Consider the following 112,859-nt stretch of genomic DNA (forward strand, 5'->3'; position numbering starts at 1 on the left):
CCGGCCCACTGGCCAGCAATGCAGGGTACTGCTGCAGAGCGGTACGGATCGCGGCGGCCCACGCCATCGCTTCACCCTGTGTGCTGCCGGCCAGCACCAGCACGAACTCCTCGCCACCGTAGCGGCCCAGCAGCGTGTCGTGGCCCTGCAAACCATGCTGCAGCAGCGCAGCGAAGTGACGCAGTACCTGGTCACCGGCCAGGTGGCCCCAGCGGTCGTTGATCTGCTTGAAGTGATCGACGTCGACCAGCAACAGGGCCAGCGGCCGGCCCTGCCGACGCAGCCGCTGCAACTGCGCCTGGCCATCGGCCAGCACCGCGCTGCGGTTGAGCAGCCCGGTCAGGCCATCGGTGCGTGCCGCACGCCGCAGATCGACCAGCATGCGCTCGACCAGCAGCAGCACCATCGCGAAACATCGCGCCAGCTCCAGCATCACCCCGGCAATGTAGGTGACGAACATCGGCGTGCCGGTGCGCATGATGTCCTCACCGGCATCGGGCGCCACCGGCAGGAACAGGCGCACCGCGTACAGTGCCGCCTCGGCCAGGAACACCGCCGCCGCCAGACGGCAGCTGGTGCGCTGCTGCACGGGGGCATGCCGCAGCAGCAGCCATGCGATCCAGCCATCGACCAGCAGCGTGAACACACTGAACACCTGCAGGCGCACGCCCAAGTCCGGCCAGAGCACCAGGAAGGCGAAGATGCAGGCCATGAACGCGGCTGCCATCAACAACGGCCGCCACAGTGGCAGCGGCTGTTCCAGATGCAGCGCCACGCCGCGCAGCATCAGCACCGCACAGCCGGCCATCGCCGCATTCCCGGCCAGTATGGCCGGCGCCAACGGCAGGTAGGGTCGCAGCGCCAGCAGGGTCACGCCCAGGGTCAGCAGCCACAGGCTGGCGGTCCACTGGCGCAGCACCGGTTGCCCGCGCAGCACCACCAGCAGCAATGAGAACCCCACCGCAATGCCGATGCAGAGCAGGAAGCCAAGCACGGTGATGGTGGGGAAATCCAGGGACATGCGGCGCTCATCGGCCGGGGCGGCGCGCGCATCTTAGCGCCTTGCGGTGCGATCCCCGTGGCACTGCCTGGCCCGATGGCGATGCCGGGTCTGAAAACGGCGAGCATGACGGCCGGTGCGTGCGCAGAATCCGGGGAAAACCAAGGAGACGCCCATGCATGCGTGGTACCTCGGTGGCCTCGACCACCGCCCCTTCCAGCACCTGTTCGAGAAGAGTGACACCGCGCTGGCTGCGCTGGGCATCCAGCGTCGCTGGGCCGGCGAAACAGGAGGACACCCCTGCCGGATCGGCCTGAGCGATCCGCCCAGCGGCAGCGAGCTGCTGCTGTTGTCCCATGTGCACCTGCCGCTGCACTCGCCCTATCACGCCTCGGGCCCGATCTTCGTGCAGCGTGGCGTAACGCGCTGCGTGCTGCCGCCGGGCGAGGTACCCGCCTATGTACAACGCCGTACGATCTCGTTGCGCGCCTATGACCACGCTGCATTGATGCTGGCCGCAGAGATCAGCGCGGGCACTGATGTTGCCGCCCGGCTGGACGCGCTGTTTGCCGACCCTGCCGTGGCCTTCGTGCAACTGCACAACGCGGCCCACGGCTGCTTCTCGTGCCAGGCAGATCGGGTGGGTATGCCGGCGACGTAGCACGATCTCCACGACGTGATCGATGCCACGCCGAAGACGTGATGGTCAACGCATCCGTTCAGTCCCGCGTGAAGCCTGCGGGAAGGGCTTCACACCCCCAGTCACGGATCGGCGCTTCGGTGGTTCCGCCCCTTGCATCGCGACTCGATACTCGCTGTGGTGCCGCCGAAAGTCCGCCGTGCAGCGCAGCTCCTGCGGTCACCGTTCTCTTTCGACGACCACAAGGAAGCGCCATGTCATTCCGATCCACACCGCTGTTGCTGGCCACCTCGTTCGCCGCTGCGGGCCTGTGCCTGGCCGGCAACGCATTCGCCCACGGCACCATGACCACGCCGGTCAGCCGCGTCTATGCCTGTTTCCAGGGCAATCCGGAGAACCCGACCAACCCGGCCTGCGCCGCCGCGAAAGCGGTAGGCGGTTCGCAGGCGTTCTACGACTGGAATGGCATCAACCAGGCCAATGCCAACGGCAACCACCAGGCCGTGGTGCCCGACGGCAAGCTGTGCAGCGGCAACAACCCGACCTTCCGCGGGCTGGATGTTAACCGCAGCGACTGGCAGACCACACCGATCCAGCCAGACGCCAGCGGCAAGTTCACCTTCGTGTTCAAGGCGACCGCGCCGCACGCCACGCGTGACTGGCGCTTCTTCGTCACCCGCGACGGCTGGCAACCGGGCAGCCCGCTGCGCTGGGCCGATCTGCAGGAGTTCTGCACGCTGGGCAACACGCCGCTGTCGGCCGATGGCACCTACAAGCTGCAGTGCACGCTGCCACAGCGCAGCGGCCAGCATGTGATCTACAACACCTGGCAGCGCTCGGATTCGACCGAAGCGTTCTACACCTGCATGGACGTGCGCTTTGAAGGAGGCGGTGGCAGCACCCCGCCCGCAGCGCAGTGGCAGGATGCCGGCCCGGTCACCGCGCGCGGCGAGCTGCCGGTCGGCACCACCCTGGCGTTGCGCGTGTTCAACGCCAACGGCAATGATGTCGAACGCGTGGAAGCGACCCTGGCCAGTGGCCAGACTGCGGCCGCGCAGTGGCCGTTGGCGCTGGCCCGCAAGGTCAATACCAGCGCCCTGCACGCACGCGTGGGCGTGCTCAGCAATGGCGTGATCACACCGACGGCCTCGGCCACCGCCAACCGCGTGTACCTGAAGGATGGCAACCGCTTCCAGCTCGATACCCAGGTGCCCGACCCCGGCACGCCATCACCGGGCGGTGATTTTGACCACGTGTATCCCGCCGGTATCGGCAGCTACGTGCCGGGCCAGACCGTGGTGAAGGGCGGCGACGGCAAGCTTTATGCCTGCCGCCCGTTCCCGGAAGGTGCATGGTGCAACGTCAACGCCGAAGCCTACCGGCCGGGCGTGGGTGCAGCATGGCGCGATGCGTGGATCGCGTACTGAGGCAGTGATGCGGGAGGCGGTGCACAGTGCACCGCCTTTCGCCCGGATGGCGGCACAGTGAGCACCGTGTTGCAGATCGAACACAGCCGCCATCGATTTCAAACTTGTCCGATGTTGCCGACGGCCCTGCATGTGAAGACTGCGCGAGGTTTCCCACACTTCGCAAAGGAGTTCCTGCATGCACCTGTCCCACCGGGCAGTCCTCGCTCTGTCCGTCGTTGCCGGCCTGGCCCTGTCCGGCAGCGCCCTCGCCCACGGCACCATGTCCAAGCCGCTCAGCCGCGTGAAGCAGTGCCACGAAGGCAATCCGGAAAACCCGACCAACCCGGCCTGTGCCGCGGCCAAGGCCATCGGCGGCGCGCAGCCGTTCTATGACTGGAGCGCGATCGCCCACGGCAACGCCAATGGCAACCACCGCGACCTGGTGCGCGATGGCGAGCTGTGCAGCGCCAGCATCCCCAAGTACCGCGGCCTCGATCTGAATCGCAGCGACTGGCCGACCACGCCGATGCGCGCCGATTCGCGTGGCCGCTACACCTTCGAATTCCTGGCGCCGGCGCCGCACGCCACCCGCGAGTGGAAGTTCTACGTCACCCGTGACGGTTGGCAGCCGGGCAGCCCGCTGCGCTGGGCCGACCTGCAGGAATTCTGCACCCTGGGCAACGTGCCGCTGTCCGAAGGCGGTGTCTACAAGCTGGACTGCCCGCTGCCCAAGCGCACTGGCCAGCACATCATCTACAACACCTGGCAGCGCTCGGATTCGCAGGAAGCGTTCTACACCTGCATGGACGTGCGCTTCGAAGGTGGCGGTGGCGTGGTTCCGCCGCCGCAGTGGCAGGATGCCGGCGCGGTGACCGCCAATGGCGCACTGGACGTGGACAGCACCGTGACCCTGCGTGTGTTCAATGCCAACGGCAATGATCTGGAGCGCGTGGAAACCAAACTGGCCGCTGGCCAGACCAGCCCGACGCAGTGGCCGCTGGCCCTGGCCCGCAAGGTCAATGCCAGTGCACAGCATGCGCGCGTGGGCGTGATGAAGAACGGCGTGATCACGCCGGTCGCCTCGGCCACCGACAACCGCGTGTACCTGAAGCAGGGCAACCGCTTCCAGCTGGAAACCCAGGTGCCGGGTCCGGGCCCGATCGATCCAGTCGATCCGCCGGGCGGCGACTTCGACTTCGTGTACCCGGCCGGCCTCGGCAGCTACAAGCCGGGCGAGACCGTGGTGAAGGGCACTGACGGCAAGCTGTATGCCTGCCGCCCGTTCCCGGAAGGCGCCTGGTGCAACATCAATGCCGATGCCTATCGTCCGGGCACCGGCTATGCGTGGCGCGACGCCTGGATCGCGTACTGAGGCAGGACACCGGGGGCGGCGTGATGCCGCCCCTGGTTCATGGGCTGCCGGCCAGCGGCCGGCACTACGCAGGCTTACTTGCTGCTGACGTACTTCTCGCGGCGGATCTGCGGGTTGCCCAGCCCCGCGCCCTTCAGCAGTTCGGCACAGGCGTCGACCATGTCCGGGTTGCCGCACAGGTAGGCAATGTCGGTGGCCGGGTCCGGGGTGAAGCCGGCCAGCGCCTGCTGCACGTAGCCGTGCTGCACGTCCGGGTGCGGATCAGCCGGCAGTTCGCGCGACAGGCATGGAACATAACGGAAGTTCGGGTGCTTTTCGGCGAAGCTGTAGAAATCTTCGCTGTACAGCAGCTCACCCGGGCTGCGCGCGCCCTGCAGCAGCACGATCTGCACGCCGCGCTCGGCCATGGCCTTTTCCAGCAGCGGCAGCATCGAGCGGTACGGGGTAACGCCGGTGCCGGTGGCGATCAGCAGGTAGCGGGCATTGTGGTCACCGGGATTCAGGCAGAACCGGCCATAGGGGCCGGACGCACTGATCTGGCCGCCCTGCTCCAGCGCCTCGAACAGGGCCGTGGCGGCGCCACCGGGGACGAAACTGACCGCGATATCCACCGCCTCGCCCGGGCCCAGCGCGTGGTCGTGGATGGTCGCCAGCGAGTAGCTGCGCTTGGTTTCGGTGCCGTCGGCGTAGCTGAAATGGACCTGGATGAACTGGCCGGGCTGGAAATCCAGCGGCTGTCCATCGTCACGCACGAACTGGTAGTGGCCGACGGTCGGGGCCAGCATGCGGCAGCCGACCAGCTTGAGGGGGAATTGAACAGGCACGACTTTTCGGGACAGTGTGTAGCCGGGGCAAGCCCTCGGGGTCTTCTATAATAGCCCCTCCCCGCCCCTCTCCAGCGCCAGCCCATGGGCGCGAAGGCTTCGAGCTTGGCATCCCAGAACGATACGGCGCCCGCCCTGCGCGTGCGCGACCTGCGCAAGACCTATGACAACGGCACCCAGGCCCTGAAGGGGGTTTCCCTGGAAGTGGCCCCGGGCGACTTCTTCGCCCTGCTCGGCCCCAACGGTGCCGGCAAGTCCACCCTGATCGGCATCATCAGCTCCCTGGTCAACCTCAGCGAGGGCCAGGTGGAAGTGTTCGGCAGCGACCTGGTGCGCAACCGCAGCGCCACCATGCGCCTGATCGGGCTGGTGCCGCAGGAGATCAACTTCAACCTGTTCGAAAAGCCCTTCGACATCCTGGTGAACTACGCCGGTTTCTATGGCGTGCCGCGCGAGGAAGCCGAGCAGCGTGCCGAAGAGGAACTGAAGCGGGCGCACCTGTGGGAAAAGGCACAGGTGATGAGCCGTACGCTGTCCGGTGGCATGAAGCGCCGGCTGATGATCGCCCGCGCGATGATGACCCGCCCGCGCCTGCTGATCCTGGACGAGCCGACCGCCGGCGTGGACATCGAGATCCGCCGCGACATGTGGCGCGTGCTGAAGGAGATCAACGCCGCCGGCACCACGATCATCCTCACCACGCACTACCTGGAAGAAGCCGAGTACCTGTGCCGCCACCTGGCGATCATCAATCATGGCCAGATCGTCGAGCAGGGGCCGATGCGCACCCTGCTGGCCAAGCTGGACGTGGAAGGCTTCCTGCTGGACATCGACGGTGACCTGCCTGCGCAGCTGCCGGTGATCGAGGGCGCGACGCTGACCGCACCGGACCCGCACACGCTGGACATCGACATGCCGCGCGCAATGGACCTCAACCGCGTGTTTGCCACGCTCAACGAGTCCGGTATCCGTGTGCGTTCGATGCGTACCAAGAGCAACCGCCTGGAGGAGCTGTTCGTGCGCCTCACCGGCAACCTGGAGAAGCCTGCATGAGCACCACCGAGCTGACCGACGGCCAGCGCAACCGCGTCGCACTGATGACCATCGTGCGCCGCGAAGTCGCCCGCATCATGCGCATCTGGGGCCAGACCCTGGTGCCGCCGGCGATCACCATGACCCTGTACTTCCTGATCTTCGGCAACCTGATCGGGTCGCGCGTGGGGGACATGGGCGGCTACACCTACATGCAGTTCATCGTGCCGGGCCTGGTGATGATGAGCGTGATCCAGAACAGCTACGGCAACATCAGCTCCTCGTTCTTCGGCGCCAAGTTCGGCCGCCACGTGGAAGAGCTGCTGGTCAGCCCGATGCCGAACTGGGTGATCCTGTGGGGCTACGTGGCCGGTGCGGTGCTGCGCGGCCTGATGGTGGGCGTGATCGTGCTGATCATCGCGATGTTCTTCACCCCGGTGCGCATCCCGCACCCGCTGGTGATGCTGACCACGGTGATCCTGGGTGCGACGATCTTCTCGCTGGCCGGTTTCATCAACGCGGTGTATGCGAAGAAGTTCGATGACGTGGCGATCGTGCCGACCTTCATCCTGACCCCGCTGACCTACCTGGGTGGCGTGTTCTATTCGGTGAAGCTGCTGCCGGGCTGGGCCGAGGCCGCCACGCACGCGAATCCGATCTTCTACATGGTCAATGCATTCCGCTATGGCCTGCTGGGCAGCAGCGATGTGCCGCTGCCGGTGGCCTACGGGCTGATGATCGGATTCGTGGTGGTGCTGACGGCGCTGGCGCTGTGGCTGCTGCGCCGTGGCGTGGGCATGCGCAGCTGAGGGTTGCCTGCAGGGCCTGCGGCCCTGCACCCGCCGAATCAACGTCAACGTCAACTTCTACGGCAACGTCAAAAGCTGGCATTCCGTGGGTTGGCGGGGTGGATCCGGTTGCGGGGGACGCTGCAAGTACGTCCATGTAAGCTCGGTCGCCGCTTGCTCGTGTGCGCTGTCCTGCGCACACGGCAAGACCGGGGTTGGGCGTCCTGCCCAACCCGCCCGAGGCATGCCTCGGGCCCATGCGGCTCACGCCCCCGCAACCGGACCCACCCCGCCTTCGACAGGTTTCTGCGATCTGTCGGGACAGCGTTCTCCGCTGCTGCTGGTAGGTGTCGACCTTGGTCGACACGGTAGATCCACGCCATGCGTGGATGAAGCGTTCCTGTAGAGCCAAGCCGATGCTTGGCTCTTTTCGTTTCGGATTACGGCTAGGCTGTGGCGATGAAGATCACTTCCATTCCGTTGGACAAGGCCGTGTCGGATGGTCCGATCGATGCGTTCAGCCACGTCCTGCTGAGCGATTCGCCTACGCTGGATGAGGTGCTCGGTTGCCTGGCCTCGCTGCAGGCGGCTGATCCCCTTCATCGTTATCTATGCACGCTCGACGATGTCGGCCAGTGCCGCTACACCAGCATGCACGCGTCCGATGACGAACGCATCGCGCTGTACGAGGACGAAGACCCGGCGACGCCGGAAGATGCGTTGGCGGCACGCGGGCGGTTGCTGGCGCACGTCGTCGCGCAGCTTGAGCATTCCACGCATCGGCTGCAGTGGACAGCGCTGGCGGGTACGTTGATGTGCAGCGACGAAGACATCGAGGCGCTGGTCGCCGCCAATGCGAAGCCGGATCTCATCATCGATGACGTGGTCTGCGTGCAGCAGGTACCCGTGGCCCGCGATGACCTGCTGATTGCCGCCCTGCCCAACGGCTACTTCAGCGCGGACTGGGACCTCTTCCAGAACCACGCCCTGATCCGGCACCTTCAGCAGCGATACGGCTACCGCCTGTTCGGACTCGGTGCGTCGTGGCTCGGCTTCCAGCGCGACCGCGCACCGTCGCCTGCAGAGGCGAGCGCGTTGGTCGCGGACCTGCAGCGCGTCTACGCGGCCGGAACGCACGACACCTGGTCACAACTGGCTGCAACGCTGGCCACCCGCACCACACTGCTATTGGGCTACACCGAAGACTTCAGCGAACAACTGCCCTGAGCACCGCTCCACACGAGCGAGCGCAGCGAGCGACCCGCTTTCGCTCCTGATCTGTCTTCCGTGGTGGCCGCACCCGGAAACTGTCAGGGGTCGGGCGGTCCGGGTGCGCGGGGGTGTCCGCCGCATGGATGCGGCGGCCAAGCCTTATCTGATCGGAATCTGGCAGCGTAGGCGTCGAGAGCCGGCGTGGGCCGCCGTGCGAGCCTAGATCTCGACGATCCGTAACCAGGATCGCGACGATCGCCATGTAGCTTGGCGCCCACGCCGGAATCTCCCTTGATCCGCCCGAACAGTTGCTGGAGCGACCACTCGAAGCGATAAGACTGGGCAAGCGGGGGAGCTCTCGACCCTTCCAGACTATACGGAGTCAGGTGATGAACGGGATCGGGATTGATGTCAGCAAGCGTCAGCTGGATATCGGTACGACGGACGGAGAAACCCTGCAGGTCAGCAACAACCGCTCCGGGTTTTCTGAACTGGATGTTTGGCTGAAGAAGCGTCCGACCCGCCAGATCGTGCTTGAAGCCACGGGTGGCTATGAGCAGCCGGTGCTGGATTTCCTGCACAAGGCCGGTCATCCGGTGGCCCGTGCCAATGCCTTGCGCGCCCGGAAACTGGCTCAGGGGTTGGGTCAGACTGCCAAAACCGACCGTTTGGATGCCTACGCGTTGGCGCAGATGGCCGCCCTGGTGAAGCTGCCTCCCTATCAGCCGCTGCAGTCTTGGCAGCAGAAGATGCGGGAGTTCGTTCGGGCACGTCGGCAGGCGATGGACGCCCTGACCATCGCGCGGCAACAGCAGGAAATGGTGCTTGATCGTGAACTGCGCCGACTACTGCAGGGCAACATCACCCGCCTACAAACGTTGGTTGAGCGTCTGGGCAAGCAGATCGTCGAGCAGGTTGGTCAGCAGCCTCAACTGAAGATGCTGAAGTCGATGAAGGGCGTAGGGCCTGTGCTGCAGGCAGTTCTAGCCAGCTATCTGCCAGAGCTTGGCAGGATCACTGGCAAGCGCATCGCCAGCCTGGTCGGGGTAGCCCCGATGTCCCACGACAGCGGCACGATGAGAGGAAAACGAAGCATCCACGGTGGAAGAGCCGAAATCCGGCAAGTGCTCTACATGGCGGCAATGTCGGCCATGCGGCATGAACCTCGGCTGCGCGATTTTTACCAGTCGCTACGAGCCCGCGGCAAGGAAGGCAAGGTGGCCATCGTGGCAGTGATGCGGAAGATGCTGGTCATCCTCAACGCCCGTGTGCGCGACGCTGAAAGCGGGCTAGTCCCCGCCTGAGGCGAGCCAGGGCGAAAGACCAAAGGCTGCCGGCCAGCGGCCGGCACTACCGTGCCCGTTTACCTGACGGGCCTGAGACTCTCCAGCAACACAGTTGCTACACGGACGTACTTGCGGCGCCCCCCGCGCACCGGGACCGCCCGACCAGGCACGGCTTGTGCTTCTTCCACCACGAGGGGCTCCGCCGTTGGCCGCAATCTCCGGCACAATCGCACTCCTGATTCCCCAGAAAACGGTGAACGTGCAATGCGCATCCTGATCCTCGGCGCCGGCGGTACCGGCGGTTACTTCGGCGGTCGCCTGGCTCAGGCCGGCGTAGATGTGACCTTCCTCGTGCGCCCCGCACGCGCCGCCCAGCTGGACCGCGACGGCCTGGTCATCCGCAGCCCACTCGGCGATGCCAGCTTCCCGGTGCAGCACGTCACCGCCGATGCGCTACCCGCATTGGCCGCACAGAAGCCGTTCGACCTGGTCATCCTCAGCTGCAAGGCCTACGACCTGGACAGCTCAATCGATGCCATCGCTCCGGCCGTGGGCGCAAACACCACCGTGCTGCCGATCCTCAACGGCCTGCATCACTACAACGCGCTGGACCTGCGCTTCGGCCGCGACGCTGTGCTCGGTGGCCTATGCTTCATCAGCGCCACCAAGGCCCCCGACGGCGCCGTGCTGCACCTGGGCAAGCCGGCCAAGCTCACCTTCGGCGAGCGCGACGGCGGTGCCATCTCAGAACGCATGCGTGCCTTCGCCGCCGCCTGCGCGCAGGCCAACCTCGATCACCTGGCCAGCGAGCACATCGGCCAGGAACAGTGGATCAAGTACACCTTCCTGACCGCGCTGGCCGCCGCGACCTGCCTGCTGCGCGCGGATATCGGCAGCATCGTCGCCACCGATGATGGCGAGGCGATCGTGCGTGGCCTGTACGACGAGTGCCTGGCCGTGGCCGAGGCTGCCGGTGAACCGATTCCTGATGCCGCGCAGGACACCGCACGCGGCACCCTCACCCAGGCGGGCTCTGCGTTGAAGGCATCGATGCTGCGAGACCTGGAAGCCGGCCAGCAGGTGGAAGCCGAGCAGATCGTCGGCGACATGCTGGCGCGCGCGCGCAAGGCCGACCAGGAAGCTTTGCTGCTGCAGGTCGCCTACAGCAGCCTGCAGGCCTACCAGGCGCTGCGCAGCGCGTGAGCGATACGACGCAGGCCAACGCCCTGCCCGCGCGGGTGTTGATCCTCGGCATGGGCTGGAGCGGGTGCGTGCTGGCCACGCATCTGCGGGCGTTGGGCGTACACGTGGCCGGCACGGTGCGCGACCTGGCATCAGCACCGCACGATGGCCTGCTGCGCCATCAGCTACGTGCCGACGACACGCCATCGCCCGCTCTGCTCGGTGAGATCGCGCAGGCCGAGGCCGTGCTGTGCAGCGTGCCGCCCGATGCCGAGGGTGACCCGGCACTGCGTCTGTTGCTGCCGGCACTGCAGGAAAGTCCAGCACTTCACTGGGTGGGCTATCTGTCATCCACGTCGGTCTATGCCGATCGGGCCGGCGGCTGGATCAACGCAACCAGCGTGGCCGATGCCACTGAAACGACCGGCATGCAACGCAGACGCGCCGAGGACCAGTGGCGTGCGCTGGCGGAGCAGCGCGGTATCGCCTCGGCGGTATTCCGCCTGCCCGGCCTGTACGGGCCGGGACGCAATGCGCTGCTGCAGCTGGCACAGGGACGTGCGCGCCACGTAGTGCGTCCAGGGTTGGTGTTCAACCGCCTGCACGTGGATGACCTGGCAACGGTCGTTATCGCATCGATGCAGCGGCCGTGCGTGGATGGGCTGTATCTGCCAGCCGATGACGAGCCGGCACCATCGCAGGAGGTACTGGCCTTCGCCGCGCAGCTGGGCGGCTTTGCGATGCCACCTGCAGTGGCATGGGACGACCCTGCACTCAGCCCGACGCTGCGGCGCTTCTACGAGAGCAACAAGCGCATCGACAGCACCGGTACGCGCGAGGCGCTGGGCTGGGAGCCGCGCTTCCCCAGCTACCGTGAGGGCCTGCGCGACCTGCTCCGGTAGTGCCGGCCGCTGGCCGGCAACCGCGCGATGTTTGCGGCGTTCATGCTGCTGCCGGCCAGCGGCCGGCACTACCTGATCAACCCGCGTCCGGCAGGCGGAAGAACGTACGCGTCGCGGCAGTTGCATTCGCGGCGGTCACCGCCACGTCTTCACCACGGTCGCGCGCCAGCTCTTCCACGATGTGCGAGAGGAACATCGGTTCGTTGCGGCGGTCCTTCGGCATCGGCTTCAGCGTGCGCGGCAGCAGGTACGGCGCGTCGGTCTCGATCATCAAGCGGTTGGCCGGGATGTTCTTCACCAGTTCGCGCAGGTGCGCGCCACGGCGCTCGTCGCACAGCCAGCCGGTGATGCCGATGTACCAGTCCTGGTCCAGGTAATCGAACAGCTCGTCACGCTCACCGGTGAAGCAATGCACCACCGCCGGGCCGACACGGCCTTCGAAGTTCTTCATCTGTGCCATGAAATCGGCATGCGCGTCGCGCTGGTGCAGGAACAGCGGCTTGCCATTGTCTGCGGCCAGCTGCAGCTGGCGCTCGAACGCGCGGTGCTGGGCCGGGCGCGGCGAGAAGTCACGGAAGTAGTCCAGCCCGCACTCGCCCACCGCCACCACTTCCGGGTGGGCATGCAGCGCGCGCATCTCGGCGTCGCATTCCTCGGTGTATTCCACCGCATGGTGCGGGTGCACGCCGGCGGTCGCATACAGGAAACCAGGATGCTGCTGCGCCAGCTGCACGGCCAGCGGCGAGTGCTCGCGGCTGGCGCCGGTAATGACCATCTGCACCACGCCGGCCTGGCGCGCGCGGTCCAGCACGGCATCGCGGTCGCGGTCGAAGGAGTCGTGGGTCAGGTTGGCGCCGATATCGATCAGGTGCATGGTCATCGCGGGGGAAAAGTGCCCGCGCATTGTACCTGCGGCTGCCATGGCCCTTTATCCTTTGCACATGAACGCCCCGCTCTTCCCGATTTCCCCGCTGCTGCCGCAGATCCAGCAGCACCTCGCCGCGCAGCCACGACTGGTGCTGGAGGCACCGCCCGGCGCCGGCAAGACCACCCAGGTGCCGCTGGCGCTGCTCGATGCACCGTGGCTGCAGGGGCGGAAGATCATCCTGCTGGAACCGCGCCGGGTCGCCGCACGCAGCGCCGCGCTGTTCATGGCGCGGCAGCTGGGCGAAGAGGTGGGCGGCACCGTCGGCTACCGCATCCGCTTCGAGAACAAGGTCTCGTCGCGCACCCGCATCGAGGTGGTTACCGAAGGCATCCTGACCCGCATGCTGCAGGACGACCCGATGCTGGAAGAGGTCGGCGCGATCCTGTTCGACGAATTCCACGAACGCCACCTCAGCGGTGATCTCGGCCTGGCACTGGCGCTGGACGTGCAGGCGCAGCTACGCGACGACCTGCGCCTGGTGGTGATGTCGGCCACGCTGGATGGCGAGCGACTTGCCCGCTTCCTTGATGCGCCGCGGCTGAGCAGCGAAGGCCGCAGCTACCCGGTGACGGTCAGCCATTTCCCGGCGCGCCGCGATGAGGCGCTGGAACTGCAGGTTCGCCGCGCGGTGCAGCAGGCATTGGCCGAGCACCCGGGTGACCTGCTGGTATTCCTGCCCGGCCAGCGCGAGATCGCGCGGGTGCAGGCCGGGCTCCAGGAATCGCTGGATGCGGGTGTTGAAGTGCTGGCCCTGCACGGTGAACTGCCGGTGGAGCAGCAGGCGCGGGTCCTGCAGGCGGCCAGTGATGGTCGTCGGCGCGTGGTGCTGGCCACCAACGTGGCCGAGTCCTCGGTGACGCTGCCGGGCGTGCGCGTGGTGATCGACAGCGGCCAGGCGCGCGAACCGCGCTACGACCCCAACAGTGGCTTCACCCGGCTGGACGTGGTGGCCATCGCGCAGGCGTCGGCCGACCAGCGCGCCGGTCGCGCCGGTCGCGTGGCCGAAGGCGTGGCCTGGCGGCTGTGGCCGCAGTCGCAGCGGCTGGAGCCGCAGCGCCGCGCCGAGATCGATCAGGTCGAGCTGGCCGGACTGGCGCTGGAACTGGCCGCCTGGGGCAGCAGCGACCTGCGCTTCCTCGATCCGCCACCGGCCGGCCCGATGGGTGCCGCCCGCGAACTGCTGCAGCGGCTCGGCGCGCTGTCCAGCAGCGGCGCGATCACCGCACTTGGCCGGCGCGTGCTGGCGCTGGGTACGCATCCGCGGATGGCGGCGATGCTGCTGGCGGCGCCCGGTGCACGTGCGCAAGCCCTGGCCGCCGACCTGGCCGCCCTGCTGGAGGCGCGCGACCCGCTGCGCCAGGGCGGTGACGCGCTGGCGGCGCGTTGGCGTGCGCTGGCGGCGTTCCGCAATGGCCGCGCACCGGGCGACGCCAACCGCAGCGGCCTGGCCGCGATTGATGCCGCCGCCAAACAGTGGCGTCGCCGCCTGCGCTGCGATGCCGCACCGCCGGCCAGCATCGAAGCCCATGAACTCGGTGACCTGCTCGCACACGCCTTCCCCGACCGCATCGGTGTCCAGCACCCCAGCGACCCACTGCGCTACCTGCTGGCCAACGGTCGCAGCGCACGCCTGCACGATCTGAGCGACCTGCGCGGCGAGCCGTGGCTGGTAGCCAGTGAACTGCGCTTCGAGGCACGCGACGCGCTGCTGCTGCGTGCCGCACCGGTGGACGAGGGCCAGCTGCGCAAGGCGTGGCCGGAGCGCTTCGTGACCGAGGATGTGGTGCGCTGGGACAGCGAGCGTCGCGCCCTGGTGGCACTGCGCGAGACCCGTTTCGACCGCATCGTGCTGGACAGCCGCTCGGCCGGGCGGGTTGATCCGCAGCACGCCGCACAGGCGCTGACCGACGCGGTGGCCGAACTCGGCCTGCAGGCGCTGCCGTGGACCGAAGGCCTGCGCCAATGGCAGGCACGCGTGGAGTCGCTGCGGCGCTGGATGCCCGAACTCGGCCTGCCCGACTGCAGCGACGACGCCCTGCTGGCCACGCGTGCGCAATGGCTGCAGCCCGCGTTCGCCGGCAAGAGCCGCCTGGATGCGCTGGACGAGTCCAGCTTCGGCGAAGCGCTGAAGTCGCCTCTGGAGTGGTCACAGCGTCAGCTGGTCGAGCGTCATGCGCCGACCCGCATCACCGTGCCGTCCGGGCTGGAGCGGCCGATCACCTATGCGCTGGACAGCGAGAGCGGCGAACCGCTGCCGCCGGTGCTGGCGGTGAAGCTGCAGGAACTGTTCGGCCTGGCTGACACCCCGCGCATCGCCGACGGCCGCGTGCCGCTTACCCTGCACCTGCTCTCGCCCGGTGGCCGCCCGCTGCAGGTCACCCAGGACCTGCGCAATTTCTGGGAAAACACCTACGCGGAAGTGAAAAAGGAAATGAAGGGCCGCTACCCGCGCCATCCGTGGCCGGATGACCCGTGGACGGCGACGGCCACCCATCGGGCCAAGCCGCGCGGGACCTGACCGGTGGGGCCGGCTGCGGACCCTGCCTGATCCTGAATGGCTGCGGTAAAGTCACGCCACGTGTGACCTCGACTGACATACCGTTTACGGGCAACACGCGACACTGGACTTCGACCCGAGGCAAAGGACCCCCGCATGAGCAAGCTGACCGTAATCACCGACCGCGCTCTGGAGCGCGCCCTGGAGCTGGCCCACACCGCTGGCGATGGCCTGAAGAGCGCCGGTGGCAGCCTGCGCAATGCGGACTGGATCAAGACCGGCGCCGCCATCGGCGCAGTGAAGACCGGCGGCAAGGCCGCAACCAAGTTCGTGCGCCGCAATCCGGCAGTGGCCGTGGCCGCCGCTGCGGTCGGTGTAGGCCTGCTCGGCTACGCGCTGTACCGCAAGCAGCAGAAGAAGAAGGCCGCCAATGGCCACGTGGTGAATGGGCAGGCGCAGCGGATCAACGCACGTGACCGCCGCAACGACACCGTGGTGGACGAGCACAGCGATATCGGCAGCGACGCCTGAGCCTGCCGGGGTCGGATCCTTTCCACAGGAAGGACTCTGACCCCAAGGCACTACATGAGGGCCGGACACCGGAAGGTATCCGGCCCTTTCTGCATCAACCGATCTGCCGCCACTGCCCCGGCTGCAGGTCGTCCAGCCGGTAAGGCCCCATCGACACGCGGATCAGCCGCAGCGTCGGCAGGCTCACCGCCGCGGTCATCCGCCGGACCTGCCGGTTGCGGCCTTCCCGGATCGTGATCGCCAACCAGCTGTCAGGCACGGTCTTGCGGAAGCGCACCGGCGGATCGCGTGTCCACAGCGACGGCGCCGGATCGAGGCGCTCGATCTTCGCCGGCAGGGTCGGCCCGTCATTGAGCACCACGCCGTCGCGCAGCTGTTGCAGCTGTTCGTCGCTGGGCATGCCTTCCACCTGCACCCAGTAGGTCTTGTCAGCCTTGTGCTTCGGGTCGGTCAGCTTGTGCGCCAGCGTACCGTTGTCGGTCAGCAGCAGCAGGCCTTCGCTGTCATGGTCCAGGCGACCGGCGGCATACACGCGCGGCGGCAGGCCGAACCCGGCCAGGGTCGGCCGCGGCGGCACGCTGCGGTCGGTGAACTGGCAGAGCACGTTGAAGGGCTTGTTGAAGGCGATCAGCATTGCGGGCACGGCAGGCGGCGGGTGGGGCATTGTCCCATGCCGCTTGCGGCGGCTCGAAAGGTGCCGGTCAAGTCGGCCGGCATAGCCCATGCCCGGCTGCGCTTTCCTGCGACCACGAACACGAAGGGCTCAGCCGAATACCTTCCACTGCAGCAGGAACGACCCCAGCACCAACACGAAACCGCATGCCGTGACGACATTGGCCCGGCGACGCAGGGCCGCGGGTGGCGGACAGGTCATGCGGGCGCGTTCGTCCAGCACCCCGCCAAAGAACAGCACCGCAAAACCCGTCGCTCCCAGCAGGTCGTAAGCATGCCCACCGTGGTACACAAAGTCATACAGCCTCGGCAGCACCAGCACCGCGATGACGATATACAGCACCTTCTTCAACGGTCCATGTCCTTGAATTCGATTGGACTCCGGCGCATGGCCGGACCTGGGGCCAGCCATACGTTGCGCTGCGCGCGGTGAGCGTGGTTGCGGCTGCGCTTTCCTGCCGCCCCAATCTCGGCCGGCTCAGCCGAAAACCTTCCATTCCAGCAGGAACGAGCCCAGCACCAGTGCGATGCCGCACGCGGCGATGACATTGGCCCGGCGCCGCAGGCCTGCGGCCGGCGGGTCGGCCTTGCGCGAACGTTCCTCCAGAATGGCACCCGCGAACAGCACGGCAAACCCTACCGTCGCCATCAGATCGTGGGCATGACCACCGTAGAACACAAAATCGATCAACCGCCCCAGCACCAGCACCGCGACAGCGATGTAAAAGACCTTCTTCAACAATTCATGTCCTTGCATACGATCGAATTCCGGCGCATGGCCGGTCTTGGGACCAGCCATGCGCCGCGCTACGCGCGATGAGCCGAGCAGGGACGATGCCGGCCGTCCTGACCGGCACCCTTCGGGCCGTCGCACGCGACGTTGGCAGCGGCTCCTGCCGCTGCCTTCGGCTCTACAGAGTCAACATGCGCCAGCCCGGCACCCCTCTTACGGCTTGATGAAGCGCAGGGTCATGCGGTCGCTTTCGCCAATGGCCTGGTACTTCGCATCATCTGCCTTGTCGTGCTGGTTGGTCGGCGGCAGCGTCCACACGCCGTTCGGGTGGTCCTTGGTGTCGCGCGGGTTGGCGTTGACCTCGCTGCGCGCGTCCAGCTTGAAGCCGGCGGCTTCGGCCATTGCAATCACCTGCTGCTGGCCGACATAGCCGGTGTCATCGTCATCGGCCACGTCGGCCTTGGCGCGGTGCTCAACCACACCCAGCACGCCGCCCGGCTTGAGCACGTTGAAGAAGCCCTGGAACATGCCCTGCGCCTGGCCGGCCTTGCGCCAGTTGTGCACGTTGCGGAAGGTCAGCACCACGTCGGCTGAACTGGCCGGGCCGAACACCGGCTTGGCCGGATCGTAGGCGACCACGGCGGTCTTGCCGAACTGTGCCGGCGCACCGGCGTACTTCTTTTCCAGGCTGTCGCGGCTGCGCTGCTGGTAGTCACGGCCGCGCCCTTCGGCAACGGCCGTCGGATCGACCACCGCAGCAACGTAGTGGCCCCTGTCGTGCAGCAGCGGCGCCAGGATCTCCGAGTACCAGCCGTTGCCGGGGGTGATCTCGATGACGGTCTTTTCCGGCGTCACCTTGAAGAACGACAGCGTCTGCGCCGGATGACGGAAGCCATCGCGCTTGACGTTGTTGGCATCACGGGTCGACGCCTTCACCGCCGCATCGATGGCCGGTGACACCTGGATCTTCGCCGGTGCCACCGTGGCCGGTGCGGCGAACGCGGGAACAGCGGCAAGCAGGGCCGAAGCAAGCAGCAGGCGGCAACCACGCAGGGACGAAGCAGGCATCATCGGAGCGACTCCAGCGGAAGATGCGGCGAGACTAGCAGCCGCGGCGTCCCAGGTGTTCACAAAACGTTAGCTGCGTGCGTATCGCGGAACACTGTTTTGTGGTCACCGCCGCAGCACGGTCACACAACGCGTTCTATTCTGGAACACTTCCCCCAAGGAGTCCGTGCCCATGACGGCAACCCGCGAACTGGGCCGTTCCGGCCTGCATGTACGTCCGCTCGCCTTCGGTGGCAACGTGTTCGGCTGGAGCGCCGATGAGAAGGCCAGCTTCGCCCTGCTCGATGCCTTCGTCGATGCCGGCTTCAACCTGGTCGACACCGCCGATGTGTATTCGGCCTGGGTGCCGGGCAATGCCGGCGGCGAATCGGAAACGCTGATCGGCAAGTGGTTTGCCCGCAGCGGCAAGCGCGACAAGGTGGTGCTGGCGACCAAGGTGGCCAAGTGGGCCGAGCGCCCCGGCCTGACCCCGGACAACATCAACGCCGCGGTGGAAGATTCGCTGCGCCGCCTGCAGACCGACGTGATCGATCTGTACCAGGCCCACGAGGATGACGAGTCAACGCCGCTGGAAGCGACCCTGGCCGCATTCGGCCGGCTGATCGAAGCCGGCAAGGTGCGTGCGATCGGTGCCTCCAACTACAGCGCCACGCGCCTGGCCGATGCGCTGAAGGTATCCACCGACTACAAACTGCCACGCTACGAAACCCTGCAGCCGGAGTACAACTTGTATGACCGCGCCGGCTACGAAAAGGAACTGGAACCGCTGGTGCAGCGCGAACAGATCGGGGTGATCGGCTACTACGCGCTGGCCAGTGGCTTCCTCAGCGGCAAATACCGCACGCCGGCCGATGCGGCCAAGAGCCCGGCGCGTGGCGAGAACGTGGTGAAGCGCTATCTGAATCCGCGTGGCCTGCGCATCCTGCAGGCACTGGATGACGTGGCCAGCAAGCACAACGCCAGTGCCGCGCAGATCGCACTGGCATGGCAGATCGCACGGCCGTCAATCACCGCGCCGATCGTCAGCGCCACCAGCGTCGAGCAGCTGCACGATCTGCTGGCCGCAGCCAACGTGTCGCTGAGCGTGCAGGATGTCGCGCAGCTGGATGCCGCCAGCACGGAAGCTTGAGACCCGGTAGTGCCGGCCGCTGGCCGGCATTGCGCGGTAAAGAAGAAAATAATTGAACAAAATGGTTGCGCGCGAGTAAATCGTGGTTTATCGTGCGCACCTCGTTTCAACAACCACTGGAAACTTCCCTTGAACGCGCATTCCGTCGCCATCGCCAAACTGCTGCCATGCCTGCGCATGGACGTGCTGGCGCGCGCGTTCGGCAAGGAAGACCAGCTGACAACGGCCTGATACCCGCCCTGCGGAGATCGGCCACCCCGATCTCCGAGGCCTGACGACGCCCTCGGAACGCAAGTCCCGGGGGCGTTTTCGTTTGCGTCGGCACAAGGACCCGCGATGCCAGAACTGCACCCCGCGCGGCAACCCGCCGCTCACTGACCCAGGCTTTTCCGCCCCGCCGAAGGATTTACTTCGCGCGAGTGGCAGCGCCTGGACATTATCTGCATCGCACCCAAACATTATCGCTCGCGATAATGTCGGTGGCCTGCACCCTCGATTCTCCAACGGTCCCGTTTCCACCACGGGCTGGTGCGCGCGGCGTTGCCGTGGCGTATGCCGGAGGTCGCGGACATGCCATCGCCTGGATCGCCTGCTGGAGGCAGGCACCGGTTCGCCGGTACGCGGTTCGATTCCGCGCGGTTCACCACTGGATAGCTCAGTCGGGTAGAGCAACGGATCCTGATTCCGTCTGTCGTGGGTTCGATTCCCACTCCAAACCACATGACCTGTCACGTCATGACTTGAAGCAACACCCGGGGCGCAAGCCCCAGCGGCCATCGTCGCCGTCCACGGACAACGCCTTCGGGCAGGAACGTGGAAGGCAACGGACCGCACGCCGGGCCCCGGCCCGCCGCCACTGCCAGCCACGTTCCGCACCGGTGCTGCCTGCCGGGAACGACGATGGCAGCCGTGCCGGTGCACCGAAGGCTCCGCGCGCGGACCGTCCGCCGATGGCCGCCCTCTTCCGCTGCCTGCACGTGGTGTGCAGGCGGCCTCGCCACGACCTGATCGACCCGGGTCATGGCGATTCATTCCCATCGGGTCGAACCACCAGAGCCATACAAGGAGAGACTCCCATGTTCTGGACCATCAAGGTCGTGATCGGCGACGGCGAGCGCGGCCTGGTGTATCGCAACCGTCGTTTCCAGCAGATCCTGCTGCCGGGCGTGCACCGCCTGTCGCCGTTCGGCGGCCGCCCGCACGTGGACATCCACACCGCATCGAAGGGCGCGGCCTATACCGGCAGCGACCAGGACAGCCTGATCGAAGCGCTGGGCACCGAGCTGGACACGCACTTCGTGCTGGCCAACGTCGGCGCCAGCGAGGTCGGCCTGTTGCTGCGCAACGGCCGCATCGATGAAGTGCTGCCGCCGGGCAGCCGCCGTCTGTACTGGCGGGGTTCGGTCGACACCCAGGTGCGCGTGATGGCGCTGGGTGACGAGCCGCGCATTCCGGCGGACGTGCAGCAGCGCCTGGGCCAGTTGGGCGTGCTGCCGCGTGTGGCAGTGATCAGCACCGTGCCGAGCGAGTCGGTCGGCCTGCTGTTCATCGATGGCACGCTGCGACAGACGCTGGACGCCGGCCTGCACGCGTTCTGGAACTTCAACGGCAACGTGTCGGTGGAGCGTGTGGAGCTGCGTGCGCGTTCGCTGGACGTGTCCGGCCAGGAACTGCTCAGCCGCGACAAGGTGACCCTGCGGGTGAACCTGGCCGCGACCGTGCAGGTGGTCGACCCGGTGCGTGCGCACCGCACGCTCAGCAATGCCGATGAGTTCGTCTACCGGCAGCTGCAGTTCGGCCTGCGCCAGGCGATTGCCGCGCGCAGCCTGGACGAGCTGCTGGGCGACAAGGCCGCACTGGACGGCGAGATCGCCGCGCATGTGCAGGCAGCGATCGAGGGCCACGGCGTGCGGCTGCTCGGCGTGGGCATCAAGGACGTGATCCTGCCGGGTGAGATGAAGGAGATCCTCAACGGTGTGGTGCTGGCCGAGAAGCAGGCCCAGGCCAGCGTGATCCGCCGTCGCGAGGAGGCCAACGCCACGCGTTCGCAGCTCAACACCGCAAAGCTGATCGAGGACAACCCGGTGCTGATGCGCTTGAAGGAGCTGGAGGCACTGGAGAAGGTCACCGAGAAGATCGACAAGCTCACCGTGTTCGGCGGCCTGGATGGCGTGCTGAAGCAGCTGGTGACGATCAGGTAGGGGGTCGCGGCGGCGCAGGGACGCGCCGCCGGCCCATCAAGGACAAACACGAAGACATGGACACTCAACACAACTATCAATGGCTGCACGCCGAGGGCACCACGCCGATCAAGGGCTGGGTCAACGGTGTGCCGCTGGAAGCGCAGGCGCATGAGCAGCTGCGCAACATCGCCGCGATCCCGTTCGTTGGGCCGTGGGTGGCAGTGATGCCGGACGTGCACCTGGGCAAGGGCGCGACCGTGGGCTCGGTGATCCCGACCCGCGGTGCGATCATCCCGGCCGCGGTCGGCGTCGACATCGGCTGCGGCATGGCGGCGGTGCGTACCACGCTGCGTGCCAACGACCTGCCCGATGACCTGCGGCAGCTGCGCACCAGCATCGAGCGCAGCATCCCGGTCGGCAACGGCCGTGGCGGCGAGCACCACCGCATGCCCGACAGCATCCACACGCGGCTGGTGCAGTCCGGGCTGGCCGCCGGTCTGGAGAAGATCAAGGACAAGCACCGCAGAATCCGCACCGACAAGCTGGACCGCCAGCTGGGTACGCTGGGCGGCGGCAACCACTTCATCGAACTGTGCCTGGACGAGACGGACACGGTGTGGGTGATGCTGCACAGCGGTTCTCGCGGCACCGGCAACCTGATCGGCACCTACTTCATCGAGAAGGCGCGCGAAGAGCTTGCGCGCCGTGTGCTCGGCTTCCACCTGCCGGACAAGGACCTGGCGTTCTTCATGGAAGGCGAGCCGCTGTTCGATGACTACGTCGAAGCAGTGTCGTGGGCGCAGGACTACGCCCGGCAGAACCGCGAGGCAATGATGTCGCGGGTGCTGGCCGAGATGCGCCACCGGCTGCCGAAGTTCCAGCTGGCGGCGATGGCGGTGAACTGCCACCACAACTACGTGCAGAAGGAGACGCACCACGGCCAGGAGCTGCTCGTTACGCGCAAGGGTGCAGTGAGTGCCCGCGAGGGCGAGCTGGGCATCATTCCCGGCAGCATGGGCACGCGCAGCTACATCGTGCGTGGCAAGGGCAACGCGGACAGCTTCCACAGCTGTAGCCACGGTGCCGGCCGGGTGATGAGCCGTGGCACTGCGCGGCAGCAGATCACGCTGGCCCAGCACCGCGAGGCCACCGCGCATGTGGAATGCCGCAAGGACAGCGGCGTGCTGGATGAATCGCCGGCCGCGTACAAGTCGATCGACGACGTGATGGCGGCGCAGCTCGACCTGGTCGACGTGGTGCACACGCTGCGCCAGGTGCTGTGCGTGAAGGGATGATGGAACGGTGCCGGCCTCGGCCGGCACCCACCGTGCCTCAATGGTGCCCGACCACCCTGCAGTAGATCCACGCCATGCGTGGATGAAACGGCGCCGACCAAGGTCGGCATCTACCAGAGCAGCACGTCGCGTCGGGGGTCAGCGCGGCACGCTGTCCTCGGCCACCAGCGCATGATGCACGCCGATCCCCGCACGCACGCCCTCGGCGGTGGCCAGGGTGATGTTGCCAACCGTGGTTGCATCGCCTGCGGCGTACACGTTCCGCACCGAGGTCTGCTTCATCATGTCGACCTCGATCAGCACCCCCAGCGGGCTCTCGACCAAGGTGCACCCCAGCTGCTGCACCAGCGGCGTGGCCATCGCCTGGGTAGCCGGCACGAACAGCGCACGCTGTGCGATGCGGCGGCCATCGGCCAGCTCCACTTCCAGCCAGGTCGGCTGGTCGCCCTGCACACCCAGCACGGGTGACGTCTCGATGTGCACGCCACGCTGCTGCATGGCGGCGCGTTCCTCATCGGTGATCTCCAGACCCAAGCTGAAGAACGTGACATTGCCCCAGTCGGCGAACAGCGGCGCCTTGCTGGCGGACATCGGATGGCCGCCGAGCAGGCCGATGGCACCACCACCGACTTCATAGCCGTGGCAGTAGGGGCAGTGCAGCACGGTGCTGCCCCAGCGCTCGGCCAGTCCGGGCAGTTCCGGCAGCTGGTCGGCGATGCCGCTGGCCAGCAGCAGCTTGCGCGCGGCCAGCACCTGGCCATCGGCGGTACGCACTTCCACGCCTTCGGCGGTGGTGCGGGCGTGCTCCACTTCGGCATGCACCCAACGCACCGTGGGGTAGTCCAACAGCTGCTGACGCGCGGTCTTCAGCAGCTCGGCGCCACTGATGCCATCCAGCCCCAGCACCCCGTGCGAATGACTGGCGAAGCGATTGCGCGGTGAACCGGCATCGATGACGGTGACCGGGCGACGGGCACGGGCCAGGATCAGGCCGGCGGCAATGCCGGCGTAGCTGCCGCCGACGATGAGCACATCAGGATTCATGGTGACCTTCCAGGGAACGGTGATGGGCAAGATGGCGGGCGAAGTCGGCGCCGAGCTGGTCCAGCGTGGTCGCCTGCAGGCGCTGCTCAAGCAGCCGCTGCGCCTCGCGCGCGCCTTCGAGCAGGGCGCTGTTGACCAGCTGCTGGATCGGGCAGCCACCGCCGGAATCGCGAGCGCCGACCTGGACCAGCGGCGGTGCTCCCACCGCCAGATAGATGTCATGCAGGGTGATCGCCGCGGCATCGCGTGCCAGCAGGCTGCCGCCGCCGTGACCACGGGTGCTGCGCACCAGGCCGGCCTTGTGCAGCTGTGCCAGCAGACGACGGATCACCACCGGATGGGTCGGCAGGCACGACGCCAGCTGTTCGGACGTGCGCGGGGCGGCATGGCCGACCAGATGCGCCATCACGTGCAGGGCGTCGGAGAGTGGGTTCGCGGATTTCATGTAACAACATTAGTTACATTTAATTCCTCTGTCGAGGGTCTGCTTTCGTTCCATATGGACACATCTGTCCTATGAAACATCTCCTTCACATCACTAAACGAAACGCGAATGTGATCAACATCCCACTTCAGGGCGTGCGCAGCGGGTCGATACCGCAGTGCCCCTTCCCGAGAGTTCTTCCCCATGAATGCGTCTGTCCGTGCTCCGCGCCTGCAGTCCAAGCTGCTCGGCGCGGTTTCTGTTGGTCTGGCTGTGGTCCTGCTGTGCGCTCTGGCCGGCCTGGCCTCCGCCTGGTTGAAGTTGTCCACCGAGGTTCCACCCGAAGTCGCGCACAGCCGCGATGCCGAACGCCTGCAGCGCGAGTTCCGCGGCCAGGTGCAGGAATGGAAGAACGTGCTGCTGCGCGGCCACGACGACGCGTTGCGCCAACGCCACCTGGACGCCTTCGACAGCGAGGGTCGTCTGGTCGAGCAGCTGGCCAAGGGCCTGGTCAGCAGCCCGGATGCACGCACGCGCGAACTGGCGCAGGCCTTCATCGGCCTGCATGCGCAGCTGCAGCAGGACTATCACGCGGCGCTGCAGGCGTTCGCCGAGGCCAGCTACGATCCCGCCGCCGGCGACAACCTCGTGCGCGGCAAGGACCGCCCGGTGGCAACCGCGCTGGATGCGTTGAGTACGCACGCCACGCAGGTGGCCGAAGCGGCGGTAGCGGCCCGTTCGCAGCAGGCGCGGCAGACGCTGCTGCTGTGCGCGGCGCTGACCGTGCTGGCCGCCGTGCTGCTGCTGATGGGCCTGGGCTGGTGGCTGCGGCGTGCGGTGGTGCAGCCGGTGCTGGCGGTGGAAGCCGCTGCGCGTGCAGTGGCCGCCGGTGATCTGCAGCATGTTGTGCAGGTGCGCAGCCGCGATGAGATCGGTCGCCTCGCGCAGGCCATGCAGGCGGTGCAGTCCACGCTGCGCGGTGTGCTCGATGCACAGGCCACGATGGCACAGGCGCATGAAGCCGGCACCATCAGCCACCGCATGGATGCCAGTGCCTTCCCCGGCGCGTTCGGCACGATGGTGGCCGACAGCAACGCGCTGGTCGATGCGCACATCCAGGTAAAGCTGCGCGCGATCGCGATCATGGGGCGCTACGCCATCGGTGACCTCAGCCAGGACATGGAACGCCTGCCCGGCGAGAAGGCGGTGATCACCGACGCACTGGATACCGCCAAGGCCAATCTGGGCACGATCAATGGCGAGATCCGCCGCCTGGCCGAAGCCGCTGCCAGGGGTGACTTCAGCCAGCGTGGCGACAGCGCGCGCTTCGAGCATGACTTCCGCGCGATGGTCGACGGCTTGAACCGATTGATGCAGACGACCGAACTGAACCTCGGCGAGGTCTCCAGCATGCTGCGCGCGATTGCCGATGGCCGCCTCGGCGCGCGCATGCATGGCGATTTCCAGGGCGTGTTCGCGCGCATCGCCGGCGATGCCAACACCACCGCCGCGCAGCTGGCGACCATCGTCACCGACATCAAGCACGCCTCCGGCAACATCCACACTGCGGCTGCAGAGATCGCCGCCGGCAACAATGATCTGTCGCGCCGTACCGAGCAGCAGGCGGCCAATCTGGAAGAAACCGCCGCGTCGATGGAAGAACTGACCTCCACCGTGCGCCAGAACGCCGAGCACGCACGCCAGGCCAACCAGCTGGCGATCGGCGCGCACACGGTCGCCTCGCAGGGCGGCAACGTGGTCGGCCAGGTGGTGACGACGATGAGCGCGATCGAAACCTCGTCGCGGCAGATCGCCGAGATCATCAGCGTGATCGATGGCATCGCGTTCCAGACCAACATCCTGGCGCTGAACGCGGCAGTGGAAGCCGCGCGTGCCGGCGAGCAGGGCCGCGGCTTCGCGGTGGTCGCCAGTGAAGTACGCACGCTGGCGCAGCGCTCGGCGGCGGCCGCGAAGGAGATCAAGGCGTTGATCGAAACCTCGGTTGAGCAGGTCGGACACGGTGCACAGCGCGTGCGCGAGGCCGGTGACACCATGGCCGAGATTGTGGCATCGGTGCAACGCGTGACCGACATCATGGCGGAGATTTCCGCGGCCTCGCAGGAGCAGAGCGCGGGTATCGAGCAGGTCAGCCAGACCGTGATCCAGATGGATGGCACCACCCAGCAGAACGCCGCGCTGGTGGAGGAAGCCAGTGCCGCCGCACGCAGCCTGGAACAACAGGCGAACCGCTTGATCGACGCGGTGGATGTGTTCGATCTGTCGACCACAACAGCGGCGAAGGACGCGTTGGCGCGCGCGGCCTGATTGATCCGGTTGCCGGCCAGCGGCCGGCACTACCCATGCGATGAGCGGTAGTGCCGGCCGCTGGCCGGCAACCTCAGCGCACGTAATCGCTCTGCGCCATCGCGTCGGCCAGGTAATCCACGAACGAGCTGATCCGCGACGATACGGCGGTGTTGCGGTAGTACACTGCATGGATCGGCTGGTACACATCCAGCGTCTGCCCCGCCAGCACCTGCACCAGGGTGCCGGCGCTGCGGTCGCGATCGGTGACGAAGTCGGACAGGCAGGTGATGCCCACACCTTCCACCGCCAGCCGGCGCAACGTCTCGCCACTGGACACGGCGATATCCGGCCGTACCAGCAGCAGCCCATCCGACTCTCCGGGCAGCGGCCAACGGTTGAGTGATTCCGGCTCGTTGAAGCTGAGCAGCGTGTGCTGGCCCAGTGCGGCGACGCTGGCCGGTTCGCCGTGCCTGGCCAGGTAGTCCGGGCTGGCCACCAGCCGCAGCTGGCAGCGGCCCAGCAGCCGCGCATGCAGGGTGGAGTCGGCCAGCGGGCCGATCCGGATCGCCAGATCGGTGCGCCGTTCGAGCAGGTCGATGTAGCGGTCGGAACTGTTCAACTCCAGCTGCACTTCCGGGTAACGCGCGCGATAGCCGGCCACCAGCGGCGCGATCACGTGCAGCACGAACGGCATCGCCGCATCCACGCGCAGGCGCCCTGCCGGGCGCTCGCGGCGCGCCGCCATCTGTTCCTCGGCCGATTCCACCGCATCGATGATCGCGCGCGCATGGCGCAGGAACGCCTCGCCTTCGGCGGTCAGGTGCAGGCGGCGGGTGGTACGGGTCAGCAGGGTGATCCCCAACTTGTCCTCCAGCCGCCCCAGCGCGCGGCTCACGCCCGAGGGTGTCTGCCCCAGCTGCTCGGCGGCGGCACTGATCGAGCCGCTGTCGATCACCGAAAGGAACGCCTGCATTTCATCTAGAGTGGTCTTCATGTCCCTATTATTGACTGCACGGCAATAGTGATTGACGTGAAGACCGGTTTTTCGGCAAAGGTCGGCGGCGCAGACTGCGCAGCCTCTTCCTCCTGCTGGACCCTGTCATGACCCGTGGCATTCCCCTCGCCCTGCTGGCGTTGACCCTCGGTGCCTTCGCCATCGGCACCACCGAATTCGTCATCGTCGGCCTGATCCCGACCATCGCCGGAGACCTGCAGGTCAGCCTGCCCTCGGCCGGCCTGCTGGTCTCGCTGTACGCGCTGGGCGTGGCCATCGGCGCGCCGGTGCTGACTGCGCTGACCGGACGCGTACCGCGCAAGCAACTGCTGGTGGCGCTGATGGTGTTGTTCACGCTCGGCAATGTCGTCGCCTGGATGGCACCCGGGTATACCTCGCTGATCATCGCCCGCATCCTGACCGGCCTGGCGCACGGCGTGTTCTTCTCGATCGGCGCGATCATCGCCACCGCCGTGGTACCGAAGGAGAAGGCAGCCAGCGCGATCGCCATCATGTTCACCGGCCTGACCGTGGCACTGGTGACCGGCGTGCCGCTGGGCACCTTCATCGGCCAGCATCTGGGCTGGCGCGCGACCTTCCTGGCGGTGGCCGGCCTCGGCGTGGTCGCCCTGATCGGCGCGCTGCTGTTCGTACCGCGCACCCTGCCGCAGAGTCCGCCGGCCAGCCTCCGCCAGCAGCTGGCCGTGCTCGGCCAGCCACGCCTGCTGCTGGTCTATGCGATGACCGCGCTGGGCTACGGTGGCACCTTCCTGGCCTTCACCTATCTGGCGCCGATCCTGCAGGACGTCACCGGCCTTCCGGCCAACGCCGTGAGCCTGGTGCTGCTGGTGTACGGCGTGTCAGTGGCGATCGGCAACCTGTGGGGCGGGCGCATGGCCGACCGCATGGGCCCGGTGCCCGCACTGAAGCGCATCTTCGGACTGCTGGCATTAGTGCTGTTCGTGCTCACGTTCACTGCCTACAACACCTGGTTGATGCTGCTGACGGTGCTGGCGCTGGGTGCGGTAGCGTTCGGCAACGTGCCCGGCCTTCAGGTCTACGTGGTCAAGCAGGCGCAGCGCTATGCACCGCAGGCCACCGACGTGGCCTCGGGCCTGAACATCGCCGCGTTCAACGTCGGCATCGCCCTGGGCGCCTCGCTGGGCGGCCTGGTGGTGGAGCACATCGGCCTGATGCATACGCCCTGGCTGGGCGCGCTGGTGGTCGTGCTGGCCTACGCGCTGACCGTGCTCAGTGGCCGCCTCGACCGCCGCGATGGCGTCGACCACCGCGCCGACGGCATTGCCGCCACCGCGCATTGATCCATGCAATGCACCGTTGCCGGCATGCATACGGTGCCTGTCCTACCCTCTTCCCTCTGCTACTCCCTTCCCCCGTTGGAGCTTCCCATGACTGTCCCCGCTTTCGGTCTCGGCACCTTCCGCCTCAAAGACCAGACCGTGATCGACTCGGTGCGCAATGCGCTGGAGGTCGGCTACCGCGCCATCGATACCGCGCAGATCTACGGCAATGAAGCCGAAGTCGGCCAGGCCATCGCCGAGTCGGGCGTGCCGCGTGATGATCTGTACTTGACCACCAAGGTGTGGATCACCGAGTTCAAGCGCGATGCGCTGCTGGCCAGCCTGCGTACCAGCCTCGAGAAGATGCGCACCGACCGCGTCGACCTGGCGCTGATCCACTGGCCGTCACCGAATGACAAGGTCGACGTGCCGATGGAGGAATACCTGCCGGCACTGGCCGAGGCCAAGGCGCAGGGGCTGACCCGCGAGATCGGCATCTCCAACTTCACCATCGCGCAGACCCGCAAGGCGATCGAGATCCTCGGCGCCGAAGCCATCGCCACCAACCAGATCGAGATCCACCCGTACCTGCAGAACCGCCTGCTGGTGAAGTTCCTGCAGGACAACGGCATCCACATCACCGCCTACATGAGTCTGGCTTATGGCGAAGTGCTGAAGGACCCGGTGATCCAGGCCATTGCCGGCCGTCACCAGGCTACGCCGGCGCAGGTTGCGCTGGCGTGGGCGCTGCAGCAGGGCTTCTCGGTCATTCCGTCGTCGACCAAGCGCGAAAACCTGGCAGCCAACCTGGAAGCAGCGGCCGTACGCCTGACCGACGAAGACATGGCGCAGATCGCCAAGCTGGATCGCGGCCATCGCCTCGCGAATCCGGAAGGGATTGCCCCGGCCTGGGATTGATCCCAACTGGGGTTACGTATCGGAATCGTAGGTGCCGACCATGGTCGGCACTGGCCTCTGGTCAGTCGATGACACATCGTGCCGACCAGGGTCGGCACCTACCCAAGGCAGCGCTATCCCTCGCCTTGCAGCAACCACCCACGCATGGCCGCACTGACCTCGTCCGGCTTTTCCATCGGTGCCAGGTGCCCGCAATCGGGCACCACCACCAGCTGCGAGTGCGGCACCAGGGCGTGCATCTCCTCGCTCACCGCCAGCGGCGTGATGCGGTCGTTCGCACCGCAGACGATCAGCAGCGGATCGCGGTAGCCGGCCAGCACGTCATGGCCGTCGCGGCGCTCCAGCGCGCTCTGGCGCAGGAACACTTCGGCGCCCAACCGCCCGGTCATGTCGCGCACACGCTGCACCAGCACGTAGTCGTCCAGCCGCGAGGCATCGATGTAGCTGCGCATCAACGCGTCACCGAAGCCGTGGAATTTTCCCGGCAAGCGCACGCTGGCACGTTGGCTGCGGCGCTGCTCGGCACGTTCCGGCGAATCGGCATGGATCGAGGTATCGATCAGCGCCAGCTGCAGCACACGTTCCGGCGCGATGCGCAGGATCTGCTGGGCGACGAAGCCGCCCAGCGAGAAACCTGCCAGCGCAAAGCGCTCCGGCGCCTGAGCCAGCACGTCTTCGGCCACGCCCTGCAGGGTTTCACCGCGGGTCTGGTCGCCCACCGTGCAATCGGCGATGTCGGCCAGGTCAGCCAGCTGTGAGCGCCACAGCTCGGCATCGTTGAGCAGGCCGGGCAGTAGCAACAGGGGGATACGGTTGGTCATGGGGGTATTGTCGCGCCATCACGGTGACGGAGCCATGCCGCAACGGGCGGCTGCGTTGTAGAGTCGAGCCATGCTCGACTGCGCCACAGCCAGTCGAGCATGGCTCGACTCTACAGAAAGCAACGACACGGACGCGACCATGGCAGACCCCTACAACAGCGGCTCCCCTTCCCCGCCCGCGCTGCGCTTCGACGATGCGCTGGTCACCACCGCCTTCGAGCTGCCCGGCCATCGCGTCGTGCGCAATCTGGGTGTGGTCCGCGGCATCACCGTGCGCTCGCGCTCGATCGTCGGCAATTTCCTCGGCGGTATACAGACGATCTTCGGCGGCAACATCACCATCTACACCGAACTGTGCGAACAGGCTCGCGAGGAAACCTACCGCGACATGGTCAAGCACGCGCGGCAGCTGGGCGCCAACGCCATCATCGGCATGCGCTACGACGCCACCGATGTGATGACCGGGCTGACCGAGGTGCTGTGCTATGGCACGGCGGTGGTGGTGGAGCCCCTCCGCTAACCTGGCCGTAGAGTCGAGCTTGCTCGACTGCTTCCCGATGGCGACAGTCGAGCAAGCTTGTATGTTCCTCCCGGCTCCTACGAGGTATGTAGGAGCCAGGGTGGAGGGACCGTCAAGCATGCATCTGCGGATACTAGCCGACAGACGAGTCGAGCGATCCCCATCCCGCACACGAACGTCGATAAAGGATCGTACGGCCCCCAAAGGGGATCGTCGATGTAGGCAAGCTAACGTCGGTGCGGTACCACCCCAGCCCCTTAAAGATAGCTGGGAGCCGTACAAATGTCTGATTCTCTCGATATTGGCGTGGACGTGGACTCCAAGGAGTTCGTACCGGCAGTGGCCGACCGCAAGGCCGGCGACAGGATCGCCAACACCCGGGCCGGCATAGCCCAGTGGCTCAACACCTTGCCCCAGCGATGCCGGATTGGCATGGAGGCGACGGGGCGGTACTACGAGTTGTTGGCTCGGATGGCTGGCCAAGCAGGCCACGTTGTCTATGTGATCAATCCACGTCTGATCAAGCACTACGGCCGGGCGACGGGCTCGCGTGGCAAGACGGACGCCATGGACGCCGAAGCGATCGCCCGGTACGTGAAGAAGGAGAACGATCGCCTGCGTGAATACGTACCGCGTACCGACGAGCAGCAGCAGATGCACGATTTGCTGCGCAAGCGGCAGACGCTGGTAAAGACACGCGCGCGCCTGGAGCAATCCTTCGGGGTAAGCAAAAGTGCCCCCGGGGAGCTGTCAGATCTGTTCTGCGCTCTGGCTGGGACGCTGTCCGAGCTGGAAAGCGAACTGCAGCGCTTGGGTCGCGATGGAGAGCATGGCGCGCTCTACAAGCGCCTGTTGACCATCCCTGGTATCGGCCCTGCCGTCGCCGCTCACCTGATTTACTACATGACGCGCTGGCCGTTGGCCAACGCCAACGCGTGGATCGCCTGCACGGGCCTGGATCCCCGGCCCAACGAGTCTGGCGGCAGAACGGGACGGCGTCGGCTGTCCAAACAGGGCGCGCCAGTGCTGCGCCAGATGCTCTACATGGCCGCAATGGGGCTCAAGCGGTGTCGCCGGGGGCAACCGCTCTACGACGAGCTGTCAAAACGCGGTCACCCCAGCACCGCCGTCTTCAACATCCTGGCCAGAAAGCTGGCCAGGATCGCCTGGGGTGTCTTCAAAAGCGGCCGGGACTTCGATCCGGCCATGCTGAAGGTGGGTCAAGCCTGCTTCCAGCAGGCTTGACCGCGAACATAGGATCTCGACTCTACAAGTCCGGTGCCGGCACCTCGACCTGCTGCACCGGCAGGGTCACCATCATCACCGTCGGATCGTCTGGATCCAGCCTGGTCTTGAAGCCCAGGCTCTGGCACATCGCCAGCATGGTGCTGTTCTCGCGCAGCACCTGGCCTTCGACCACGTCCAGGCCCAGCCACTTGGCGTACTCGATCATGATCGCCATCAACCGCCAGCCGATGCCGTGGCCCTTCAGGTCCGAACGGATCAGGATGCCGTACTCGCCACGGTGGTAATCGGCATCAGCGTGCAGGCGTACCGCGCCCAGCATTTCGCCGCTGCGCGGTTCGATCGCCACCAGCGCGATCGAGCGTGCGTAATCGAGCTGGGTCAGGCGCGCGATGAACTCGTGGCTGAAGTGCTTCACCGACTGGAAGAAACGCAGGCGCAGATCCTCGTCACTGACGCGGGCGAAGAACGCACGGAACAGTGCGTCGTCCTCCGGCCGCACCGGGCGCACGAAGGCACGGCCGCCATCGGACAGCTCGATGGTGCGCTCCCACTCCTTCGGGTACGGGAACACAGAGAAACGCGGATGGCCGCGGCCCTTGTGCAGAATGCGCGACGGTGCCACCGCTACGCGGGCATCGAGGGCGAGGATGCCCTTGCCGTCGACCAGCAGCGGGTTGATGTCCAGCGTGCGCACTTCGGGGATATCGGCAGCCAGTTGTGCCAGCTTCACCAGCGCCAGCGCCAGTGCGCGCTCGTCAGCCGCCGGCACGTCACCGTAAGCCTTGAGGATGCGCGAGGCGCGGGTCTGGCCGATCAGCTCATGGGCCAGGCGCAGGTCCAGCGGCGGCAGCGCCAGTGCCTTGTCGTTGATCACTTCGACGGCAGTGCCGCCGCGACCGACCACGATCACCGGACCGAACGTCGCGTCATCGGCGATGCCGACGATCAGTTCGCGCGCCTTCGGGCGGACGATGGTCGGCTGTACCAGCAGGCCATCAATGCGTGCATCCGGCCGCAGCTGGCGTGCGCGCGACAGGATCGCGTTGGCCGCGCTCTGCACCGCCGGCAGCGTGGCCAGGTTGAGGCGCACGCCATCCACTTCCGACTTGTGCGGAATATCCGGCGAGAGAATCTTCAGTGCGACCGTGGCACCGCGCTCCAGCAGCGGCTGCGCCAGATCCATCGCTTCGTGCGCATCGCGCGCATGCATCACCGGCGCGGACGGAATGCCATAGGCCTTGAGCAGTTCATGGGTGGCCAGCGGGTCCAGCCACTGCTGGCCGTTGGCCAGCGCGGCATCGACCAGTGCGCGCGCGGCGGCCGTGTCGACACTGAAATCCTGCGGCAGGCTGGGCGGCGTTTCCATCAACGCGTTCTGCGCTTCGCGGTAGCGCACCAGGTGCTGGAAGCCACGTACGGCTTCGGCCTCGGTCGGGTAGGTCGGGACGCGTGCCGCGTTGAGCGTGGCCGTGGCCTGGTCGTCGTTGCCCAGCCACACCGCGAATACCGGCTTGTCGCGGTGATGGCGCGGGCGCAGGCCGAGTGTGCGGGTGAGCGCCTGCGCCGCGTCCGCCGATGAGGTGAACGCGGTCGGCACGTTCACCACCATCACCGCGTCATTCTCGTTGTCGGCCAGCAGCGCTTCGATGGCCGCGGCATAGCGATCACCATCGGCGTCGACCACGATGTCGACCGGATTGCTGCGCGACCAGCCCTGCGGCAGCACCGCGTCGAGTTTCTCGATGGTGCTGTCGGACAGGTTGGCCAGCGTGCCACGCAATGCGATCAGCTGGTCCACCGCAAGGCGACCCACACCACCACCGTTGCTGAGGATGGCCAGGCGGCGACCGGGGAACGTCCCCAACCGACCCAGCGATTCGGCGGCGGTGAACAGCTCGTCCAGCGCCCCCACGCGCAGCAGGCCGGCGCGGTTGAAGGCAGCACCGTACACATCATCGGCGCGGGCCAGGGCCTGCACATGGGTATCGCGGCTGCCCGGCTGCACGCGCTCGGCACGGCCGGACTTCACCACCACCACCGGCTTGGCACGCGCGGCGGCACGCGCGGCCGACATGAACTTGCGCGCATCCTTGATCTGCTCGACATAGAGCAGGATGGCGCGGGTACGGTAGTCGGTGGCGAAGTAGTCGAGCAGGTCGCCGAAGTCGACGTCCATCGTGTCGCCCAGCGAGACCACGGCGGAGAAGCCGACCGAGCGCGCCACGCCCCATTCCACCAGCGCCGCCGCAATCGCCGAGGATTCGGAGACCAGCGCGAGATCGCCGGCCTGCGGAAAATGTGCGGCGATGCTGGCATTGAGCCGTGCATGCGGTGCGATCACGCCCAGGCAGTGCGGGCCAAGGATGCGCAGGCCGTGCTTGCGCGCCACCGTTTCCACCTGTTCCGACAACGAGCCCGGGCCTTCGCCCAGATGCGCGGTGAGGATGATCGCGGCCTGCACGCCGCGCTCGGCGGCGGTGCGTATCACCTGCGGCACGATCGCCGCCGGTGCGGTGATCACCACCAGCTCGGGCACCCAGTCCAGGTCCTTCAACCGCTTGACCGTGCGGATGCCATCGATCTCGGCGTGTCGCGGGTTGATCCACGCCACCTTGCCGGGGAAGCCGGTGCCGCGCAGGTTGCGCATCACCGCGCGCCCGGCCGAGCGCTCGCGCGGGCTGCCGCCGATCACCGCGACCGACTGCGGACGGAACACAGACTGCAGGTGGTAGGTACTCATGCGCCTACGGTACCCAAAAAAGGGGACGGAGGGGATTAAGTCGTTTGTGCCTCATGTGCCTTAAACGACTTAATCCCCTCCGTCCCCTTTTTGTTCTGCATGCCGACCAAGGTCGGCACCTACCGGAGCACGATGGTTCCGGCTTACAGCAGCGTGCCGTGCAGGATCATCGCGGCGATGCTGAAGTAGATCACCAGGCCCGTCACGTCCACCAGGGTGGCCACGAACGGCGCCGAAGCGCTGGCCGGGTCGAAGCCGAGCCGTTTCAGGATGAAGGGCAGCATCGAGCCGGACAGCGAGCCGAAGGTGACGATGCCGACCAGCGCGGCGCCGATGGTGATCGCCAGCAGGATCCAGTGCTCGCCGTAGTCGTGCAGGCCGCCCAGCTGCCAGATCACGATGCGCACGATGGCCAGGCAGCCGAGAATCGCGCCCAGCACCATGCCGGTGGGCACTTCGCGCAGGGCCACCTTCCACCAGTCACGCAGGCGCAGTTCGCGCAGTGCCAGGCTGCGGATCAGCAGCGAGGTAGCCTGCGAGCCGGAGTTGCCGCCCGAGCTCATGATCAGCGGGATGAACAGGGTCAGTACCACCGCGCGTGCCAGTTCGTCCTCGTAGTGCTGCATCGCGCTGGCGGTCAGCATCTCACCCAGGAACAGCACGCTCAGCCAGCCGGCGCGCTTGCGCAGCATCTCGAAGAAGCCGATCTGCATGTACGGCTTGTCCAGTGCCTCCATGCCGCCGAACTTGTGCGCATCTTCGGTGGACTCTTCGATCAGCGCATCGAGCACGTCGTCGACGGTGACGATGCCAAGCATCTGCTGCTGCGCGTCGACCACCGGAATCGCCAGCAGATCGTGGCGGCGGATCAGCCGCGCCACTTCCTCCTGGTCCATCAGCGCATCCACCGTCACCGGCGGATTGACCTGGGCCACGTCCAGGATCGATTCCTCGGGCAGGCCGGTGATCAGCCGGCGCATGGTCACTACCTGCTGCAGCTGCTGGCTGGCTGGGTCTAGCACGTAGATCGCGTACACCGTCTCGCGGGTGCGCTCGACCTGGCGGATGTGCTGCAGGGTCTGCGCCACCGTCCAGCTGGCAGGCACCGCCACATACTCGGTGGTCATCAGCGCACCGGCAGTGTTCGGTGGGTAGCTGAGCAGCTTCTGGATGGCCTGGCGGGCGTCGGTGCCCAGCAGCGGGATCAGCCGCGCGCGTTCTTCCTCATCCAGCTCGTGGACGATGTCGGTGGCGCGGTCATCGGCCATCAGGCCCAGCAGCGCCGCAGCCCGCGCCGGCGGCAGCGCGGCGACCAGTTCGCCACTGCGGTGCAGCTCCGGCGCTTCGAGCATCTTCACTGCACGCGGCAACGGCAGCGCCGCCAGCGTTTCCGCGGCGCGGGTCAGTTCCAGCGTATTGAGGAATTCCACCGCGTCGGCGGTGTTGTAGTTCGCCAGCGGTGCGGCCAGTGCGGCGGCATCGGCCACCGGGCGCAGCAATTGCTTCTGGTTCATCGGTTTTGCCTTGTGGGGGTGCGACCTCGCGCAACGCCAACGCAGGCAAACCGTCCCGATGTCAGGCGGTGGCCATCGCTGGCGTCGAACAAGGTCGACTTCTACTGTCGCTGGACATGGGTTGGGGACTCCGGGATGCGTATGCCGACGGACGCGCCGCCAGCGGCGGGCAGTCTGGACCCGTGGGCCATGCAGGTCAACCCGGCAGCCTTGCGCAGGGCGCCTGCCCGGCAGGTTGTGCTCGTGCATACACAGGCCGGCGCGCATAATGACGCGGTGGCACTCGCCTCCCCTTCCCCCACCCGAACGGACGCACCGCGGGCTTCTCCGATGACCAGGTATTCCCATGCATAGCGGTGGTCTGGAACTGGCCCTGGTGCTGCTGCTGGCGGCGGTCATCGCCGTGCCGGTGTTCAAGAAGTTCGGCTTCGGCGCGGTGCTGGGCTATCTGGCGGCCGGTGTGGTGCTGGGCCCGGACGGGCTGGGCTTTGTGCAGGACGCCGACCGCATCCTCGGCGCCGCCGAGATCGGCGTGGTGATGCTGCTGTTCGTGATCGGTCTGGAACTGTCGCCGGCCCGCCTGAAGGTGATGCGGCGCTCGGTGTTTGGTGCCGGTGCGGCACAGGTGGCGCTGTCCGGGCTGGTGCTGGGCGGCCTGCTGCTGCTCGACCATTTCCAATGGAAGAGCGCACTGGTGGTGGGCGTGGCACTGGCGCTGTCGTCCACCGCGGTCGGCCTGCAGCTGCTGTCAGAACACAAGGCGATCAACAGCGACCATGGCCGGCTCGGGTTCGCCATCCTGCTGTTCCAGGACCTGATCGCGATTCCGCTGCTGGCGGCCATCCCGCTGCTGGGCGGGGTAAAGAACGAGACCCTGCGCTGGGAAGACGCCGCCGTGGCCCTCGGCGCGCTGGCGGTGGTGATCCTGTGCGGGCGACCGGTGCTGCGCAAGGTGTTCGGCATCATCGCGCGTACCCGCAGCCCGGAAGTATTCACCGCGACCGCACTGCTGGTGGTGCTGGGCACCGCCTGGTTCATGCAGGAGGCCGGCCTCAGCCCCAGCCTGGGCGCGTTCCTGGCCGGCGTGCTGCTGTCCGATTCGGAGTTCCGGCACGAACTGGAAGCGCAGATCGAGCCGTTCAAGGGGCTGCTGCTGGGCCTGTTCTTCATTGCGGTGGGCATGGGCATCGACCTCGACCGCATCGTTGCCGAGCCGTGGCTGATCGCCGCCGGCGTGGCGATCCTGCTGGTGGTCAAATTCAGCCTGCTGTACGTGATCGGGCGCATCGCAAAGCTCAGTTCACGGCACTCGCTGCTACTGGGCAGCGTGCTGTGGCTGGGCGGCGAGTTCGCCTTCGTGGTGTTCAACGAAGCGCAGCGCGCGCACCTGCTGGGCAACGCCAACCATGACCGCCTGGTGGCGATCGTCGGCCTGTCGATGGCGATCACGCCACTGCTGATGATCGCGCTGCTCAAGCTGCTCGGCCAGGAGAAGGCAACGCCGCGCGAGGCAGCCGAGGCCGACAAGGTGGCGCCGGACAACCGGCCGAAGGTGCTGATTGCCGGCATGGGCCGCTTCGGCCAGGTCATCGCGCGCCTGCTGACCGCGCAGAAGGTGCCGTTCGTGGCACTGGAAGCGAACCCCGATACCGTGGCCGACCTGCGCCGCTTCGGCAACCAGCTGTACTACGGCGACCCGACCCGGCCGGAGATGCTGCGCGCGGCCGGCGGCGAGCACATCGATGTGTTCGTGATCACCGTGGACGACCCGGAGACCAACCTGCGCGCGGTGCGCATGGTGCGCCGGTTGTACCCGGACGCGAAGGTGCTGGCGCGCGCACGCAACCGCCAGCATGCGTGGCGCCTGATGGACATGTCGGCTGAGCCGTTCCGCGAAGTGTTCGGCACCAGCCTGGAAATGAGCGGGCGCGTGCTGACTGCATTGGGTGTTGCACCTGAAGTGGCTGAACGCCACGTGCAGCGCTTCCGTGAGCACGACGAGCAGCTGCTGCGCGACCAGTACCTGGTGTACGACGACGAGGCTGCGGTGATCCAGACCTCGCGCGATGCACGCAACGACCTGATGCACCTGTTCGAGGCCGACGCGGAAAGCGACGGCAAGTAGGCGTGCCGACCAACGGTCGGCACCCACCACAGATTGCGGTAGTGCCGGCCGCTGGCCGGCAGCCTCGAAATTCCGGTGGTTTCATGAGGTTGCCGGCCAGCGGCCGGCACTACCCACTGCGGATTCCGGCAGTAGATCCACGCCATGCGTGGATGCTTTGGATTCCGGACACGATCATCCACGCATGGCGTGGATCTACTGGGTCCCGATCAGCCGTTGTCGCGCAGGAACCGCGCCATCGACGAGACGCCAGGCACGCGCGGCTCGAACTCGCCGGCCACGTCGATGAAGCCCCGCATCACCGCGATCTCGCGCGGGCTGCGGTTGAGGCTGTCGCGCACTTCCGGATCGGCACCGGCGCGCAGCAGGCGCTGCACCAGCAGCGGCAGACCATGCAGCGCGGCCAGGTGCAGCGGGCCGAAACCGCGCGGATCACGCACGTCCAGGCTCACGTCCTCATCCAGCAGGCGTTCCACCGCCGCCATCACCACCTGCTCGTCGCAGGCGGTACCCGGCTCGGCACGCGCACCCAGCAGCAGCAGCAGCGGCGTGACCGAACCGGCAGCGGCCTGGTCCGGTTCGGCACCGGCCAGCAGCAGGGTGTCGAGCAGGGCCAGCAGGCGCGAGCGGTCGCGGGCACTGAAACCGTACAGCGCGGCACAGTGCAGCGGGCCCAGCTGCTGCGCGTCACCGGCATGCACGTCGGCACCGGCGGTGAGCAGGCGCGCGACGATGTCCGGCAGGCCCAGCGCCGAGGCCAGCATCAGCACGGTCACGCCGCCCGGCAGGCGGTGTTCCAGCTTGGCACCGGCGTCGAGCAGGGCCGAAACGATGTCCACCTGGCGCATGCTGACCGCCGCCGACAGCGGCGTCGCGCCACTGGCAGCGGCGTGCTGCGGATCGGCGCCGCGTGCCAGCAGCAGGTCGGTTACTGCCAGATGGCCACCACCGGCCGCACGCAGCAGCGCGGTGCAGCCCTGTGCGTCGACTGCGTCGACGGCAAATCCCAGATCGATCAGGCGGCGCACCGCATCGACGTCACCGGCCATCGCAGCGGCCGGCAGATCGGCCTCGCGCAGGGTGCGGCGCGGCAACGGCCACACCCGCCAGTCGAGCCAGTCGGCCAGGTCACGGCGACCGATCGACAGCGCCACGCCCAGCGGCGTCTGCCCATCGGCGGCACGTGCTTCCGGCGAGGCACCGTGCTGCACCAGCAGCTTCAGCGCGCCTTCGCGGGCCAATGCGGTGGCCAGATGCAATGCGGTCATGCCATGGCTGTCACGCGCTTCACGATCGACACCGGCCTTGAGCAGGGCCTGCTGCAGGCGCAGCCAGCCCAGGCGCACTGCCAGCGACAACGGCGGGTCACCCGCCGGCGAGGCCGCGAACGGATCGGCACCACGTTCCAGCAGTTCCAGCGCCAGCTGCTCCAGGCCACGGGCCGCCTGATCGTGCTGTGCGCAGGCGGCAAGGAAGCGCGCCAGGCCACCGCGTCCGGCCGGCGACAGGCCGCGCTGCAGCATGACCTGCAGCGCCGGCACCGCATCGATGCCGCGCGACAGCAGCGCGAACATCGGCGTGTCGGAGCAGGCGTCACGCACGTAGGGATCGGCGCCGTGGCCCAGCAGCCAATCGACCGCACGCGGCTCCAGTGCCAGTTCCGGATCGAGCAGCAGGCCACCCAGTTCTTCCGGCTGGCACAGCTTGGCCAGCGCGGCCATGCCATCGGTGTTGCCGAAGCCCAGCGCTTCGCGCAGCAGGGTCAGCGGCGGACGGTCCGGCAGCAGGCCACTGGCGCTGGCGGCTTCGCCGCGCTCGGCCAGGCCATCACTGACGGCGGCCGGCAACGGATAGGACGGGTCCAGCAGGGCCACAATCGCCCAGCGACCGGCTTCGGCGGCGTAGTCCACCGCACGGCGGCCAACCGGATCGGTGGCATCGGCGGCGATGCCCAGCTCGACCAGGCGCTTGATCAGCAATGGCGAGACATCCTCGGCCATCGCCGCCAGCTGCACCGCATTGCGGCCTTCGCCGTCCACCGCAACCAGATCCGGCTTATGCGGCAGCAGATGCTCGACCACGGCAGCGCGACCGGCACGGGCCGCTTCCAGCCACGGCGTACGGCCCAGCGCATCGCGCGCTTCCAGATTGGCACCGGCACCCAGCAGCACGCCGATGATCTCGACGTGGCCAGCCAGTGCGGCCTCATGCAGCGCGCTGCGGCGCTGGCGATCACGCGCGTCAGCCCGCGCCTTGTGCTTGAGCAGCAGCTGCACGCCGGCCGGATCGTCGTCTTCGGTGGCGGCCGCGGCCAGCAACACCGGGGTGCCTTCGGCCGGTTCGCTGCGCGCACCGCGTTCGAGCAGGAAGCGGGCCAGGCGCCAGTTGCCGACCTGGCAGGCCACGGCCAGCGGCGACCAGCCCTCGTTGTTCAGCGCGTCGACTTCGGCGGCGGCATCGCGCAGCAGCGCGGCCACGCCCGGGTCGGAACTGCGCGCCGCATGGTGCAGCGGGGTGTTGCCATCGCTGTCGATGGCACGCGAATCGGCACCGTTGGCGAGCAGGGTCATCACCGCTTCGGGGCGGCCGTGCCAGCTGTCGCGGGTGGCGGCCAGCAGCGGGGTCATGCCCCGGTGCGGCGCATTCACATCGACGCCGCGGGCGATCAGTTCGCGCAGCAGGCGCAGGTCCGGCAGCACCGCCGCCAGCACCGCCAGGCTGCGCTGGTCGCGCCAGTTCGGGTCCGGCAGCGCATACGGATCGGCACCGGCCTGCAGCAACTGCAGGCCCCGGTCGATGCGGCCATGGCGGGCGGCTTCATACAGGGCCGGGGTCAGCTCCTGCGGCGCCATCGCCTCCAGCGGCGCGGTTTCGGCCGCAGCTGCGAACATCGGTTCGTGCTCGTTGCCGGCGCTGGCCAACGGGCTCGCGCGCAGCGACACCAAGGGTGCCGGCGCCACCCGCTGCAGCAGCAGGTGCAGCACGGGAGACAGCAGCACCACCGCCAGCGCGGCGGGCCAGCGCGCGCCTTCCGGCAACAGGCCCGGCCAGGCCGGCAGCACCACCAGCGCGGCCAGCGCGATCACCAGCGCGGCGACACCGAGACCGCGCCAGGCGGTCAGGTCGCGTCCGGCCAGCGCCTGCCAATGCTGGGCGAGATTGCCGTCCAGGCGTTCGACATCGTTCCACAGCGGCCAGGTGCGCCAGGCCGCCAGCAGGCCGGCACTGACCAGCACGCTCAGGCCCAGCACCGCGGCTAGGCTGCCGCTGTCACGCAGCGCCGCCAGCGGCCAGGCCAGCAGCAGCGCCAGCAACAGCGGCGCCGCCGTCCACAACGCCAGCAGCGCCGGCAGGTCCTGGCGCGCGACGATCTTCAGCGGCAGCAGCGCTCGGCTGCGACGCCACCACGACACACCCAGCGCGAACGCCGGCTGCGCCAGTGCCGCAAGGATGGCGCCTGGAACGCCGCCCACAGCGGCGCCCAGCGCCAGCACGGCACCGACGGCGAAGGCGATCGACAGGGCGCGCGGACGGGACGTGTCAGTCATAGTGGCGCGGCATCAGGCTGGCCACCGATGGCGGCACCTGCAGGTAGAACCCGCGCTCGCTCATTTCGCTGCGGACCTTTTCCGGATCGGCCTGGGCCAGGCGGCGCTGGGCATCCAGGGCCACGTCCAGGACGAAGGTGAGCGCACCCAGCGAGGTGAGCAGCGGCGCAGGCAGCGCGCTGAAATCATCGCGACGGGGAACGTAGACGTAGGTGTCCGGCTTGAGTTGGCTTTTATAGACGTAGGCGTGCATGTCCGCGGGACGATAACCCGGGAAGAGCCATGATTGTGTCGGAAAGCCGACACCGGGGAAAGCCGTCAGCCGACGATGGCGGCGTGATCGGCGGCGTTTCCCCGGCGGGATTCAGCAATGTGGCGACGGCGTTCAGCCAACGCCGCCGCCACACGGGCGCTTACTTGACCTTGGCGTAGGTGCCCTTCAGCGCGACACCGGCGAGGATCGCACCGGCATAGCATTCGTAGTTGGTGCTGCTCTTGAACTCGTTCTTCTTGTAGTAGCTGACGATGTCGACCACGGCGTTGGCGCCGCGCGACTTGGCACCGTCCTGCAGCGCGCGCAGCGCCGACAGCGCAACCCAGCGGCAAGCCTCGGCGTCGCTCTTGTTGGCGGCGTTGGTCTTCTTGTTGGTCACGTCTTCGCCCAGGCGCTGCTGCACGCTGACCGGCTGGCCGGCCAGGTAGAAGCGGACGCTGCCGTCGATGCCGGCGTCCTTGGCAGCCTGCGAACTGACCAGTTCCTGCAGGGACTGCTCCACGCGGGTATCGCGGGCAGAAGCGGTGGAGGCCAGGGCCAGCAGTGCGGTGGCCGTGGCGATCATCAGGGTGCGGCGCATCGGAACATCTCCTTGTCGAGGGTGCGGGTAGGTTGCGGGAACAGCGGCGGTGGGGCGGTGGATCACTCGCGCCAGCGGCGGAACACCAGCGAGGTGTTGATGCCACCGAAGGCGAAGTTGTTGCTCATCACGTACTCAGCCTGCAATTCGCGACCTTGGCCGGTGATGAAGTCGAGCTGGCCGCAGCGTGGATCGACCTCGGCCAGGTTCAGGGTGGGCGCGAACCAGCCGGCGCGCATCATCTCGATGCTCATCCAGGCCTCGAACGCACCACAGGCGCCCAGCATGTGGCCGACGTAGCTCTTCAGCGAGCTGATCGGCATGCGGCTGCCGAACACCTGCGCGGTGGCCTGGGTCTCGGCGATGTCACCGTGGTCGGTGGCGGTGCCGTGGGCGTTGACGTAGTCGATCTGCGCCGCGTCCAGCCCGGCATCCTCCAGCGCCAGGCGCATGGCCTGGGCCATGGTGTCGGCACTGGGCTGGGTGACGTGCTGGCCATCGCTGTTGGTGCCGTAGCCGACCACCTCGGCAAGGATGGTGGCGCCACGTGCCCGCGCGTGCTCCAGGTCTTCCAGGATCAGCGTACAGGCACCCTCGCCCAGCACCAGGCCATCGCGGCCGGCATCGAACGGGCGCGGCGTGGTCTGCGGCGCATCATTGCGCACGCTGGTGGCGAACAGGGTGTCGAACACTGCCGCGGCAGTGGCATCGAGCTGCTCGGCACCGCCAGCCACCATCACCGTCTGCTTGCCGCTGCGGATCGCTTCGTAGGCCGCGCCCACGCCCTGGCTGCCCGAGGTGCAGGCACTGGAGGTGGTGTAGACGCGCCCGGACAAACCAAAGAACACACCGATGTTGACCGGCGCGGTGTGGCTCATCATCTTCAGGTAGGTGGTGGCACTGATGCCGTCGGTGGTGAACTCGTTGAGCATGCGGCCGAATTCACCGGTGGCCTCGTGGCTGCCCGAGGACGAACCGTAGGCCACGCCGGTACGGCCACTGCGCAGCACCGGGTGCTCGTGCAGGCCAGCCTCGTGCAGTGCCACCTCGGTGGCGCGCACCGACATGATCGCGACCTTGCCCATCGAGCGGGTGGTCTTGCGGTTGTAGTTCGGCGGCAGCTCGAAGTCCTGCGCCGGCGCGGCCAGCTTGGTGTTCAGGCCGGCATAGACATCCCATTCGGGCATCGTGCGCACGGCATTGCGGCAGCTGCGCAGGTGCGCTTCGATGGTCGGCCAGTCGTGGCCGAGCGGACTGATGGCGGCCGCACCGGTGACCACCACGCGACGATCGGCGGCCATCAGAGCATGCCTCCGTTCACCGAGATCACCTGGCGGGTGATGTAGCCGGCCGGCTCGGACAGCAGGAACGCCACCGTGGCCGCCACTTCGTCGGGACGACCGACGCGGCCGGCGGGAATCAGCTTGAGCGCGTGTTCGATCACTTCATCATTGAGCATTTCGGTCTCGATCAGGCCCGGGGCCACGCAGTTGACGGTGATCTGGCGGCTGGCCAGTTCCAGTGCCAGCGCCTTGGTGGCACCGATGATGCCGGCCTTGGCGGCACTGTAGTTGACCTGGCCGCGGTTGCCGGCCAGCCCGGACACCGACGACAGGGTGACGATGCGGCCCGGCTTGCGCCGCCGCACCATCGGCATGATCAGCGGATGCAGCACGTTGTAGAAGCCATCCAGGTTGGTGTGGATGACCTGGTCCCAATCCTCCGCCGACAGCGCCGGGAAGGCGCCATCACGGGCGATGCCGGCATTGCAGACCACGCCGTAGTACGCGCCGTGCGCTTCGACATCGGCCTCCAGCGCGGCGCGTGCGGCCTCGCGGTCGGCTACGTCGAACGCCAGCACGCGGGCCTGCTGGCCCATGGCCTGGATCTCGGCCACCACGGCCTGTGCCTCTTCCAGGCGGCTGCGGCAATGCACCACCACGTCGAAGCCATCGCGCGCGATGCGCAGCGCGATGGCCCGGCCGATGCCCCGGCTGGCGCCGGTCACCAGCACGCTTCGATTCCCTGTCATGCCTGTCCACTCTCCAGATAGGCCATCGCGTCGGCCGGTTCGAACACCGACACGTTGGCTGTCGCCCATTCGTCCTCGCCCGCCAGGATGCGGCAGGCGAACATCCCCAATCCATTGTCACCCAACAGCTCGCAGCGCGCCTGTACGCGCAGCCGCGAACCGCTGGGGAAGCTGCTGCGCGCGCTGCTGTAGCGGCGGCTGCCGAGCAGGAAGCCCAGCTGCGGCGGCTTGCCGGCCGCACGCGCGCGGCAGCCGGCCCAGGCCGCGATGGCCTGCGCCATGTATTCGATGCCGACCCACGCCGGCACTTCGCCGTTCTCCACGAACAGGCCGGATTCGGGCACCACCAGTTCAGCCTCGAGGGTGTCCTGGTCCCACTGCGTGATGCGCTCCAGCAGGCACATGTCCTGGCGGTGCGGCACCACGTCCTCGATCGCGTACAGCGTGTTCATCGACGCTCCAGTGCCAGCACGGCATTGCTGCCGCCGAAGGCGAACGAATTGCTCAGCACCCGCCGCGGCGCCTGCGCCAGGCAGGAGCCCGGCGCGACCAGCGGCAGCACCGGCAGTGCGGGGTCGGGCACGCCGTCCCACCAGTGCGGCGGCAGCTGCTGCTGTGGGTTCTCGGCCAGCAGGATCCAGCACAGCGCCGCCTCGATCGCGCCCGAGGCACCCAGCGTATGGCCGGTCAGCGGCTTGGTCGAACTGGCCGGCACGCCATTGCCCAGCACCTGCGAGACCGCCAGGCTTTCCATCGCATCGTTGTGCCCGGTGGCGGTGCCATGCAGGTTCACGTAATCCACTTCGTCGGCGCCCCAGCCGGCGCGCAGCAGCGCCTGCTGCAGGGCGTCGATGGCCCCCATCCCCTGCGGATCGGGGGCGGACATGTGATGGGCATCGGCCGATTCGCCCCACCCGGCCAGGCACACCGGACCCGGCTCGCGGGTAAGCAGGAACAGCGCGGCGCCCTCGCCGATGTTGATGCCGGAGCGGTGCTGCGAGAACGGATTGCAGCGCAGTGCCGACACCGATTCCAACGCGCTGAAGCCGGCCACGGTGAAGCGGCACAGCGAATCGGCACCGCCGGCAATCACCGCATCGACGATGCCGGCGCGCAGCATCCGGGCGGCCGACATCAGCGCCTTGGCGCTGGACGAGCAGGCGGTGGACAGGGTCCATGCCGGCCCCTGTGCACCACTGCGCTGGCGCACGAACTGCGCGGCGGTGCCCATTTCCTGCTGGGCGTAATCGAAGCCCTGCGGCCACTGGCCCTGTTCGGCGTGGGTGCGCAGGGCCTGCTCGGATTCACCAATGCCCGAGGTGCTGGTGCCCAGCACCACCGCCACACGCTCGGCACCATGGCGGGCGATCGCGGCGGCCACCGCTGGTGCGATCTGCGCCAGTGCCACGTCCAGCAGGGCGTTGTTGCGCCCGCGCAGGGCCACCGGCAGGTCCTCCAGCGCCGGCAGTGGCGTGCGCACCTCTCCCAGCGCCAGGGTGCGCCCCGGCAGCAGGCTGTCGTTGTCGCTGAGCCCGCCCGGCACATCGGCGAACATCGCCGACGCGACCGCGGCGCGGCCATCGCCGAGCGCGCAGACCACGCCCAGGTCGTTCAGGTAGATCGGTGCACTCATCGGTCCTGCCCGGCCATGTCGATCGATTCGATGCGCAGCGCATAGCCTTCGGCGCGGTTGTCCAACTGCACGCTGCCATCGTCCAGGCGCTGCAGCTGCAGCCACACCGTGCCGTCGCGCGACAGGCTGCGCTGCCGGCCGTCATCGCTGACCTGCCAACCTGCCGGCAACGCGGCGGCAATGGCCGCGGTCGGCCACAGCGCGAACTGCAGGTCATCCAGCACACGCTCGGCACGTACCTGCGGCGGCAGCCACGGCGCGCGCTGCTGGGTCAGCTGCTGGCCGTCCCACTGCAGGCGCACGCCGGTCTGGCCCATCGCCTGCACCGCCAGCTGCACCTGCTGCGCATCGGCTTCCAGCAGAGCATCCAGGTCGCGCTCATGCGTACCGAACCGGAAATGCAGCTGCTGCTGCAATGCCAGCGGCGCCGGCAGGCTGGCCGGCGACAGGCGCAGCGGCGGCAGTTCCACCAATGGCTTGGGCATGCGGCCGGCACAGGCGGCCAGCAGCAGGCACAGCAGCACGGCCGCGGTACGGGCGATCAGGCGCTGCACAGCTGCTCCAGCACGCGCATGCGGCGGCCGCTTTCGTCGGCCACATACGGGTTGTTGGTGTCCCAGGCGTAGCCGGCCAGGATGGAACTGATCATGTCGCGTACTTCGGGCTGCTGCTGCGGGTGGTAGATGATCTTCTGGAAGCCGCCCTCGTACCAGCTTTCAACGAAGCGGCGGAAGGTCTTCACGCCGGCACGCAGCGGGATCGAGAATTCAGCTTCCCAGTCGACGGTTTCGCCGGCATAGCGGCGCGCCAGGCATTCGCTGGCCAGCTGCGCGGACTTGAAGGCGATGGTGACGCCGGAGGAGAACACCGGGTCAAGGAACTCGCCGGCATTGCCCAGCAGGGCGTAGCCCGGGCCCCACAACGAGCTGACATTGGCCGAGTAACCGGTGATGCGACGCACCGGCAGCACCGCCCATTCGGCGTTGGCCAGCAGCCGGGTCAGGTTGGGGTCCTCGCCAACGATGGCCTGCAGCTTCTGCAGGTCGTCGCCCTCGTAGCGCTCGAAGAACGACGGCTCGGCGACCACGCCCAGCGAGCAGCAGCCGTTGGAGAACGGGATCGTCCAGTACCAGACGTCGATGTGCTCGGGATGGGTGGTGATCAGGATCTTGTTGCGGTCGAAGTCCGCTTCGGCCGGAATGTTGTCGCGCACGTGGCAGAAGATCGCCCCGCGCACCGGGAAGTTGGACGGCGATTCCAGCTGCAGCAGGCGCGGCAGCAGGCGCGCGAAACCGGATGCATCGAGGATGAAATCAGCCTCGATGCGGTACTCGCTGCCGTCCGGGCGGCGCACGGTCACCGCCGGCTGCTCGCCCGGCTCGACCGCAAGCACTTCATCGCCGAAGCGCAGCGTGGTGCCCATGCGTTCGGCGCCGCGCGCCAGCACGTTGTCGAAGTCGGCGCGCTGCACCTGGTAGGTGGTGCCCCAACCTGGCGAGAACTTCTTCCTGAAGTCGAACGCGGTGCGCGCCTCGCCATGCACGAAGGCGGCGCCGTTCTTGTGCTGGAAGCCCGCTTCGACCACGTCCTGCAGCAGGCCTGCCGCTTCGATGTACTCCATGCTCTGCGGCAGCAGGCTTTCACCGATCGAGAAGCGCGGGAACTGCTGGCGCTCCAGCATCAGCACCTGGCGGCCCTGCTGGCGCAGCATCGCCGCGGCCACCGAGCCGGCCGGGCCCGCGCCGATGATCAGGATTTCAGTACGTTCGACAGCATCCACAGCAGTATTCATCGGTGCGTCCTTGTTGCTCGATCAGGTGGAAAGAAGGAAGTCGGAAGACAGGTTCAAGCTGGCGGCAGGTCATGTGGCGGCGGCCGGAACAGCGGCGAGATCAACCAGACCAGGCCGATGCCGAACAGCAGGGTCAGGCCGAACGCGCGCAGCGCCGGGGTCTGCGACAGGCCCAGCAGGCCGAACGACAGCCAGGTGCTGGCCGCGCCCACGCACACTGCCAGCCAGGCGCTGGCATCGCCACGGTGCTCGATCAGGAAGATGCCGTAGTCGATGCCCATGCCCAGCAGCAGCATCAGTGCCAGCACGTTGAACAGCTGCAGCGGCTGGCCGAACAGACCCAGCAGGCCCAGGGTCAAGGCACCGGCAATCAGGGTCGGTGCGAACACGCGCCAGGCCTGGCGGCGGTAGCGCAGCCACAGCGCGCCGAACACCAGCGCGATGCCGACCAGCAGCAGCCCACCCATCAGCTTGCGGTAGTGGCCCAGCAGCGTGGAGAAGTCGGCAGTACGGTCCACCCAGCGCACGCCCGGCAGGCCTTCGGCCGCACCCTGCAGGGTGGCCAGCGCATCGGCGCGCGACAGGTCATCGACCATCACCACGCTGATCATCTGTCCACCGACCTCACCCACCCACAGGTGACGGAACGGCTGCGAGGCCGGCGAGGCCAGGAAGGCTTCGGCGCTGAGTGGTGCGGCCGCGAACTGCGGTCGCTGCAGCGGCTCGCCGACGGCCTCGGACACGGCCGACAGCACGCCGGGTTCCACCCTCGCGGTCAGCGCGGCATCGGCCTGCTGCCGCGACGGCGACGGCAGCCAATCGCTGATCGCGCGATAGCCACCAATGCGCTTGTCGTTGGCCAATACACGCAGGCGTTCGGTCAGCGCTTCTTCGCGCTGCAGCAGTTGCGCGGCATCGGCACCCTGCACCAGGTAGAACTGCGCCGGGCTGGGCATGCCCAGCAGCTGGCTCAGGCGGATCTGCTGCGCCATCAATGCCGGCGGCGACGACTGCAGGCTGCGTAGGTCGTCGTTGCTCTGCAGGCGCGCGATGCCGATGGCAGACAGTGCCAGCGTGATCACCACGAACATCGTCACCGCGCGGCGGCCATGCAGGCGCGGGAAACGCTCCAGCGTGTTGCCCAGCCACTGCGAGAAGCGGGTCTGGCGGATCTCGCCACCATCCAGCCACGGGAACCAGAAGATCACCGTGAGGAAGGCGGCAGCCAGGCCGACCACCGAGAACAGCGCCATCTGGCGCAGGCCCGGGAACGGGGCCAGGCCCAGGGCCAGGTAGGCCAGTGCGCTGGTCAGCAACGCCAGCCACAGGCCCGGCAACAGGTGCCGCAGCAGCTTCCAGCGACGATCGGCCGGCTCGGCCTGGCGCGAAGCGAACCAGTGGATGCCGTAATCCTCGGCCACGCCCACCAGCGATGCACCGAACACCAGGGTCAGCACGTGCACCTTGCCGAACACCAGCACGGTCACTGCCAGCGCCACGCCACAGCCGATCAGCAGTGAGGCGGCGACCAGCAGGATCGGCCGCAGCGAGCGGAATGCCAGCCACACCAGCAGCAGCACCGCCGCCAGCGACCCCCAACCGATGGTGTTGATCTCCTGGTTGGCCTGCACCGCGGCCGCTTCGGCGTGCAGTGGCACGCCGGCATGCAGGATCTCCAGATCCGGAGCGGCCGCTTTTGCTGCCTGCCCGGCACGTTCCAGCAGGCCATCGAGATGGCGTTCGCCGTCGAGCTGGAACGCCGAACCCGGCGTGTCGAACTGCAGCGCGGCCCAATGCTTGTCCTCGGCTTCGAGCAGGCCGTCATCGCCCAGCCGCAGTCCCGAACCCTGCGCCTGCTGCTGCCACCATTGCGGCCACAGCGACAACGGGTCCTGCCGCCAGTCGGTCAGGCGCGGCGCGCCCATCGGGCCGTACAGCGCAGCCAACGCTTGTTCTGCCAGCGCGCCCGGCTCGCTGCCCTGCAGCTGCTCGCGCTGGGCCGGGGTCAGCAGGCGGTCACGGTACGGCGCGTAGAACGCGCGCGCCTCATCGAACCAGCCTTCGATCGAGCCGCTGGGTACCAGCAGGGCGTGATCGGCGTCCTTGGCCATGGCCGCGGCAAAAGCCGCCTGCGCACGCTTGGCGGCGGCGCTGTCCTTGCTGCCGAGCAGCACCACGACCTGCCGCGAGCTGCCGTCGGCGATGCGCCGGGTGACGTCGCTCAACAGGCGGTCGTGTGCGTCCTGCGGCAGCAGGGCGAGGATGTCGGTGTCGATCCGCGATTGCTGGCTCCACAGGTGCCACTGCTGCGCGCCCAGTACCACCAGCACCAGCAGCCAGGCGATGCCCAGCCAGTGCCACCAGCGCCGCAACCGGTCCGGTGCGTTCGATGCCGCGGCCTCACTCAAAGCGGCGGGCCTCGTCGGCATTGAGCGTGGCCGGCGTCTCGCTCAACGCGCTGAACTGGATCTGCGTGCGGTCTTTGTTGGCCTCCACGATCTCGACCTGGCGCACGTAGCGGTCGCCCTGCAGGGTCAGCGATTCGAAAGCCTTGGCCAGCATCGCCGACTTCGGCGTCAGGCGCAGCCGCCAGCCTTGTCCTTCACGGCTGGCCGCCACGTTGAACTGGCTGGACAGCGCCTGCACGTCGCCACTCATCAGCGCGAACATGATCGCGTTCACCGAACGCATCGCCGGTTGCTGCCGTGCATCGAGTTCGACGCGGGTGCTGCCATCGCGCTGGCGGCTGAGGATGCGGTCGGCGGTGACCACCACCTCGGAGGGGAACGGCTTGAGCGTGGTCCAGATCACACCGTGCTGGCGCGCGACCACGAACCGGCCCTGCGAGCGCAGCGGATTCTTGAAGCCGCTGACCTGCTTTTCCTGGCTGAACTGGCCGCGCAGCACGTCCGGCCGCGCCACCGCCTGGGTGATCGCATCGATGGCGGGGTCGGCCGCCTGCACCAGCGGTGCGGCCAGCAGCAGCGCGCACAGCAGCGCACGGGCGAAACGGTTCGCTCGGTTCATGGCGCAGGCACTCCCAGGCGTTCCCACAGTACCGGCGGGCACTGGTACAGCATTTCCTTGCTGGTCGCGTCCACCGCAACCTGGATGGTCATCGCACGGGTCAGCACCTGGCCGCTCTGCGCATCGAGAATTTCGTACTCGATCTTCAGCCGGTTCTCCCATTCCACGATGCGCGCGATCACGCGCAGGGCCTGGTTGAACAGCAACGGACGCACGTACTTCACCCGCGCATCGACCACCGGCCACAGGTAGCCCGATTCGAGCATCTGCGGGTAGTCGTAGTCGTAGCGCCCGAGCAGCGCGCAGCGCGCGATCTCGAAGTACTTGAAGTAGTTGCCATGCCAGACCACGTTCATCGGATCGCAGTCATGGAAGGCGGGGGTCAGCGAAATCTCGCCGACCAGTTCGATTGCCTCATTCACCGGCATACAGCTCCCAACGTTGCGCGCGGATCTCCACCAGCAGTTCCCGCAGTTCGCGATCCAGCGCGCGGTCTTCTTCAACCAGGGCGATGCGCTGCCCCAGGTCGGCGTACATGTCGGCCAGACTGCCATGCAGCTGCGCGTTCATGCCAACCCGTTCGCGCAGCGCCAGGCCCTGGCGGGCAGCGACCAGCATCGCGGCCACCACCTGTTCAGTCAGCTCGATCACGCGCAGGCAATCGCGCGCGGCAATGGTGCCCATGCTGACCTTGTCCTGGTTGTGGCATTCGGTGGAGCGCGAGAACACGCTGGCCGGCATGGTCTGCTTCAGCGTTTCGGCGGTCCACGCCGAAACGCTGATCTGCAGCGCCTTCAGGCCATGGTTGATGGCCGCGCGCGGGCCGGTGGCCGCCGACAGGTTGGCCGGCAGGCCGTGGTTGTAGCGGGCATCAACCACCAGCGCCAGCTGCCGGTCGAGCAGATCGGCAAGGTTGGCCACGGTGTTCTTCAGGGTGTCCATCGCCAGCGCGATGTGGCCGCCATAGAAGTGGCCGCCGTGCAGGATGCGCTCGCCATCGGCGTCGATCAGCGGGTTGTCGTTGGCGCTGTTCAGCTCGGTTTCGATCAGCTGGCGCAGGAACGGCAGGCTGTCTTCCAGCACGCCGATCACATGCGGCGCGCAGCGCAGCGAGTAGCGGTCCTGCAGGCGCTGTTCATTGCGCGGCGGACGCTCGCTGTGCAGGTCGCTGCGCAGGCGCGCGGCGATGCGGCCCTGGCCCGGGTGTGGCTTGGCGGCGAACAGGGTTTCGTCGAAGTGATGCGCGTTGCCGTCGCTGGCCAGCACGTTGAACGCAGTCAGCCGCGTGGCCATGCGCGCCAGGTAATCGGCGCGCTGCCAGGCCAGGCAGGCCAGGCCGGTCATCACGGCGGTACCGTTCATGATCGCCAGGCCTTCCTTCGGCCGCAGCTTCAACGGGGTCATGCCGATCTTCGCCAACACATCCGCCGCCGGCTGCACGCGGCCGTCGTGCAGCACCTCGCGCTCGCCGCACAGCACCGCGGCCACGTACGACAGCGGGGTCAGGTCACCGCTGGCACCCACCGAGCCCTCGGCCGGAATCATCGGCAGCACGTCGTGCTGCAGCAGTGTGGCCAGGCCTTCCAGCAGCGGCACACTGACACCGGACATGCCACGCACCAGCGACGCCAGGCGCGCAGCCAGCACCGCGCGGGTCTCGACCGGGTCCAGGTAACGGCCCAGGCCACAGCCGTGGTAGGTGTACAGGTGGTGCGGCAGCTCAGCCACCAGCGCCGGCGGGATGTTCACCGTGCACGAGTCGCCGTAGCCGGTGGTCACGCCGTAGATCACGCCGTCCTCGCGCAGCAGGCGGTCGAGGAAGTCGGCACCGCGCTGGATATGCGCGCGGAACGCCGGCGCGTCGCTCAGTGCGGCCTCGCACTGGCGCTGGGCCAGAGCAACCACGTCTTCAATGGTCAACGGTGCATCGCCAAAGCGGCACACGGGTACGGCGTCAGTCGTCATGCGGAGCCTGATCCCAGAAGGGGAAGAAGTTGAACCAGTCCAACGGGGACTGGATGACCTGGAGTTCCAGCCAGCGCGCGAAGCGCTGTGCCTGTTCGGCCAGTGCGGCATCGCGCGAGCCACGCGGCAGCACGATGCGTTCGGCGAACTGTTCAAACGCCACGCGATAACCCTCGCCCTGGTGCAGGCAGGCCATCGTGTAGACCGGGCAGCCCAGCGCGGCGGCGAGCACGTAGGCACCGATCGGGAACGGCGCGCGGTGGCCAAGGAAATCGGCGGTGACGCTGCGGCCGCCCTGCACCGGCGTGCGGTCGCCGACGATGGCGACGAAGCCACCGGCCGCCACGCGCTCTGCCAGCATCACTGCCGTGGCCGGGCCCATTTCGGTTACCTGCACCAGCTCCACCGCCGCCAGCGGGTCCAGCCGCTGCAGCAGGCGGTTGAAGCGCTGCGCATGCGCGGTGTGCACCAGCACGGTGATGCGGAACCCCGGCACCTGTTCGGCCAGTACCTGGCACAGCTCCAGGCAGCCGATGTGCGCGGTGAGGATCAGCCCGCCTTCGCGGCGCGCGATCTTCTCCAGCACCAGGTCGCGATGCAGGTGGATGCGTTCGGCCGGATAGCGCCCGCCCAGGCCGAGGATCTTGTCCAGCATCGTATCGGCGAAGGCGAAGAAGTGGCGCAGGCTGTCACCCCGGGTCGGCGTGCGGCCGAGCACGCCGCTGTATGCCTGCAGCCGCTGCAGGTACTGCATCGAGGCCTGGCGGCCGACGCGGTTGCCCAGCCAATGGCAGGCCACCACCGGCCACACGCACAGGCGGAACGGCCAGCGCCCGAACCAGCGGTGCACCCAGCACAGGAACAGCACGCCGGCCACCGAGGTGGATTCGCCGATGTCGGCCCAGTGCGGGGCACCCTGTGCGGCCGCCATCTCAGCGCTGCCCCCGCAGGCGGCGCCACAGCAGGCGCGGTGCGCGCCAGAGCATGCCGAAGAACAAGCGGGTGTGCATGCGGCTGATGCGCACGTTGTCGCGCCACACATCGAAGTGCGAGACGCCATCGGATGGATAGGTCACGCGCGTGGCCAGGTGCTCGACCGGCAGGTGCCGCCAGTACAGGCGCACCATCACTTCGGTATCGAAATCCATGCGCCGGCCGATGGTTTCTTCACCGATCAGGCGCAGCACCGGCGGCAGCGGATACACGCGGAAGCCGCACATGGTGTCGCGCAGATGCAGCGACAGCGTGTTGATCCAGACCCAGATGTGGGTCGCGTAGCGGCCATACAGGCGCGCCTTGGGAACGCTGGCGTCGTAGGCCGGAATGCCACAGATCACCGCCTCGGGATGGGCGCGCGCCGCTTCGATGAAGCGTGGCAGATCGCGGGTATCGTGCTGGCCGTCGGCATCGATCTGCAGCACGTGGCTGTAGCCTCGCGCGCCGGCTTCGGCGAAACCGGCCAGCATCGCCCCGCCCTTGCCCTGGTTGACGTCCAGGCGCAGCAGGTCGACGCCCTGGCGCTGTGCCAGCGAACGCAATGCTGCCGCGCACGCCTCATGCGAGCCATCGTCGATCAGCAGGCATGGCAGGCCGGCGGCCTGCACGCCGTCGACCACCGCCGCGATGGCGTGCTCGTGGTCGTAGACGGGAATCACCACCAGTGGCGCGAACGCGGCACCGGCAACGGCCGGATCAGTCCGCATCGGCGAAGACCACTTTGCCGCTGGCATGCACACCGTGGCTGGAGGTGTAACGGAAGGCCATCACGTTGCGTGCGGCATCCCAGTCCAGCTGCAGGGTCAGCTCATCGCCCGGGCGGGCCACGTGCTGGAACTTCACCGCATCCATGCGCAGGAACACTGCCGGCATGGCGAACACCTGGCGGCCAAACCGCACCGCCCAGTCCAGCTGCGCCACGCCGGGCAGGATCGCCGCCTGCGGGAAGTGGCCCTGGAACGGCCGCAGCGCCGGGTCCAGGGTCATCCGCAGCGTGGCGCTGGCCGCATCGCGGTGATCCCAGACCGGCACCGGCATCAGCGGCTGGAACAGCGCTGCCAGTGCCGCCTGGGTGACTTTGCCCTGTGCGTTGATCGGCAGCGCCGGCACCAGCCGCCAGCGGCGCGGCCGGGTGACCGCGTCATGAGCCTGTGCCAGGCGTGTGCCAAGGCGCTGGCCCAGCGCGCGGCGCGCGGCCTCACCGCCCTCCAGCAGCGTCGGGTCGGCCGGTACCACCACCGCGGCCAGCTGCTCGCGCTGCCCGGGCAGCACCAGCACGCGCACGTCATCCACTTCGGCGTCTTCGCGCAACGCACGTTCCAGTGCATCCAGCGAAACGCGGCGCTCTTCAATCTTGACGATGCGGTCGGCGCGGCCCAGCAGGCGGAAGCGGCCATCGGCCAACGCTTCAACGCGGTCCTGGGTACGCCACCAATCCGGGGTTTCCAGATGTGCGGAGGCCACCGCCAGGCAGCCCTCCTCGATGCGCCACTGCACGCCGGGCAGCGGCTGCCACGGCGGCAGGTCGGTGTCCCAGCGGCGCCAGGCGATGCCGCCGGTCTCGCTGCTGCCATAGACCTCGGTCGGTGCCACGCCGAGCCACTGCCGCACCTGGCGTGCGGCTTCTTCCGGCAGCGGGCCGCCAGAGGAGAATACCGCGCGCAGGCGGCCATGCAGGCTGGCCCAGTCGAGCTGCTCGGGCAGGCGCTTGAGGTGGGCCGGGGTCGCGACCAGCACCGTATCGGTACCGGCCAGCGCACCCACCAGATCTTCGTGGAAGAACCGGCGTGGATGGATCAGGCGGCCGGCAGCCAGCGGCCACAGCACGCGGAACAGCAGGCCATAGATGTGCTGGTGCGACACCGTGCCATGCACCTGCACGCCTTCCAGCTGCGTGCCGAACGCAGCCTGCAGTGCGTCCACCTCGCGCGTCAGCTGGTCCATGCGCTTGTTGATCGCACTGGGCTGTCCGGTGCTGCCGGAGGTGAACACGCACAGCTCGCAGGCGCGCTCGTCCAGCGCCTGAAGACCCTCGTCCGGTGCGGCGTCCAGCGCCGCCAGCGGACGATAATCGGCGGACACGTCGCCTGCGAAACCACTCACCTGCGGCTGCAGCGCCTGCAGCGTGGCCGGCAGGTTGTCGGCAGCCAGGAACACCCGCTTGCCGGCATGCCAGGCACCGAACAACGCAGCGGCAAAGGCCACCGCATCATCGAAATACAGGGCCCAGTCACGGCCTGCGGCCGCCGCAAACGCGGCGCGCCAGGCCAGTACGCGCTGGCGGAAGCGGGCGTGGTCGATCACCTCGCCATCGCAGACGCCAACACTTCGATGCGGCCGCGCCTCCAGCAGCAACCGGTCCAGGGCAATCCACTCAGCCATGCGCGTGCGCCGCCTTCACCCGCCGCCGCACCAGCCACTCACCTGCGAACAACACGCCCATCATCACGTACGCCAACAATCCGTTGTAGAGCATCCAGACCCGGTCCGACGCGTACAGCGCGGTCAGCAGGGCCAGGCTGCCGTTGAGAACGAAGAAGCCGCACCACACCTGGGTGACGCGGCGGGTATAGGCCACCGCGAACGGGGGCAGGTCCGGTTCCTGCAGCCGTGCCAGGCGTTCCACCAGCGGCGGGCCGAAACGCAGGCTGGTGCCGAATACCGCCAGCATCACTGCGTTGACCAGCGCCGGGTACAGCTTCAGCGGCAGGGCCTGGTTGAGCACAGTGGCCAGCACCGCCAGCAGGCCGGTGCCGGCGGCCGCAGCCCACCACAGCGGCTGGCGCGTACTCAGCGCGCGCAGCAGGGCCAGGGTGAACAGCAGCAGCGACAGCCAGCGTGGCTCGAAGCGGCCCATCGCCAGGTACACCAGCACCGGGTAGGCCAGCGAGATCGCAGCCACCACGACCGTGCGTGCGCGTGCCATGGTGGAGCCGCCGACGCTGCGGTCAGGCGGCTGCCTGGTCCGGCAGCAGCCTGTGCACCACATCGACGATGTCCTGCACGGTACGCACAGCCTTGAACGCTTCCGGCTGCAGGTTGCGGCCGAGCAACGGCTTCAGCTGAACGATCAGGTCGACCGCGTCGATGCTGTCGATGTCCAGGTCGTCGTACAGGCGGGCCTCGGGGGTGATCCGGGCGGTTTCGATCTCGAAGCTGTCGGTCAGGATGCTGACGATGCGTTCGAACAGTTCATTCTTGGTCATGGCAGGTCCTGGCACCGTTACGACTGGCGGGCGGCGACGAACTCGCCGAGCGCGCGCACGCTGGAGAAATGGCGACGGGTTTCTTCCGAATCGGCCGAGAGGCTCACACCGTACTTCTTCTGCAGCGCCAGGCCCAGCTCCAGCGCGTCGATCGAATCCAGGCCGAGGCCCTCGACGAACAGTGGGGCGGTCGGATCGATGTCCTCCGGCGTGATGTCCTCCAGCGAAAGGGAGGAAATGATCAATTCCTTGATCTCGTGCTCAAGTGCTTGCACGGTTCGGATCTCCAGACAGGTCGAAATAACGAGAAAGGTGCTCGGTGACGCGACGGGCTGCCAAGGCATCCCCCCTTGGCGAGTCGTCTTCGGCCAGAAATGGCGCGATCGGGATATCTTCGCCGATCTGCAGCCGAACGTGAAAGCGACGTGAGGGGACACGATACCACTTCTGCCCCTTGGTCAGCGTTGGCGGGCTGCAGGTGATCCGCACCGGGGTGATGTCCAGCCGGCCGCGGACGGCGATGTTGGCGGCCCCACGCTGCAGCCGCGGCGGCTGCCCGGGCACGCTGCGGGTGCCCTCCGGGAAGATCACCAGGGTGCCGCCGGCATGCACCGCGGCCACGCAGTCATCGACCAGGCCGGCGCCATCGTCATTGGAGATGTAGCCGGCGGCCCGTACCGGGCCGCGCATGAACGGGTTGCAGGCCACGGCCCGCTTGACCACGCAGTCGGCGTTGGGCAGCAGCGAGATCAGGCAGACCACGTCGATCAGGGTCGGGTGATTGGCCAGTACCAGCAGGCCGTCGCGCTGCAGGCGTTCGCCGCCCTCGATCTCGTAGGTCATCACCCCCAGCCCGCGCATCAGCCGCAGATGGCTGGCGAAGGCGGCCTGGACCACGCGGCGGGCCCGGCGGCGGCGGACCACCGGGTCGCGCATCAGCAGCAGCACCGGCATCACCAGCACGCCCAGCAGCAGGCCGCCCAGGCCAAATGCGACAAAGCTCAGGCCGGTGCCGAACACCCGCCAGGCATGATCGAGGCGGCGCAGCGCCTCAGCCACGGCGCCCCCAGCGCCAGCGCTGGCCCTGGGCCACGTGCTCCAGCGCCGGCGCGCCGGACAGCAGGAAACGGTGCAGGTCCAGCGCGTGCGGCAGCAGGCCGGGCGCAGTGCTGGCCTGGGCGTCGGCCGGCTGCCACTGCAGCGACAGCGTCGGCCGGCCCTCTGCCGGGGCGGTCAGGCGCCAGCACCAGGCAAAGAACGGGTCGGGTTCGTCGGCGAACGTCGCGTAAATTTCCGGAAGTGGCGACTCATAGACCACCACCCGCACCTCGCGGGCACCGTCGGCCAGCAGGCCGACGGCCTCCAGGCAAGCCGTCTCCACCGTGGCCTGGCCCGCCGCCAGCGCCAGGTAGTTGCCGCGGTGGCCGCGGGCGATGGAATACAGCGCGGCAATCGCGTTGTGCACGGACAGGCCGAATCCGGTCGGCGACAACGGCTGGTCGCCGACCAGCGCGCCCAGCAGGTCCATCGAACGGGCCACGTCGCCGTGGCGGCTGGCGAACACCAGCGGCACGTCACTGTCGGCGCCCTGCCCGTCCTCGCACCAGCACGCGGCCTGGATCGCCATCCGGCCCAGCCGCTCGATGCGGCGGCGCTGCATCGCCGGCACCTCGGCCAGCGCCGGCGTGTCCGCGCCGTGCGGCAGGTACGGCGCATCGGCCCAGCCCAGCCACTGGCTACGCTCACTCAGGCCGGGCGCCCAGGCAGCCCAGTCGACGATGGAGAATTCGATCATTTAGCGATGGTGCTTCAACGGGAGAACGATAGGCACGAGCCATTACGGCGACGCGCGGCGGCCCCCCGTTCCTGCAGCCGTGCGTCCGTCCAGGACGTCGCCGGCTGCCCCCCTGGCCGCCGGAAAGGAGCGCACGCTAGCACGTCCCGCGCAGGGTGTGCAGGTTTCACATTCCCCAACACGGGGCCCGGCACCGGCAGGCCCCGTCTTCAATCGATCAGTGGTAACCGGTGTCGGCGTGCACCTTGCCACGGAATACCCGGTAGGACCACGCCGTATAGCCGAGGATGACCGGCAGCAATATGACCAGCCCGACCAGCGTGAAGCCCAGTGACGACGCCGGCGCGGCGGCCTGCCACAAGGTCATCGACGGTGGCAGCAGATAGGGCCACATGCCCAGCACCAGGCCGAGGAAGCCGAGCACGAACAGGGCCAGGCTGAGCAGGAATGGCGGCAGGTCGCGGCGCGGGTGGGTGGCACTGCGCCACAGCGCGGCGGCTACCGCCAGGGTCAGCAGCGGCACCGGCGACAGCCACCAGAAGTTGCCGTCGCTGAACCAGCGCGCCATCAGGCGCGAATCGAGGAACGGCAGCCAACTGCTGACCAGGCCCATCGCCGCGATCACCGCCACGACCAGTGGCCGGGTCATCTGCCGCGCCAGCGCCTGCACGCGACCTTCGGTCTTCAGGATCAGCCAGGTGCTGCCCAGCAGCGCATAGCCGGCCACCAGCGCGGCACCGGTCAGCATCGCGAACGGGCTGAACCAGGCAAACGGCCCGCCCTGATAGACACCGTCCACCAGCGGGATGCCCTGCACCAGGGTGCCGAGGATCACGCCCTGGGCAAACGTGGCCAGCAGCGAACCGAGGCCGAACGCCACGCTCCACAGCCGGCGCGAACGATGCGCCTTGAAACGGAATTCGAACGCCACGCCGCGGAACACCAGCGCCACCACCAGCAGCAGCACCGGCAGGTACAGCGCCGACAACAGCACCGCATACGCCTTGGGGAAGGCCGCCAGCAGGCCGGCGCCGCCCAGCACCAGCCAAGTCTCGTTGCCGTCCCAGATCGGCGCGGCAGTGTTCATCATCAGGTCCAGTTGTTCCTCGTCCTCGGCGAACGGGGCAAGGATGCCGATGCCGAGCACGAAGCCGTCCAGCACCACGTACATCAGCACGCCGAAGCCGATCACCGCGAACCACGCCACCGGCAGCCAGGTCATCAGGTCCATGTCAGCGCTCCTCCAGCGGTTCGTCGGCGGCCGACAACGGACGTGCCGGGGTATGGCTGCCGTGGTCCAGCGATGGCCCCTCGGCATACGGCTGCGGCCCATGGCGCAGGATCTTCACCAGGTACCAGATGCCCCAACCAAATACGAATGCGTAGCCGACCACGTAGACACCCAGCGACAGCGCGGTCATCCACGCGCTCTGTGGGCCGACCGCATCAGCGGTGCGCAGAACGCCATAGACCACCCACGGCTGGCGCCCCATTTCGGTGACGAACCAGCCCGACAGCAGCGCGATGAAGCCGCTCGGCAGCATCCAGTTCCAGCCGCGCAGCAGCCACGGCGAATCCAGCAGCTTCCTGCGCCACAGCTGGAAAGCCGACACCCAGGCCAGCAGCAGCATCAGCGTGCCCAGCCCAACCATGATGCGGAAGGCGAAGAACACCGGCGTCACCGGCGGCCGTTCGCTGGCCGGCACCGAGGTGAGCGGATCGAAGGTGCCGTCCAGGCTGTGGGTGAGGATCACGCTGCCCAGCTTCGGAATCGCCACTTCGAAGTCGTTGCGCTCTTCCTTCTCGTTCGGCAGCGCGAACACCACCAGCGGCACGCCCTCGCCTTCCTGGGTTTCATGCCAGTGCGCTTCCATCGCCGCGATCTTCATCGGCTGATGCTTGAGCGTGTTCAGGCCATGCATGTCGCCGACGAAGATCTGTACCGGCACCGTCAGCGCCGCGAACGCCACCGCCGCGATCAGCATGCGCCGTCCGGCCTCGACATGTGTGCCCTTGCGCAGGTACCACGCGCCGACGCCACCGATCACGAAACAGGTGGTGATGAACGAGCCCAGCGCCATGTGGGCCAGGCGATAGGGGAACGAGGGGTTGAACACCACCTGCCACCAGTCCACCGGATGCACGATGCCGTTGACCATCTCGTAGCCGGCCGGTGTATGCAGCCAGCTGTTGGACGACAGGATCCAGAACGTGGAGAACAGCGTGCCCAGCGCCACCATGCAGGTGGACAGGAAATGCAGGCGCGGCGAGACCCGGCCCCAGCCGAACATCATCACGCCGAGGAAGCTGGCTTCCAGGAAGAACGCGGTCAGCACCTCATAGGTCAGCAACGGACCGATGACCGTACCGGCCACCTCGCTCAATCGTGGCCAGTTGGTGCCGAACTGGAAGGCCATGACGATGCCGCTGACTACGCCCATGCCGAACGACACGGCGAAGATCTTCTGCCAGAAGAAATACAGCTCGCGCCACACGGGCAACTTCGTGCGCAGCCACCGCCATTCGATGAAGGCCAGCCAGCTGGCCGTACCGATGGTGAAGGCGGGGAACAGCACGTGGAAACTGATGACGAATCCGAACTGGATCCGGGACAACAACAACGCGTCCAAGGGACGCCTCCTGCCTGTGACCGGTGGGATACCGGACCACTTTAGGAGGATTTCGTTAAGGTGGGATGCGACCGGGTGACGCGCTGCTTCACTTTGTCGCAGGGGTCAACCGTTCTGGTAGCTGCCAACCTTGGTTGGCACACACGCCCAGACGCCGACCAAGGTCGGCATCTACCAACAGCGACTGGAGCGGCCCACCGCCCGGAGGGTGCCTCAGTGCCAGAAATACCAGACAGCCGCCGCCACCAACGCCCCCAACAACACCACCTGCACCACCACATAGCCCACGCCACTATCGCGCGATTCAGCGGCAATGCGCTTCTGCAGCGCCTCGCTCACATCCGGCGTTTCTTCCTGCTGTGTCTGCTCACGCAACGCCTGCGCCAGCGCGCGTTCTTCCGCATCGCGAGGGTCGGTCGATGGGCTCACAGCAGTTCTCCGGCGGCGGCATGCCGCGTCAGTTCCTGCTTCAGGACCTGGCGCGCGCGGTGCAGGTGGCTCTTGATGGTACCGCGTGCCAGCCCGGTCACCTGCTCGATCTCGACCAGGTCGAAGTCCTCCAGGTAGTGCAGGCCGACGATCAGGCGCTGCGGTGCACTCAACCGCTCCAGCGCCACGCCCAGATGGCGCCCCGCCTGCAGCGCCTCGCTCAGTTCAGCCGGCCCCGGTCCTTCATCGCCGATTCCCAGTTCCTCCGGCACCTCCACCGCCACCATCCATTGCGCCTCCAGCCGCCGCCGGCGCAGGTGCTGCAGCGCGGTGGTGTAGGCCACCCGGGAAACCCAGGTGCGCAGCGAGGATTCAAAACGAAAGCGGTGCAGCTGGCGGAACACGGCCAGGAAGGTCTCCTGCAGCAGGTCGGCCACCTGATCGCGGTCGCCCACCATGCGCCCGATCACATGTGCGCAGGTGCGCTGGTGGGTCTCGACCAGCTGCGAAAACGCCGCCTGCGAGCCATCGATGATGGCCCGCACCAGGGCCTGGTCCGCATCCAGCGGTGCGGCGGGTGCCGCCGTCGCCGCTGCATCGTGGCGGCGACGGCCCCGCAGTGCCGACAATGCTTCGCCGAGCAGGCTCATCTGCGGGGCGCCCCCTGTGCCCGTGACATGGGCCGGCTCAGCCCTTGCGTGCGGCGGGGCGGGTGAAGTGCCAGGCCAGCAGCTGGCCCAGGCCAGCACTGCCGACCAGCGCGGCGGCGGCACCGAAGGTCAGGTCACGGGCACCGATGGCTTCCAGCAGGGCCATGGCCAACGCCAGGCAGACCAGGCTGATGCCCCAGCGCAGCGCCCCCTGGCGGCGGCGTTCTTCTTCCAGCACGGCCAGCGAGCGGATCACTTCCTCCGGCACGTGCGGGGCCACCAGCTTGCTGCGGGCGCGGGCATCGGCAATGGCATGGATCGCGTAGGCGATGCAGATGAAGAGGGTGATCGGGATCAGTTCCTGCATGGTCGGGCTCCTGTTCGGTGGATGATGCGGGTTCAGAAGAATGGATGCGCAACCCCGGCCACCGGTTGCACCACTTTGCCAATCCCGCCGCCATGACCTGTGGCCCCTGCCCCGGGCCCTTGCGGCTGCTACGCTTGGCCGGTTTCCTCTTCTGGTGCCGTCCGCCCATGTCCCGAGTGCTGCCCCTGTCCCTCCTGCTGTCGGCCGTGCTGGCCGCACCGGCTGCGCATGCCGCGCCGACGCCGATCACCATCGAACAGGCCATGGCCGACCCGGACTGGATCGGTCCGCCGGTCGAGAAGGCCTGGTGGTCGTGGAACAGCCAGCAGGTGGAATACCAGCTCAAGCGCAACGGCAGCCCGGTGCGCGATACGTTCCGCCAGCCGGTGGCGGGTGGCGTGGCCGCACAGGTGGCCGATGACCAGCGCGGCACCCTGGACGTGGCCGAGCCGGTCTACGACCGCAGCCGCAGCCGCAGCGCCTTCGTCCGCAATGGCGACGTGTTCGTGCGCGACCTGCGCAGCGGCGCGCTGACCCAGCTGACCCGCAGCAACGAGCGCGCGGGCAACGTGAACTTTGCTGCCGACAATGGCGTGATCTGGCGCGTTGGCCAGAACTGGTTCCACTGGACCGCCGCCAGCGGCGTGCAGCAGGTGGCCAGCCTGAAGGCCGAGAAGGATCCGCGCACGCCGCCGAAGGCCGACGTGCTGCGTGACCAGCAGCTGCGCACGCTGGAAACCCTGCGCCGCGACCGCGACCAGCGCGAAGCACTGAAGGACCAGGACCAGCGTTGGCGCCAGGCCGACCCGACCCGCGCGCCGGGCCCGGTGTACCTGGGCACCGACGTGGAGATCGCCGACAGCGTGCTGTCGCCGGACCTGACCCACCTGATCGTGGTGACCAAGCCGAAGGACTTCGATGACGGCCGCGGCGGCAAGATGCCGCTGTACGTGACCGAGTCGGGCTACGAGGAAACCGAAGACACCCGCACCCGCGTCGGCCGTAACGGCTTCGAGCCGCACACCCTGTGGTACGTGGACGTGCGCACCGGCAAGGCCGAGAAGGTCTCGCTGGCCGGCCTGCCTGGCATCAGCACCGATCCGCTGGCCGAGCTGCGCCGCAGGGCCGGCAAGGACGCGCTGAAGGGCGAGCGCAGCCTGCAGGTGATGAGCGACTTCATGGGCGGTGGCATCCGCTGGAGCCCCGATGGCCAGCAGGCCGCAGTGATGCTGCGTGCCAACGACAACAAGGACCGCTGGATCATCAGTGTCAACGCTGCCGATGGCCGCGTGCAGAACCGCCATCGCCTGACCGACAACGGCTGGATCAACTGGGGCTTCAACGATTTCGGCTGGATGGCCGATGGCCGCACGCTGTGGCTGCTGTCCGAGGAATCGGGCTTCTCGCACCTGTACACCCAGGCCGGCACCGCCAAGCCGCAGGCGCTGACCAGTGGCAAGTGGGAAACCTCGGCGCCGGTGCCGTCGGCCGATGGCAAGGGCTTCTACTTCCTGTGCAACCAGCAGGCCCCGCATGACTACGAAGTCTGCGCGGTCGACACCGGCAGCCGCCAGGTGCGCGAGCTGACCAGCCTCAACGGCGTGGAAGACTTCTCGCTGTCGCCGGACGGCCAGCAGCTGCTGGTGCGCTACTCCGGCGCCTACCTGCCGCCGCAGCTGGCCGTGCTGCCCAGCACCGGTGGCCAGGCCCGCGTGCTGACCGACACCCGCACCGCCGACTACAAGGCGCGCCAGTGGATCCAGCCGAAGCTGGTGGCAGTGCCGTCCAAGCATGGCGCCGGCGTGGTCTGGGCCAAGTACTACGAACCGGAAAACAAGGAACCGGGGAAGAAGTACCCGATCGTGATGTTCGTGCACGGCGCCGGCTACCTGCAGAACGTGCACCAGCGCTACCCGGCCTACTTCCGCGAGCAGATGTTCCACAACCTGCTGGTGCAGAAGGGCTACATCGTGCTGGACATGGATTACCGCGGCAGCGAGGGCTACGGCCGCGACTGGCGTACGGCGATCTACCGCAACATGGGCCACCCGGAACTGGAAGATTACAAGGACGGGCTGGACTGGCTGGTCGACACCCAGCAGGGTGACCGTGACCATGCCGGCATCTACGGTGGTTCTTACGGCGGCTTCATGACCTTCATGGCGCTGTTCCGCTCGCCGGGCACGTTCAAGGCCGGCGCCGCGCTGCGCCCGGTGGTCGACTGGCACCAGTACAACCACGGCTACACCAGCAACATCCTCAACACCCCGGACATCGATCCGGAGGCGTACCGCGTGTCCTCGCCGATCGAGTACGCGCAGAACCTGCAGGACAACCTGCTGATTGCCCACGGCATGATGGATGACAACGTGTTCTTCCAGGACTCGGTGAACCTCACCCAGCGCCTGATCGAACTGCACAAGGACAACTGGTCGATCGCACCGTACCCGCTGGAGCGCCACGGCTACGTCCGCGCCGATTCCTGGCTGGACCAGTACAAGCGCATCCTCAAGCTGTTCGAGCAGAACCTGAAGTGAGCAGCGCCGCGGCCACGATCCACATCGTGGCCGCGGTCATCCTGGATGACCGCGGCCGGGCGCTGGTGGTGCGCAAGCACGGCGCTGACCGTTTCATCCAGCCGGGCGGCAAACCCGAAGCCGGCGAAGCACCGCTGCAGGCGCTGGCCCGCGAGCTGGACGAGGAACTCGGTGCGCAGCTGCACGCCGAAACCGCCGTCGCGCTGGGTACGTTCCAGGACTGGGCGGTGAACGAGCCCGGCCACCGCGTGCAGGCCCAGGCCTGGTGGGTGCAGGTGGACGGCATGCCACAGGCACGCGCGGAGATCGCCGAACTGGCCTGGGTGCCGCTGCAGCCACCGCACGGCCTGCCCTTGGCACCGCTGAGCGAACACCATATCCTGCCGGCCGTCGCCACCCGGGTGACGGCCCGCTGAGCGCGCGGGCACCGATTGCAAGGACACCGGATGTCAATGTCGATCCCGCCGATTCCTTCGCTGGTCCAACCGACCTATCACGCTTGGGTGCGCCCGATCGCACACGCCTCGTTCTGGCTGTCACTGCTGCTCACGGTCTACTTCGTGATGCAGGGACTGCTGCTGTGGCCGCTGCACAACCTTCCGATCTGGCACCTGGTTGAGAGGGAAGTACAACTCCAGCACCTGCACAGCCTGATCTGGCTTCTGGCGCATCCGGTGGCCGCGTCGATGATCGTCGCACTGCTGTGCCTTGCCTCGACACTGGCCAGCTGGGGACTGCTGCGCGAGCGCAGCTGGGGCCTGTGGAGCTTTGTGGCGATCCTGCTGATGAGTGCATTGACCAACTTTGCGATCGCCGGGTGGCTGGACGTGTTCATGCGCGACGTCATCCCGTTTCTCTCCGACGACGCCGTCCTGCAACAGGAACTCCATCTGAAACGCTGGTTGATCACGCTGACCATGGTGGCCATGTCGTTCGTACTCCTCGGCCTGCAGGGCTGGCTGGCCTGGCGCCTGCTGCGACCAGACATCCGCTCGCGCTTCCACTGAGCCACACCCCTTTTCCGCACGACAAGGACCGTCGCATGCGCTTGCTGACCCTTCTCCCCGCGCTGCTGCTGTTCGCCGCGCTGCCTGCCGCCGCCGATGCGCTGCGCTGTGGCGAATACCGCAGCACCGACGGTGGCATGGCGCTGATATTCACATCACCCAGCAGCGGCTACCGCCGCGACGACGGCAGCGAGCCGGAGCCGCTGTGGGTCGATCGCAGTGCGGCGCAGGCCCGACTGGTCATGCTCGACGATGGCGTGGCACTGCCGGTCCGGATCAGCGCCGATGGGCAGCGCATCGAAGACGACGTGGTGGTCTACACGCTGCGCCAGTCCCGGGGCTGCGCCAGCGAACCCGCCGCGATTGCCGGCAGCTGCCGCGCCGCCGGCAGCCACTGCATTGCGCAGCTGCCCGCGGCTTCGCCCGGCCAGATCCAGTGCGCGTGCGACGAAGGCGTTGGCGCGGGCTGCTCGGCGCTGCTGCGACAACTGCGGGATGGCAGCCCAGCAAAGGCCACCGACGACGTCGGTGCCACGGGCTTTGAACGCCCGCCTGCCTGCCGCGAACACACGCCCGGGCATGACCCGCAGGCCTGCGAGGCGCTGACCAATGATGCATTGGCTGCCGCCATGCAGCGGGTGAATCAACGCCTGCAGCAGGAAGACGAAGACACGCTGGGTTCGCCGCTTCCGGCCGCTGCACGCGATCAGCTGCAGCAGCGGTGCCTGCAGCACCGCAGTGGCCGCTTCTGCGTGGAAGTGGCCGCGCAGCAATTGAACGCGCTGGAACCTGCGTTGGCAGTGCAGGCCCTGCAGGTGGTCTGCGATGCAGGCCGCGTCAGTGCCTGTGAGCGTATCGCGCCACTGCGTGGCCTCGGCACCGACCTGCGCCTGGTTCCGCTGCAGCAGGTGCCGTGCGGCCGTTACCAGGCCGACGGTGGCGTGATCGACATGCTCGACTTCGGTGATGGCGCGCGTGCCCGCCTGCACGAAGGCGCCGTCCAGCTGCAGCAGAACGGCGAAACCCTTGTGCTGCGCCAGCTCGGCAACGGCGACCTGCTCGGCATGGACAACCAGACGGCCTACCAGCGTTACCAGCTCGTGCCCGGCACGGCACAATGCACGCCCCCGCGCGAGGGCTAGGGTTCGCCGTAGCGCCAGGAGCTTCCCGTTCGATCGTCAAGGAGACGACATGCATTCACCCGCACCGCGCCGCCGCTGGCTGGCCTGGGCCCTGCTGCTGGCCGCGCCGATGGCCGCCGCACAGTCGCCACAATGCGGCCTGTTCAAGGCCGACGAAGGCAGCGGCACGCTGCGCATCAGCTCACCGAACCGCGGCGAGCAGAAGCACTTCGGCAGTGCGCCGTCTCCGGTCGCGTTCCAGCAGATCGACGGAAAGCTGCAACTGGTGAACCTGGAGTACGGCCTGCCCAGCGCGCTGCAAGTGCGCGATCGTGGCCGCACGGTCGAGGTGGATGGCACGGTCTACCTCCTGCAGGCGCCCGCACAGTGCGCCGCAGCCGCCACGCCGGCTGCAGGCAGCTGCCTGGCTGATGCGGCGGCGTGCCTGGACAACCGTCGCGAAGCGACCCCGGCCGCCCTGGAAGCGGGGTGTCGGGAAGGCGTGCCCGGCATGTGCCTGCAACTGGCTGATCGTTGGCACGAGGAGGCCAAACCCTCGGTCGAGGCCGATCCCGCCCTGGCAAAGGCAGCGCTCGACGCCGCCTTGTCTGGCATCAAACTCCCCGCTGCCTGTGACAACGGTGGCTTCGAACAGGGAACCCCGGCGTGTGCCGCGGCACTCGAGGCCAACCCGGCAGTGCAGGAGCAGCTGGTCAAGGCCGCGATGACGGCCGCCATGACCGAAGCCATGGTAACGATGACGGCACCGACCGTGCCGGTGATCATTCCAGCTGAGCGGCGGCAACAGTTGTTGCGGTTGTGCCGCGAGGTACCGCACGGCGGCTTCTGCACCCGCGTGGCTGAGCTGTCCTGGGAGGCGGGAGATCCCCAGCAGGCGGTGCAGGCGCTGGCTGCGGCCTGCACATCCGGCAATGACACCGCCACCTGCGAGCGCCTGCCGGCGTTGCAGGCGGTGGGCGCATCGCTGCGACCGCAGCCCGCAACTGCATTGCCCTGCGGCAACTACCGGTCCGACGGCGGCCTGATGGACACGCTGGATTTCGGTGACGCCGGCCTGGTTGGCGTTGGCTGGAGCAGCCATCTTCGCGCACGCGTCGAAGCGGGCGACATCCGCATCCACCACGACCGGGACGGCGACTTCGTGCTGCGCCCGCTGCCCGGCGGCCAGTTGCTGGGGCTGGATAACTGGACCCGCTTCCAGGTGTTCGTCCCCACCGGCGAGGGCCCGACCCGGTGCAGTGCACCGAAGCAGTTCAAGGTGCTGCCACTGCCGCAGGATTGCCCGCTGGCGCTGGCCAACGAGGGCGGTGCCGAAGCCTGCTGCGCGCAGGACAAGCTGCAGGGCTGCAACATTCTCGGCAACCGCCTTGCGCTGTCCGGGAACTGGCTGCAGGCCGCCGAGCACTACACCACAGTCTGCCGCGCCGGCGTGCGCGAAGGGTGCGAGAACCTGGTTACCGCGCAGGGCAACGGCGCGGAACTGGACGCACGGGCAACCCTGGGGCAGCTGTGCAAGGCCGACCGCAGCGGCCTGCACGTGGCCTGCGACGTGCTCGGCACCCAGAACTGGGAGCTGATCACGCTGGGTGGTGCCCTGCAGAAGGCGGTTGATGAGGCAGCCGTGGACGACGCTCCGGCGCCGCGCAACTCCAACCGCAAGCGCTGAGCCGGCCAGGGCCTGCCCGCAGCTTCGGGCGGGCCCTGCGGTAAAGTACGCGCCATGAACGAATTCGAGCGCGTGCGCGCCTACCTCACCGACCTGCAGGACCGCATCTGTGCGGCGATCGAGGCCGTCGATGGCCAGGCCCGCTTCCAGGAAGACCTGTGGCAGCGTGCGGAGGGCGGTGGCGGGCGTACCCGCGTGCTGCGCGACGGTGCGGTGTTCGAGCAGGCCGGCATCGGCTTCTCCGACGTGGCCGGCAGCCGCCTGCCGCCATCGGCCTCGGCCAACCGTCCGGAACTGGCTGGCGCCTCCTGGCGTGCCACTGGCGTGTCGCTGGTGTTCCACCCGCTCAACCCCTACGTGCCGACCACCCATGCCAACGTGCGCTTCTTCCAGGCGCAGCGCGACGGCGAAGTGGTGGCCAGCTGGTTCGGCGGTGGCTTCGACCTGACCCCGTTCTATCCGTTCGACGAGGACGTGCAGCACTGGCACCGGGTCGCGCGCGACCTGTGCGCCCCGTTCGGCGAAGAACGCTATGCCGCGCACAAGCGCTGGTGCGACGAGTACTTCTTCCTGCGCCACCGCAATGAAACGCGCGGCGTCGGCGGCCTGTTCTTCGACGACCTGCACGGTGACTTCGAGCGCGATTTCGACTATCTGCGTGCGGTCGGCGATGGCTTCCTGGATGCCTACCTGCCGATCGTGCAGCAGCGCAAGGACACGGCCTACGGCGAGCGCGAGCGAGAGTTCCAGCTGTACCGACGCGGCCGCTATGTGGAATTCAACCTGGTCTACGACCGCGGCACGCTGTTTGGCCTGCAGAGTGGTGGCCGCAGCGAAAGCATCCTGATGAGCCTGCCGCCGCGGGTGCGCTGGGAGTACGGCTTCACCCCGGAAGCGGGTAGCGCCGAGGCACGCCTGGCCGATTACCTGGTGCCGCGCGACTGGCTCTGACCTTCCGGCGCCACGCCTGACGCGTGGCGTCTTCTCCTGCCTGCGGTGCGTCCTGCACCGGACAGGTCGTCTTTTTTCTTCTTCAAGGATGACGTCATGCCTGCTGCTGTTTCCCTCCGCCCCCGCGCTGCGGGCTGGCGCTCCCTGCTGTTGCTCGCGCTGGCCTCGGCAAGTCTGCCGGCTGCCGCGCAGTCGATGGCCTGCGGCACCTACAAGGACAGCGGCGGCACTATCACGCTGACCATCGAGAGCGAAGGCCACGCCTTCCTGTCCGGCCCCTACCAGGCCACCGAGGAGCTGCGCATCGCCCGCCAGGAAGACGTGCTCGGCACCGGCAACCTGTCCACGGGACGCCTGGAAAACTGGTTCTTCTCGGACAACGACCGCACGATCAACACGCCCTATCGCGAGTTCACCCGTGAGCACGCCGCCGCCTGCAGGACGATGCCCGAGCCCATCGAAGATGGTTGCGTGATGAACACCTCCGAGTGCCTGGAGGCGCTGCCCGAGGCCGCACCGGTGAAGCTGCACGCCTGGTGTGCCGAGGGCGTGGGCGCGGCCTGCTCCCAGCTGTTGGAGACCTACCAGCAGCAGGCCAAGGACGCTGCCCCGGCGCCTGCACGGGCCGAGCCGCCGAAGCCGGAGATCTGCAAGGAGGATTCCGCGTCCTTCAACGCCGAGGGTTGCAGGGCGATCGCCGAGGTGGTCGGGCTGGAGATGATCGGCAAGTCCCTGCTCGGGCTGCAGCATTCGGTTGATCCCGTGTTGCCGTCCGCGCAGCTCGATGAGCTGGCCACATTGTGCCGGCAGCAGCACGGCGAGACCTTCTGCGCCGACGTTGCCGAGGTGCTGTGGAGTGGCGGGCGCCTGTTGCAGGCCCACGAAGCGCTGCAGCTGTCGTGCGCGCAGCGCGCGGACGGCGTGGCCTGCGGCCGCGCCAAGGCGCTTGCCAGCCTGGCCGCTGCGCCGGTCGCTTCACTGGCTCCGGTGCCGGCCACTGCGCTGCCGTGTGGGAGCTATGAAGCCGAGTACGGTGTGCTCTCGCAGCTGCGCTTCCTCGATGGCGGCCTGGTTGAGGCCGAGGGCCGCGACCAGCGCCTGCGCGCGCGCCTGCAGGACGGCCGCATCCTCATCCGTCCCGATGTCGGCAGCGACTTCGTGCTGCAACCGCTGAAGAACGGAAACCTCGCCAGCGTCGACGGCGGCAACCGCTTCGCCTACTACGAGCGCAAGCCCGCCGCAGGCAATGCCAGCTGCACGCCGCCGGTGGCGTTCGTGGAGATCCCGCTGCCACTGGATTGCCCCACCCTGGCGCGCAAGGACGGCGCCAACGCCTGCTGCACCGAGGGCAAGCTGCTGGGCTGCAAGGTTGCCGGCGAAGCCCTGTTCGAGGCCGAGAAATGGGCCGCGTCGCTGCCCTATTTCGAGACGCTGTGCGGCGCCGGTGTCCGCGAAGGGTGCCTGGCATTGGCAGCGGTGTATTCGCACACCGCCGACCCGAAGATCCCGCAGGCCATGGCAGCGATCTGCGCGAAGGATGGCGAGGGCACGCATGTAGCCTGCGATGTGGACGCCACCCGCAACTGGCCGGCACTGAAGGCCGAAGCCGCGCTCTGAGGGCGCGGGAAGGGGTACCCGTAGCGTCGAGCTTGCTCGACGCTACACGTCAGGTGCTCTTCCTGGGGATGATGGTGATGTGCCCGTTGATCTCCAGCAGGGCCAACTCGACATCCTCCACGCCCAGGCAGCCCTGCTGGCGCATGGCGGCCTCGAAATCGGCGCGGGTGACCTGCTCACGGCGCAGAACGGCGTCGAACAGGCGCCCATCACGCGCGATCACTACCGGTTCTCCTTCCACCAGGCGCTCGATGCGCCGGCTGCGGGTACTGACCCAGCCCACCCCATAGTTGAGCAGGATCAGGGTGGCCGCCAGCAGCAGGCCGCCGCCCAGCGAGGTATCGGTACCCAGCAGCGCGTTCTGCACCGCGTTGCCCAGCAGCACCACCAGCAGTACGTCGAACGGGGTGATCTGCCCCAGCGGGCGCTTGCCGCTCAGCCGGACCATGCCCAGCACCACGACGTAGACCACCACCGCGCGCAGGATGAACTCCCACCACGGCATCGCCAGTGAGAACAGATCGGGCATTGCGGGTTCCCCTGCGGAGCGGTGGCCCAGCGTGGCGCAGGCCACGTCATCTGGCAACGGCACAAATAAAAAGCCCCGCTGACCAGGGGGAGGTCAACGGGGCCGGGGAACGGGCACTTGGGGAGGAGTCCCCGTTCCGAGATCTGCTCCAGGGGATGGGAGAGATCCACAACAGGCGTTGCGCCTGTCGAGAGTTATAGAAGCACTCCGAACACTAACGGTTCGTGAAGGGGCCCAATTTAATGAACCTCCATCAGGGCAACATTCATGATCGAGTCAGAAACCTCTGACGAATGAACGAATTCACGTCGTTTTCGGCCTGAAACACCCTCAGTGTGCTTCGTCCCAGTTGTTGCCGATGCCGGTATCGACCACCAGCGGCACCCGCAGTTTGGCCGCTTGCGACATGCGCTCGACCACCTGCAAACGCAACTCCTCGACGAAACTGCTTTCGGTTTCGAACACCAGTTCATCGTGCACCTGCAGGATCATCCGTGCCGGTGCGCCGCTGTCACGCAGCCACTGGTCCACGTCCACCATCGCGCGCTTGATGATGTCGGCGGCGGTGCCCTGCATCGGCGCGTTGATCGCGGCGCGCTCGGCACCGGCGCGCAGGCCCTGGTTACGTGCATGAATGTCGTTCAGGTACAGGCGGCGGCCGAACAGGGTTTCCACATAGCCCTGGTCGCGGGCCTGCTGGCGCATCCGCTCCATGAAATCACGCACGCCCGGGTAGCGGCTGAAGTACAGCGCCACGTAGTCCTGCGCCTGGCCACGGTCGATGCCCAGGTTGCGCGCCAGGCCGAAGGCGCTCATGCCGTACATCAGCCCGAAGTTGATCGCCTTGGCCGCGCGGCGCTCGTTCGGGGTCACTTCCTCCAGCGTGCGCCCGAACACCTCGGCGGCAGTGGCGCGGTGCACGTCGGCGCCCTGCTCGAAGGCACGCACCAGGCCCGGGTCCTCGGACAGGTGGGCCATGATCCGCAGCTCGATCTGCGAATAGTCGGCCGCGAGCAGCTGGAAGCCCTCCGGGGCGATGAACGCGCGGCGGATGCGGCGGCCATCCTCGGTGCGGATCGGGATGTTCTGCAGGTTCGGGTCTGACGAGGACAGGCGGCCGGTGGCGGCACCGGACTGGTGGTAGCTGGTATGCACCCGGCCGGTGTCCGGGTTGACCATCTCCGGCAGCTTGTCGGTGTAGGTGCTGCGCAGCTTGGCCAGGCCCCGGTAGTCCAGGATCACTCGCGGCAGCTCGTGCTGGTCGGCGATCGCCTCCAGCGCCTCTTCATTGGTGCTGGGCTGGCCCTTCGGGGTCTTCACCACCGCCGGCAGCTTCAGCTCATCGAACAGCACCGCCTGCAGCTGCTTGGGCGAATCCAGGTTGAAGCTACGGCCGGCCAGCTCGGTGGCCTTCTGCTGCGCGGCCAGCATGCGCGAGGACAGGTCCTGGCTCTGCCGGCGCAGTTCATCGGTGTCGATCCGCACGCCATTGGCTTCGATCGTGGTCAGCACCGGTACCAGTGGCATCTCGATGTCGCGGTACACGCTGTCCAGCGCCGGCTCGGCCAGCAGCTGCGGCTGCAGCGCGCGGTGCAGGCGCAGGGTGATGTCGGCGTCCTCGGCCGCATAGCGGCTGGCTTCGTCGATGCCCACCTGCGAGAACGGAATCTGCTTGGCGCCCTTGCCGGCCACATCCTCGAACTTGATGGTGTTGTAGCCCAGGTAACGCAGGGCCAGCGAATCCATGTCGTGGCGGGTGGCGGTGGAATTGAGCACGAAGCTCTCGAGCATGGTGTCGTCGTGGTAGCCCTGCACCTCCACGCCGTGGCGGCGCAGCACATGCAGGTCGTACTTCCCATGCTGGCCCAGCTTCTTCTTCGCCGGGTCCTGCAGCACCGGGCGCAGTGCGTCCAGCACCTGCTGCATCGGCAGCTGCGCCGGCGCGCCCGGGTAATCGTGGCCGACCGGAATATAGGCGGCCTTGCCCGGCTCGACCGCCAGGCTGATGCCCACCAGGCGCGCACGCATCGCGTCCAGCGCATCGGTTTCGGTATCGAAACTGATCAGGTCCGCCTGCTGCAGGCGCTCGACCCAGGCCTGCAGCTGCTCGGCGGTCAGCACGGTCTCGTATTCACCCGGTGCGGCCAGCGCCGGATCCAGCGTGCCGGCGGCCGGTGCCTCGGCGCTGCCACGGGCGAAGCCGGCGGCGGTGCCACGCAGGCTCGGCGTTGCTTCGCTGGCGGCCGTCGGCGCCGGCAGCGGTGCACCCAGCTCCTTCAGCGCCTGGGTGAAGCCATAGCGCGCATACAGCTCGGTCAGCTCCGGCACGTCCTGCTCGCGCAGGGCCAGCGTGGTCGGGCTGGCGTCCAGCTCCACGTCGGTGCGGATGGTCACCAGCTCGCGGTTCAGCGGCAGGCGCTCCAGTGCGGCGCGCAGGTTTTCGCCGATCTTGCCCTTCATGGTCGGCGCGGCCGCCATCACCCCGTCCAGGTGCTGGTACTCGGCCAGCCACTTGGCGGCGGTCTTCGGCCCGCATTTCTCCACGCCCGGCACGTTGTCGACGGTGTCGCCCATCAGCGCCAGCAGGTCGATGATCTGGTCGGCGCGCACGCCGAACTTCTCCATCACTGCGGCATCGGAATCCATGCGGCTGCCAGTCATGGTGTTGACCAGCTCGATGCCCGGGCGCACCAGCTGGGCAAAGTCCTTGTCGCCGGTGGAGATGGTCACCTTCAGGTCCTGTGCCACGCCCTGCAGGGCCAGTGTGCCGATCACATCATCGGCCTCCACGCCGGGAATGCGCAGGATGCTGATGCCCAAGGCTTCGACGATGCGGCACATCGGCTCGACCTGGCTGCGCAGCTCGTCGGGCATCGGCGGGCGGTTGGCCTTGTACTGGTTGTACAGGTCATCACGGAAGGTCTTGCCCGGCGCATCGACCACGAACGCCACGTAGGCCGGGCGCTCCTTCAGTGTCGAGCGCAGCATGTTGACCACGCCGAACAGCGCGCCGGTGGGTTCGCCCTGTGCATTGGACAGGGGCGGCAGCGCGTGGAACGCGCGGTACAGGTAACTGGACCCGTCGATCAGGACTAATCTGCTCATGGGTCGATTCTACGCGCCCGTGCCTGCACTGCGACGACACGGCACAGCCGCGGCGATGGGGCATAATCAAGGCTCTTTCCAGGCAAAGGCCCCCGCCGATGAAGATCCTGATGCTGGCTTCCCTGCTCCTGCTCGCTGGCTGCGCCAGCATGGGTGGCGCGGGCGCTCCCCCGGTGGACGTCAAGGGCGCGGATGTGTCCAAGCGCACCATGGACAACGGCGATGTCATCGAGGAATACCGCGTGTCCGGCCAGCTGCGCATGGTCAAGGTGACCCCGTCGCGCGGTGCCCCGTTCTATATGTACGACAAGAACGGCGATGGCCGTTTCGACAACGACAAGGACGGCGTGTCGCCGGTGTACTGGAAGCTGTACAGCTGGTGATGTGACCGGGGTCGGATCCCTGCGCTTCAGTAGATCCACGCCATGCGTGGATGGGCCCCTGCCGGCCCTACAAAAGATGACGCCGGCGCGCATCCTGCGGCCGGCGTCGGGTCCCCTCCCCGGGAACGCTTGTATCAGCGGATGACCAGCACCGGCAGCGTGCTGCGTGCCAGCACTTCAGCGGTCTGGCTGCCCAGCAGCACACGGGTCACACCACGGCGGCCATGCGAGGTCATCACGATCAGGTCGCTGTTGCGCTCGCCGGCGGTCTCGATGATGCCGTCAGCCGCATAGCGGTCCAGCACGTGCACCGGGTTGGCGGTAATGCCCTGCTCAGCCGCCTTGGCCAGCGCCGGCTGCAGCACCTTCTGCGCGCCTTCCTCGCGGTCGGCCTTGTATTCAGGGCTGTTCATGTAGCCCACGCTCCAGCCCATGGCGTCGTACATGCCGACGGCCCACGGCTCGGAAACGGTCACGATATCGACCTCGGCGTTGAGGTCCTTGGCCAGCTCCAGACCCTTGGCCAGGCCCTTGTCGGCCAGCTCGGATCCGTCGGTGGCAATCAGGATGCGCTTGTACATGGTGGGGCTCCGTGGCGGTCTGCCAGATGGGAACAACACCATTGCACACCGGATGTGCAGGGCGCGCCTTGAGCAGGATCAATCCGGCGCGGCGCAGCGGCGTGTGCGCACCGCCGGCTTGCGTACCCGGACACTGCAGCGCAAGCTGGGTGGGCGGCGGCACCGCCGCCTTGGGAGAACCCGCATGCAGGACAGCAAGCCGACACCACGAAGCCCCCTCAGGATCATCCTTTGGAGCCTCATCGCCGCCTTCGTGCTGTTCTACGGCGGCTATCATCTGGGCAAGGACATGGCGCTGCGTGACAACGCCCGGCAGTCAGCCGGCCGATAACGCTCTTCTGTAGAGCCGAGCCATGCTCGGCTGTTTTTCCCGCCAGAAGCAGCCGAGCATGGCTCGGCTCTACATTTTCTGCCCTCAGGCGATCTGCACCACGCGCGCGTTCTGGCACAGCGGATAGCTGCCGACGAACTCGGCAATCGCATCACGCATCGCTTCGAACGATTCGCCGTACATGTACAGCGCGGTCTCGGTCGGGCCCTGCCACCAGCTGCAGATCTCGCCCAGGCCGTCGATGCGCTCGGACAGCTGCTCGAACACGTGGTTGGAATCGCACTGCTCGTAGACCTCGTCCGGCAGGGTCAGGCCATCCAGGTAGATGCCCAGGCCTTCGGTCACGCCGAAGCCTCGATCAGCCTCGCCCGCCCCCTGCAGTTGCGAACCCTTCGGCGCGCCCAGCTGTTCCAGCAGGTCGATCAGCTTCGGCACGCCCGCAACGTCCACCAGCGCCACTTCGATATCGCCGTATTCGACCTCGCCGAGGTCGGACATCGCGGTGCCGCCGCCAGTCAGCTCACCCACCTGCGCCGCCTGCAGCAGCGCATCGAGCGGATCCTCGAACAGTTCATGACGATGCTCGGGCTGCAGCTTGGCGTTCAACTTCACGGTGACGTGCAACGTGGGTTCGGTCATCGGGGCGTTCCTGGAAGATGTCAGGCCCCATTGTAGAGTCGAAGGTAGCGGCAGGAGCCGCTGCCAACGTCGCTTGCGACGGCCCGAAGGGTGCCGGTCAGGACGACCGACATAGCTTGCTCGACTGCCTTTGTAGAGTCGAGCCGTGCTCGACTGCCTTTCCCACCAGAAGCAGCCGAGCATGGGCTCGGCTCTACAACAGCCCGTCAGCGCAGGAACGGCGCCACCTTGCGCTTGAGCAACTCCACCAGCACCGGGTCCATGTAGTCGTAATCGTCCGGGATTTCCAGGCAGATCACCCGCTTGCCGTTCAGCCATGCCTTGTAACGGCTGGACAGACGGTTGCGGTGCGCCTTTTCCATAACGAACACCAGGTCCGCCCACTGCAGCAACTCGGGGCTGAGTACTTCCTCGGCGTCGGCCAGCAACCCGGCCGAGGCGGTCTCGATGCCCGGCCAATCGGCAAATACCTGCTCGGCGGTGGGGCTGCGCAGGCGGTTCTGGCTGCAGAGGAAGAGCACGTTGCGGGTCATGCCCGCAGCGTATCGGGGTCGGACTCCTTTTCCAACGGAAAAGGGCTCTGACGCCAACCGGGTGCTTTCAGACAAGTTGCATGGCCGGAAGACCTTCAGCAAACCATTATGTGCCTTTCCACCATCCAGATGCCCATGATCACCAAGGATGACCTGTTAACGACGTTCGCAGAGGTAGCCGAGGCCCACGGCTGCTACTTCAGCAGGTACGTAGTCGCGACCTACACGCTCTATTGCTGCATAAGGAATGCCAAGGCACATGACCTCGCGATCGCGTCCAAGAATGTCGATGATCCGGAATTCGCCGCCAGCGTTGTGCTGAACGCACCGCACAATCTTTCACATGATGGGCCAACGATCTTCGAGATTCCACCCAACGCCTACGGGTTTACCCATGCGATGGCGGTTCCCAGCATGTATCACGGGCTTCTGAACCGAATCGAGAAGCGCACGGGTCTGTTCCTGTGCCTGCCGATCTTCCGGTGTGAATTCAACGGCAACGAATCAGAAGATGACTTCAGGTGGTCCACACATCACATCGTTGACGTCAACAACTGGCATAGGACCAGGCAGCCGAAGATAAGCGTGTACTTCGACAATCCCCGCACTGGCGGCGGAACGGACAAGGGCGGCGCCATCGTGAGCCTGGAGACATTGATTGCCGAGATCGACAACCTCAACGGCGTGGGCAACGGCTTCATCGAGATCACCAACTACCGCGGCGAGGTGATCGAGGTGCTGTCGCCGGCGGAAGGCCACTATGTGTTGATCCGCAACCGCCAGGATGAAGAAGCGATGGATCGCGCGAGCGTGATTTCCGCGGTGGAGAAATTCACCTCAGAATGACGCGCCACCGCTTTCGTACAGTCGAGCTTGCTCGACTGAACGCGCAAAGCAGTCGAGCAAGCTCGACTCTACAGGAGAGATTCTCCCCTCCCCGACGGTGATCAGATCACCGTCAGGTTGGCATACGCCATCACCAGCCACTTGCTGCCGGCGTCGGCGAACTCGACCTGCACGCGGGCGTGGGCGCCGTTGCCTTCGTAGTCGGTCACCATGCCTTCGCCGAACTTGGGATGGGTGACCAGCGCGCCGAGCTTCAGCGGCGGCGCCTCGATCGAGGCGTGGCCCATTACCCGGCTCGCGCCCATCGAGGCCGGCCGCGAGACCTGCACCTTCGGGCGCACTTCGTGCAGCAGCTCGCGCGGAATCTCGCGCAGGAAGCGCGACGGCAGGCTGTAGTTGTCCTGGCCATGGATGCGGCGCGATTCGGCGTAGCTCAGCACCAGTTTCTGGCGTGCGCGGGTGATGCCGACGTAGGCCAGGCGGCGCTCTTCTTCCAGCCGCCCGCTTTCCTCCAGCGAACGTGCGCTGGGGAACAAGCCTTCTTCCAGGCCGGCCAGGAACACCAGCGGGAATTCCAGGCCCTTGGCCGAGTGCAGGGTCATCAGCTGCACGCCGTCCTCGCCCGCCTGCGCTTGGCCCTCGCCGGCCTCCAGCGCGGCATAGGCCAGGAATGCGACCAGCTCGTCCATGTCCTCGCCCACTTCCTCGATGTCGTCGGCGCGGCGCACGAAGCGCGAGGCCACCGAGACCAGTTCGTCGAGGTTGTCGGTGCGCGATTCCGAGTCCAGCGCGTTGCGACTTTCCTTGCTCCAGTGCTCGCGCAGCTGCGAGCGGGCCAGCACGTGGTCCACGCGCTCGGCCAGGGTCATGTGCAGGGTCTGCGCCTGCAGCTCGTTGACCAGCACCAGGAAGCCGGCCAGTGCATTGCGCGCACGTGCGGCCAGCGCGCTGCCCTGGGTGACCAGCATGGTCGCTTCCCACAGCGAAATACCCTGCGCGCGCGCCTCGCGGCGCACTTCGTCCAGCGTGCGGTCGCCGATGCCACGGGTGGGCGTGTTGACCGCGCGCTCGAAGGCGGCGTCATCGTTGCGGTTGGACAGCAGGCGCAGGTAGGCCAGCGCATCCTTGATTTCGGCACGCTCGAAGAAGCGCATGCCGCCGTACACGCGGTACGGCACCTGTTCGCTCAGCAGGGCCTCTTCCAGCGCGCGCGACTGCGCGTTGCTGCGGTAGAGCACGGCCACTTCGGTATAGCTGCCACCGTCTCGCACCCACTGGCGCGCGCGCTCGACGATGTAGCGCGCCTCGTCCATCTCGTTGTACGCCGCGTACAGGTCGATCGGCTCGCCGTCGCCGCTGTCGGTCCACAGCTGCTTGCCGATGCGGTCGGGGTTGTGCGCGATCACCGCGTTGGCGGCACCGAGGATGTTGGCCGTGGAGCGGTAGTTCTGTTCCAGGCGGATGGTCTGCGCGCCCGGGAAATCGCGCAGGAAGCCCTGCACGTTCTCGACCTTGGCACCGCGCCAGCCGTAGATGGCCTGGTCATCGTCACCGACCACGAACACGTGGCCGGAATCGCCGGCCAGCACGCGCACGAAGGCGTACTGGATGGCATTGGTGTCCTGGAACTCGTCCACCAGGATTTCCCGGAAGCGGGCGCGGTAGTGCGCCAGCAGGGCCGGGTTGTCGCGCAGCAGCTCATGCGCGCGCAGCAGCAGCTCGGCGAAGTCGACCAGGCCGGCGCGGTCGCAACGCGCCTGGTACTCGATGTAGGCCTGGCGCATGGTTTCCAGCCACGCGTCGTGCGGTTCGGGCTGGATGTGCTGCGGGCGGCGGCCTTCGTCCTTCTGCGCGTTGATCCACCACGCGATCTGTTTGGCCGGGTACTTGCCGTCATCCAGTTCCAGCGCCTGCACCACGCGCTTGACCAGCCGCAGCTGGTCGTCCGAATCCATCACCTGGAAGCCTTCCGGCAGCTTCGCGTCCTGCCAGTGCAGGCGCAGCAGGCGGTTGGCCAGGCCGTGGAAGGTGCCGATCCACATGCCGCGGCTGCCGTTGGGCAGCTGTGCGTCGATGCGGTGGCGCATTTCGCCGGCCGCCTTGTTGGTGAAGGTCACCGCGAAAATGCCGTGGGTCGGCACGCCGTCGACTTCATGCAGCCAGGCGATGCGGTGGGTGAGCACGCGGGTCTTGCCGGAACCGGCACCGGCCAGCACCAGGTGGTGGCCGGGGGGAGCGGAGACGGCTTCGCGCTGGGCCGGGTTCAGGCCATCAAGCAGGTGGGAGACATCCATGCCCCCATTTTACGGCATCGCCGTCGCGGCTCCTGCGACCACCTGGGTTGCAAGTGCGTGTGCCTGCTGACGCAGTTCAGGCACCGCCAGGCTTTCCCACAGGCTGCCGATGCGCAGGCTGCCGAGCACGCCCAGCCGCGCCTGCAGCTGTCCACCAGCGGCACGCAGACGGTCGCCCGGCACCGTGCTGTCCAGGCCCAGCCCATGTGGACCGGGGCGCGCCATGCCGTCCGCCTGCAGCTGCTGCAGCAACGGATTGCGCAGTGCGCTGGCGCGGGTTTCCACGCCGGTGGCGTTGATCACGCCGCCAATCGTCCACTGCTGCTCGTTGCCAGTGGCATCGCGGCCGGACAGCCGCAGTGCATCGCCGTCGCGCCAGACACGTTGCAGGCGGGACCGGTGGATACGCAGCTGGCCGCTATCCTGCAGGGACTGCAGCTGCTCATCGACCTCTTCGGCGATGCGGTGGCGATGCACGTCCCAATAGCGCACCACATGGCGCAGGAAGCGACGCTGGTCCGCCTCATCGAGGCTGCACCACAGCGCCTGCCCGTGCGAGCGGATGCGGTCCATCACGCCCTGCCACGGCAGGCCGTCGGCCTGCGCCTGGCGTGCGAACCCGCGCAATGCGTGCAGGCGCTGGCGCAGGTTCATCGGCAGCAACGTGGCCGGGTCGAAGCTGGGCAGGCCGCCATGCGCATGCGGCAACGGCAGCAGGCCGTGGCGCGAGATCACGTGCAGCGGGCCGGTGTGGCCGGCAGCGACCAGCGCCAACACGGTGTCGGCCATGCTCAGGCCGGACCCGACAATGGCCACGGCCTGCTCACCGGCCAGGGTGCGTACGCCGTCGTAGTCCCAGGCCTCGATCACATCGTCGGCAGGCAGCGCATCGGCACCGGCCACCGGCAGCGGGCGCATGCTGTTGCCGGTGGCGAGCACCGCCTGCGCGGCGTGCAGCGTGTGGCCATCGCCGAGCGTCAGCTGGTAGCCGTGGTCATCCGGCTGCAGGCCCAGTACCGGCTGCGCGATCACCTGCAGCTGCGCCGGGCTGGCTGCGGCAGCGTCCTGCAGGCGCTGCTGCAGGTAGGCCGCGAAGTAGTGGCGGCACACGTAACGCTCGCCCAGCACCTCGCGCGCCTCGCCCGGGTAGGCGTTGGCGGCCATCAGGTAGTCGAGGAAATCGCCGGGCTGGTCGGCAAACGCACTCATCTTCGCCGCCGGCACGTTCAGCAGATGCTCCGGCCACGGCGTGGCATAGGCGATGCCCTGCGCCAGCTGCGAGGCGGGTTCGAAAATGGCCAGCGCCAGCGGCGCCTTGGCCTGGCGCAGTACCTGGATCGCCACCAGCACCCCGGCCGCACCACCACCGATGATTGCCAGGTCCAGTTCGCCATTACGCGGTGAATCAGTCATGTGCCGATTGTAGGCCATCGGCGATGACAGGCCGGATTGCCGAAATGGGCGGCCGGCCTTGCCTCACATCAACGCATCGGCCAAGCGTGCGATGCCTTCGCGGCTGCGCCGCCACGTAGGGCGGCTGCGCCACTGCTGCAGGTCCAGCTGCCGCGACTCGCGCAGGTAGCCGTCCTCGATCTCGCACAACTGCTGCACCAGCGCGCGGTCGTAGCAGATCAGGCCGATCTCGGCATTCAGCGCGAACGAGCGGATATCCATGTTGATCGAGCCGAGCACGGCGATGTCCTCGTCCACGCTCATGTGCTTGGCGTGCAGGAACTGCGGTTCGTACAGGGCGATGCGCACGCCACAGCGCAGCAGCTCGTCGTAGTACGCCTCCTGCGCCCACGAGGTCAGCCGCTGGTTGTTGCTGGCGGAGAGGATCAGCTGCACCTGCACACCGGACAACGCCGCAATGCGCAGCGCGCTCAACGTGGCCTCGTCGGGCACGAAGTACGGGGTGACCATCACCAGCCGCCGCCGCGCCAGGTGGATCAGCGCGGCCACCGCATCGCGTGCGTTGCTGTACGGATAGGCCGGGCCACTGGGCAGCAGCTGGGTGGCGATGTCATCGCTGCACTCGGGCACATCGGCGATCACGTCCAGGCGCTGGCCGGTCTCCATGTACCAGTCGCTGGCGAATACGGCTTCCAGATGCGCCACCGCCGGGCCGCGCACGCGCGCCACCAGCTCGCGGTTCGGGTGGCCCGGCACGAACTGCGGGCCCGCCAGGTTCTGCGAACCGACATAGGCCACTTCGTTGTCGATCACCGCGATCTTGCGGTGGTTGCGCAGGTCCATGCGCCCGCTGCGGCGCCAGCGCAGGCCACCGGGCAGCATCGCGCGCACTTCGATGTCGCGCGCCTGCAGGCGCTTGCGATAGGCGCGCAGGCCACGCTTGGCGCCCACCGCATCGAGCAGCACGCGGCACTGCACGCCACGCGCGGCGGCACGCTGCAAGGCCTCGACAATGGCCTCGCCGACCGCGTCATCGAACATCAGGTAGTACAGCAGGTGCACGCGGTCTTCGGCCTGGTCGATGTCGGCGATCAGCGTGTGCAGCGACTCGTCGTAGTCGGTCAGCAGATCGACGGCGTTGCCGTGCACCGGCATGAAATCGCCCTGGCGCTGCACCAGCGGCACGATCTCAGCGCTGGCGGTGTCGGGCTGTGGGGTCCAGCGCAGGCGATGCTGCAGCGCCTGCTCCTCGCGGATCACCTGCGAGGCCTCGGCCTGGCGGCGGATGCGCTCGCGCGACAGCCACGGGTGGCCGAACAGCAGGTACAGCGGCAGGCCCAGCAGTGGCACGAAGCCGACCAGCAGCAGCCAGCTGCGCGCCGCCCCCGGCGTGGTGCGGGTGGGAATCCAGCACAGCGCGACCAGCCGGATCAGCCAGTCGATCAGCAGCAGGTAGGAACCCAGCAACCACTCGAACAGCATCGCGTCGCCCGTCGGGAGGTGATGGGCCATTCTGCCCAGCGGGGTGTGTAGAGTCGAGCCACGCTCGACTGCTTTGAAGCCGTGTGCCAACCAAGGTTGGCACCTACCGGGTGGGGGGGACAGCGTGTCGACCAAGGTCGACACCTACCGGGGGTGGGGACGGCGTGCCAACCAAGGTTGGCACCTACCGGGTGAAGGGACAGCGTGTCGACCAAGGTCGACACCTACCGGGGGCGGGACAAGTTGCCGACCAACGGTCGGCACCCACCCTCTGGATGCCAGGCATGAAAAAACCCGCCACAAGGGCGGGTTTCTTCGCGGGGATCAGCAATCCTTGCGGATTACTTGATCTTGCCTTCCTTGTACGGGACGTGCTTGCGCACGACCGGATCGTACTTGGAGAATTCCATCTTCCCCGGGGTGTTCTTCTTGTTCTTGTCGGTCGTGTAGAAGTGACCGGTACCAGCGGTCGAAATCATACGGACCTTATCGCGCTTGCCTGCCATGATCGTCTACTCCTCAGACCTTTTCGCCGCGCGCACGCAGCTCAGCCAGAACGGAATCGATACCGTTCTTGTCGATGGTGCGCAGTGCATGCGCGGAAACACGAAGCTTCACCCAGCGGTTTTCGCTGGCAACCCAGAAGCGGCGCTCGTGCAGATTCGGCAGGAAACGACGACGGGTCTTGTTGTTGGCGTGCGAGACGTTGTTACCCGTCTGCACTCGCTTGCCGGAAACCTGGCATACGCGGGACATTGCGCACCTCGATAGTAAGTTGTGTCAGCCCGTAGCCCGGGAGACGGCGGCCTCGATGGTTGCCCACCACACGTCAAGAGAATCAAAGGGTTACGCTGGCGTTGGGCGGCCGGGGACGTGCTCCCGGAGGCGCCGCCCGGTAGAAAACCGGACACAGCGAGCCGCGCATTATGCACGGGTTCAAGCACTTGCGCAAGTTACCCACAGGCTGGGGCTGAATGCGACGGTCGCTCCCTGTAGAACCAGCTCAGCGCAGATGCGGAATCACCTGGGCCAGTAGATGGGCATCCTTCAACGCGCCGTGCAGGCCGCGCTGGCTGGGAATGCGCAGGCGCTGCAGCACATCATCCAGCTTGTTGCCCTGACCCGGCCAGCGCCCGCGCGCCAGCTTCAAGCTGCAGGTAATGCGGCAATGCTGGGCCAGCGTGCCGGGGATGCCAGCCAGGCGCAGCTCGTTGTCCAGGAAACCCACGTCGAAGGTGGCGTTGTGCGCGACCATCTCGCTGCCACGCAGGAACTCCAGCAGCTCGGCGGCCTTGCTGGAGAACAGTGGCTTGCCCACCAGCATCGCGTCGCTGATGCCGTGCACGCGCTGCGCGCCCCAGTCCACCTTGCGCTGCGGCTGCAGGTAGGTGTGGAACTGGCGGCCGGTGAGCTGGCCATCGATCAGTTCGACGGCACCGATTTCGATCACCCGGTGCCCCAGGCGGTGGGAGATGCCGGTGGTTTCGGTATCCAGTGCGACGATGCGGCTCATCAGGGTGTGCGTTCTCCAGTACGTGCAGCCGGATTTTCGCACGCGACCGATGCACTCACCCCAACGCTTCCACCACCCAATCAATGAACACCCGCAGCCGCTGGCTCATGTGCCGGTTCGGCGGGAACATCACATGCATCGGCATGGGCGGCAGCTGCCAGTCCTCCAGCACCGGCAGCAGCTCGCCGCGCGCCAGATGCGGCTCGGCCATGTAGCTGGGCAGCGCGACCACGCCCAGCCCCGCCAACGCAGCGGCCAGATAGGCGTTGCCGTCGTCGAAGCCGACCGTGTAGCGGCCCTGCACCTCGACGCGCTCATCGCCGCGATGGGCGCGGAACACGCGGGCGCGGCCACTGCGCGGGCTGAGGAAACCGACCATGTGGTGATCGGGCCCTTCCAGCGCGCGCGGGTCGGTCGGCACGCCGAAGCGCTGCACATAGCCGGGGCTGGCATGGAAGCCGATCGGCAGCGCAGCAAGCGGCCGCGCCACCAGCGCCGGGTCGGCCGGCGTGCCGCCACGGATCACGCAATCCACGTTGTCAGCGATGACATCGACCTCGCGGTCACTCACGCCGATGTCCAGCTGGATCTCCGGGTAGCGCGCCTGGAAATCCGGCAGCGCCGGCACCAGCCGCAGCCGCGCGTAGGGTCCGGGCACGTCCACCCGCAGGCGCCCGCGCGGCTGGGTGGCCGCATCGCCCAGCCCGCCCTCCACCTCTTCCAGCTCGGCCAGCAGGCGGGCGATGCGCGGGTAATAGGCCGCGCCATCGGCGGTGACGCTGACCCGGCGCGTGGTGCGGTTGAGCAACCGCAGCCGCAGGTGCGCCTCCAGCTGCTGCACCAGCTGGGTGGCCGTGGTGCGGCTGATCTGCAGGGTCTGCGCGGCGCGGGTGAAGCTGCCGGTTTCCACTACCCGGGCAAAGGCCCGCATCGCCTCGAAACGGTCCATGGTGGGTCATGATTGTTTGGAATTGGCGATCAATCTAGGCCGATCATCGCGGTTTATCCAGACAGCGCTGGCGCGGAGGATGGGCGTTCTCTCCCACGGGATCTTCCCATGTCACAGCGTGATGTCGTTTTCCCCGCCAGCCGCCAGACCCTGTACGAGCGCAACCGCTACTCGCCAGCGATCCGATCCAACGGCTTCCTGTTCGTTTCCGGCCAGGTCGGCAGCCGCGAGGACGGCTCGCCCGAACCGGATTTCGAAGCGCAGGTGCGCCGCGCCTTCGAAAATCTCAATGCGGTACTGGCTGCCGCCGGCTGCAGCTTCGATGACGTGGTCGACGTGACCGTGTTCCTGGTCGACCCCGAGAAGAACTTCGAGAAGGCGTGGGCGATCGTGCCCGAGTACTGGGGCGAAGCACCGCACCCGACCCTGACCGGCATCGGCGTGACCTGGCTGTACGGATTCCAGTTCGAGATCAAGGTGATCGCGAAGCTGCCGTGATACGGGTAGTGCCGGCCGCTGGCCGGCAATGTGTCGGAGGTCGAAAAGCGTGTCGACCAAGGTCGACACCTACCAGGGCAGTCGGCGTGACCTGGCTGTATGGTTCCAGTTCGAGATCAACTTGATCGCGAAGCTGCCTGCAGACCGGTAGTGCCGGCCGCTGGCCGGCAACGTGTCGGGGGCCGAAAAGCGTGTCGACCAAGGTCGACACCTACCAGGGCAGTCGGCGTGACCTGGCTGTACGGGTTCCAGTTCGAGATCAAGGTGATCGCGAAGCTGCCGTGATACGGGTAGTGCCGGCCGCTGGCCGGCAATGTGTCGCAGGTCGAAAAGCGTGTCGACCAAGGTCGACACCTACCAGGGCAGTCGGCGTGACCTGGCTGTATGGTTCCAGTTCGAGATCAAGGTGATCGCGAAGCTGCCTGCAGACCGGTAGTGCCGGCCGCTGGCCGGCAACAACGTGTCGGGTTCGAAAAGCGTGTCGACCAAGGTCGACACCTACCAGGGCAGTCAGCGTGACCTGGCTGTATGGGTTCCAGTTCGAGATCAAGGTGATCGCGAAGCTGCCGTGATACGGGTAGTGCCGGCCGCTGGCCGGCAATGTGTCGGAGGTCGAAAAGCGTGTCGACCAAGGTCGACACCTACCAGGGCAGTCAGCGTGACCTGGCTGTATGGGTTCCAGTTCGAGATCAGGGTGATCGCGAAGCTGTCTGCAGACCGGCGGTAGTGCCGGCCGCTGGCCGGCAGCAATGTGTCGGAGGTCGAAAAGCGTGTCGACCAAGGTCGACACCTACCAGAGCTGGCGTGTGCCGCCCACCTGAACGGGAGGTTCCGACGAATTCCCGAGGTGGCCATTGATATTGTATCCGGCGAAAACCGCTTGCTAGCCTCCCCTCCATGCGCCGGATCACCCGCCAACTGCGTACGTACCTGATGATGCTGCTGATGGCGGCATTCGTGGTCGTGCCGGTGGCCGACGCACTGGTGTGTGCGGTGGAACCGCATGCCAGCAGCGCCCATGTCGAATCCCTCGCGGACGACGCAGGCGGTGACAGCGACAGCGACAGCAAGCACACGGGTGCCTGCACGCATAACCACTGCCACCACTCCACGCTGAGCCTGCCGGCGAACGATTTCGCCGCCTTCGGTACGCCGCTGCCGGCGCGCTGGATGAATGCCGGCGACGTTGCGACCTATGCGGTCGCCCAGGATGAATTGACGCGTCCCCCCCGGGCGTGAGTTGAGCGCGTCCCGCAATCGCGGGCTCCCGTTTCACTCACAACCGGAATCCCCCTATGTCGATCCTGACACCTCGGTCGCCGCGCGCGGCCGGGCTGGTCGTCGCCGTGTTGCTGGGCCTGGCCCCGGCAGCATCGGTGATGGCGCAAGCCGCCCCCTCCTACGACACCCTGCTTGAACGCCTGGACCAGCTGCCCGGTACCCGTGTGGGTACGGCACTGGCCGAGGCCGCCGATGCGCGTGCCGACCAGGCCCGTGCGTTGCCCAATCCTTCCCTCTCCTACTCCGCCGAAAACGCCTGGGGCACCGGCTCCTATGGCGGCATGGGCAAGGCCGATACCGTGCTCACCCTGTCCCAGCCGCTGGAGGTCTGGGGCCAGCGTGGCGCGCGTGTCCGTGCCGCCCGCGCCGAGGCACAGGCCGCCAACCTGCGTGGTGCCCAAAGCCGCAGCGACGTGGCCAGCCAGCTGGCGGTGGTCTACGCACAGGCGGAAAGCGCACTGCGCCGCTACAGCCTGGCCGAAGAAGCACTGACCCTCACCCGCGATGACGCCAACGCCGTCAACGCGATGGTCAAGCAGGGCCGCGAGCCGCAGCTGCGTGCGGTGCAGGCGCAGAGCGAAGTGGCCAACGCCAGTGCTTCACTGGATGAGGCACAGGCCTTCCGCGATGCCGCGCTGGCCCGCCTGGCCGGTGCCGCGCTGCTGGATGCGCCGGTGCAGTCGATTGACGACAGCCTGCTCGACCGGGCCCCGCCGCTGCCGCGTGGCGCCACCGACGTGGCACTGGCGGTGCGCATCGCCGAAGCCGAAGCCGATGCGGCCGGCAAGCTGGTCGACGTGGAGCGCAAGCGCGCCCTGCCCGACCTCAGTGTCACCGCCGCACAGACCCGCTTCCGCGAAGGCGGCGAGCGTGCCTACAACCTCGGGGTCAGCCTCAGCATCCCGCTGTTCGACCGCAACCGCGGGGGCATCCGCGCCGCCAATGCCGACCAGCGCGCGGCCGAGGCCCGCCTGGACCAGCAGCGCCGCGACAGCGAGGCCGCGCGCCTCTCCGCCGTAGCCGGACTGAAAGCCGCCGGAAGCCGGACCCGCGCAGCCGATGAAAGCGTGGTCGCCGCCGAAGAGGCGTATCGCCTGGCCCGCATCGGCTTCGATGCCGGACGCATCTCGCAGCTGGAACTGCGCAGCACGCGCAGCGCCCTCATCGCCGCCCGCGGCACCGCCGTGGATGCGCGCCTGTCGCGCGTCGGCGCCGAAATCGATCTTGCCCGCCTTGAGGGGCGCGCACCTTTTGTGGAGGCCAAATGACTCTCTCCCGTACTTTCCCGCTGATCGGCGGCGTGCTGCTGACCGTCCTGCTTGCCGGCTGCGCCGGCAACGCGCAGACGCCTGCCAATGAAGACCCCGCTGCGGCCAAGGCCGGCACCGACGATGGCCACGGCCATGCCGCCGACAGCAAGGAGGCCAAGGCGGAAACCGCGAAAGCCCCCGCCGACGCCGATGAAGGCGTGGTGCAGCTGACCCAGGAACAGATCAAGGCCTCCGGTATCGAAGTGGTCGCGATCGGTCGCGGTGGCGGTGGCTCGACCCGGCTGTCCGGCAGGGTCGAGCCCACCGTGGGCGCCCGCGCTTCGGTTGCCTCCACGGTGACCGGCCGCGTCGAGCGCGTGCTGGTCGCGCCGGGCACGGCGGTGAAGCAGAACCAGGCACTGGCCATCGTGGTCAGTGGCGAGGCCGCGGTGTTCCGCGCCAATGCGCTGGCCGCCTCGGCCGAAGCAGAAGCCGCGCGCCTGGCCTATGGCCGCGACAAGGCGCTGGTCGACCAGGGCGTGGTCGCCCGCCAGGAAATGGAAACCTCGCGCGCACGTTCGCTGGCGGCACAGGCCCAGGCCGCCGCCGCGCAGGCCCAAGCCGCCGCCAACGGTTCGCCGGACAGCAGCGGTCGCGTGCGCATCACCAGCCCGGTAGCCGGCATCGTCGGCAACGTGCAGGTCACCCCGGGTGGCGTGGTCGCCGCCGGCAGCGCGGTGGCCGACGTCGCCGACCCGACGATGAACGAGCTGGTGTTCACCGCACCGCCGGCGCTGGCCGCGCAGGTCACGCCGGGCATGAAGCTGGAAGTGAGCGTGCCGGGTGGCAGCTTCACCGCCACCGTCACCGGGTCGGCCGCCGATGTCCGCCAGCAGGGCGGCGTCGCGGTGATCCGTGCCACGCCGGTGGATGCCGCGCTGCCGCCCGCCGGTTCGCCGGTATCGGCGGTGGTCGTCACCGAAGGCCAGGATGGCTCGCTCAGCGTGCCCGCCGATGCGGTGCAGAACGTCGATGGCAGCAGTGCGGTGTTCGTCGCCGTCGAAGGCGGCTTCAAGGCGCAGCCGGTGCTGGCTGGCCGTCGTGCTGGTGACCGTATCGAGATCCTCGGTGGGCTGACCGGCAACGAGCGCATCGTCGGTGCCAACGCCTTCCTGCTCAAGGCCGAACTGGCCAAGGGCGAAGCCGAGCACGGCCACTGAGGAGGCGACCATGTTCAAGCTGATCATTGAAACAGCGGTGCGCCACCGCTGGCTGGTGGTGTTCATGGCGGCGCTGATCGCTGCCGTGGGCCTGTTCCAGCTGGGCAAGCTGCCGATCGACGCGGTGCCGGACATCACCAACCGCCAGGTGCAGATCAACACGGTGGCACCGGCACTGACCCCGGAGCAGATCGAGCGGCAGGTGACCTATCCGCTGGAAACCGCGCTGGCCGGCATTCCCGGCCTGACCACCACGCGTTCGCTGTCGCGCAATGGCTTCTCGCAGGTCACCGCGATCTTCACCGATGCGACCGACATCTACTTCGCCCGCCAGCAGGTGGCCGAACGCATGCGCGAGGCATCGGAAGACCTGCCCGATGGCGCGTCGCCGATGCTGTCGCCGGTCACCACCGGCCTCGGCGAGGTGCTGATGTGGACGGTGGACTTCACGGCGTTCGATCCGGCCAAGCTGGCCAAGCCCGGTGAAGCGGGTTGGCAGGCCGGCGAGGTCTACCGCACGCCAGAAGGCAACCTGCTTCGCACGCCGGAAGAACGTGCCACCTACCTGCGCACCGTGCAGGACTGGATCATCGCGCCGCAGATGCGTTCCAGCCCGGGGCTGGCCGGCGTCGATACGGTCGGCGGCTACGTCAAGGAATACGGCGTGCATCCGGACAGTGCCAAGCTGGCCGCGCACGGCCTCGGCCTGGCCGACCTGGTCACTGCCCTGCAGCGTTCCAACGTACAGGCCGGTGCCGGTTTCGTGCAGCGTGCCGGCGAGGGCCTGGTGGTACGTGCTGACGGCCTGGCGCTGACCACCGACGATCTCGCACAGGCCCCGGTAGCCACCCGCAATGGCGTGGTGGTACGCGTGGCCGATGTGGCCGACGTCGACCTGAGCCGCGCACCGCGCCTGGGTGCGGCCAGCCGCAACGGCCATGAAGCCGTGCTGGGTACCGCGCTGATGATCGCCGGCGGCAACAGCCGCACCGTGGCGCAGGCAGCTGCGGCGCGCCTGGAACAGGTGAACAAATCGCTGCCGGCCGACATCGTGGCGGCACCGGTGCTGGACCGCAGCGTGCTGGTCAATTCCACCATCAAGACCGTGGCCAAGAACCTCACCGAGGGCGCGTTGCTGGTGGTGGTGGTGCTGTTCCTGCTGCTGGGCAACCTGCGTGCGGCAACGATCACCGCGCTGGTCATTCCGCTGTCGTTCCTCTTCGCAGTGATCGGCATGAACCGCTTCGGCATCAGCGGCAACCTGATGAGCCTGGGTGCGCTGGACTTCGGCATCCTGGTGGACGGTGCGGTGATCGTGGTCGAGTCGACCCTGCTGATGCTGGGCCAGCGCCGCGCCGAACTGGGCCGTGCGTTGACCGCGATGGAACGCCTGCGCGTGGCCGCCGATTCGGCGATGAAGATGGCGCGCCCTGCGGCCTTCGGCCAGCTGATCATCCTGCTGGTGTTCGCGCCGATCCTTACCCTGGAAGGCGTGGAGGGCAAGACGTTCCACCCGATGGCGGCCACGTTCATGCTGGCCCTGATCGGTGCCTTCATCTTCTCCTTCACCTTCGTGCCGGCGATGGCCGCACTGCTGGTACGCGAGCCGAAGGTGAAGGACGGCGATGCACATGCTGACGATGGCGAGCACGAAACCAAGCTGATCCGCGTGCTGCGTGCGCGCATCGAACCAGTGGTGCGCAAAGCCGTGGCGCATCCGCGCACGGTGCTGGCCGGTGCGGTGATGATGGTGGTGGTGGGTATCGGTTCGTTCTCGCTGCTGGGCCGCGAGTTCATGCCGACGCTGGACGAAGGCAACGTGGCGATGCAGGCCCTGCGCGTGCCGTCGACCTCACTGGAGCAGTCGCTGGCGATGCAGCTGGCACTGGAAAAGGCGATTGCCAAACAGCCGGAAGTGGAAACCGTGTTCTCGCGCACCGGTACCGCAGAGGCGGCGATCGACCCGATGCCGACCAACATCTCCGACAGCGTGATCGTGCTCAAGCCACGCAAGGACTGGCCGGATCCGAAACTGGGCAAGGATGCACTGGTAGCACGCTTCGAAAAGCTGGCCGGGCAGCAGCTGGGCAACAGCTTCGAATTCAGCCAGCCGATCGAGCTGCGCTTCAACGAGCTGATTTCCGGCGTGCGTACCGACCTGGCGGTGATGATCTTCGGCGATGACTTCAGCCAGCTGCAGAAGGTGGCCGACCAGGTGGCGTTGAAGCTGCGTGCGGTGAACGGTGCGGCCGACGTGCGGGTGGAACAGATCTCCGGCCTGCCCACGCTCAATGTGGCCATCGACCACGTGGCGGCGGCGCAGTACGGCCTGACTGCCGCGGACGTGAGTGACGCGCTGTCCACCGGCATCGGTGGTACCGCCGCCGGCAAGATCTTCGAAGGTGATCGCCGCTTCAACGTGGTGGTGCGCCTGGACGATGCCTCGCGCAATGATCCGGACCAGCTGGCCTCGTTGCCGATCGCCACGCCTGCAGGCCTGGTGATTCCGCTGTCGTCGGTCGCGCGCATCACGGTCAGCGAAGGGCCCAACCAAATCAGCCGCAACAACGGCAGCCGCCGCGTGGTGGTGCAGGCCAACGTGCGTGGCCGCGACCTGGGCGGCTTCGTCGGCGAAGCGCAGGCAGCGGTGGCCGACGTGGCACTGCCGCCGGGTGCGTATCTGACCTGGGGCGGCCAGTTCGAGAACCTGCAGCGTGCCGAGAAGCGGCTGGCGACGGTGGTGCCGGTGGTGTTCCTGCTGATCGGCAGCCTGCTGTTCATGGCGCTGCGCAGCGGCAAGGAAGCCATTCTGGTGTTCAGCTGCGTGCCGTTGGCGCTGGTCGGCGGCATTCTCGCGCTGCTGCTGCGTGGCATGCCGTTTTCGGTGTCGGCGGCGGTTGGTTTCATCGCCGTGTCCGGCGTGGCCACCTTGAACGGCCTGGTGCTGATGCAGGCGATCCGCGAGCGCCTGGATGCCGGTGACCTGCCGCTGCAGGCGGCGATCAACGGCGCCTCCAGCCGCATCCGCGCGGTGCTGACCACGGCGCTGGTGGCGATCGTCGGCTTCATTCCGATGGCGATCGCCAGCGGTTCCGGTGCGGAAGTGCAGAAGCCGCTGGCGACAGTGGTGATCGGTGGCCTGATCACCGCCACCGTGCTGACCCTGCTGGTGCTGCCGACCTTTGCAGCGCGGGTGGCCAAGCCAAGGGCGGTGGGCTGAAAGACCACGGGGTCGGATCCTGCGATCCGACCCCGTTTTCCAATCAGGGGTAGTGCCGGCCGCTGGCCGGCAATGTCGAACAATTGCGGTGCATGCGGGTTGCCGGCCAGCGGCCGGCACTACCTTGGAACGGTCAGGCCTTCTTTCGTTCGGCGATGTACGCCTGGATCTGCTGTTCCAGCACCGGCAGAGGCACCGAGCCCTGCTTGAGCAGGGTGTCGTGGAAGCCCTTGATGTCGAACTTGTCGCCCAGCTCCTTCTCGGCCTGCGCACGCAGGCGCACGATGGCGATCTCCCCCAGCTTGTAGCTCAGGGCCTGGCCCGGCCAGGAAATGTAGCGGTCCACTTCGGTGGTCACTTCATGCTCGCTCAGCGCGGTGTGGTCACGCAGGTAGGCCAAGGCCTGCTCGCGGCTCCAGCCCTTGCTGTGCACACCGGTGTCGATCACCAGGCGCGTGGCGCGCCACATTTCGTAGGTCAGGCGGCCGAAGTCCTCATACGGGGTTTCGTAGATGCCCATTTCCACGCCCAGCTTCTCGCAGTACAGCGCCCAGCCTTCGCCGTAGGCGGAGATGTAGGCGTTGCGGCGGAACTCGGGCAGGTTCTTCTGCTCGGCGGCAATGGCACCCTGCAGCGCGTGGCCCGGATCGGATTCATGCAGGGTCAGCGCCGGCAGGTTGTACAGCGGGCGCGACGGCAGGTTGTAGGTGTTGAGCCAGTAGGTGCCCATGCCACCGCGGCCGGCGGTCCAGAACGGCGCGATGTCCGGCGGCACCGGCACGATGGTGAAGCGCGCGCGCGGCAGCGTCATGTACTTGCCGAGCTGACCGTCGGCCCGCTTGGAGATCCATGCGGCGCGCGACAGCAGCTCTTCCGGCGTCTTCGCATAGAACTGCGGATCGGTGCGCAGGAAGGTCAGGAACTCGGCGAAGCTGCCCTTGAACTTCACCTGCTTGATGATGTCGTTCATTTCCTTCTGGATGCGTGCGACTTCATCCAGACCGATGCGGTGGATCTCGTCCGGCGACAGGTCCAGCGTGGTGTATTCGTGGATCTGCTGCTTGTAGTACGCCTTGCCGCCCGGCATCGCTTCGGCGGCCAGCGTGGTACGCGCCTGCGGCACGTACTCGCTGACGAAGAAGGTGCGCAGCTGCTGGAACGCCGGCACTACCTTGCCACTGATCGCTTCCCGCGCCTGCGCCTGCAGCCTGGCCTGTTCGGCGGCCGGGATGCTGTTGGGCAGCTTCTTGAACGGCGCGTACAGCGGCGACTCAGTGGGATCCATCAGCTCGGCGACGGTGGCGATGGACACTTCGCGGCCATCGAGCACCGCGCGCGGCACGCTGAAACCTCGCTTCAGGCCGGCGCGCATGTTTTCGGTCTGCTGGCCGAAGTAACGCGGTACATCGTTCAGGCGTGCGATGTAGCTCTGGTAGTCCTGCACGGTCTTCATCTCGCGCCGGGCCATGAAGGACAGGTTGGACCAGAACGAGGAGTCGGCGTTGAACGGCATCTCGTAGCCACGCAGGCGCACTTCTTCGGCCAGGTTGAACACCTGATCGCGGTAGATCGCGTAGTTGATCTGGTTGTCGGGCGACAGGGTCTTCGGGTCGATCTTCTTCAGCGCAGCGAGGGTTTCATCCCATACCTTCAGGCGCGCCTGCTGCGCGGCCGGGCCGACGTCGGGCATGCGGGTGGCGTTGGCTGGCGCGTCCTCGTCCTCGCTGGCCTCGCCGCCGCCCTCCTGGCGCCACTTCCATTCCTTCTCGTACAGCGCGCGGAAGGCGGCATCGGCGGGCGATTCGGTAGCCACGCTGGCCGGCGCGGCGGCGGCGGGCGGTGCGGCCAGGGCTACGGCGGGGGTGGACAGGGCGATCAGCAGGGCAACGGCAAGACGGGTTTTCACGAGCACAGGTTCCCGGGAAGGCAGACCCCGATGATGGCACCGCCCACGGCCCGTGGCATGGGACGAAGGTCCTGCCTGGGCCGTGCCGGGTAGCTGCCGACCTTGGTCGGCGCTGGCTTTCCCCGTGTGCCAACCAAGGTTGGCAGCTACCCGGCACGGCCGCCGGACATGCAACAGAGCCACGCCATGCGTGGATGCGCCGGCGATCCGGTCGGGGTCAGAGCCCTTTCCTGCGGAAAGGGCTCTGACCCCGCAGCCTCAGTGACTGGCCTTGTCCCGCTTCCAGCCCCGGTGCTTGATGTCCAGCTGCAGGCTGTACAGCGCGGTGAACGCCGGGAACAGGTTCTGCAGCACGCCCACCGAGTCCTGCTTGGCCGAGAACAGGAAGTAGCTCAGCGTCATCAGGCTGCCGACCACGCTCATGTACCAGAACAGGCGTGGGATCACCGGCTTGCCCGCACGCTTGGAGGCGATGAACTGGACCAGCCAGCGGCCCCCGAACATCAGCGCGCCGGTATAGCCGATCAGCTTCCAGCCGGTCACATGCAGGCCGGTCCAGTACAACCAGGTCAGCGGCTGGTCGAGCCAGTGCAGCTCCAGATCCATCAACGCTCCTCCACCGCGGTGCGCTTGCTGCGGGTGATCAGCCAGGCCACGCCACGCAGGTCACGGATGCCGACCAGGGCGCGGCCGAGGTTGTTGTACTTGGAGACACCGGCGGTACGGTGGCGGTGGTTGACCGGCACGCTGGTGGTCTTCCAGCCGGCGCGCTGCATCAGCGCCGGCAGGTAGCGGTGCATGTGGTCGAAATACGGCAGGTCGAGGAACGCGCTGCGCTCGAACAGCTTGATGCCGCAGCCGGTATCGGGCGTATCGTCGCGCAGCATGCGTGCACGGATGGCGTTGGCCCACTTGCTGGCCCAGCGCTTGCTGCCACTGTCCTGGCGGTTGACGCGCCAGCCGGCGAACAGCTTCACCTGTGCCTCGGCGGCATCGCGCGCCGCCAGCAGCTTGGGAATGTCGGCCGGATCATTCTGCCCGTCGCCATCCAGGGTCGCGATCCACGGCGCACGTGCGTGCTTGACGCCGGTGCGCACGGCGGTGCTCTGCCCGCTCTGATTCACATGGTGCAGCACCCGCAGTTCCGGGGTGGTCGCCTTCAGGCCCTGCAGCACCGCCAGGGTGTCATCGCGCGAGTGGTCGTCGATGTAGACGATCTCGAACGGAAGCCGTCCACGCAGTGCGGCGGTGATTTCGGCAACCAGCGGGGCGACATTGTCGCGTTCGTTGAACACCGGGACGACAACGGAAAGCTCGGGTTGGCTCATAAGGCACTCGGCCAAAGGGGGACAAAGACCGCGCATTCTCCGAAGCCGAGGTTATCCGAAGATGAATCCGGCTGTGTGAGGATCCCTCCTCAGGCGCGGTCGCCAAAATACTCGCGGCACCACTGCACGACGGGGGGCAACCCTGCTTCGATCGGGGTCACCGCGTCGAAGCCGAATGCGTCATGGGCGCGCCGGGTATCGGCCATCGTGCGCACCATGTCGCCCGGCTGCATCGGCTTGTAGACCTTCTGCGCGGGGCGACCGGCGGCCTGCTCGATCACGCTGATGAAGCGCTCCAGCTCGACCGGCGTATGGTTGCCGAGGTTGAACACCCGGTGCGGTACCGGACCATCGGCCGGATGCGCGAGCGCGCCGAGAATACCGGACACGATGTCGGAGACATGTGTGAAGTCGCGCTGCATGCGGCCTTCGTTGAACACGTCGATCGGCCGCCCGGCCAGCACCGCGCGCGAGAACAGCAACGGTGCCATGTCCGGCCGGCCCCACGGGCCATACACCGTGAAGAAGCGCAGGCCGGTGGCATGCAGGCCGTACAGCTGCGCGTAGGTGTAGGCCATCAGCTCATTGGCCGCCTTGGTGGCCGCATACAGCGAGCGCGGCTGGTCCACGCGCTGGTCCTCGGAGAACGGCGGCGTGGCCGAATCACCGTAGACCGAGCTGCTCGACGCATACACCAGGTGCTGCACGCCACGGTGGCGGCACAGCTCGAGCATGTTGACGAAGCCGATCAGATTGCTGTCGACGTAGGCCTGCGGATTCTCCAGCGAATAGCGCACGCCGGCCTGTGCAGCCAGATGGATCACCGCGGTCGGCTTCACCTCGTCGAACAGCGCAGCCAGGCCCTGTTGGTCGGTCAGGTCCAGGGTGCGCAGGTCCAGCGTCGGGCACAGCGCGGCCACGCGGTCGCGCTTGATCTGCGGGTCGTAGTAGTCGTTGAAGTTGTCCAGGCCGACCACCGGCTGGCCCGCCTCCAGCAGCGCGCGGGCGGTGTAGGCACCGATGAAGCCGGCAGCGCCGGTAAGCAGGATGGTCATGGCAGGGGCCCGGAAGCAGAAATTCAGGCCCCTGATGTTACCGGTCTCAGAACAAACCGAAACGCTTCCTGGCGACGTTGACCCGGCCCGGCTCGATCACATCGTTGATCTGCTTCGCATCGAAGCGGTCGAGCAGGGCGTCGGCGCCCTTCTTCAGCTTCAGGTCCATCTCTTCCGGATACAGCGGAACCAGGCTCATGAAGCTGATGGTCCTGCCATCCTCCAGCTCCAGCGTGGCGAAGTCCTCCGGAGCAGTCACCGGCATCAGCACGATGGCACCGTCGAAGCCTGCTCCGGGCGCATAAGGCTCGCTGGGATGGCCGTTGGGAATGGTGTGGCCGAAGCCCAGCCAGGTGTCGTACTCATGCGGCAACCGCGCCATGCCCTTCAGCAGGCGCACCGGCCAGTAATTGCGCTCGTCCTCGAAGGCGTCCTGGGACATCGGCCAGTCGGCCGGCAGGGTCACCATCAGCTCCATGTAGCGCGGCACATCCGCGTCCACGTCGGCGGGCACGGTCATCGGCAGGTCGCTCATGCCGGAGGTGACCAGGCGCAGGTACGGGCAGTGGTCATTGGCCGGCACCACGTGCACATCAATGTGCACCAGGTCGGAAATGAGTTCGTGCAGGACCGTGGCGATCGGTCCGAGATGGCGCTCGATATGGCCGCTGATCGCTTCGATGTGCTGCTCTTCGCCGATGGCGAGCACAAAGTCCTTTTCGCGCCGGTGCCTCAGTATCTGGGTACCGTCCGGGCTGACGTCCTCGTACTCGTATTCGTTGCTCATGTCCTGCTCCCTGGATGAGGCCACGGGCCGGAAGGCAGTACATCCCACGGCGCGCGCGGCGGTACGTTCCCTGTCATTCGCGGGACACGGCAGGAACAGGCCGCATCCCCTGGCGCTGCGCCGGGCTCAGCCCTGGCGCGTACGCAGTTTTTCCAGCACGCCGTCCAAGGTATCCAGGTCGGTGTAATGGATGATCAGCTTGCCCTTGCCGCCCCGGCCGTGGCTGATCGCCACCTTGGCACCCAGCGCTTCGGACAGTTCGGTTTCCAGCGAGGCGATGTCGGCCTGCTGCACTTTCGGTGTGGCGACCGGGCGGTTGCTCGGCACCTTGCCGGCGGCGAAGGCCTGCGCACGGCGCTCGACCTCGCGCACCGACCAGCCTTCATCGGCCGCTTCCTGCGCCAGCTTGCCGGCCAGCTCGGGGGCAAGGGTCAGCAGCGCACGGGCATGGCCCATTTCCAGGCGGCGGGTTTCCAGCAGCAGGCGGATTGCCACCGGCAGCTCCAGCAGGCGCAGCAGGTTGGACACCGCCGCACGCGAGCGGCCGACGGCCTCGGCAGCCTCGGCATGGGTCAGGGTGAATTCGCTGATCAGGCGCTGCAGCGCTTCGGCTTCTTCCAGCGGGTTGAGGTCTTCGCGCTGGATGTTCTCGATCAGCGCCATCGCGATGACGGTGCGGTCTTCCAGCTCGCGCACCACCACCGGCACTTCGTCCAGGCCGGCCAGCTGCGAGGCGCGCCAGCGGCGTTCACCGGCGACGATCTCGTAGTTGCCCGCCGGCAGCTGGCGCACCAGGATCGGCTGGATCACGCCCTGCGACTTGATCGAATCAGCCAGCTCGGAGAGCTTGCCCTCGTCCATCTCGCGGCGCGGCTGGTACTTGCCCGGCTGCAGCTGGCCGACGGCCAGCTTGCGCAGCACCTCACCCGGCAGCGGCTCGATCACCGCAGTGGCGGCCTGCACCTGGCTGACCGCCCCCTTGGGACCGAGCAGGGCATCCAGGCCACGGCCGAGGCCTCGCTTCTTGGCTGCCGGCTTGCTGCTGGTCATCAGACGGTCTCCACGGCCTTGGCGGCCTTGTTGCGTTCGTTGTTGCGGCGGATGATCTCGCCGGCCAGGCCCAGGTAGGCCACGCCACCGCGCGAGGCGCGGTCGTAGCCGACGATGCTCTGGCCATGGCTGGGCGCCTCGGCCAGGCGCACGTTGCGCGGCACGATGGTGCGGAACACGCGGTCGCCGAAGTGCTCGGTGAGCTCGGCCGAGACCGCGTTGGCCAGGTTGTTGCGCACGTCGAACATGGTGCGCAGCACGCCTTCGATCTCCAGCGCCGGGTTGAGGTTGGCACGCAGCGCTTCGATGGTTTCCACCAGCGCGCTCAGGCCTTCCAGTGCGTAGTACTCGCACTGCATCGGTACGATCACCGAATCGGCGGCGGCCAGCGCGTTGAGCGTCAGCAGCGACAGCGCTGGCGGGCAGTCGATCAGGATGTAGTCGTACTCGTCGCGGATCGGTGCCAGCGCGCGCTTCAGGCGCTGCTCGCGCTCGCTCTGCGCCATCAGCTGGATCTCGGCCGCGGTCAGGTCGATGTTGCCCGGCAGCAGGTCGTAGCCTTCGGCCGTCTGCACGCGCACATCGGCGGCGCTGGACTCGCCCAGCAGCAGATCGTAGGTGGAGGAGACCAGCTCGCGCTTGTCCACGCCACTGCCCATGGTCGCGTTGCCCTGCGAATCCAGGTCGACCAACAGCACGCGCTTGGGTGCGTTGGCCAGGGAAGCGGCCAGGTTGACGGCGGTCGTGGTCTTGCCGACGCCACCCTTCTGGTTGGCGATGGCGATGATGCGGGCCATGCGGGTGTGCCTCGTCGACGTGTGCTGGGACCGGTCATTATGCGTACAACCGGGCCCTTGCGGAAATCGTGGATCGCCAACCTCTTGTTCCACAAGGGGCTGGCGACGGGAATCAGGGACCTGTAACAGTGACCAGGTGGCGTTCGCCGGCCAGGCCGGGCACGCTCAGCGGGGTCACCTCGCGCACCTGCCAGCCAACCGGCAGCTCCGCGATCTCTTCATGCGGGTAGACGCCCTTCATGGCCAACAGCACGCCGCCGGGGCGCAACAGATGGCCACCGACGCGGACGATGCCGGCCAGGGTGTCCATCGCACGCGCGGTCAGCTGGTCGTAGTGGCCAGCTTCGTCCAGCGCCTCGGCGCGCGATTCGGCCACGCGGGCATTGCCCAGACCGAGCTGGCGCACGGCCTCGCGCATGAAGCGCGCCTTCTTGCCGTTGCTCTCCACCAGGGTGACCTGCAGGCCCGGGCAGGCGATCGCCAGCGGGATGCCGGGCAAGCCGGGACCGGTGCCGAGGTCGGCCAGGCTGCCATCGGCCACGAACGGCTGCATCGCCAGTGAATCGAGCAGGTGGCGGGTGACCATCTCCTGCGGATCGCGGATGGCGGTGAGGTTGTAGGTGCCGTTCCAGCGGTGCAGCAGGGCCAGGTAACGCAGCAGCGGCGGCGCCAGCGCGGCGTCCAGGCCCATGCTGGCCAGGCCCTGTTCCAGCGTGGCAGCCACGCTGGCGGGAAGTGGGTGTTCGCTCATGCCGCCATTATCGCCGGTTTTGCGCGCTGATTCCCCGCTTCAGTGCGGATACCAGGCCAGAGCAGCGCGGAATTGCCCGGTGGCCTGCCATTCGTGCAGGTGCCAGCGCGCGGCCTCGCCCAGTTCCGGGTCACACCAGCGCAGGTGCAGGGCGCCATCGGCCCCCGGGGCCAACTGCAGGCGGTGCAGGCCGAACGAGATGCCCTGCCCGTGCGCCTTCAGGATGGCCTCCTTGACGCACCACACGCGGAAGAACCAGTGCTCGCGCCCGGCCTCGTCCAGGCTTTCCAGCCAGGCCACTTCCTCGGGGTGGAAGAAGCGCTGCACGATTTCCAGAAGACGCGGCCGCGGGCGCAGCAGTTCCAGGTCGACGCCCAACCGCACGCCCTCGCCCAGCGCCACCAGCAGCACCTCGCCGCTGTGGCTCCAGCCGGTGCCGTAGTGGGCCAACGCGCCGCTCAGCTCCGGCCGGCCCTTGTCATCGCGGACCAGCGGCAGCGTGTCCGGGTCGGCGCCCAGCGCCTGCGCCAGCACCTGCCGCGCCTGCGGTTCGCCGCGGTGGCCCGGCACGTGCGGGCGCCGCCAGACCGTCACCGGACCGAAGCGCCACGGGCCGTCGAGGGTGGCTGGCAGGCTCATCCGCACGCGCCCATCACGCAATTCCACGACGGGTTCACGGCCGTGCGCGTCAACTGGTCACAGTTCCCCACCGGAGGTTCGATCATGGGCATCATCATCTGGCTGATCGTCGGCGGCATCGTAGGCTGGCTGGCCAGCATCATCATGAAGCGCGATGCCCAGCAGGGCATCATCCTCAACATCGTGGTCGGCATCGTCGGCGCGCTGATTTCCGGCTGGCTGTTCGGCGGCGGCATCAACGAAGCGATCACCATCCGCACCTTCCTGTTCTCGCTGATCGGTGCGGTGATCCTGCTGGCAATCGTCAACCTGTTCACCCGCAAGAGCATACGGTGATCTGAGGGTAGTGCCGGCCGCTGGCCGGCAGACGTTTCAGAACGGGCCCGGCAATCGTCGGGCCCCGTTCGTTCAACCCAACTGCACCCACGCCGGCGCATGGTCGCTCGGGCGCTCCCAGGTACGCGGCTCACGGTCGATGCCCGAGGCCACCGCACTGCCCTTCAGCGCGTCGGAAACCAGGGTCAGGTCGATGCGCAGGCCCAGGTTGCGGCGGAAGCCCGCGGCACGGTAATCCCACCAGCTGAACACACCGGCCTCGTCGTTGTGCAGGCGGAAGCCATCGTGCAGGCCCAGCTGCAGCAGCTTGTTGAGTGCGCCGCGCTCGGAGGTGGAGGTCAGGATGTGGTTTTCGTTCCACACCTCCGGGTCGTGCACATCGCGCGCGTCCGGGGCGATGTTGAAGTCGCCCATCACGATCAGCTTCGGGTGCCGCTGCAGTTCTTCGGCGATCCACGCATGCACCGCCTCCAACCAGCGCAGTTTGTAGTCGTACTTGTCGGTGCCGATGTCCTGGCCGTTGACCACGTACAGGTTGATCACCCGCAGGTCGCCGAAGGTACCGGCGATGACGCGCTTCTGCTCGTCCTCGAAGCCGGGAATACCGATCTGCACGTCCTGCGCCGGCTCACGCGACAGCAGCGCCACGCCGTTGTAGGTCTTCTGGCCGGCGAACACGCTGCGGTAGCCCGCGGCGATCAGCGCCGAATCGGGGAACTTGTGGTCCTCCAGCTTGGTTTCCTGGATACCGACGATGTCCGGGCCGAACTCCTTGAGCCACTGCTCCAGGTGCGGCAGGCGGACATTGAGCGAATTGACGTTCCACGAGGCGATCTTCATGGGGGCCATTCTACCCGGGTGGGCCTTGATGGGCGCCCCTATACCCCGGTAGACGCCAACCTTGGTTGGCGCCAGCAATCACCGTGTGCCAACCAAGGTTGGCAACTACCGGAACCCGATCACCGCAAGAGGAACTTCAACAACCTGGCAATCTTCGAATACGGCGGCCGCAGCCGGTCGCTGGCTGCCCAGCGCGACTGCCACAGCACCGGCAGCCGCTTGCTCATCGCATCAAACCCGGCCCGGCCGTGGTACGCGCCCATGCCGCTGGCCCCCACCCCGCCAAACGGCAGGCCATCGGCAGCGAAGTGCAGCAGCGTGTCATTCACCGTCACCCCACCGGCCACCACCTGGCCGAGGATGCGCTCCACCGTCGCCGCGTCATGGCTGAAGGGATACAGCGCCAGCGGCCGGTCGCGCGACAGCACGTCGGCCAGCGCCGCATCCAGATCCGGGTACGCCCGCACCGGCAGGATCGGCCCGAAGATCTCCTCGCGCATCAGGTCCAGGTCGTCCGGCGGGTCCAGCACCACAGTGGGCACCAGCAGCCGCTCACGATCAGCGCGCGCATCGTCCACCTGAGCCAGCGGAATCACCGGCACACCGCGTTCGCGCGCCTGCGCCAGATAACCCTGCAGGCGCCGGTACTGGCCTTCGTTGATGATGCGCGTGTAGTCGTCGGCGCTGCTGAAATCGCCGTAGCGCTCGCGCACCTGCTGCTGCAGCGCCTGCACGAACTCGCGCTGGCGCGCGGTGTCGATCAGCACGTAATCCGGCGCGATGCAGGTCTGCCCGGCGTTGAACCACTTGCCGGTGGCCAGCCGCGCTGCGGCTTTGTCCAGCGGGAAATCGCGGCAGACGATGGCCGGCGACTTGCCGCCCAGTTCCAGCGTGACCGGCACCAGATGCTCGGCGGCGGCGGCCATCACCTTGCGGCCAACGGCCGTCGAGCCGGTGAACAGCAGATGGTCCAGCGGCAGCGACGACACCGCCGCGGCCACATCCGCCCCACCCTGCACCACCGCCACGCGATCGGGCGGGAACACGCTGGCCAGCAGATCAGCCAGGAACGCGCTGGTGCGCGGCGTGTGCTCGGAGGGTTTCAGCAGCACATGGTTGCCCGCGGCAATGGCCGTTGCCAGCGGTACCAGTGCCAGCGTGACCGGGTAGTTCCAGGGCGAGATCACCCCGACCACGCCCAGAGGCGTCGGCCGCAGCTGCGCGCGCGCCGGCCACAATCGCCAACCGGCGCCCACCCGCTGCGGCTTCGACCAGCGGCGCAGGTGGCGGCGCAGGTGGTCGATGGCCGACAGCACGCTCATGCCATCGGCCAGCTTCGATTCGACGTGGGCGCGATGGCCGAAGTCCTCGGCGATGGCCTGGGCCATTTCGTCCAGGCGCGGCTTCAACGCCTCGCGCAGGCGGCGCAGGTCGGCTTCGCGCTGGTCGAGCGAAGGGCGCTGCGACTGCCAGGCGCTGCGCAGGGTGTGCAGGATGGCGGGGAGCTCGGTCGGCGTGGTGATGGTCATGGGCCGACTATACGGCGTGCTGTGCAACGCAATGGTAGTGCCGGCCGCTGGCCGGCAGCCCCATGGATCTCCGGCAGACATCGTGCATTTGCCGGCCAGCGGCCGGCACTACCAAAAAGAGGGCCGCGGTCTGCACCGCGGCCCCGGAACCCGGTGGGTGCCGACCGTTGGTCGGCACGCCGGTTACTTGGTGATATCCACGTCCTTGGTCTCGCGCAGGAACAAGCCGCCGATCACCACCGACATCAGCGCGATGATGATCGGGTACCACAGGCCGTAGTACAGGTTGCCGGTACCGGCCACCAGCGCGAACGAGATCGCCGGCAGGAAGCCACCGAACCAGCCGTTGCCGATGTGGTACGGCAGCGACATCGAGGTGTAGCGGATGCGGGTCGGGAACAGTTCGACCAGGTAGGCGGCGATCGGGCCGTAGACCATGGTCACGTACAGCACCAGCAGCCACAGCATGAAGATCGTGCCGGCGATGTTGATGCGTGCGCCATCGGCCTTGGCCGGGTAGCCGGCGGTGGTCAGGGCGGTCTTCAGTTCCGCACCGAACGCATCGGCCTTGGCCTTGCCGTCTTCCTTGGTCAGGCCGGCGGCCTCATACGAGGTGACGCTGGCGCTGCCCACGTTCACCATCGCCAGCGAACCGGCGGCGGCGGGCTGCACGTCGTACGGCACACCGGCCTTGGTCAGCGCGGCGGTAGCCACGTCGCAGGAGCTGGTGAACTTGCGCAGGCCGACCGGATCGAACTGGAACGAGCAGGTGGCCGGATCGGCCACGACCAAGGCCGGCGAGCTGCTGCGGGCTTCTTCGATGGCCGGGTTGGCGAAGTGGGTCAGGCCCTTGAAGATCGGGATGTAGGTGACGGCGGCCAGCAGGCAGCCCGCGAGGATGATCTTCTTGCGGCCGATACGGTCGGACAGCCAGCCGAAGAAGATGAAGAACGGCACGCCCAGTGCCAGCGCGGCCGCGATCAGCAGGTAGGAGGTGGTGGCATCGACCTTCAGCATGCTGCTGAGGAAGAACAGCGCGTAGAACTGACCGCCGTACCAGACCACCGCCTGGCCAGCCGCAGCGCCGAGCAGGACCAGCAGCATCAGCTTCAGGTTGCCGCCCTTCAGGCTGTCACGGAACGGGGTCTTGGAACCCTTGCCCTCGGACTTCATCTGCTGGAACAGCGGCGATTCGCTCAGCTGCAGGCGGATCCACACGGACACGCCCAGCAGCAGGATCGAGACCAGGAACGGAATACGCCAGCCCCAGGCTTCGAAGGCTTCGTTGCCGAGGAAGTAGCGGCAGGCCAGGATGATCAGCAGCGACATGAACAGGCCGAGCGTGGCGGTGCACTGGATGAAGCTGGTGTACAGGCCGCGCTTGTCGTCCGGCGCATGCTCGGCCACGTAGGTGGCGGCACCGCCGTACTCGCCGCCCATCGCCAGGCCCTGGGCCAGGCGCAGGATGATCAGGATCACCGGTGCGGCGAAACCGATCGAGGCGTAGTTGGGCAACACACCGACCAGGAAGGTCGAGATGCCCATGATCAGGATGGTGACCAGGAAGGTGTACTTGCGGCCGATGCGGTCGCCGAGGCTGCCAAAGAAGGCCGCACCGAACGGACGCACGAAGAAGCCGGCAGCGAACGCCAGCAGGGCGAAGATCATGCCCGTGGTTTCATTGACGCCACTGAAGAACTGCTTGGCGATGATGGCGGCGAGTGAGCCGTACAGGAAGAAGTCATACCACTCGAAGACCGTACCGAGGCTCGAGGCGAAGATGACCTTCTTGTGGCCCTTGGTCAGGGTGCCCGCCGCATTGTGCGGGCTGGATGCAGTGCTGGACATGGGACGTTTTCCCTCTGTAGATGCCGACCTGGGTCGGTGGGTGCCGACCGTTGGTCGGCACACAATTCGGTAGGTGCCGGCCGCTGGCCGGCACGCTCTTAGAAGCTGTACTTCGTGGTGAACTGCAACCGGGTGATGTCACCCTTGTTGCCGTTCTCCACTTCGCGACGGCCGTACATCAGCTCGGCGCCGATATCGACCTTGGGCAGCGGCGAATAGAAGATGTTGCCGCGGATGCTCTGCACGCTCTTGGTCACCAGCGGGCCGAGGATGCTGTCGTTGTCGTAGTCGCTGCGCGCGTAGATCAGGTTGGTGCGCAGCTTCGGCGAGAACGCATGCCGCCAGCCCACGTAGCCGGCCAGCACGCCGGTCGGGTTGAGCTCGTCGCGGGCCACGTCGTAGGCACTATCGGCGGTGATGCCCAGGCCGATGTAGCGGGCGATGCCTTCGCCGCCGGTCAGCTGGTAGTGCAGCGAATCGCTGTCGCCCATCACCCACTTGCCGCCCAGGGTCAGGCCGCCGGCCACCTTGTCGGCCTTGGCGCCGGTGGCCTGGTTGTCGACCTTCAGCTGGCGGATGATGCCGCCGACACCGAAGGTGCCCCAGTCGCCCTTCCAGCCATAGCGCATGGTCAGATCAGGCAGGCTGCCACGATCGGAGTTGGCGCTGGCGTTGGTCCAGGCGCCGGTGACCGGGTTGCGGGTACCGGTGAGGGTGGTGGTTTCCGGGTTTTCCAGCGCGACGCTGAAGCCACCCTGGGTGTAGCGCACCTGGGCCTGGCGCACGAAGATCACGCCGTCGGTGGGACCGACGAAGTCGACCGCTTCCGGCAGTGCGGCCGCGTCCATGAAGTTGGACCAGGTCTGGCCGGCCATCCAGTTGTTCCAGTACATGTAGGCGTGGCGCAGGGTCACACCGTAGGTATTGGTCGCGGTCTGGTTGCCCAGCGAGTTGCCGAAGAAGTCCATCTCGAAGAACGCACCGGCCTTGTTGCCCGATTCGCTCACGTTGTCGATGCCCAGGTTGAAGCGCGAGAACTTGGCGTGGGCGTTGAAATCGGTACCCGAACGCTTGCCGCTGCCGCCGGCGCCTTCCACCGGGGTCTGGCCCGGCAGGTACAGCGAGCGGCCGGTGGCGTCGTCGGCCAGCTGGCCATCGCTGGTCTGGGTGGCGAGGAAATCGGCCTTGATGAAGCCGCCGATCTTGACCGTGGTACCCGGTGCGGCGCCCGGGGTGATGGTGGTGACCTGGATCGGCTGCTTGCCGGCCGGCACCGAGGCGACCGGCTTCTGCTCGGCCTGCACCGTGCGGACTTCGGTCACCGCCTGCTGGGTCTGGCTGATCTGGGTCTGTTGTTGTTGCTGCGAAGACAGCAGCAGCTGGACCTGGCGTTCCAGTTCGGCAACGCGTGCTTCCAGCGCTTTCTCTTTGGCGGTCTCAGCGAACGCCATGCCCGGTGCGACCAGGGCGACCAACAGGCAGGCCGCCAAAGGTTTGCGCACGGCTTTCAACGTACGGTGGCTCATGTTGCCCTCTCTCCCAAGTGGCAAGGTGATGCCGCGCGTGGGGCACGGTCGAGCCGAGACTGCGGGGCGATTATGTATAGCGGCTATTCGCCATTGGTCGAACCCGGCCCTGCTGGGCGCTCACTTTCGACCATGGTCTAACCAGAGTGGTGACGCGGCCGGGGGTGGATGGGGCAAACTGAAGGGGATCGGTCGCTGCGATGCTGCGACCGCACATACAAAGTCAACGTGCAAGTGAGGGTGCCATGGCTGATATCTACCCCGTCGATCCGCAGTTCGCCGCCAAGGCACGCATCGACAAGACGTCGTACGAACAGCAGTACCAGGCTTCGGTGACCGACCCGGATGGTTTCTGGGGCAAGGCCGCCGAGCGCCTGGAGTGGATGCGCAAGCCGACGAAGATCAAGAACGTCAGCTACGACCTGTCCGATTTCCACATCAAGTGGTTCGAAGATGGCGAGCTCAATGCCAGCGTGAACTGCCTGGACCGCCAGCTGGAGAAGCGTGGCGACAAGACCGCCCTGCTGTTCGAGCCGGATGGCCCGGATGCACCGGCCCAGCACGTGACCTACCGCGAGCTGTACGAGCGCACCTGCCGCCTCGGCAATGCGCTGCGCAACCTCGGGGTCAAGAAGGGCGACCGGGTCACCATCTACCTGCCGATGATCGTCGACGCCGCCGTGGCCATGCTGGCCTGTGCGCGCATCGGTGCGATCCACTCGGTAGTGTTCGGTGGCTTCGCACCGAACTCGATCGCCGACCGCGTCAGCGACTGCCAGAGCAAGCTGATCATCACCGCCGACGAGGGCCTGCGCGGTGGCCGCAGGATTCCGCTGAAGGCCAACGTCGATGCTGCGCTGAAGCTGCCCGGCACCAATACCGTGGAAACCGTGCTGGTGGTGCGTCACACCGGCGGCGCGGTCGACATGCAGGCGCCGCGCGACCGCTGGTTCCACGATGTGGTGGACAGCCAGCCGGCCACCTGCGAGCCGGAACGCATGAACGCGGAAGACCCGCTGTTCATCCTCTACACCTCCGGTTCCACCGGCAAGCCGAAGGGCGTGCTGCACACCACCGGCGGCTACCTGCTGTACGCGGCGTACACCCATGAAGCGGTGTTCGACCTGCGCGAGGACGACATCTACTGGTGCACCGCCGACGTCGGCTGGGTCACCGGCCACAGCTACATCGTGTACGGCCCGCTGGCCAACGGCGCGACCTCGCTGATGTTCGAAGGCGTGCCGAACTACCCCGACACCTCGCGCTTCTGGAACGTCATCGACAAGCACAAGGTGAGCATCTTCTACACCGCCCCGACCGCCATCCGCGCACTGATGCGCGAAGGCGAAGAGCCGGTGAAGAAGACCTCGCGCGCGTCGCTGCGCCTGCTCGGCAGCGTCGGCGAGCCGATCAATCCGGAAGCCTGGCGCTGGTACTACGAAGTGGTCGGCGACAGCCGCTGCCCGATCGTCGATACCTGGTGGCAGACCGAAACCGGCGGCATCCTGATCTCGCCGCTGGCCGGCGCGATGGACCTCAAGCCGGGCTCGGCCACCCTGCCCTTCTTCGGCGTGCAGCCGGCGCTGGTCAATGCCGATGGCGAGATCCAGGACGGCCCGACCGAGGGCAACCTGATCATCCGTGATTCCTGGCCGGGCCAGATGCGCACGGTGTACGGCGACCACCAGCGTTTCATCGATACCTATTTCCGCACCTACCCGGGCAGCTACTTCACCGGCGACGGTTGCCGCCGCGACGAAGATGGCTACTACTGGATCACCGGCCGCGTGGACGATGTGATCAACGTGTCCGGCCACCGCATCGGCACCGCCGAAGTGGAAAGCGCGCTGGTCTCGCACCCGAAGGTGGCCGAAGCGGCCGTGGTCGGCTTCCCGCACGACGTGAAGGGCCAGGGCATCTACGCCTACGTCACCCTGGTGGCCGAAGAGGCGCCGAGCGACGAGCTGCAGAAGGAACTGGTCGCCTGGGTACGCAAGGAGATCGGCCCGATCGCCACGCCGGACCACCTGCAGTGGGCGCCGGGCCTGCCGAAGACCCGCTCGGGCAAGATCATGCGCCGCATCCTGCGCAAGATCGCCGAGAACGCACCGGACCAGCTTGGCGACACCTCGACCCTGGCCGATCCGTCGGTGGTGGCGTCGCTGGTGGACGAGCGCAAGGTGCGCTGATGGCGTGACCGCAGGCGCAGGACGCGCCAGGGACGTGGCCGGGAGGAGGGACCCGGCCGTGTCCGACCCGTCCTGCACCTGCCATCACGTCGCTCTTTTTCCTGATCGATAAGCTCGACCCATGACCACCCTCCTGATTGCCGATGACCACCCGCTGTTCCGCGAAGCCCTGCGTGGGGCGGTACAGCGGGTCATCCCCGGCGTGCAGCTGTTCGAAGCCGACAGCGTGGAAGCGCTGTACGCGCTGGCCGACCAGCACAACGACGCCGACCTGGTCCTGATGGATCTCAACATGCCCGGTGCGCAGGGTTTCAACGCGCTGGTGCACATGCGCTCGCTGCATCCGCAGCTGCCGGTGGTGGTGGTGTCCGCGCGCGAAGAAGCCACGGTGATGCGCCGCGCGCTCGACCATGGCGCGCTGGGCTTCATTCCGAAGTCTGCGGATTCGGACACCATCGGCCACGCACTGGGCACCATCCTCGATGGCGAGACCTGGGCGCCGCCGGAAGCGCACAACGTGCCGCCCACCGGCAGCGAGGAACGCGAAGTCGGCCAGCGCCTGCGCGAGCTGACCCCGCAGCAGTTCCGCGTTCTGCAGATGCTCGGCGCCGGCCGCTTGAACAAGCAGATCGCCTACGACCTCAACGTGTCCGAAGCGACGATCAAGGCCCACGTCACCGCCATCCTGCGCAAGCTGGGCGTGACCAACCGCACCCAGGCCGTGCTGATGGCCGGCAAGCTGGCGATCGACGACGACGCCATCGTGCTGCCGCCGGAAGAAGACTGAAGGTAGTGCCGGCCGCTGGCCGGCATTGGCCTGAAGCCGCCTGAAATCGCTTCGGTAGGTGCCAGGCTTGCTTGGCACTTTTGCCCAGCCCCGCCGATGACGCAATCAGCTCTGGCGGGATGATGGATTCGGTCTCAAGCTGGAAGTTCCAACTTCCCGCCCGGAACGATGGACACCTGGACACTGATCGATACCGACGGCTTGAAGATTGGTGTAGTCCAGTGCTTCCGATATGAATCCTGGCGCGTGAGTGGCAGGTTCATGCCTGATCTCGGCTATTCAAGGTACCAGCGGCTCTTCGCCGATCTTGAATATGCAGCCAATGAGCAGTTGTTCACCCATGTCGACGATCTCGAGAGAAGCATCGCTGCATTGCGCATTCGTGCAGTGGGGCCCAGCGGGGAGGACGATCCGCAGCGGGTTGCGAATCTGCAGATCATGGGTGACTGGTGTCAGTTCCAGATCAGTTCAATGACCCGCCCAGCCGATGAGCAACCTCTCACCCTGCCCTCAACAGAATCGAAAGTATCCGCACGTTGATCGCTTTCGTTCGCGAAGGCTGTCCGGATGGTCCCAGGCCTCCAGGCATGGCACAGCACCATCAGGCACTGCTCCGGTAGGTGCCAAGCTTGCTTGGCACGCTTTTGATGGTGCACCTGCCGGCCAGCGGCCGGCACTACCAGGCACCGCTGCGCTCTCGATATAGCCATCGCTATACAAACCAGCCCTGCCTGCGCGTTTCGCTGGAAATGCGCCGCGCGTGAATCGCGATGCTAAGCTGCGCGTCCCCTTGGGGAGTAGCCGGATTCCTACGCAGGAATCGTCCACGTCAACATACTCGGCCAGTGCGCCGTGGCGTGGACAACCATGATGGTTGGCGAGACCAGCGGCCCGCGCGCGCAACGTCAGGTTGGGCGCGAGCGCAGGCCGTGCGTCCGTCC

The 112,859-nt window shown here is 67.4% G+C and carries 104 protein-coding genes, 1 tRNA gene and 1 riboswitch (1 of these 106 cut by a window edge); of the genes, 41 read left to right on the forward strand and 64 right to left on the reverse strand.

Annotated elements, in window-relative coordinates; genetic code table 11:
• A protein-coding gene (locus ACZK2R_RS22645) for a GGDEF domain-containing protein (protein ID WP_180838688.1) crosses the window boundary here: on the reverse strand, positions 1-1,021 show its 5' portion. 182 nt of this gene lie to the left of the window's left edge; 1,021 of the gene's 1,203 nt are visible here — the first part of the coding sequence; it begins with the start codon at positions 1,019-1,021; the stop codon falls past the left edge of the window.
• A gap of 154 nt (positions 1,022-1,175) precedes the next feature.
• Between ACZK2R_RS22645 and ACZK2R_RS22650 the strand changes: the two genes are divergently transcribed.
• The 3 genes from ACZK2R_RS22650 to ACZK2R_RS22660 all read left to right on the forward strand — a co-directional run bounded on the left by ACZK2R_RS22650 (position 1,176) and on the right by ACZK2R_RS22660 (position 4,421).
• Complete coding sequence (locus ACZK2R_RS22650) at positions 1,176-1,661, forward strand: DUF1203 domain-containing protein (protein ID WP_180838689.1); 486 nt, start codon at positions 1,176-1,178, stop codon at positions 1,659-1,661.
• 233 nt (positions 1,662-1,894) lie between these two features.
• Positions 1,895-3,067 carry a lytic polysaccharide monooxygenase gene (locus ACZK2R_RS22655; RefSeq protein WP_180838690.1) on the forward strand — a complete coding sequence of 391 codons (1,173 nt, stop codon included), beginning with the start codon at positions 1,895-1,897 and terminating at the stop codon, positions 3,065-3,067.
• 178 nt (positions 3,068-3,245) lie between these two features.
• Entirely contained in the window at positions 3,246-4,421 is a 1,176-nt protein-coding gene (locus ACZK2R_RS22660) for a lytic polysaccharide monooxygenase (protein WP_125895399.1), read from the forward strand.
• 74 nt (positions 4,422-4,495) lie between these two features.
• Here the strand turns inward: ACZK2R_RS22660 and ACZK2R_RS22665 are convergent, their stop codons facing one another.
• On the reverse strand, positions 4,496-5,245 hold the full coding sequence (locus ACZK2R_RS22665; RefSeq protein WP_080356485.1) for a ferredoxin--NADP reductase: 750 nt from the start codon (positions 5,243-5,245) through the stop codon (positions 4,496-4,498).
• Positions 5,246-5,329: 84 nt separating this feature from the next.
• On the opposite strand from ACZK2R_RS22665, the gene ACZK2R_RS22670 reads away from it, so the two are divergent.
• The 6 genes from ACZK2R_RS22670 (at position 5,330) to ACZK2R_RS22695 (ending at position 11,647) form a co-directional block, all read left to right on the forward strand.
• Positions 5,330-6,298, forward strand: a complete 969-nt coding sequence (locus ACZK2R_RS22670) for an ABC transporter ATP-binding protein (protein WP_049400895.1) — start codon at positions 5,330-5,332, stop codon at positions 6,296-6,298.
• Positions 6,295-7,086, forward strand: coding sequence for an ABC transporter permease (locus tag ACZK2R_RS22675; protein WP_010482250.1), 792 nt, complete (start codon positions 6,295-6,297; stop codon positions 7,084-7,086). The genes ACZK2R_RS22670 and ACZK2R_RS22675 overlap by 4 nt, the downstream gene beginning before the upstream one ends.
• A gap of 438 nt (positions 7,087-7,524) precedes the next feature.
• Positions 7,525-8,292, forward strand: coding sequence for a hypothetical protein (locus ACZK2R_RS22680; protein WP_125896005.1), 768 nt, complete (start codon positions 7,525-7,527; stop codon positions 8,290-8,292).
• Between the two features lie 374 nt (positions 8,293-8,666).
• Complete coding sequence (locus ACZK2R_RS22685) at positions 8,667-9,581, forward strand: IS110 family RNA-guided transposase (RefSeq protein ID WP_180838801.1); 915 nt, start codon at positions 8,667-8,669, stop codon at positions 9,579-9,581.
• Positions 9,582-9,827: 246 nt separating this feature from the next.
• On the forward strand, positions 9,828-10,766 hold the full coding sequence (panE, locus tag ACZK2R_RS22690) for a 2-dehydropantoate 2-reductase (RefSeq protein ID WP_125895743.1): 939 nt from the start codon (positions 9,828-9,830) through the stop codon (positions 10,764-10,766).
• 50 nt (positions 10,767-10,816) lie between these two features.
• A complete protein-coding gene (locus ACZK2R_RS22695) occupies positions 10,817-11,647 on the forward strand; it encodes a Rossmann-fold NAD(P)-binding domain-containing protein (RefSeq protein WP_180838694.1) in 831 nt (276 codons plus the stop codon).
• A 76-nt stretch (positions 11,648-11,723) separates the two neighbouring features.
• Here ACZK2R_RS22695 and ACZK2R_RS22700 read toward each other — a convergent pair whose 3' ends face one another.
• A complete protein-coding gene (locus ACZK2R_RS22700; protein ID WP_125895754.1) occupies positions 11,724-12,521 on the reverse strand; it encodes a TatD family hydrolase in 798 nt (265 codons plus the stop codon).
• Positions 12,522-12,588: 67 nt separating this feature from the next.
• On the opposite strand from ACZK2R_RS22700, the gene hrpB reads away from it, so the two are divergent.
• Positions 12,589-15,093: an ATP-dependent helicase HrpB gene (gene hrpB, locus ACZK2R_RS22705; RefSeq protein WP_125895745.1), complete on the forward strand. Its 2,505-nt coding sequence runs from the start codon at positions 12,589-12,591 to the stop codon at positions 15,091-15,093.
• A 135-nt stretch (positions 15,094-15,228) separates the two neighbouring features.
• Positions 15,229-15,603 (forward strand): hypothetical protein, encoded by a 375-nt coding sequence (locus ACZK2R_RS22710; protein WP_019336760.1) that lies wholly within the window; start codon positions 15,229-15,231, stop codon positions 15,601-15,603.
• 94 nt (positions 15,604-15,697) lie between these two features.
• Here the strand turns inward: ACZK2R_RS22710 and ACZK2R_RS22715 are convergent, their stop codons facing one another.
• The 4 genes from ACZK2R_RS22715 to ACZK2R_RS22730 all read right to left on the reverse strand — a co-directional run bounded on the left by ACZK2R_RS22715 (position 15,698) and on the right by ACZK2R_RS22730 (position 18,079).
• On the reverse strand, positions 15,698-16,237 hold the full coding sequence (locus tag ACZK2R_RS22715; protein WP_180838693.1) for a pseudouridine synthase: 540 nt from the start codon (positions 16,235-16,237) through the stop codon (positions 15,698-15,700).
• 129 nt (positions 16,238-16,366) lie between these two features.
• Positions 16,367-16,618, reverse strand: coding sequence for a hypothetical protein (locus ACZK2R_RS22720; protein ID WP_223224685.1), 252 nt, complete (start codon positions 16,616-16,618; stop codon positions 16,367-16,369).
• A gap of 135 nt (positions 16,619-16,753) precedes the next feature.
• Positions 16,754-17,074, reverse strand: a complete 321-nt coding sequence (locus ACZK2R_RS22725) for a hypothetical protein (RefSeq protein ID WP_258015832.1) — start codon at positions 17,072-17,074, stop codon at positions 16,754-16,756.
• Between the two features lie 147 nt (positions 17,075-17,221).
• On the reverse strand, positions 17,222-18,079 hold the full coding sequence (locus ACZK2R_RS22730) for a class I SAM-dependent methyltransferase (RefSeq protein ID WP_180838692.1): 858 nt from the start codon (positions 18,077-18,079) through the stop codon (positions 17,222-17,224).
• Between the two features lie 169 nt (positions 18,080-18,248).
• Between ACZK2R_RS22730 and ACZK2R_RS22735 the strand changes: the two genes are divergently transcribed.
• The 4 genes from ACZK2R_RS22735 (at position 18,249) to ACZK2R_RS22750 (ending at position 22,683) form a co-directional block, all read left to right on the forward strand.
• Positions 18,249-19,205 carry an aldo/keto reductase gene (locus ACZK2R_RS22735; protein ID WP_049424161.1) on the forward strand — a complete coding sequence of 319 codons (957 nt, stop codon included), beginning with the start codon at positions 18,249-18,251 and terminating at the stop codon, positions 19,203-19,205.
• A 646-nt stretch (positions 19,206-19,851) separates the two neighbouring features.
• A tRNA-Gln gene (locus ACZK2R_RS22740) sits at positions 19,852-19,924 on the forward strand.
• A 357-nt stretch (positions 19,925-20,281) separates the two neighbouring features.
• The gene (locus ACZK2R_RS22745; protein ID WP_049398660.1) at positions 20,282-21,406 is read left to right on the forward strand and encodes a slipin family protein; all 1,125 of its coding nucleotides are present in this window, start codon (positions 20,282-20,284) and stop codon (positions 21,404-21,406) included.
• A 56-nt stretch (positions 21,407-21,462) separates the two neighbouring features.
• Positions 21,463-22,683 (forward strand): RtcB family protein, encoded by a 1,221-nt coding sequence (locus ACZK2R_RS22750; RefSeq protein ID WP_125895747.1) that lies wholly within the window; start codon positions 21,463-21,465, stop codon positions 22,681-22,683.
• Between the two features lie 138 nt (positions 22,684-22,821).
• Here ACZK2R_RS22750 and ACZK2R_RS22755 read toward each other — a convergent pair whose 3' ends face one another.
• Both ACZK2R_RS22755 and ACZK2R_RS22760 read right to left on the reverse strand, forming a co-directional pair.
• Positions 22,822-23,727 (reverse strand): NAD(P)/FAD-dependent oxidoreductase, encoded by a 906-nt coding sequence (locus ACZK2R_RS22755; RefSeq protein WP_125895748.1) that lies wholly within the window; start codon positions 23,725-23,727, stop codon positions 22,822-22,824.
• Positions 23,717-24,172: an Rrf2 family transcriptional regulator gene (locus ACZK2R_RS22760; protein WP_033833804.1), complete on the reverse strand. Its 456-nt coding sequence runs from the start codon at positions 24,170-24,172 to the stop codon at positions 23,717-23,719. Before ACZK2R_RS22760 ends, ACZK2R_RS22755 begins: the two co-directional genes overlap by 11 nt.
• 183 nt (positions 24,173-24,355) lie before the next feature.
• On the opposite strand from ACZK2R_RS22760, the gene ACZK2R_RS22765 reads away from it, so the two are divergent.
• Positions 24,356-26,476: a methyl-accepting chemotaxis protein gene (locus tag ACZK2R_RS22765; protein WP_125895749.1), complete on the forward strand. Its 2,121-nt coding sequence runs from the start codon at positions 24,356-24,358 to the stop codon at positions 26,474-26,476.
• Positions 26,477-26,549: 73 nt separating this feature from the next.
• Here ACZK2R_RS22765 and ACZK2R_RS22770 read toward each other — a convergent pair whose 3' ends face one another.
• The gene (locus ACZK2R_RS22770; protein WP_125895750.1) at positions 26,550-27,452 is read right to left on the reverse strand and encodes a LysR family transcriptional regulator; all 903 of its coding nucleotides are present in this window, start codon (positions 27,450-27,452) and stop codon (positions 26,550-26,552) included.
• A 107-nt stretch (positions 27,453-27,559) separates the two neighbouring features.
• On the opposite strand from ACZK2R_RS22770, the gene ACZK2R_RS22775 reads away from it, so the two are divergent.
• Positions 27,560-28,774, forward strand: coding sequence for an MFS transporter (locus ACZK2R_RS22775; RefSeq protein WP_125895751.1), 1,215 nt, complete (start codon positions 27,560-27,562; stop codon positions 28,772-28,774).
• An 87-nt stretch (positions 28,775-28,861) separates the two neighbouring features.
• Positions 28,862-29,671, forward strand: a complete 810-nt coding sequence (gene dkgB / locus ACZK2R_RS22780) for a 2,5-didehydrogluconate reductase DkgB (protein WP_125895752.1) — start codon at positions 28,862-28,864, stop codon at positions 29,669-29,671.
• A gap of 113 nt (positions 29,672-29,784) precedes the next feature.
• Here the strand turns inward: dkgB and ACZK2R_RS22785 are convergent, their stop codons facing one another.
• Positions 29,785-30,492, reverse strand: a complete 708-nt coding sequence (locus ACZK2R_RS22785; RefSeq protein WP_125895753.1) for an alpha/beta fold hydrolase — start codon at positions 30,490-30,492, stop codon at positions 29,785-29,787.
• 139 nt (positions 30,493-30,631) lie between these two features.
• Between ACZK2R_RS22785 and ACZK2R_RS22790 the strand changes: the two genes are divergently transcribed.
• Positions 30,632-31,012: a YbjQ family protein gene (locus ACZK2R_RS22790; protein ID WP_071228577.1), complete on the forward strand. Its 381-nt coding sequence runs from the start codon at positions 30,632-30,634 to the stop codon at positions 31,010-31,012.
• A gap of 282 nt (positions 31,013-31,294) precedes the next feature.
• Positions 31,295-32,257 (forward strand): IS110 family transposase, encoded by a 963-nt coding sequence (locus ACZK2R_RS22795; protein ID WP_107314971.1) that lies wholly within the window; start codon positions 31,295-31,297, stop codon positions 32,255-32,257.
• Positions 32,258-32,279: 22 nt separating this feature from the next.
• Here ACZK2R_RS22795 and ACZK2R_RS22800 read toward each other — a convergent pair whose 3' ends face one another.
• Together ACZK2R_RS22800 and mgtE are read right to left on the reverse strand one after the other, a co-directional pair.
• On the reverse strand, positions 32,280-35,000 hold the full coding sequence (locus ACZK2R_RS22800; RefSeq protein WP_180837875.1) for a bifunctional acetate--CoA ligase family protein/GNAT family N-acetyltransferase: 2,721 nt from the start codon (positions 34,998-35,000) through the stop codon (positions 32,280-32,282).
• Between the two features lie 143 nt (positions 35,001-35,143).
• Positions 35,144-36,514 (reverse strand): magnesium transporter, encoded by a 1,371-nt coding sequence (mgtE, locus tag ACZK2R_RS22805; RefSeq protein WP_125893373.1) that lies wholly within the window; start codon positions 36,512-36,514, stop codon positions 35,144-35,146.
• 346 nt (positions 36,515-36,860) lie between these two features.
• Between mgtE and ACZK2R_RS22810 the strand changes: the two genes are divergently transcribed.
• Entirely contained in the window at positions 36,861-38,639 is a 1,779-nt protein-coding gene (locus ACZK2R_RS22810; RefSeq protein WP_049398672.1) for a monovalent cation:proton antiporter-2 (CPA2) family protein, read from the forward strand.
• A 209-nt stretch (positions 38,640-38,848) separates the two neighbouring features.
• Here ACZK2R_RS22810 and ACZK2R_RS22815 read toward each other — a convergent pair whose 3' ends face one another.
• From ACZK2R_RS22815 to ACZK2R_RS22940, 26 genes are all read right to left on the reverse strand, one after another.
• Positions 38,849-42,187, reverse strand: coding sequence for an ankyrin repeat domain-containing protein (locus tag ACZK2R_RS22815; RefSeq protein ID WP_125893369.1), 3,339 nt, complete (start codon positions 42,185-42,187; stop codon positions 38,849-38,851).
• Complete coding sequence (locus tag ACZK2R_RS22820; RefSeq protein WP_180837874.1) at positions 42,180-42,440, reverse strand: YcgL domain-containing protein; 261 nt, start codon at positions 42,438-42,440, stop codon at positions 42,180-42,182. Before ACZK2R_RS22820 ends, ACZK2R_RS22815 begins: the two co-directional genes overlap by 8 nt.
• 160 nt (positions 42,441-42,600) lie before the next feature.
• Positions 42,601-43,041 carry a hypothetical protein gene (locus ACZK2R_RS22825; RefSeq protein WP_010482305.1) on the reverse strand — a complete coding sequence of 147 codons (441 nt, stop codon included), beginning with the start codon at positions 43,039-43,041 and terminating at the stop codon, positions 42,601-42,603.
• Between the two features lie 62 nt (positions 43,042-43,103).
• A complete protein-coding gene (locus ACZK2R_RS22830) occupies positions 43,104-44,342 on the reverse strand; it encodes a beta-ketoacyl-ACP synthase (RefSeq protein WP_180837873.1) in 1,239 nt (412 codons plus the stop codon).
• Positions 44,342-45,073 carry a 3-ketoacyl-ACP reductase FabG2 gene (locus tag ACZK2R_RS22835; protein ID WP_012512461.1) on the reverse strand — a complete coding sequence of 244 codons (732 nt, stop codon included), beginning with the start codon at positions 45,071-45,073 and terminating at the stop codon, positions 44,342-44,344. Before ACZK2R_RS22835 ends, ACZK2R_RS22830 begins: the two co-directional genes overlap by 1 nt.
• Positions 45,070-45,525 (reverse strand): hotdog family protein, encoded by a 456-nt coding sequence (locus ACZK2R_RS22840; RefSeq protein WP_032129169.1) that lies wholly within the window; start codon positions 45,523-45,525, stop codon positions 45,070-45,072. The genes ACZK2R_RS22835 and ACZK2R_RS22840 overlap by 4 nt, the downstream gene beginning before the upstream one ends.
• Positions 45,522-46,706: a beta-ketoacyl-[acyl-carrier-protein] synthase family protein gene (locus ACZK2R_RS22845; RefSeq protein WP_049424190.1), complete on the reverse strand. Its 1,185-nt coding sequence runs from the start codon at positions 46,704-46,706 to the stop codon at positions 45,522-45,524. Before ACZK2R_RS22845 ends, ACZK2R_RS22840 begins: the two co-directional genes overlap by 4 nt.
• Positions 46,703-47,260 carry a DUF3261 domain-containing protein gene (locus tag ACZK2R_RS22850; protein WP_107433485.1) on the reverse strand — a complete coding sequence of 186 codons (558 nt, stop codon included), beginning with the start codon at positions 47,258-47,260 and terminating at the stop codon, positions 46,703-46,705. Before ACZK2R_RS22850 ends, ACZK2R_RS22845 begins: the two co-directional genes overlap by 4 nt.
• On the reverse strand, positions 47,248-48,498 hold the full coding sequence (locus tag ACZK2R_RS22855; RefSeq protein WP_032129172.1) for an NAD(P)/FAD-dependent oxidoreductase: 1,251 nt from the start codon (positions 48,496-48,498) through the stop codon (positions 47,248-47,250). Before ACZK2R_RS22855 ends, ACZK2R_RS22850 begins: the two co-directional genes overlap by 13 nt.
• 53 nt (positions 48,499-48,551) lie before the next feature.
• On the reverse strand, positions 48,552-50,927 hold the full coding sequence (locus ACZK2R_RS22860) for an MMPL family transporter (RefSeq protein ID WP_219630909.1): 2,376 nt from the start codon (positions 50,925-50,927) through the stop codon (positions 48,552-48,554).
• Positions 50,899-51,525, reverse strand: a complete 627-nt coding sequence (locus ACZK2R_RS22865; protein WP_180837871.1) for an outer membrane lipoprotein carrier protein LolA — start codon at positions 51,523-51,525, stop codon at positions 50,899-50,901. The genes ACZK2R_RS22860 and ACZK2R_RS22865 overlap by 29 nt, the downstream gene beginning before the upstream one ends.
• Positions 51,522-51,953 carry an acyl-CoA thioesterase gene (locus ACZK2R_RS22870; protein WP_180837870.1) on the reverse strand — a complete coding sequence of 144 codons (432 nt, stop codon included), beginning with the start codon at positions 51,951-51,953 and terminating at the stop codon, positions 51,522-51,524. The genes ACZK2R_RS22865 and ACZK2R_RS22870 overlap by 4 nt, the downstream gene beginning before the upstream one ends.
• On the reverse strand, positions 51,940-53,490 hold the full coding sequence (locus ACZK2R_RS22875) for an HAL/PAL/TAL family ammonia-lyase (protein ID WP_180837869.1): 1,551 nt from the start codon (positions 53,488-53,490) through the stop codon (positions 51,940-51,942). The genes ACZK2R_RS22870 and ACZK2R_RS22875 overlap by 14 nt, the downstream gene beginning before the upstream one ends.
• Positions 53,480-54,421: an LpxL/LpxP family acyltransferase gene (locus ACZK2R_RS22880; RefSeq protein WP_049424200.1), complete on the reverse strand. Its 942-nt coding sequence runs from the start codon at positions 54,419-54,421 to the stop codon at positions 53,480-53,482. Before ACZK2R_RS22880 ends, ACZK2R_RS22875 begins: the two co-directional genes overlap by 11 nt.
• Position 54,422: 1 nt before the next feature.
• Complete coding sequence (locus tag ACZK2R_RS22885; protein ID WP_071228592.1) at positions 54,423-55,193, reverse strand: glycosyltransferase family 2 protein; 771 nt, start codon at positions 55,191-55,193, stop codon at positions 54,423-54,425.
• Complete coding sequence (locus tag ACZK2R_RS22890; protein ID WP_125893355.1) at positions 55,183-56,868, reverse strand: ApeI family dehydratase; 1,686 nt, start codon at positions 56,866-56,868, stop codon at positions 55,183-55,185. Before ACZK2R_RS22890 ends, ACZK2R_RS22885 begins: the two co-directional genes overlap by 11 nt.
• Positions 56,861-57,412: a COG4648 family protein gene (locus ACZK2R_RS22895; protein ID WP_012512473.1), complete on the reverse strand. Its 552-nt coding sequence runs from the start codon at positions 57,410-57,412 to the stop codon at positions 56,861-56,863. The genes ACZK2R_RS22890 and ACZK2R_RS22895 overlap by 8 nt, the downstream gene beginning before the upstream one ends.
• 22 nt (positions 57,413-57,434) lie before the next feature.
• On the reverse strand, positions 57,435-57,692 hold the full coding sequence (locus ACZK2R_RS22900; RefSeq protein ID WP_006402206.1) for an acyl carrier protein: 258 nt from the start codon (positions 57,690-57,692) through the stop codon (positions 57,435-57,437).
• Between the two features lie 17 nt (positions 57,693-57,709).
• On the reverse strand, positions 57,710-57,967 hold the full coding sequence (locus ACZK2R_RS22905; protein WP_005411610.1) for a phosphopantetheine-binding protein: 258 nt from the start codon (positions 57,965-57,967) through the stop codon (positions 57,710-57,712).
• Positions 57,954-58,751 carry a lysophospholipid acyltransferase family protein gene (locus ACZK2R_RS22910; protein WP_125893353.1) on the reverse strand — a complete coding sequence of 266 codons (798 nt, stop codon included), beginning with the start codon at positions 58,749-58,751 and terminating at the stop codon, positions 57,954-57,956. Before ACZK2R_RS22910 ends, ACZK2R_RS22905 begins: the two co-directional genes overlap by 14 nt.
• A complete protein-coding gene (locus ACZK2R_RS22915; RefSeq protein ID WP_125893351.1) occupies positions 58,744-59,487 on the reverse strand; it encodes a beta-ketoacyl synthase chain length factor in 744 nt (247 codons plus the stop codon). Before ACZK2R_RS22915 ends, ACZK2R_RS22910 begins: the two co-directional genes overlap by 8 nt.
• Before the next feature lie 217 nt (positions 59,488-59,704).
• Positions 59,705-60,718 carry a cytochrome d ubiquinol oxidase subunit II gene (cydB, locus tag ACZK2R_RS22920; RefSeq protein WP_005414876.1) on the reverse strand — a complete coding sequence of 338 codons (1,014 nt, stop codon included), beginning with the start codon at positions 60,716-60,718 and terminating at the stop codon, positions 59,705-59,707.
• 1 nt (position 60,719) lies between these two features.
• Complete coding sequence (locus ACZK2R_RS22925) at positions 60,720-62,117, reverse strand: cytochrome ubiquinol oxidase subunit I (RefSeq protein ID WP_121504130.1); 1,398 nt, start codon at positions 62,115-62,117, stop codon at positions 60,720-60,722.
• A gap of 213 nt (positions 62,118-62,330) precedes the next feature.
• Positions 62,331-62,546 (reverse strand): hypothetical protein, encoded by a 216-nt coding sequence (locus ACZK2R_RS22930; RefSeq protein ID WP_125893349.1) that lies wholly within the window; start codon positions 62,544-62,546, stop codon positions 62,331-62,333.
• Positions 62,543-63,196, reverse strand: a complete 654-nt coding sequence (locus ACZK2R_RS22935) for an RNA polymerase sigma factor (protein WP_180837868.1) — start codon at positions 63,194-63,196, stop codon at positions 62,543-62,545. Before ACZK2R_RS22935 ends, ACZK2R_RS22930 begins: the two co-directional genes overlap by 4 nt.
• A gap of 37 nt (positions 63,197-63,233) precedes the next feature.
• Positions 63,234-63,563, reverse strand: coding sequence for a hypothetical protein (locus ACZK2R_RS22940; protein WP_005414880.1), 330 nt, complete (start codon positions 63,561-63,563; stop codon positions 63,234-63,236).
• A gap of 167 nt (positions 63,564-63,730) precedes the next feature.
• On the opposite strand from ACZK2R_RS22940, the gene ACZK2R_RS22945 reads away from it, so the two are divergent.
• The 7 genes from ACZK2R_RS22945 to ACZK2R_RS22975 all read left to right on the forward strand — a co-directional run bounded on the left by ACZK2R_RS22945 (position 63,731) and on the right by ACZK2R_RS22975 (position 72,483).
• The gene (locus ACZK2R_RS22945) at positions 63,731-66,100 is read left to right on the forward strand and encodes a S9 family peptidase (protein ID WP_180837867.1); all 2,370 of its coding nucleotides are present in this window, start codon (positions 63,731-63,733) and stop codon (positions 66,098-66,100) included.
• Complete coding sequence (locus tag ACZK2R_RS22950) at positions 66,097-66,516, forward strand: NUDIX hydrolase (protein ID WP_180837866.1); 420 nt, start codon at positions 66,097-66,099, stop codon at positions 66,514-66,516. Before ACZK2R_RS22945 ends, ACZK2R_RS22950 begins: the two co-directional genes overlap by 4 nt.
• A gap of 30 nt (positions 66,517-66,546) precedes the next feature.
• Positions 66,547-67,107, forward strand: a complete 561-nt coding sequence (locus ACZK2R_RS22955) for a hypothetical protein (RefSeq protein ID WP_049398641.1) — start codon at positions 66,547-66,549, stop codon at positions 67,105-67,107.
• A gap of 35 nt (positions 67,108-67,142) precedes the next feature.
• Positions 67,143-68,249: a hypothetical protein gene (locus ACZK2R_RS22960; RefSeq protein WP_180837865.1), complete on the forward strand. Its 1,107-nt coding sequence runs from the start codon at positions 67,143-67,145 to the stop codon at positions 68,247-68,249.
• 49 nt (positions 68,250-68,298) lie between these two features.
• Positions 68,299-69,915 carry a hypothetical protein gene (locus ACZK2R_RS22965; RefSeq protein WP_180837864.1) on the forward strand — a complete coding sequence of 539 codons (1,617 nt, stop codon included), beginning with the start codon at positions 68,299-68,301 and terminating at the stop codon, positions 69,913-69,915.
• A 54-nt stretch (positions 69,916-69,969) separates the two neighbouring features.
• A complete protein-coding gene (gene hemF / locus ACZK2R_RS22970; RefSeq protein WP_049424225.1) occupies positions 69,970-70,866 on the forward strand; it encodes an oxygen-dependent coproporphyrinogen oxidase in 897 nt (298 codons plus the stop codon).
• A gap of 96 nt (positions 70,867-70,962) precedes the next feature.
• Positions 70,963-72,483: a hypothetical protein gene (locus tag ACZK2R_RS22975; protein WP_180837863.1), complete on the forward strand. Its 1,521-nt coding sequence runs from the start codon at positions 70,963-70,965 to the stop codon at positions 72,481-72,483.
• A gap of 49 nt (positions 72,484-72,532) precedes the next feature.
• On the opposite strand, the gene ACZK2R_RS22980 is transcribed toward ACZK2R_RS22975, so the two are convergent.
• Both ACZK2R_RS22980 and polA read right to left on the reverse strand, forming a co-directional pair.
• Positions 72,533-73,012, reverse strand: coding sequence for a DUF421 domain-containing protein (locus ACZK2R_RS22980; RefSeq protein WP_125893335.1), 480 nt, complete (start codon positions 73,010-73,012; stop codon positions 72,533-72,535).
• Between the two features lie 330 nt (positions 73,013-73,342).
• Positions 73,343-76,117 carry a DNA polymerase I gene (gene polA / locus ACZK2R_RS22985; protein ID WP_180837862.1) on the reverse strand — a complete coding sequence of 925 codons (2,775 nt, stop codon included), beginning with the start codon at positions 76,115-76,117 and terminating at the stop codon, positions 73,343-73,345.
• 98 nt (positions 76,118-76,215) lie between these two features.
• Between polA and ACZK2R_RS22990 the strand changes: the two genes are divergently transcribed.
• Positions 76,216-76,500, forward strand: coding sequence for a DUF2782 domain-containing protein (locus ACZK2R_RS22990; protein ID WP_180837861.1), 285 nt, complete (start codon positions 76,216-76,218; stop codon positions 76,498-76,500).
• A 134-nt stretch (positions 76,501-76,634) separates the two neighbouring features.
• Here the strand turns inward: ACZK2R_RS22990 and ACZK2R_RS22995 are convergent, their stop codons facing one another.
• Positions 76,635-77,081, reverse strand: coding sequence for a universal stress protein (locus tag ACZK2R_RS22995; protein ID WP_005411629.1), 447 nt, complete (start codon positions 77,079-77,081; stop codon positions 76,635-76,637).
• A gap of 184 nt (positions 77,082-77,265) precedes the next feature.
• Between ACZK2R_RS22995 and ACZK2R_RS23000 the strand changes: the two genes are divergently transcribed.
• Entirely contained in the window at positions 77,266-77,412 is a 147-nt protein-coding gene (locus tag ACZK2R_RS23000; RefSeq protein ID WP_006402488.1) for a hypothetical protein, read from the forward strand.
• Between the two features lie 84 nt (positions 77,413-77,496).
• Here ACZK2R_RS23000 and ACZK2R_RS23005 read toward each other — a convergent pair whose 3' ends face one another.
• Both ACZK2R_RS23005 and ACZK2R_RS23010 read right to left on the reverse strand, forming a co-directional pair.
• Positions 77,497-78,051, reverse strand: a complete 555-nt coding sequence (locus tag ACZK2R_RS23005) for a hypothetical protein (protein ID WP_180837860.1) — start codon at positions 78,049-78,051, stop codon at positions 77,497-77,499.
• A 206-nt stretch (positions 78,052-78,257) separates the two neighbouring features.
• The gene (locus tag ACZK2R_RS23010) at positions 78,258-78,584 is read right to left on the reverse strand and encodes a low molecular weight protein tyrosine phosphatase family protein (RefSeq protein WP_180837859.1); all 327 of its coding nucleotides are present in this window, start codon (positions 78,582-78,584) and stop codon (positions 78,258-78,260) included.
• A gap of 135 nt (positions 78,585-78,719) precedes the next feature.
• Here ACZK2R_RS23010 and ACZK2R_RS23015 point away from each other — a divergent pair, with 135 nt between their 5' ends.
• The gene (locus tag ACZK2R_RS23015; protein ID WP_253143654.1) at positions 78,720-79,430 is read left to right on the forward strand and encodes a hypothetical protein; all 711 of its coding nucleotides are present in this window, start codon (positions 78,720-78,722) and stop codon (positions 79,428-79,430) included.
• A 101-nt stretch (positions 79,431-79,531) separates the two neighbouring features.
• On the opposite strand, the gene uvrD is transcribed toward ACZK2R_RS23015, so the two are convergent.
• The 7 genes from uvrD to ACZK2R_RS23050 all read right to left on the reverse strand — a co-directional run bounded on the left by uvrD (position 79,532) and on the right by ACZK2R_RS23050 (position 87,081).
• A complete protein-coding gene (uvrD, locus tag ACZK2R_RS23020) occupies positions 79,532-81,724 on the reverse strand; it encodes a DNA helicase II (RefSeq protein WP_180837858.1) in 2,193 nt (730 codons plus the stop codon).
• A 9-nt stretch (positions 81,725-81,733) separates the two neighbouring features.
• Positions 81,734-83,155, reverse strand: coding sequence for an FAD/NAD(P)-binding protein (locus ACZK2R_RS23025; protein ID WP_180837857.1), 1,422 nt, complete (start codon positions 83,153-83,155; stop codon positions 81,734-81,736).
• 45 nt (positions 83,156-83,200) lie between these two features.
• Complete coding sequence (gene cls / locus ACZK2R_RS23030; protein WP_180837877.1) at positions 83,201-84,619, reverse strand: cardiolipin synthase; 1,419 nt, start codon at positions 84,617-84,619, stop codon at positions 83,201-83,203.
• A gap of 341 nt (positions 84,620-84,960) precedes the next feature.
• Positions 84,961-85,128 carry a 50S ribosomal protein L33 gene (gene rpmG, locus ACZK2R_RS23035; protein WP_170272460.1) on the reverse strand — a complete coding sequence of 56 codons (168 nt, stop codon included), beginning with the start codon at positions 85,126-85,128 and terminating at the stop codon, positions 84,961-84,963.
• Between the two features lie 10 nt (positions 85,129-85,138).
• Positions 85,139-85,375 carry a 50S ribosomal protein L28 gene (gene rpmB, locus ACZK2R_RS23040; RefSeq protein ID WP_005411638.1) on the reverse strand — a complete coding sequence of 79 codons (237 nt, stop codon included), beginning with the start codon at positions 85,373-85,375 and terminating at the stop codon, positions 85,139-85,141.
• A 247-nt stretch (positions 85,376-85,622) separates the two neighbouring features.
• The gene (dnaQ, locus tag ACZK2R_RS23045) at positions 85,623-86,132 is read right to left on the reverse strand and encodes a DNA polymerase III subunit epsilon (protein WP_049462269.1); all 510 of its coding nucleotides are present in this window, start codon (positions 86,130-86,132) and stop codon (positions 85,623-85,625) included.
• A gap of 55 nt (positions 86,133-86,187) precedes the next feature.
• Positions 86,188-87,081 (reverse strand): LysR family transcriptional regulator, encoded by an 894-nt coding sequence (locus ACZK2R_RS23050; RefSeq protein WP_180837856.1) that lies wholly within the window; start codon positions 87,079-87,081, stop codon positions 86,188-86,190.
• A 108-nt stretch (positions 87,082-87,189) separates the two neighbouring features.
• On the opposite strand from ACZK2R_RS23050, the gene ACZK2R_RS23055 reads away from it, so the two are divergent.
• The 5 genes from ACZK2R_RS23055 to ACZK2R_RS23075 all read left to right on the forward strand — a co-directional run bounded on the left by ACZK2R_RS23055 (position 87,190) and on the right by ACZK2R_RS23075 (position 94,550).
• The gene (locus ACZK2R_RS23055) at positions 87,190-87,579 is read left to right on the forward strand and encodes a RidA family protein (RefSeq protein WP_180837855.1); all 390 of its coding nucleotides are present in this window, start codon (positions 87,190-87,192) and stop codon (positions 87,577-87,579) included.
• 897 nt (positions 87,580-88,476) lie between these two features.
• A complete protein-coding gene (locus tag ACZK2R_RS23060; RefSeq protein ID WP_049399170.1) occupies positions 88,477-88,818 on the forward strand; it encodes a hypothetical protein in 342 nt (113 codons plus the stop codon).
• 56 nt (positions 88,819-88,874) lie between these two features.
• The gene (locus tag ACZK2R_RS23065; protein WP_180837854.1) at positions 88,875-90,128 is read left to right on the forward strand and encodes a TolC family protein; all 1,254 of its coding nucleotides are present in this window, start codon (positions 88,875-88,877) and stop codon (positions 90,126-90,128) included.
• Positions 90,125-91,330: an efflux RND transporter periplasmic adaptor subunit gene (locus ACZK2R_RS23070; protein ID WP_049399168.1), complete on the forward strand. Its 1,206-nt coding sequence runs from the start codon at positions 90,125-90,127 to the stop codon at positions 91,328-91,330. Before ACZK2R_RS23065 ends, ACZK2R_RS23070 begins: the two co-directional genes overlap by 4 nt.
• 10 nt (positions 91,331-91,340) lie before the next feature.
• Positions 91,341-94,550, forward strand: a complete 3,210-nt coding sequence (locus tag ACZK2R_RS23075; RefSeq protein ID WP_164080024.1) for an efflux RND transporter permease subunit — start codon at positions 91,341-91,343, stop codon at positions 94,548-94,550.
• Between the two features lie 133 nt (positions 94,551-94,683).
• On the opposite strand, the gene ACZK2R_RS23080 is transcribed toward ACZK2R_RS23075, so the two are convergent.
• From ACZK2R_RS23080 to ACZK2R_RS23120, 9 genes are all read right to left on the reverse strand, one after another.
• Positions 94,684-96,456: a DUF885 domain-containing protein gene (locus tag ACZK2R_RS23080; RefSeq protein ID WP_125893313.1), complete on the reverse strand. Its 1,773-nt coding sequence runs from the start codon at positions 96,454-96,456 to the stop codon at positions 94,684-94,686.
• A 258-nt stretch (positions 96,457-96,714) separates the two neighbouring features.
• Entirely contained in the window at positions 96,715-97,062 is a 348-nt protein-coding gene (locus ACZK2R_RS23085) for a lipid-A-disaccharide synthase N-terminal domain-containing protein (protein ID WP_005414908.1), read from the reverse strand.
• A complete protein-coding gene (locus tag ACZK2R_RS23090; protein WP_005420380.1) occupies positions 97,062-97,784 on the reverse strand; it encodes a glycosyltransferase family 2 protein in 723 nt (240 codons plus the stop codon). Before ACZK2R_RS23090 ends, ACZK2R_RS23085 begins: the two co-directional genes overlap by 1 nt.
• Before the next feature lie 89 nt (positions 97,785-97,873).
• Positions 97,874-98,839 carry an NAD-dependent epimerase/dehydratase family protein gene (locus ACZK2R_RS23095; protein WP_049399164.1) on the reverse strand — a complete coding sequence of 322 codons (966 nt, stop codon included), beginning with the start codon at positions 98,837-98,839 and terminating at the stop codon, positions 97,874-97,876.
• Positions 98,840-98,885: 46 nt separating this feature from the next.
• Positions 98,886-99,626 carry a suppressor of fused domain protein gene (locus tag ACZK2R_RS23100; protein ID WP_032128474.1) on the reverse strand — a complete coding sequence of 247 codons (741 nt, stop codon included), beginning with the start codon at positions 99,624-99,626 and terminating at the stop codon, positions 98,886-98,888.
• Between the two features lie 126 nt (positions 99,627-99,752).
• Positions 99,753-100,676, reverse strand: coding sequence for a ParB/RepB/Spo0J family partition protein (locus tag ACZK2R_RS23105; RefSeq protein WP_478487682.1), 924 nt, complete (start codon positions 100,674-100,676; stop codon positions 99,753-99,755).
• The gene (locus tag ACZK2R_RS23110) at positions 100,676-101,473 is read right to left on the reverse strand and encodes a ParA family protein (protein WP_032128472.1); all 798 of its coding nucleotides are present in this window, start codon (positions 101,471-101,473) and stop codon (positions 100,676-100,678) included. Before ACZK2R_RS23110 ends, ACZK2R_RS23105 begins: the two co-directional genes overlap by 1 nt.
• Positions 101,474-101,585: 112 nt before the next feature.
• A complete protein-coding gene (rsmG, locus tag ACZK2R_RS23115; protein ID WP_121504108.1) occupies positions 101,586-102,224 on the reverse strand; it encodes a 16S rRNA (guanine(527)-N(7))-methyltransferase RsmG in 639 nt (212 codons plus the stop codon).
• A 39-nt stretch (positions 102,225-102,263) separates the two neighbouring features.
• Positions 102,264-102,863 (reverse strand): 4'-phosphopantetheinyl transferase family protein, encoded by a 600-nt coding sequence (locus tag ACZK2R_RS23120; protein WP_049399162.1) that lies wholly within the window; start codon positions 102,861-102,863, stop codon positions 102,264-102,266.
• A gap of 84 nt (positions 102,864-102,947) precedes the next feature.
• Between ACZK2R_RS23120 and ACZK2R_RS23125 the strand changes: the two genes are divergently transcribed.
• Positions 102,948-103,199 (forward strand): GlsB/YeaQ/YmgE family stress response membrane protein, encoded by a 252-nt coding sequence (locus ACZK2R_RS23125; RefSeq protein WP_005411656.1) that lies wholly within the window; start codon positions 102,948-102,950, stop codon positions 103,197-103,199.
• Positions 103,200-103,271: 72 nt separating this feature from the next.
• On the opposite strand, the gene xth is transcribed toward ACZK2R_RS23125, so the two are convergent.
• The 4 genes from xth to ACZK2R_RS23145 form a co-directional block, all read right to left on the reverse strand.
• Positions 103,272-104,039, reverse strand: a complete 768-nt coding sequence (gene xth, locus ACZK2R_RS23130; protein ID WP_180837853.1) for an exodeoxyribonuclease III — start codon at positions 104,037-104,039, stop codon at positions 103,272-103,274.
• Between the two features lie 119 nt (positions 104,040-104,158).
• Positions 104,159-105,568, reverse strand: coding sequence for a coniferyl aldehyde dehydrogenase (locus ACZK2R_RS23135; RefSeq protein WP_180837852.1), 1,410 nt, complete (start codon positions 105,566-105,568; stop codon positions 104,159-104,161).
• A gap of 183 nt (positions 105,569-105,751) precedes the next feature.
• Entirely contained in the window at positions 105,752-107,416 is a 1,665-nt protein-coding gene (locus ACZK2R_RS23140; protein WP_049399160.1) for an MFS transporter, read from the reverse strand.
• A 98-nt stretch (positions 107,417-107,514) separates the two neighbouring features.
• Positions 107,515-108,942 (reverse strand): DcaP family trimeric outer membrane transporter, encoded by a 1,428-nt coding sequence (locus tag ACZK2R_RS23145; protein ID WP_125893305.1) that lies wholly within the window; start codon positions 108,940-108,942, stop codon positions 107,515-107,517.
• Between the two features lie 245 nt (positions 108,943-109,187).
• Here ACZK2R_RS23145 and acs point away from each other — a divergent pair, with 245 nt between their 5' ends.
• The 4 genes from acs (at position 109,188) to ACZK2R_RS23165 (ending at position 112,682) form a co-directional block, all read left to right on the forward strand.
• Complete coding sequence (acs, locus tag ACZK2R_RS23150; protein WP_049462254.1) at positions 109,188-111,131, forward strand: acetate--CoA ligase; 1,944 nt, start codon at positions 109,188-109,190, stop codon at positions 111,129-111,131.
• A gap of 121 nt (positions 111,132-111,252) precedes the next feature.
• Positions 111,253-111,918, forward strand: a complete 666-nt coding sequence (locus ACZK2R_RS23155; protein ID WP_005420420.1) for a response regulator transcription factor — start codon at positions 111,253-111,255, stop codon at positions 111,916-111,918.
• A gap of 168 nt (positions 111,919-112,086) precedes the next feature.
• A complete protein-coding gene (locus ACZK2R_RS23160; protein ID WP_125893301.1) occupies positions 112,087-112,458 on the forward strand; it encodes a hypothetical protein in 372 nt (123 codons plus the stop codon).
• A gap of 89 nt (positions 112,459-112,547) precedes the next feature.
• Positions 112,548-112,682: a hypothetical protein gene (locus ACZK2R_RS23165; RefSeq protein ID WP_260467281.1), complete on the forward strand. Its 135-nt coding sequence runs from the start codon at positions 112,548-112,550 to the stop codon at positions 112,680-112,682.
• A 22-nt stretch (positions 112,683-112,704) separates the two neighbouring features.
• Positions 112,705-112,794, forward strand: a riboswitch (yybP-ykoY riboswitch).
• The last annotated feature ends 65 nt before the right edge of the window (positions 112,795-112,859 follow it).

Source organism: Stenotrophomonas sp. 96582_Sma (assembly GCF_056480905.1).

Bases quoted from the DNA above. Each gene is read 5' to 3' on its own strand.
- ACZK2R_RS23105 (WP_478487682.1), bottom strand. From the start codon at position 100,676: ATGACCAGCAGCAAGCCGGCAGCCAAGAAGCGAGGCCTCGGCCGTGGC.
- ACZK2R_RS22885 (WP_071228592.1), bottom strand. From the start codon at position 55,193: ATGCGGACTGATCCGGCCGTTGCCGGTGCCGCGTTCGCGCCACTGGTG.
- ACZK2R_RS23005 (WP_180837860.1), bottom strand. From the start codon at position 78,051: ATGACCGAACCCACGTTGCACGTCACCGTGAAGTTGAACGCCAAGCTG.
- ACZK2R_RS22800 (WP_180837875.1), bottom strand. From the start codon at position 35,000: ATGAGTACCTACCACCTGCAGTCTGTGTTCCGTCCGCAGTCGGTCGCG.
- ACZK2R_RS23055 (WP_180837855.1), top strand. From the start codon at position 87,190: ATGTCACAGCGTGATGTCGTTTTCCCCGCCAGCCGCCAGACCCTGTAC.
- cydB (WP_005414876.1), bottom strand. From the start codon at position 60,718: ATGGACCTGATGACCTGGCTGCCGGTGGCGTGGTTCGCGGTGATCGGC.
- ACZK2R_RS22770 (WP_125895750.1), bottom strand. From the start codon at position 27,452: ATGAAGACCACTCTAGATGAAATGCAGGCGTTCCTTTCGGTGATCGAC.
- acs (WP_049462254.1), top strand. From the start codon at position 109,188: ATGGCTGATATCTACCCCGTCGATCCGCAGTTCGCCGCCAAGGCACGC.
- ACZK2R_RS22655 (WP_180838690.1), top strand. From the start codon at position 1,895: ATGTCATTCCGATCCACACCGCTGTTGCTGGCCACCTCGTTCGCCGCT.
- ACZK2R_RS23135 (WP_180837852.1), bottom strand. From the start codon at position 105,568: ATGACCATCACCACGCCGACCGAGCTCCCCGCCATCCTGCACACCCTG.
- ACZK2R_RS22685 (WP_180838801.1), top strand. From the start codon at position 8,667: ATGAACGGGATCGGGATTGATGTCAGCAAGCGTCAGCTGGATATCGGT.
- polA (WP_180837862.1), bottom strand. From the start codon at position 76,117: ATGAGCAGATTAGTCCTGATCGACGGGTCCAGTTACCTGTACCGCGCG.
- ACZK2R_RS23015 (WP_253143654.1), top strand. From the start codon at position 78,720: ATGATCACCAAGGATGACCTGTTAACGACGTTCGCAGAGGTAGCCGAG.
- ACZK2R_RS22680 (WP_125896005.1), top strand. From the start codon at position 7,525: ATGAAGATCACTTCCATTCCGTTGGACAAGGCCGTGTCGGATGGTCCG.
- ACZK2R_RS22990 (WP_180837861.1), top strand. From the start codon at position 76,216: ATGAAGATCCTGATGCTGGCTTCCCTGCTCCTGCTCGCTGGCTGCGCC.
- ACZK2R_RS22865 (WP_180837871.1), bottom strand. From the start codon at position 51,525: ATGAACCGAGCGAACCGTTTCGCCCGTGCGCTGCTGTGCGCGCTGCTG.
- ACZK2R_RS22980 (WP_125893335.1), bottom strand. From the start codon at position 73,012: ATGCCCGATCTGTTCTCACTGGCGATGCCGTGGTGGGAGTTCATCCTG.
- ACZK2R_RS23110 (WP_032128472.1), bottom strand. From the start codon at position 101,473: ATGGCCCGCATCATCGCCATCGCCAACCAGAAGGGTGGCGTCGGCAAG.
- ACZK2R_RS22900 (WP_006402206.1), bottom strand. From the start codon at position 57,692: ATGACCAAGAATGAACTGTTCGAACGCATCGTCAGCATCCTGACCGAC.
- ACZK2R_RS22735 (WP_049424161.1), top strand. From the start codon at position 18,249: ATGACGGCAACCCGCGAACTGGGCCGTTCCGGCCTGCATGTACGTCCG.
- ACZK2R_RS22700 (WP_125895754.1), bottom strand. From the start codon at position 12,521: ATGCACCTGATCGATATCGGCGCCAACCTGACCCACGACTCCTTCGAC.
- ACZK2R_RS23010 (WP_180837859.1), bottom strand. From the start codon at position 78,584: ATGACCCGCAACGTGCTCTTCCTCTGCAGCCAGAACCGCCTGCGCAGC.
- hemF (WP_049424225.1), top strand. From the start codon at position 69,970: ATGAACGAATTCGAGCGCGTGCGCGCCTACCTCACCGACCTGCAGGAC.
- ACZK2R_RS22715 (WP_180838693.1), bottom strand. From the start codon at position 16,237: ATGCTGATCGCCTTCAACAAGCCCTTCAACGTGCTCTGCCAGTTCACC.
- ACZK2R_RS22855 (WP_032129172.1), bottom strand. From the start codon at position 48,498: ATGAATACTGCTGTGGATGCTGTCGAACGTACTGAAATCCTGATCATC.
- ACZK2R_RS22975 (WP_180837863.1), top strand. From the start codon at position 70,963: ATGCCTGCTGCTGTTTCCCTCCGCCCCCGCGCTGCGGGCTGGCGCTCC.
- ACZK2R_RS22940 (WP_005414880.1), bottom strand. From the start codon at position 63,563: ATGCAGGAACTGATCCCGATCACCCTCTTCATCTGCATCGCCTACGCG.
- ACZK2R_RS22750 (WP_125895747.1), top strand. From the start codon at position 21,463: ATGGACACTCAACACAACTATCAATGGCTGCACGCCGAGGGCACCACG.
- ACZK2R_RS22795 (WP_107314971.1), top strand. From the start codon at position 31,295: ATGTCTGATTCTCTCGATATTGGCGTGGACGTGGACTCCAAGGAGTTC.
- uvrD (WP_180837858.1), bottom strand. From the start codon at position 81,724: ATGGATGTCTCCCACCTGCTTGATGGCCTGAACCCGGCCCAGCGCGAA.
- ACZK2R_RS22960 (WP_180837865.1), top strand. From the start codon at position 67,143: ATGCGCTTGCTGACCCTTCTCCCCGCGCTGCTGCTGTTCGCCGCGCTG.
- ACZK2R_RS22650 (WP_180838689.1), top strand. From the start codon at position 1,176: ATGCATGCGTGGTACCTCGGTGGCCTCGACCACCGCCCCTTCCAGCAC.
- ACZK2R_RS22890 (WP_125893355.1), bottom strand. From the start codon at position 56,868: ATGGCTGAGTGGATTGCCCTGGACCGGTTGCTGCTGGAGGCGCGGCCG.
- xth (WP_180837853.1), bottom strand. From the start codon at position 104,039: ATGAAGATCGCCTCGTGGAACGTCAATTCGCTCAATGTCCGCCTGCCG.
- hrpB (WP_125895745.1), top strand. From the start codon at position 12,589: ATGAACGCCCCGCTCTTCCCGATTTCCCCGCTGCTGCCGCAGATCCAG.
- ACZK2R_RS23090 (WP_005420380.1), bottom strand. From the start codon at position 97,784: ATGAGCCAACCCGAGCTTTCCGTTGTCGTCCCGGTGTTCAACGAACGC.
- ACZK2R_RS23075 (WP_164080024.1), top strand. From the start codon at position 91,341: ATGTTCAAGCTGATCATTGAAACAGCGGTGCGCCACCGCTGGCTGGTG.
- ACZK2R_RS22995 (WP_005411629.1), bottom strand. From the start codon at position 77,081: ATGTACAAGCGCATCCTGATTGCCACCGACGGATCCGAGCTGGCCGAC.
- ACZK2R_RS23065 (WP_180837854.1), top strand. From the start codon at position 88,875: ATGTCGATCCTGACACCTCGGTCGCCGCGCGCGGCCGGGCTGGTCGTC.
- ACZK2R_RS22875 (WP_180837869.1), bottom strand. From the start codon at position 53,490: ATGACGACTGACGCCGTACCCGTGTGCCGCTTTGGCGATGCACCGTTG.
- dkgB (WP_125895752.1), top strand. From the start codon at position 28,862: ATGACTGTCCCCGCTTTCGGTCTCGGCACCTTCCGCCTCAAAGACCAG.
- ACZK2R_RS22830 (WP_180837873.1), bottom strand. From the start codon at position 44,342: ATGGCCGCCGATCGTCGCGTGGTGGTCACCGGTGCGGCCGCCATCAGT.
- ACZK2R_RS23070 (WP_049399168.1), top strand. From the start codon at position 90,125: ATGACTCTCTCCCGTACTTTCCCGCTGATCGGCGGCGTGCTGCTGACC.
- ACZK2R_RS22785 (WP_125895753.1), bottom strand. From the start codon at position 30,492: ATGACCAACCGTATCCCCCTGTTGCTACTGCCCGGCCTGCTCAACGAT.
- panE (WP_125895743.1), top strand. From the start codon at position 9,828: ATGCGCATCCTGATCCTCGGCGCCGGCGGTACCGGCGGTTACTTCGGC.
- ACZK2R_RS23085 (WP_005414908.1), bottom strand. From the start codon at position 97,062: ATGGATCTGGAGCTGCACTGGCTCGACCAGCCGCTGACCTGGTTGTAC.
- ACZK2R_RS22820 (WP_180837874.1), bottom strand. From the start codon at position 42,440: ATGCACGCCTACGTCTATAAAAGCCAACTCAAGCCGGACACCTACGTC.
- ACZK2R_RS22945 (WP_180837867.1), top strand. From the start codon at position 63,731: ATGTCCCGAGTGCTGCCCCTGTCCCTCCTGCTGTCGGCCGTGCTGGCC.
- rpmB (WP_005411638.1), bottom strand. From the start codon at position 85,375: ATGTCCCGCGTATGCCAGGTTTCCGGCAAGCGAGTGCAGACGGGTAAC.
- ACZK2R_RS22860 (WP_219630909.1), bottom strand. From the start codon at position 50,927: ATGCCGACGAGGCCCGCCGCTTTGAGTGAGGCCGCGGCATCGAACGCA.
- ACZK2R_RS23100 (WP_032128474.1), bottom strand. From the start codon at position 99,626: ATGAGCAACGAATACGAGTACGAGGACGTCAGCCCGGACGGTACCCAG.
- ACZK2R_RS22760 (WP_033833804.1), bottom strand. From the start codon at position 24,172: ATGAAATCCGCGAACCCACTCTCCGACGCCCTGCACGTGATGGCGCAT.
- dnaQ (WP_049462269.1), bottom strand. From the start codon at position 86,132: ATGAGCCGCATCGTCGCACTGGATACCGAAACCACCGGCATCTCCCAC.
- ACZK2R_RS22725 (WP_258015832.1), bottom strand. From the start codon at position 17,074: ATGGCTGGTCCCAAGACCGGCCATGCGCCGGAATTCGATCGTATGCAA.
- ACZK2R_RS23160 (WP_125893301.1), top strand. From the start codon at position 112,087: ATGGACACCTGGACACTGATCGATACCGACGGCTTGAAGATTGGTGTA.
- ACZK2R_RS22845 (WP_049424190.1), bottom strand. From the start codon at position 46,706: ATGAGTGCACCGATCTACCTGAACGACCTGGGCGTGGTCTGCGCGCTC.
- ACZK2R_RS23060 (WP_049399170.1), top strand. From the start codon at position 88,477: ATGCGCCGGATCACCCGCCAACTGCGTACGTACCTGATGATGCTGCTG.
- ACZK2R_RS22815 (WP_125893369.1), bottom strand. From the start codon at position 42,187: ATGACTGACACGTCCCGTCCGCGCGCCCTGTCGATCGCCTTCGCCGTC.
- ACZK2R_RS22775 (WP_125895751.1), top strand. From the start codon at position 27,560: ATGACCCGTGGCATTCCCCTCGCCCTGCTGGCGTTGACCCTCGGTGCC.
- ACZK2R_RS22660 (WP_125895399.1), top strand. From the start codon at position 3,246: ATGCACCTGTCCCACCGGGCAGTCCTCGCTCTGTCCGTCGTTGCCGGC.
- ACZK2R_RS22730 (WP_180838692.1), bottom strand. From the start codon at position 18,079: ATGATGCCTGCTTCGTCCCTGCGTGGTTGCCGCCTGCTGCTTGCTTCG.
- ACZK2R_RS22895 (WP_012512473.1), bottom strand. From the start codon at position 57,412: ATGGCACGCGCACGCACGGTCGTGGTGGCTGCGATCTCGCTGGCCTAC.
- ACZK2R_RS22955 (WP_049398641.1), top strand. From the start codon at position 66,547: ATGTCAATGTCGATCCCGCCGATTCCTTCGCTGGTCCAACCGACCTAT.
- ACZK2R_RS23155 (WP_005420420.1), top strand. From the start codon at position 111,253: ATGACCACCCTCCTGATTGCCGATGACCACCCGCTGTTCCGCGAAGCC.
- ACZK2R_RS23120 (WP_049399162.1), bottom strand. From the start codon at position 102,863: ATGAGCCTGCCAGCCACCCTCGACGGCCCGTGGCGCTTCGGTCCGGTG.
- ACZK2R_RS22755 (WP_125895748.1), bottom strand. From the start codon at position 23,727: ATGAATCCTGATGTGCTCATCGTCGGCGGCAGCTACGCCGGCATTGCC.
- ACZK2R_RS23095 (WP_049399164.1), bottom strand. From the start codon at position 98,839: ATGACCATCCTGCTTACCGGCGCTGCCGGCTTCATCGGTGCCTACACC.
- ACZK2R_RS22670 (WP_049400895.1), top strand. From the start codon at position 5,330: ATGGGCGCGAAGGCTTCGAGCTTGGCATCCCAGAACGATACGGCGCCC.
- ACZK2R_RS22965 (WP_180837864.1), top strand. From the start codon at position 68,299: ATGCATTCACCCGCACCGCGCCGCCGCTGGCTGGCCTGGGCCCTGCTG.
- ACZK2R_RS22745 (WP_049398660.1), top strand. From the start codon at position 20,282: ATGTTCTGGACCATCAAGGTCGTGATCGGCGACGGCGAGCGCGGCCTG.
- ACZK2R_RS22880 (WP_049424200.1), bottom strand. From the start codon at position 54,421: ATGGCGGCCGCACAGGGTGCCCCGCACTGGGCCGACATCGGCGAATCC.
- ACZK2R_RS22710 (WP_019336760.1), top strand. From the start codon at position 15,229: ATGAGCAAGCTGACCGTAATCACCGACCGCGCTCTGGAGCGCGCCCTG.
- ACZK2R_RS23125 (WP_005411656.1), top strand. From the start codon at position 102,948: ATGGGCATCATCATCTGGCTGATCGTCGGCGGCATCGTAGGCTGGCTG.
- ACZK2R_RS22915 (WP_125893351.1), bottom strand. From the start codon at position 59,487: ATGATCGAATTCTCCATCGTCGACTGGGCTGCCTGGGCGCCCGGCCTG.
- ACZK2R_RS22935 (WP_180837868.1), bottom strand. From the start codon at position 63,196: ATGAGCCTGCTCGGCGAAGCATTGTCGGCACTGCGGGGCCGTCGCCGC.
- ACZK2R_RS22695 (WP_180838694.1), top strand. From the start codon at position 10,817: ATGGGCTGGAGCGGGTGCGTGCTGGCCACGCATCTGCGGGCGTTGGGC.
- ACZK2R_RS22840 (WP_032129169.1), bottom strand. From the start codon at position 45,525: ATGAACACGCTGTACGCGATCGAGGACGTGGTGCCGCACCGCCAGGAC.
- ACZK2R_RS23140 (WP_049399160.1), bottom strand. From the start codon at position 107,416: ATGTCCAGCACTGCATCCAGCCCGCACAATGCGGCGGGCACCCTGACC.
- ACZK2R_RS22825 (WP_010482305.1), bottom strand. From the start codon at position 43,041: ATGCGCCGCACCCTGATGATCGCCACGGCCACCGCACTGCTGGCCCTG.
- mgtE (WP_125893373.1), bottom strand. From the start codon at position 36,514: ATGAACCAGAAGCAATTGCTGCGCCCGGTGGCCGATGCCGCCGCACTG.
- ACZK2R_RS22870 (WP_180837870.1), bottom strand. From the start codon at position 51,953: ATGCCGGTGAATGAGGCAATCGAACTGGTCGGCGAGATTTCGCTGACC.
- ACZK2R_RS23145 (WP_125893305.1), bottom strand. From the start codon at position 108,942: ATGAGCCACCGTACGTTGAAAGCCGTGCGCAAACCTTTGGCGGCCTGC.
- ACZK2R_RS22810 (WP_049398672.1), top strand. From the start codon at position 36,861: ATGCATAGCGGTGGTCTGGAACTGGCCCTGGTGCTGCTGCTGGCGGCG.
- rsmG (WP_121504108.1), bottom strand. From the start codon at position 102,224: ATGAGCGAACACCCACTTCCCGCCAGCGTGGCTGCCACGCTGGAACAG.
- ACZK2R_RS22790 (WP_071228577.1), top strand. From the start codon at position 30,632: ATGGCAGACCCCTACAACAGCGGCTCCCCTTCCCCGCCCGCGCTGCGC.
- cls (WP_180837877.1), bottom strand. From the start codon at position 84,619: ATGCTGTTCGAGTGGTTGCTGGGTTCCTACCTGCTGCTGATCGACTGG.
- ACZK2R_RS23000 (WP_006402488.1), top strand. From the start codon at position 77,266: ATGCAGGACAGCAAGCCGACACCACGAAGCCCCCTCAGGATCATCCTT.
- ACZK2R_RS22835 (WP_012512461.1), bottom strand. From the start codon at position 45,073: ATGACAGGGAATCGAAGCGTGCTGGTGACCGGCGCCAGCCGGGGCATC.
- ACZK2R_RS23025 (WP_180837857.1), bottom strand. From the start codon at position 83,155: ATGGCCTACAATCGGCACATGACTGATTCACCGCGTAATGGCGAACTG.
- ACZK2R_RS23050 (WP_180837856.1), bottom strand. From the start codon at position 87,081: ATGGACCGTTTCGAGGCGATGCGGGCCTTTGCCCGGGTAGTGGAAACC.
- ACZK2R_RS22765 (WP_125895749.1), top strand. From the start codon at position 24,356: ATGAATGCGTCTGTCCGTGCTCCGCGCCTGCAGTCCAAGCTGCTCGGC.
- ACZK2R_RS22675 (WP_010482250.1), top strand. From the start codon at position 6,295: ATGAGCACCACCGAGCTGACCGACGGCCAGCGCAACCGCGTCGCACTG.